Source organism: Stenotrophomonas sp. YJH_SMC_6 (assembly GCF_059371335.1).
In genome coordinates this window covers 1-114,628 of record NZ_JCAFUM010000006.1, presented here as the reverse complement: position 1 = coordinate 114,628, position 114,628 = coordinate 1, and the positions used below count along the sequence as shown (strand labels likewise).

The window sequence follows — 114,628 nt, the reverse complement described above, 5'->3', positions numbered from 1 at the left end:
CGACGAAGCAGTGGAAGTGGAGCGCGCGCAGGAAGTGCGCTACCGCGTAGGTGCCACCGACCTGCGCACCTGGCTGGAGGCCCAGCAGACCCGGCGTGATGCCGAGCTGTCGCTGGCGCGCGTACGCCAGGGCCAGCTGAACAACGACGTCACCCTGTTCAAGGCACTGGGCGGCAGCGCGGGGTGAGGCGGCAAGGGCGCCAACCCAGGTTGGCGACTGCCCGGTGGGTGTCGACCTTGGTCGACACAGCAACGGCCCGGTAGGTGTCGACCTTGGTCGACACGGCACATGGAAAAGAGATCCGACCCCGAAATCAACCGCGCTGGCGCACGGCCTCGAACAGGCTGACGCCCGCGGCGACGGAAACATTCAGGCTCTCGATCTCGCCCGGCATCGGGATCTTGACCAGGCCATCGCAGTTCTCGCGGGTCAGGCGGCGCAGGCCATCGGCCTCGCCACCCAGCACCAGGGCAATGTTGCCCTTCAGGTCCAGCTGGTACAGCGACGCAGTGGCTTCGCCGGCCAGGCCGTAGATCCACACGCCCTGCTTCTGCAGGTCCTTCAGGCAACGCGACAGGTTGGTCACCGCCACCACCGGGATCAGATCGGCGGCACCGGCCGAAGTCTTGCGCACGGTCGCGTTCACCGTGGCCGACTTGTCCTTGGGGATGATCACGGCAGTGGCGCCTGCGGCAGCCGCCGAGCGCAGGCAAGCGCCAAGGTTGTGCGGGTCCTGCACTTCGTCCAGCACCAGCAGCAGGGCCTTGCCCTCGGCTGCGGTGACCAGGCCCTCCAGCTCGTTCTCGCTGTAAGTGCGGGCGGCGGCATAGCGCGCGGCCACGCCCTGGTGGCGTACCGAACCGCCGACACCGTCCAGCGCCTGGCTGTTCACCTTGCGCACGTCGATGCCCTTGCGGCGGGCGTTTTCCTCGATCTCGGTCAGGCGCGGGTTCTTCGCACCGGCCTCGACCAGCACTTCGCGGACGTTCTCGGCGTCGTTCTCGATGGAGGAGGCGACGGCGTTGACGCCGACGATCCACTGGCTGTTCTTGCTCATGCGGGCGGGGACCGGAAAGGGGGTGGCTATGGTAGAGCATCGGCGGGCCGGGCGCTGCGGCGGGGCCCCTGTTGAGCCGAGCCTGCGCTCGCTGCCGGGCTGAGGCCGCGGCGACCTGCCAGCCGAGCCTGGGCTCGGCGCTACAGGGGCGTTACCGGCTGCGCGGCGGCCAGTGCGGCGTGTCGTGGTCCGGGTGCTGATGGGACACGATGGTGGCCAGGAACTCCAGCGCCGCGATGTCTTCCTCGGTACGACGGGCCGGCAGGCTGGCCAGCGTATCGACGAACGGCAGCTTGCGCTCGACCCCGTACTGGATCGTCGGCGGCAGGCGCTCGGGTTCGTCAAAGGCGCCGGCCGCCACCGCCACGCCGTCCGGCGCCTCGTAGCTCAGCGGCGTACCGCAGTCGGCACAGAAGCCCCGGCGCACCACGTTGGAGGACTGGAAATAGCGCGGCTGGCCACGGGTCCAGCTGAACTGCACGCCACGCACCGACACCAGCGGTGCGTAGTAGGCACCGAAGGCCTTCTGGCACATCCGGCAATGACAGATCGAACTGTCGGTCAGCGCGCCACGCACCTGGAAGCGGATCGCGCCGCACTGGCAGCCGCCACTGTATTCGGGTTGGCCTTGCATGCGATGTCTCCTGGTGGTGCCGGCCGCTGGCCGGCAACCCGTCGGTGCCGAGGGTGCCATGGATGCCGGCCAGCGGCCGGCACTACCACGGTCATCAGTATTTCTCTTTCTTCCGCTTGGCCGGCTTGCCACGCTCCGGCAGCGGCGGCAGGCCATCGCCTTCGTCCTCGCCCTTGTGTTCGACCAGGCGGAAGTCGATCTTGCGCTCTTCCATGCTGGCCTTCAGTACCAGGATCCGCACGCGGTCACCCAGCCGGTAGCTGCTGCCGCGGCGCTCGCCGGTCAGCGTCTTGCGCGTGGCGTCGAACTTGTAATAGTCCTGCGGCAGCTGGGTCACGTGCACCAGGCCCTGCACCTTCGACTCGTCCAGCTCCACGAACAGGCCGAAGCTGGTCACGCCGCTGATCACGCCATCGAACTGGCCACCCACGTGCTTTTCCATCCACGCCGCGCGGTAACGTTCGTCGACCTCGCGCTCGGCTTCATCGGCACGGCGCTCGCGCTCGGAGCACTGCAGCGCCAGCGCGGCCATTTCGCGCGCGTTGTAGGTGAACTTGTCCAGCGGCTTGCCGGACAGCGCGTGCTTGATCGCGCGGTGCACCAGCAGGTCGGGGTAACGGCGGATCGGCGAGGTGAAGTGCGCGTACGCCTCCAGCGCCAGGCCGAAGTGACCGTGGTTTTCCGGGCTGTAGATCGCCAGACTCTGGCTGCGCAGCAGCACCGATTCCAGCAGCGTGGCATCGGGGCGGTCGCGGATCTTCTTCAGCAGCTTGGTGTAATCGCCCGGGCGCACCTTCGACCACGGCGGCAGGCTCAGCTTGAACTCCTTGAGGAATTCCAGCAGGTCGGCGTACTTGGTTTCCGGCGGCTTCTCGTGGATGCGGTACGGGGCCGGCACATGGCGCGACAGCAGGTACTTCGCCGCCTCCACATTGGCCGCGATCATGCATTCCTCGATCAGCTTGTGCGCGTCATTGCGCACCAGCATGCCGGCCTGGGTCACTTCACCGCGGTTGTCCAGCACGAAGCGCACTTCGCTGCTTTCGAACTCGATGGCGCCACGCTTGGCACGCGCCTTGGACAGGACCTTGTACAGCTGGTGCAGGCGCTGCACCTGCGGCAGCAGGTCGCCCATCCAGGCCTTGGTATCGGCATCGTCCTCACCCACCGCCTTCCACACCTGGGTGTAGGTCAGGCGCGCATGCGAGTTCATCACCGCTTCGTAGAAGCGCGAATGCGTGACCAGACCGTCGCGGTCGATCTGCATGTCGCAGACGAAGCACATGCGGTCGACCTTCGGCATCAGCGAACAGATGCCGTTGGAGAGCGTCTCCGGCAGCATCGGCACCACGAAGCCCGGGAAGTACACCGAGGTGGCACGCTTCTGCGCCTCTTCGTCCAGTGGCGTGCCGGGCCGGACGTAGTTGGAGACATCGGCAATCGCCACCACCAGCCGGAAGCCATCGGCGTTCGGCTCGCAGTACACCGCGTCGTCGAAGTCCTTGGCATCTTCACCGTCGATGGTGACCAGCGGCATGCTGCGCAGGTCCACGCGGTCGCCGATCATCGCCGGCTCGACCACCAGCGGCACTGAGGCGGCTTCGTCCAGCACTTCCTGCGGGAACTCGAACGGCAGTTCATGGCCGTGGATGGCGGTCTCCACCACCAGCGAGGCGGTCAGCTTGTCGCCGAGCACGGCGATGATGCGGCCGATCGGCGGGCGACGGCTGTCCGGCGCCTGGGTCAGTTCGCAGACCACCAGCTGGCCGTCGCGCGCACCACCGGTCTGGTCCGGCGGCACCTGCACGTTGCGCTGCACGCGCTTGTCGTCGGGCACCACGTAGTTGATGCCCATCTCGATGCTGAAGCGACCGATCAGGCGGGTCATGCCGCGCTCCAGCACGCGGGCGATGCTGCCTTCGCGGCGGCCACGGTGGTCGATGCCGGTCACGCGGGCCAGCACCTTGTCGCCGTGCATGACCTTGCGCATTTCATACGGCGGCAGGAACAGGTCGTCGCCGCCCTCGACCGGGCGCAGGAAGCCGAACCCCTCCGGGTTGGCGATCACCACGCCGGTGACCAGGTTCAGGGTCTGGATCGGGGCGAAGCCGCCGCGGCGGTTCTGCACCAGCTGGCCGTCGCGGACCATGGCGCCGAGCCGGCGCGACAGTGCTTCGGCACGGTCCGGGGCGGTCAGGCCCAGGCGTGCGCCCAGTTCCTCTGCCGTCTGCGGCCCTTCGCAACGCTCCAGCAGGGCCAGGATGGCTTCGCGGCTGGCGATGGGCTGTTCGTACTTCTCTGCTTCGCGGGCGGCATAGGGATCGTCGATCACCTTGCCGGTCGGCGGCAACTTGCGGCCCGGGGCCGGGCCCGGTGCGTCGCTGCTGCGGACCTTGCGGCCACGCGGCGGTGCGCCGCCTTCATTCAATTCAGGGAACCAGCCCGGCAACGGCTTGCCCGGCTTGGTGGCGCGGGCCGTGCCCGCCTTGGCGCCCTTCTTCGGGGCCTGGCTGCGGGAGGTGCTCCCGCCCTTGCTTGGTTTTTTGGTAGTCATCGCCCTACATGGTAGCCGTTGACGGCGTGCAGAACGGGTCAGTGGCCGTCTTGAAGGCCTTGCGTGAAAAATATTCAGGAAGTCGTTGACAGCCTGCGGATTCATCTTCACAATTGCGCCTCTGGAACGCCCAGGTGGCGGAATTGGTAGACGCACTAGTTTCAGGTACTAGCGGGTAAAACCGTGGAGGTTCGAGTCCTCTCCTGGGCACCAACGAAAAAACTCCTCGCTTCGGCGGGGATTTTTTTTGCCTGCAATCCAGCAACGGGGCCGAATTTCTTTCCGAAGGAAAGCGCTCCGACCCCAAGCGAGTGAGATGGGGTCAGAGCCCGCTCCGCACGCGAAACGAGGTCCGACACCGGATCCAGAAAAAGTGTTGACACCCCCGTAACAACACCCCATAATCTCGCTCCTCGACGCCCAGGTGGCGGAATTGGTAGACGCACTAGTTTCAGGTACTAGCGGGTAAAACCGTGGAGGTTCGAGTCCTCTCCTGGGCACCACGTCGAGAATGAGAAAAACCCGCGAGAGCGGGTTTTTTCATGCCCGGCATCAGAGCAGCGGCCGCAGCACCAGTTCCAGCCCGAGCAGCAGCAGGAAACCCAGGAAGCAGCCCCGGAACACCCGCGCACTGATGCGCTGCCGGATCACCTGCCCCAGCCACATGCCCAGCAATGCCGGCAGCACCGCCAGCGCACTCAGCCCCAGCTGCTGGATGCCGAATGCGCCATGCAGCACCAGGCCGGCGGTCAGCGAAATCGTTGACACCGTGAACGCCAGCCCCAACGCCTGCACCAGCTCCTCGCGCTGCAACCCCAGCGACTGCAGGTACGGCACCGCCGGCATCACGAACACGCCGGTGGCGCCGGTCACCACGCCCGACAACGCCCCCACCAGCGGCCCCAGCCAACGCTCGCGCCGCTGCTGCACGCGGAACACCGGCGCAAGCAACGCATAGGCGGCATAGACCACCAATGCCACGCCCAGCGCAACGCGCGACCAGGTGCGATCGACCCGCACCAGCAGCGCGGCCGAGCCCAGCGTCACCATCACCACCGCCAGCATCATCGGCCACAGCCGCCGAACGATGTGGCCCAGCGACGGCCCCGACAACAGCTGCCACGCATTGGTGACGAAGGTGGGAATGAACAGCATCGACGCCGCCGCCACCGGCGACAGCGTACTGCCGAGCAGCCCCATCGCCACCGTCGGCAACCCCATCCCAGTCACACCCTTGACCACACCGGCCAGCACGAACACCACCACCAGCAACAGATAGAAGTACGTCGATTCATTCATGCCGTCATTGGATCGGGCCGTAGCCAGGCGCACAATGCGGTCTTCCCGGCCTCGCCTTCGGCTGATCCGAAGGCGCAGCCGTTGCGATGAGGGCATCACATGCGGATGGATATCGCCGACCTGCGCCTGTTCCTGGCGATTGCCGAGGCGGGCAGCATCACGGCCGGCGCAGCGCAGGCAAACCTGGCACTGGCGTCGGCCAGCGAACGCCTGCGCACGATCGAAGCCGATGCCGGCACCGCGTTGTTGAACCGGCATCCGCGCGGTGTCAGCCTGACCGAAGCCGGTGCCGCCCTCGCCCACCATGCACGCCTGATCCTGCAGCAGCAGGCACAGCTGCGCGGTGAACTGCAGGCGTTTGCACACGGTGCGCGCGGCACCCTGCATCTGTATGCCAACACCGCAGCGCTGACCAACTACCTGCCCTCGCGGCTCGCGCCATGGCTGGCCGAACGCCCGCGCCTGCACGTGGAACTGCTGGAGCGCACCAGCCCTGAAGTCGTGCGTGCGATCAGTGCTGGCCAGGCCGAGGCCGGCATCATCAGCGATGCCGTCGACGCTGCCGGCCTGCAGCAGCATGTGGTCGCCGAAGATCCGCTGGTGATGCTGCTGCCCGCAGACCATCGCTTCGCATCGCGGCGCAGCGTGGCCTTCACCGATGTTGCCGGCGAGACCTTCGTTGCCCTGGCCGATGGCAATGCACTGCAGACCTACATCGAAGACCAGGCGCGCGACATCGGGCGTCGCCTGGACGTGCGCATCCGCATGAAGACCTTCGAGGGAGTCTGCATCATGGTCGGCCACGGCATTGGTGTCGGCATCGTGCCGCGTACCATTGCGCGCCAGCATCGACGCAGTACGCGTACCGTTGCGGTGCCGCTTGCAGATGCGTGGGCACAACGCCGCCTGTGCGCCTGTTTCACCGGATGGGCGCAGCTTTCACCGGCGATGCGCAGCCTGCTGCTTCACCTGGGCGTGCAGCCGCAGAAAAATGTGTGAAATGTTGTTGACACACTCTCTGCCGTCCCGCACAATTCATCTCCTGAGTCGCCCAGGTGGCGGAATTGGTAGACGCACTAGTTTCAGGTACTAGCGGGTAAAACCGTGGAGGTTCGAGTCCTCTCCTGGGCACCACGACTCAAGATGATCAAACCCGCGAAAGCGGGTTTTTTCGTTTCCGGGGTTTGGCGATCCTGGCATCGCAACCGCCACTCGGACTGTCGTATCTCGCACCGTCAGGGCGTCGTCTGCGGGTGCATACCTACTCCCGGCGCGTCGTCACCGGACCTTGAACGGCCCCCTTTTGGGGCGCATTTCACGTTCCCCGTTCAATTCGTACTTTTCCTAGTCGAGATCCACCCGATTCCTTTTCGGTGGGAGGCAGATTTGCGGGAGCCGGCTGCGGGTGTATCGCCACGACCTGACCAGCGCCCCTCCTCTCCCCCAAAGGACGCACCAATGCAGCGCAGCATCATCTGCCCACACTGCCATACCGGCTCGAACCACGGCGTAAGCGTATGCGTGGGATGCCAGGCCGAGGTCCATTACGGCGCATCAAAGGAGGCCGTAATGCTTGTCTTTGTCGCCGCCATCATCTGCGGCGCACTTGTCGGCAGCCGATTTCAGGCCACTGCCGGCTGGCTCGCATGCGGCGCCGTACTTGCGGCGGGGATCTGGGCCATTTCCCGATTGTCTTCCGACCGGTGGTGTTCAAACGCGTCTATCGCACGCGCTGAACCTGCGCCGTTGCACCACCCCGAGGGCAATGCCCGCGCGACCAGCGTCGCCCCAACAAAAACCCCGCCTCGCGGCGGGGTCAAAATACAGCACGGTGTTTCCAGGGAGTTTCAGTGCCCACCACCGGCGGCTGCACCCGCACCTGCGCCGAATGGCGGCTTGGCCAGCCACAGGAACGTGATGATCGCCAGGAAGATCCAGCCCAGCAGGAAGAAGATGTCGTTGAAGCCCATCTGCGATGCCTGGTGGTTGATCATGTTGTTCAGTACCGCTGCGCCGTGCTGCAGGTCGCCCTGCCCCATCGCCGCCACTTGGTCCTGCATGCCCGGCTGATAGGCCGAGATATGCTCGGTCAGGTCGGCATGGTGCACCTGGGTGCGCCGCGCCCACAGCCACGTCGTCAGCGACGCCGCGAAACTGCCACCCAGCGTACGCAGGAACGTGGCCAGGCCGGAGCCCGCCGCGATCTCGCGTCCATCCAGGTCCGACAGCAGGATCTGCAGCACCGGCATGAAGAACAGCGCGACGCCGATGCCCATGATCAGCTGTACGCCGGCCACGTGCATGTAGTCCACCTGCAGGTTGAAGTTCGATCGCAGGAAGCTGGTCATCGACAACACGATGAACGCGACCGTGGCCAGCATGCGCATATCGAAGCGCGACGCATACTTGCCCACGAACGGGGTCATGATCACCGGCAGGATGCCGATCGGCGCCGTCGCCAGGCCCGCCCAGATCGCGGTGTAGCCCATGTCACGCTGCAGCCACTGCGGGATCAGCAGCGCCACGCTGAAGAACGCTGCGTAGGCCACCACCATCGCCAGCGTACCGGCGCGGAAGTTGCGGTGCCGGAACAGCTTCAGGTCAACGATCGGATCCTTGTCGGTCAGCTCCCAGATCAGGAACACCGTCAGTGTCACCACCGCCACGCAGGCCAGCACCACGATCTTCATCGACGAGAACCAGTCCTCGTCGTTGCCCAGGTCGAGGACCAGCTGAAGCGCACCGACGCCGATCACCAGGGTGACCAGGCCGACGTAGTCCATCTTCGGCTTCTCGATCTGCTCCGGGCGCCCCTTCAGCTGGTTGCCCACCACCAGCGCAGCGAAGATGCCCAGCGGCACGTTGATCAGGAAGATCCACTCCCAGCTGTAGTTGTCGGTGATCCAGCCACCGAGGATCGGGCCACAGATCGGCGCAACCACCGTGATCATCGCCAGCAGTGCCAATGCCTGCCCGCGTTTCTCGCGCGGATAGATCGAGACCAGCAGCGACTGCGTGATCGGGTACATCGGGCCGGCCACGAACCCCTGCAGCGCACGCGACAGCACCAGCATTCCCATGCTCTGCGCCAGGCCGCACAGCAGCGAGGTGATGACAAAGGCCAGCGTGGCCCAGACGAACAGCTTGCGTTCGCCGAAACGGCGGCTGAGCCAGCCGGTCAGCGGCAGCGCGATGGCCGTGCTGACCGCGAACGAGGTGATGACCCAGGTCGCCTGCTGCGAACTGGCGCCGAGATTGCCGGCGATGGTCGGCAGCGAGACGTTGGCGATGGTGGTGTCGAGCACCTGCATGAACGAGGCCATCGCCAGGCCCACAGTGCACAGTGCGACGCTGGGCGGCAGGAACCCGGAGGCCGCACCCGGCGCCGCCGGTGCGCCCGGAGCGCCGGGCGCGGCTGGAGCTTGTGCGGACATGGCGACCTCAGCCCACCTTCGCCTGCTGCTGCGGCAGGTTGCCCTGGATGATCGTGTGGATCACCTCGTCGGCATCATGCAGCTGCTTGGCATACACGTCGGTGTCGAACACCGTGCCCTTGGCCGGAGTGCTCGGCAGCACTTCGCCCTTCTGGTCGCGCAGGCTCACTTCAGCCTTCATCGACAGGCCGATGCGCAGCGGGTGTTCAGCCAGCTGCTTGGCATCGATGGCGATGCGCACCGGCACGCGCTGCACGATCTTGATCCAGTTGCCGCTGGCGTTCTGCGCCGGCAGCAGCGAGAACGCGGAGCCGGTGCCCAGGCCCAGGCTCTGGATGCGGCCCTTGTACTTCACGTCACCGGCGTACAGGTCCGACTTCAGTTCCACTTCCTGGCCCAGGCGCATGTGGCGCAGCTGGGTTTCCTTGAAGTTGGCCTCGACCCACATCTGCTCGGTCGGCACCACGGCCATCAGGGCATTGCCCGGCTGCACGCGCTGGCCGACCTGCACCGAACGACGGGCGACGTAGCCGGTGACCGGCGCGACGATGCCGGCGCGGGCGTTGTTGAGGAAGGCCTGGCGCAGCTGCGCGGCAGCCGCCTGCACATCCGGCTGGGTGGCGATCACGGTGTCGTCGACCAGCGCGCGGTTGCGCTCGACGGTCTCGCGCGAGCCGGCCACGGCCGCTTCGGCGGCAGCCAGCTCGTCACGGGCGTGGGCCAGTTCTTCGTTGGAGATGGCGCCGGTGGCGGCCAGGTCCTTGCGGCGGGCGAAGTCTTCGCGCACGCGCTTCAGGGTCACCTGGCGGGCGTTCAAGTCCGCCTGGGCGCCTTCCACGCTGCGGTACAGACCGCGGGTCTGGCGCACCGTCTTGGCCAGGTTGGCTTCGGCCTGCTGCAGTGCCACCGCGGTGTCGGACGGGTCCAGCTGCACCAGCAGCTGGCCGCGCTCCACGCGCATGCCGTCATCGGCGTTGATGGCGACCACGGTACCGGCCACCAGCGGGGTGATCTGCACCTGGTTGCCCTGCACGTAGGCATCGTCGGTCTCTTCGAACCAACGGCCGAACATGAAGTACCACAGCGCCAGTGCGGCAAGCAGCAGCACGACGATCACGAACAGGCCGCGCAGCAGGTTGCCGCGGCGGTTGGGGGCGGCCGGGGCCGCGGTGTCTTGGGTCTGGCTCATGGCGGACGTCTTCAGGAATGCGAGGAATCGGAATGGGAGGCGATCGGTGCGCGGTCGGCGTCAGCGGGCTGGAAACCACCGCCCAGCGCCTTGCTCAGGCGCACCGAGGACTGCACCTGCTGCGACTGCAGGCCGGCCAGCTGCTGCTGCGACTGCAGCAGGGTGGACTGCGCGGTCAGCACGTCCAGGTAGCTGCCGATGCCGGCGCGGTAACGCTGCTGGGCCAGGTCGAAGGCCGAGCGTGCGGTATCCACCGCCTGCTGCTGCGAGTGCGCCTGCTGCGCCAGCGAGCGCACCGCGTTGACCTGGTCGGCGACGTCGCGCAGTGCGTCGAGCACGGCCTGGTTGTAGTTGGCCACCGCCAGGTCGTACTGCGCATCGGTGTTGGCGAGGTTGGCGCGCAGCTTGCCGCCTTCGAAGATCGGCAGGCTCAGCGCCGGGCCGATGTAGGCGAAGGTGGAGCTGCTCTTCAGCAGGTCGCCCACGTTCGGGGCGACCACGCCGGCCAGCGCGGTCAGGTTGAAGCTCGGGTAGAACCTGGTCTTGGCAACCTTGATCTGCTTGTCGGCCGCTTCAACGCGCCAGCGTGCGGCAACGATGTCGGGGCGACGGCCCAGCAGTTCGCTGGGCAGCACGCCCGGCAGCTGCAGCGCCACCGGGTTCAGCGGCTGCGGGCGCTGGATCGACAGGCCACGGTCCGGGCCCTTGCCGACCAGCGCGGCCAGTGCGGTGCGGGCCGCGTCGATCCGCTGCTGTGCGGCCTGCACCTGCTGCTGCGCGGCCGGTACGCGGGCCTCGGCCTGGCGCACCTGCAGATCGCTGTCGATGCCGGCGCGGCGGCGCTGGCGGGTCAGTTCCAGCGACTTCTGCGAACGGGCCAGCTCTTCCTCGGCCACATCGTTGAGCTGCCAGGCGTAGGCCAGGTCGGCATAGGCCTGGGTGATGCCGGTGGACAGGTTCAGGCGTGCGGCCTGGGCCTCGACGGTGGCCGCATGCGCGCCGTCCACGGCCGCTTCCCAAGCGGCGCGCTTGCCGCCCCACAGGTCCACGCCATAGCTGAAGTCGAAGGCGACCTGGCTGCTGCCGGCGTAATGGCCACCGATCTCGCTGCCTGCCATCGACTCAGGCAGGCGCAGCCCGGTATATCCACCGGACACCGACAGGCTGGGCAGCTCATCGGCACGTGCGGTGCCGACCTGGGCCTGGGCCTGGCGCAGGCGCGCGTCGGCGGCGTCCAGGCTCGGGTGGCCGGCCAGGCCCTCGGCGACCAGCGCGTCCAGCTGCGCATCGCCCAGCGCCTTCCACCAGTCCTGCGCCGGGAAGCCGGTGGCGCTGAGGTCGGTGTCGGCCAGGGTGCGTTCGCTGTGCAGGCTGTCCACGTCAAGCACGTGGCCCTGCGGGTTGAGGCCACGACTGCTGGCGCAGGCGGCCAGGGCCAGGGCCAGCGCTGACACCAGCAGCGCGCGCCCGGACCGGCGGAGAGTGGAATGCGGGATCGGGTTCATGGGGTCGTCAGGGAATCGCGGATTCGGGTAAGGAGGGACAGCAGCAGCGTGCGCTCGTCGGCGGAAAGATCACGCAGGGCGTAATCCATCACCGCGTCGCCACGCAGCTTCAACCGCGCCCACAATGCGCGGCCTTCATCGGTCAGCACGATCTGCAGCGCACGCCGGTCCTGCGCATGCGGTTCGCGGCGGACGCAGCCCAGTGCCTCGAGCTTGTCCAGCAGGCGGGTGACTGCGCTGGGTACCTGGTCGATGGCCTGGGCCAGTTCGTTGGCCGTGCACGGGGCCATGTGCGAGAGCACCTTCAACCCGATGTAGTGGGTGAAGCCGATACCCAGGTCTTCTTCAGCCATGGACGCGTCGAGTTGCCGGACCAGGCCGTCGCGCACCTGGCGCAGCAGCAGGCCGAAACTGGGGGGAGTGGTTGCAGGACAGATCATGGGGGAGCATTCTCTTCCAAAAAAAATATTTCTCAATGGAAATATTCGATCTGGCATCGAATGCTGTGTTGCAGCAGTGGGCTGGATCAATGAAGGCGCCTACCTTAATGATCTGGTCAGGTGGCCCGGTAGTACAATTCAGCCAATGGATGACACATTTCAGCCAGCGGACATGATGAACAAGGCAGAAATTCCCGCTCCCAAGCGCCTGCTCAGGGACGACGCACTGGATTGGTTCGAGCGCAACGATGGCCCACCGGTGGTCGCTTTCCGCTTCGACAGCCCGCAGGGGCTGGTCCGGGAAGTGGACTGGCACCACCATCAGCGCGCCCAGCTGATCTGTGTCGAGCGTGGCCTGCTGACCACCCGCACCTCGCACGGGACGTGGTCGCTGGCGCCGGGCTCGGCCGGCTGGATGCCGCCGCTGGAGCCGCATACGGTGACCCTGGATGGTCCGCTGCGCGGTTGGGGCATGGCACTGGCCGCGCCGGCCTGCGCCACCCTGCCCGCCGATCCCTGCGTACTGGGCCTGTCCAAGCTGGCGCAGGCGCTGGCCGACCGCATCTGCGAATGGCCGCTGGGCTACGACACCACGCCCGAGCGCCAGCACATCATCGAGGTGCTGCTGGACGAGATCCGCACCGCGCCGCGCCAGCGCATGCACCTGCCGATGCCGCACGACCGGCGCCTGCTGAAGATCGCCTCGCAGCTGCTGGCCGACCCGTCCGACGAGCGCAGCCTGGCCGAATGGGCGCATTGGGCCGGCCTGTCGCCGCGCAGCCTGACCCGTCACTTCCGCGACGAGACCACGCTCAGCTTCGCCCAGTGGCGGCAACAGGCCCGCCTGTCCGAAGCCCTGCGCCAGCTGACCGATGGCCGCAGCGTGGCCGACATCGCCCATGCACTGGGCTTCAGCAGCGCCAGTGCCTTCGTCACCGTGTTCCGCCGCCACTTCGGGCTGCCACCGGGGCGCTATCTGGCGCGGGTCGGGCATGGCCTGGAAACCGGGCTGGACCCTGCACGTGGCTTGGCATCCCCCGCCGCATCCGGATAATCACAGGATTGCGAGCGGCGACCGCCGTCGCCGCCTCCCGACATAGGTAACAACGCCGCATGACCGAACTTGCCCGCCCCGTGTTCCACGGATTCGAACAACTGCCGCTGCGCGAGTACGCCGAACGCGCCTACCTCGACTACTCGATGTACGTGGTCCTGGACCGCGCCCTGCCGTTCATCGGCGACGGCCTGAAGCCGGTGCAGCGCCGCATCATCTATTCGATGAGCGAGCTGGGCCTGAATGCTGCGTCCAAGCCCAAGAAGTCCGCGCGCACCGTCGGTGACGTCATCGGTAAGTACCACCCGCACGGCGACAGCGCGTGCTACGAGGCGCTGGTGCTGATGGCGCAGCCGTTCTCGTACCGCTACCCGCTGATCGAGGGCCAGGGCAACTTCGGCTCCAGCGATGACCCGAAGTCGTTCGCGGCGATGCGTTACACCGAATCCAAGCTGACCCCGATCGCCGAAGTACTGCTGGGCGAACTGGGCCAGGGCACCACCGACTGGGCACCGAACTTCGACGGCACCCTGCAGGAACCGACCTGGATGCCAGCGCGGCTGCCGCACCTGCTGCTGAACGGCACCACCGGCATCGCCGTGGGCATGGCCACCGACGTGCCGCCGCACAATCTCAACGAGATCGTCAGCGCACTGCTGCACCTGCTGGACAACCCCGATGCGACCGTGCGCGACCTGTGCGAGCACGTGCAGGGCCCGGACTACCCGTCCAGCGCCGAGATCATCACCGCCGCCAACGATCTGCGGAACATCTACGAGACCGGCAACGGCAGCGTGCGTGCGCGTGCGACCTTCAACAAGGAAGCCAACAACATCGTGGTGACGGCGCTGCCGTTCCAGGTGTCGCCGTCGAAGGTGATCGAGCAGATCGCCGCGCAGATGCGCGCCAAGAAGCTGCCGTGGCTGGAAGACATCCGCGACGAATCCGACCACGCCAACCCGGTGCGCGTGGTGCTGGTGCCACGTTCCAACCGCGTCGACGCCGACCAGCTGATGGGCCACCTGTTCGCGACCACGGACCTGGAGCGCAGCTACCGCGTCAACCTCAACGTGATCGGGCTGGACGGCCGTCCGCAGGTGAAGAACCTGAAGATGCTGCTCAGCGAATGGCTGACCTTCCGCAGCAACACCGTCACCCGCCGCCTGCAGCACCGCCTGCAGAAGGTCGAGCGCCGCCTGCACCTGCTGGAAGGCCTGCTGGTCGCCTTCCTCAACCTGGACGAGGTGATCCACATCATCCGTACCGAGGACGAACCGAAGGCGGCGCTGATCGCGCGCTTCGGCCTGTCCGAGGAACAGGCCGAGTACATCCTGGAAACCAAGCTGAAGCAGCTGGCCCGCCTGGAGGAGATGAAGATCCGCGGCGAGCAGGACGAGCTGGCCAAGGAACGCGAGAAGATCCTCGGCATCCTCGACAGCAAGGCCAAGCTGAAGAAGCTGATCCGCGACGAACTGACGGCCGACGCCAAGAAGTTCGGCGACGCGCGCCGTTCGCCGCTGGTGCAGCGCCAGGCCGCGCAGGCCATCGACGAGACCGAGCTGGTGCCGAGCGAGCCGATGACCGTGGTGCTGTCGGAAAAGGGCTGGATCCGTGCCGCCAAGGGCCATGACGTCGATGCGTCCGCCCTCTCCTACCGCGACGGTGATGCCCTGCAGGGCGCGGTGCGTGCGCGCAGCACCCAGCAGGTCGCGTTCCTCGACAGCGAGGGCCGCGCCTACTCGACGCCGGTGCACACCCTGCCCTCCGCGCGTGGCAACGGTGAGCCGCTGACCGGCCGCTTCTCGCCGGCAGCGGGTACCAGCTTCGTGACCCTGGCCAGTGCCGAGCCGGATGCCCGCTTCGTGCTGGCCTCCAGCCATGGCTACGGCTTCGTCACCCGCTTCGAGAACCTGATCGGTCGCAACAAGGCCGGCAAGGCGATGCTGAACCTGTCGTCCGGCTCGTCGGTGCTCACCCCGTCGATGGTCGCCAACGTGGCCACCGACCGCATCGTGGCGGTGACCAGTTCCGGCAACCTGCTGGCGATCGCCGCCAACGACCTGCCGGAACTGGACAAGGGCAAGGGCAACAAGATCATCGAGATCCCGAAGGCCAAGCTCGCCACTGAACGCGTGGTCGCCATCGTGGCGATCAGCCCGGGGCAGACCCTGCAGGTGCGCAGCGGTCAGCGCACGATGGGGCTGAAGTTCAACGAGCTCGACGCCTACCTCGGCGCCCGCGCCACCCGCGGCCACCTGCTGCCGCGCGGCTGGCAGAAGGTGGAAGGGTTGTCGGTGGAATAAGGGCTTGGGCCCTGCCCCTGGTGGGTGTCAACCTTGGTTGAGGTGGGTGTCAACCTTGGTTGACACGCATTACCCCGGCAAACGCCAACCTCGGTTGGCGTTTTCGATCCCAATGGGGTCAGAGCCGTTTTCGTTGAAAACGGATCCGACCCCGGACACGAAAAAGCCGGGGCATTCCCCGGCTTTTTCGTTGTCGGCTGGCGGGCGATGGAGCAGCTGGCTGGCGAAGGCTGGCTGGCGGTGCTCCGGTGCTGGCGGGCGACATTGCTTTGTGCGCCTGGTAGAGCCGACCGCTGGTCGGCTGCCTTTTGCTCCTGGTAGAGCCGACTGTCAGTCGGCTGCTCCTTTGCTCCTGGTAGAGCCGACTGTTAGTCGGCTGCTCTGCCGAAAGGCAGCCGACTAACAGTCGGCTCTACCGGGTTGGCTCTACCGGGTTGGCTCTACCGGGTCGGCTCTACCGAAAAGAGCGACGTCGGCTCAGTGCGCCGGGGCGCCGTTGCCGTCGATCTTGCTCAGCTGGTACAGCTCCAGGCCGATGCGCTTGATCAGGCCCAGCTGCTGCTCCAGCCACCAGGCGTGGTCTTCCTCGGTGTCCTTCAGCTGGGCCAACAGGATGTCGCGGCTCACGTAGTCACCCTTCTCCTCGCACAGCTTCATGCCGGCGGCGAGATTGTTCCGAACCGCGTATTCAGTGTCGAGATCCTTCTGCAGCATCTCTTCCACGGTCTTACCCGGCTCGGTGGCATGCGGGCGCATGTCCGGGTCGCCGCCCAGGAACAGGATCCGGCGCAGCAGCGCATCGGCGTGCTGGGTTTCCTCTTCCATCTCGTGGTTCAGGCGTTCGTACAGCGCGAACAGGCCCTGGTCCTCGTAGCGGCGGGAATGGATGAAGTACTGGTCGCGGGCAGCAAGCTCGCCGCGCAGCAGTTCCTTCAGGCAGGCGATGACGTCCGGGTTGCCTTTCATGGGGGGGCTCCTGTGAATCGATGCGGCATAGGGTGCCGCATTTCAAAATACGGTGATCTAATCGGAATCAGTCGCAGTTGCGCCTGCGGCTACAATCGGCCCACGAGTTCGGAAAGGACGTGCGATGCGACGTATATGGCGTTGGGTGCTGGGCGTGTTGGTCGCCATCGTGCTGGTCACCGCACTGGTCCTGTGGCTGCTGCTGCGCGGCAGCCTGGCCGACCTGGACGGCGAGCATGCGCTGCCCGGCCTGGCCAGGCCGGTCACCATCGAGCGCGATGCGCTGGGCGTGGTCACCATCACCGCCACCAGCCAGGCTGACGCGATGCGCGCATTGGGCCGCGTGCATGCGCAGGAACGCTATTTCGAGATGGACCTGATGCGCCGCAGCGCCGCCGGCGAACTGTCCGCACTGTTTGGCCCAAAAGCGATCGATGCCGACAAGCGCATGCGCGTGCATCGGCTGCGCGCGCGCACCGAGGCGAACATGCAGGCTGCGCTGGGCGACAACGTCGAAGCCGTGAGCGCCTATGTCGGTGGGGTCAATGAGGGCCTGGCCGGCCTCTCCGTGCGGCCATGGGCCTACCTGCTGCTGCGGCAGTCGCCGCAACCGTGGCAGGCCAGCGACAGCGTGCTGACCGGGCTGGCCATGTACGCCGACCTGCAGGACCCCGGCAACCAGACCGAGCTTGCACTGAGCCGCATCCGCGCAGTGGTGCCGCCGGCGCTGTACGCATTGATCGCCCACGACGGCACCGAATGGGATGCACCGCTGTTCGGCGAACCCACCGGCAACGCTGCCCTGCCCGATGCCAGCCAGCTCGACCTGCGCACATTGAAGGGAAAATCCGGCACCGCGCAGGAAGAGGTCGACGCCGTCGGCAGCAACAACTTCGCGGTGGCCGGTGCGCTTACCGCCGACGGTCGCGCGATCGTCGCCGACGACATGCACCTGGGCCTGCGCGCGCCGGGCCTGTGGTTCCGCGTGCGCCTGCGCTACCCCGATCCACAGGCCGCTGGCGGCCAGGTCGACGTCACCGGATTCTCCCTGCCGGGCCTGCCGGCGGTGATCGTCGGCAGCAACGGGCACGTCGCCTGGGGCTTCACCAACAGTTACATAGACACCGCCGATTACCGCACTGAACCAGCCAACGCCGCAGTGACCGTGCATGAAGAGCGGATTGCGGTGGCCGGCCAGGCCGACGTGCTGTTCCCGGTGCGCGAATCCGCCTGGGGGCCGATCCTGCACACGCATGCCGATGGCAGCGGCGACGCGCTGCGCTGGGTCGCCCACCTGCCCGGCGCGGTGCGCCTGGACTTCGGTGACCTGGCCCGCGCCGGTGACCTGGACAGTGCCCTGCAGTTCGCCGACCACGCCGGCATCCCCGCACAGAACCTGGTGGTCGGCGACCGCAGCGGACGCATCGCCTGGCGCCTGATCGGCGCCCGCCCCGACCGCGGTCCGGGCTGTGCACCGGCCGGCTTCACCGCCGCCAACAACCAGGACTGCGCCCCCTGGCCGATCCGCAGCGACGCCTCGCCGGCATTGATCGACCCACCGAACCATCGCCTGTGGACCGCCAACGGCCGCGTCCTCGACGGCGAGGCACTGGCCAATGTCGGCAACGGTGGTTATGACCTTGGCGCCCGCGCGCGGCAGATCCGCGATCTGCTCGCCATCCAGGACCGTTTCGACGAGCACGATCTGCTGGCGATCCAGCTCGACGATCGCGCGGTGTTCCTGCAGCGCTGGTGGGCCCTGCTGCACGACGTCATCGAGCGCAGTGACGACCCTGCACTGAAGCGTTTGAAGGAAGTCAGCCATCAATGGGGCGGTCGTGCCGCGGCCAGTTCGGTCAGCTACCGGGTAGTACGTGAATTCCGCACCCAGGTGATGGAGACGTTGTCCGATGCACTGCTGGCACCGGCCCATGCGCAGCTGGGTGATGACTACCTCGACCCGCGACTGGCGCAGCTGGAAGGCGTGGCCTGGCCGATGCTGCAACAGCGTCCGGCCCATCTGCTGCCACCGGCCTTCGACAGCTGGGATGCGCTGCTGATCGACGCGGCACGCCGTACCGAGAGCGAGCTGGCCAAGCAGGGACCGCTGTCCAAGCGCACCTGGGGCGAACGCAACACTGCGGCGATCTGCCACCCCATCGCACGGGCGCTGCCGGGCATCGCCAAGCGCTGGCTGTGCATGCCCGCCGACCAGCTGCCCGGCGACCGTGACATGCCACGCGTGCAGACGCCGAACTTCGGTGCTTCCGAGCGCATGGTGGTCTCGCCCGGCCACGAGGCCGACGGCATCGTGCACATGCCGGGCGGCCAGAGCGGCCATCCACTGTCACCTTACTGGGGCGCCGGCCACGAGGACTGGGTGCATGGCCGCCCAACCCCGTTCCTGCCCGGCAAGGCGCAGCACACCATGACGCTGGTCCCAACACGGTAGTGCCGGCCGCTGGCCGGCAACCTCATGATCCTGGACACACCCGCATGGTTGCCGGCCAGCGGCCGGCACCACCGTTCAACGCTCAAGCCCTGCGACGCTCGATCAGGTTCAGCAGCGGCCCGATCATCGCCGTGGTCACCAGCGCCATGACCACCAGCACCGCGAACAGGCGGTCGCCGAGCAGGCCCAGCTCGTAACCCAGGTTGAGCACGATCAGCTCCATCAGGCCACGGGTGTTCATCAACGCGCCCAACCGCCACGCCTCGCGCGTGGGCATGCCGGCACTGCGTGCAGCACTGAAGGTGCCCAGCAGCTTGCCGGCCGTGGCCACCACGATCACCACCCCGCACAACACGATGTCGCTGGCCTGCAGCGCATCGGCACGCATGCGCAGGCCGGTCATGGCGAAGAACAACGGCAGCAGCAGGGTCACCGCAAACGGTTCGACGCGGGCCATCAACAGGTCGCGCAGCTGCGCGTTGGACGATACCGCGACGCCCGCCGCGAAGGCACCGAACAGCGCGTGGATGCCCAGCATTTCGGTGATCAGGGCACTACCCAGCGACAGCAGCAGGATGCCGAGCAGCCAGCGCCCCTCACGGCCCGGCGCGATCTGCTGGCGGGCAAACCACGGCTTCACCAGCCCCAGCATCAGCGCCACGAAGGCGACCACGCACAGCAGGTTGAGGCTGGCCGGCAGCCATCCACTGGCCTGTGCAGCCGCCACGATCAGTGCCAGCAGGCACCATGCGGTGGCATCGCCCAATGCCGCGCAGGCGATGGCGGTCTGCCCCAGCGACGTCTGCGCGATGCCGCGGTCGGCAAGGATGCGCAGCAGCACCGGGAACGCGGTGATGCTCATCGAGATGCCGACGAAAAGTGCGAAGGCAGTGAAGCCCACGCCCTGCGGGCCGTGCTGCGGATACAGCCAGATCGCCAACGCGACGCCGAGCACGAACGGCACCGCGATGCCGGCATGGCTGACCGTGAAGGCGAAACGCCGGCGGCCGCGCAGTGCTGCCAGGTCCAGCTCGGCACCGGCCACCAGCAGGAACATCAGCACGCCCAGCTGGCTGAGCATGCCCAGCGGCCCCAACGAGCTGGCCGGGAACAACGCACCATGCAACTGCGGCAGCAGGCTGCCGAGCACCAGCGGGCCCATCATCAGGCCGGCCGCCATCTCGCCAATCACCGCCGGTTGTCCAAAGCGCTTGAGCAGCGCACCGGCGCCCTTGGCTACCAGCAGCAGCACCAGCAGCTGCAGCAGGAACAGGCCCAGCGGAGACGCCAGATGCTGCGCCCAGCTGCCTTCGGCAGCAACCGTGGCACGGGCGACCATCTCGGGGGCCGCCGGCCCGGCATACCGCGCCAGCAGCACCCCGGCCAGCAACGGCACCCCGGCCCACGCCAGATAACGCCATCCCCATTTCGTGGGCGGCGCGTTGCCGCCTGCCTGTACGTCCATGAACATTCCCCAATGCGCAGGGGGCGATCATACAAAAAGGGGACGGAGGGGATTAAGTCGTTTATGCCACTTACGACTTAATCCCCTCCGTCCCCTTTTTGGGGCTTAGGCCAGTGCCTGCTCGTGCACGCCGGCGATCGCGCGTCCCGAAGGGTCGGCAGCTGCGGCGAAGCTGGCGTCCCAGGCAATGGCCGCCGGCGACGAGCAGGCGATCGACTTGCCGCCCGGCACGGTCTCCGCTGCCGCACGGCTTGGGAAGAACTGCTCGAACAGGTGGCGGTAGTAATACGCCTCCTTGGTCTGCGGCGGGTTGTGCGGGAAGCGCTTGTCGGCCGCCGCCAGCACGCGGTCACTCACCTGCGCCTCGGCATGCGCCTTCAGGCCGTCGATCCATCCATAGCCGACGCCATCGCTGAACTGCTCCTTCTGACGCCACAGGATGCTGTCCGGCAGGTAGCCGTCGAACGCCTCGCGCAGCACCGCCTTCTCGATGCGACGGCCACCGAACCCGGCGCCCACCATCTTGTGCGCGGCATCGAAGCGCATCGCCACGTCGAGGAATTCACGATCCAGGAACGGCACGCGCGGCTCCACGCCCCAGGCCATCATCGACTTGTTGGCACGCAGGCAGTCGTAGTTGTGCAGCGCGTCGAGCTTGCGCACCAGCTCCTCGTGGAATTCACGCGCATCCGGTGCCTTGTGGAAATACAGGTAGCCACCAAAGATCTCGTCGCTGCCCTCGCCGGAGAGCACCATCTTCACCCCCATCGCCTTGATCCGCCGCGCCAGCAGGAACATCGGCGTGGAGGCGCGGATGGTGGTGACGTCGTAGGTTTCGATGTGGCGGATCACTTCCGGCAGCGCATCGAGGCCTTCCTCGAAGGTGTACTCGAAACCGTGATGCACGGTGCCCAGCGCTTCGGCAGCAATGGCAGCGGCAGCCAGATCGGGCGAGCCCTTCAAGCCGATCGCGAACGAATGCAGGCGCGGCCACCAGGCTTCGGTCTGCCCGCCATCCTCGATGCGGCGACGTGCATAGCGCGCGGCTACCGCCGCCACCAGCGACGAGTCCAGGCCACCGGACAGCAGCACGCCGTACGGCACGTCACTCATCAACTGGCGTTCCACTGCATGCTCGAAGGCTTGGCGCAGTTCGGCCAGATCGGCCTGGCGACCCTGCACGTCGGCGTAGTCACGCCACGGTTGCTGGTAGTAGCACACCAGTTCACCGCTGGCACTGTCGAAATAGTGGCCCGGCGGGAACTGCGCGACATCGGCACAGGTATCGACCAGCGCCTTCATTTCCGAGGCCACGCGCAAGCGCCCCTGGGCGTCGTGGCCCCAGTACAGCGGCACCACACCGACCGGGTCGCGCGCCACCAGCACGCGTCCACTGTCACGGTCCCACAGCGCGAAGGCGAAGATGCCGTTGAGCTGTTCCAGCCACTGCGCCGGCGCGCCGCCCTGGCGGTAGAGCGCGTTGATCACCTCGCAGTCCGAGCCGGTCTGGAAGTCGTAGGTGGTGGTCAGCGCTGCCTTCAACGCCTGATGGTTGTAGATCTCGCCGTTCACCGCCAGCGCCAGCTGGCCATCGGCCGACAGCAGCGGCTGCGAACCACCGGCCGGATCGACGATGGCCAGCCGTTCATGGACCAGCAGCGCACCTTCGTCGAGGTACACGCCGCTCCAGTCCGGGCCACGGTGGCGCTGGCGTTGCGACAGTTCCAGCGCGTGGCGGCGCAGGGTGGGAAGATCGTCACCGGCCTGCAGGCCGAAGATTCCGAAGATCGAACACATGGGGGAGCTCCTGTTGGGGAATTTCACGGGTGGGAAGGTGTTCGACCGGCCATCCAGGCCCGGGCAGGCTGCGCCCGGGCACAAAAAAACCCGCATCGGCTGATGCGGGTTTTCTGGTGTCCGGGCGTGTGTTGCTGTCTATCTACCCAGGGCGCAGTCCCGCATCGGCCACGCACGATTATTCGCGCGCAGATTATTGCGGTTGTTGTTGTTGACGGCGGTGGCCAAGCGGATCGACATGGCATCGACCCTACCCCGGTTTCCAGCGCGGCGCAACAGTTGCGTCGGCAACCGAGGCACCAGGGCACTGGTTGCCCTGCCCTGCCTGGGCCTGGCGCCTGCCAGACCCTCACCCGCCTTCGGCCCTGCCAGCGGCGGCCGGCTTGTTCGCCAGGCCCTAGGCGCAGCGCTTCTACATGGCCGCGCCAAGCTACTGGGAAAAGGCGATCATGCCGCCGTTACTCATCTTTTCGGACCAGGGCCCGGCTGCAGTCCTGCGGAAGGTGTGCCGACCGACGATCGGCATCCACCATCCTCACACCAGCAGCCGTTCCACCAGCCGCTGGTACAGCCCCGGCAACGCTTCCAGATCGTCCACGCGCACGTTCTCGTCCACCTGGTGGATGCTGGCATTGACCGGGCCTACTTCGATGCATTGCGCGCCCAATGGCGCGATGAAGCGTGCATCGGAGGTGCCGCCGCCGGTGCTTTCTTCTGGCGCGCGGCCGATGTGCTCGGCCAGCACCGCACGCGCGGCGGCGCGCAGCGTGCCTTCCGGGGTGTAGAACGGCTCGCCGCTGCGATGCCACTTCAGCGTGTACTGCAGGCCATGCCGTTCCAGCAGTGCGGTGATCTCCGCCTCCAGCTTCGGCGCATCCCAGTGCGGGTTGTAGCGGATGTTGAAATCCACGTCGAGCTCACCGGGAATCACGTTGTTGGCACCGGTGCCGGCGTGGATGTTGGAGATCTGCAGGCTGGTCGGCGGGAAACTCTCGTAGCCTTCGTCCCAGCGCCGCGCGCATAGTTCTGCCAGGGCCGGCGCCGCCTGGTGAATCGGGTTGCGTGCCTTTTCCGGATACGCCACGTGGCCCTGCACGCCTTGGACGCGCAGTTTGGCCGACAGGCTGCCGCGACGTCCCACGCGCAGCAGATCGCCCAGCGTCGCGGTCGACGACGGCTCACCGGTGATGCACCAGTCGATGCGCTGGCCGCGTGCGGCGAACAGGCGTGCAACGTGGCGCACGCCATCGATGGCATCGCCCTCCTCGTCGCTGGTCAGCAGTACCGCCAGCGTGCCGGGATGGTCGGGATGGTCGGCGACGAACTGCTCGGCGGCCACCACGAACGCCGCCACGCTGCCTTTCATGTCGGCGGCACCGCGCCCATACAGCACGCCATCGCGGATCTGTGGGGTGAACGGGTCGCTGGTCCAGGACTCGCGCGGGCCGGTGGGCACCACGTCAGTGTGGCCCAGCAGAACCAGCACCGGCGCGCCCTGGCCATGGGTCGCCCACAGATTGTCAACGTCGCCCAGGCGCAGATGATCGCACTGGAATCCGGCCTGCTTCAGCCGCGCCGCCAACAGCGCCTGGCAACCAGCATCGTCCGGCGTTACCGAAGGTCGCGCAATCAGCTCGCAGGTCAGGTCGAGGACCGCGCTCATGCGTCGCCCACGCCGAAGCGTGCCTTGAAACCATTGTCACTGAAACCCTGGCTGGCTTTGCCATCGGCGGTGACCACCAGTGGGCGCTTGATCAGCTGCGGATACTCGCGCAGCAGCAGCTTCCATTCGGCCTCGGAGTCCGCAGCCTTGCGGTTGTCCGGCAGCTGCCGCCAAGTGGTGGAGGACTTGTTGACCATCGCCGCCAGCCCCCCCAGCTGCGCGGCCCATTCCAGCAGCATTTCCGGGCTGGGTTTGTTCTCGCGGTAGTCGACGAAGGTGTACGGCACGCCGAAGCGGTCCAGCCACTTGGTCGCCTTCTTGCAGGTATCGCAGTTCTTCAAACCGTAGACAGTGGTGCTCATGGCCATCTGTGATGCTGGAAAACAGAGGGCCAGAATCTCACAACAGGCGCTCGGACACGACCCGGAACGGCACTCTCGGCAAGCGGAAGGCCAGGCCCGATGCAAGCGCCACGCCCATCGCCTGCAGGCGCGGGCACTGCAGCTCGCGTTCCAGGCGCAGCGGCTGCAGGTTGTCGAGGTCTACCGGCAGCGCGACGCGGGTGCTGGCCCAGCGACAGTTGCAGGTGCGGGCGATGGCCTCGTCCTGGCAGGTGAGGAAACGCAGGAGGGCCTGATGGCCACCGAAGGCGGCGCCGGCATCGGCCAGCGCCGCGACAGTGCGCGGCGCAGTCGGGTCCAGCGCATGGCGTGCAGCAGGCGCGGCAGCATCCGCCCCAACAGGGTGTCGGACGGATGCCGGTAGATCGCGGACTGCGCCAGATCCTCCGGCGCAGCCACCTTCAGTCGGCCAGGCCGCGCAGCAGGTCGTTGACGCTGGTCTTGCTGCGGGTCCTGGCATCAACCTGCTTGACGATCACCGCGCAGTACAGCGAATGCGTACCGTCCTTGCTCGGCAGCGAGCCGGACACCACCACGCTGTACGGCGGGATGTAGCCGTAGGTGATCTCGCCGGTGGCACGGTTGTAGATGCGGGTGCTCTGGCTGAGGAACACGCCCATGCCGATCACGCTGTGGTGACCGACCACCACGCCTTCCACCACTTCCGAACGCGCACCGATGAAGCAGTGGTCTTCAATGATGGTCGGGCTGGCCTGCAGGGGTTCCAGCACGCCGCCAATGCCGGCACCGCCGGACAGGTGGCAGTGCTGGCCGATCTGCGCGCACGAACCCACGGTGGCCCAGGTATCGACCATGGTGCCTTCACCGACATAGGCACCGATGTTGGTGAAGCTCGGCATCAGCACCACGTCCTTGCCGAAGTACGTACCGCGGCGGGCAATGGCGCCCGGCACCACGCGCACGCCACCACGGCGGAACTTCGCTTCGTCATAACCGGCAAAACGCGATTCGACCTTGTCCCAGAACGGCGCCGGACGTGCGTCGACCACGGCCATGTCGTTGACGCGGAAGTACAACAGCACGGCCTTCTTCAGCCACTCGTTGACCTTCCAGCCACCGTGGCCGTCCGGTTCGGCAACGCGGAATTCGCCGCTTTCCAGGCCGTCGATCACACGGTTGACCAGCGGCCTGGTCGAGCCTTCCAGTTCGTGAAGGGTCAGCGTGGCGCGGCGTTCGAAGGCACTTTCGATGCCGAACTTCAGTTCTTCCACGCCCGGCGCGGCCGGCTTGCGCAGCGACTTGCGGGCGATGGTTTCGGCGCGTGCGGCTTCTGCGCTCTTGGCCGGGGCCTTCTTCGGTGCCGCCACCTTCTTCGCCGGCGCCTTCACCACCGCGGCTTTCTTCGGCGCGGCGGCCTTCTTCGCGGCCGGCACGGCGGCAGTTTTCTTGGCCGCTGCGCTCTTGGCGGTGGCAGCAGTCTTCTTAACAGGCTTGGTGGCCATCAGGCGGGGTCTCCGGCGTTTCGATCAGGGTCCAGGCAGGCCAGCATCGCGTCATGCAGCTGCTGCCGGGCAGGTTCAGTCAGGGGGAGGTCGTGTTCGTCACTGATCACGAAGGTGTCTTCGGCGCGTTCGCCGAACGTGGCAATGCGTGCATCATGCACGCGCAGGCCCTGGTTGCGCAGCACGAACGCCACGTCGGCCAGCAGGCCGGGGCGGTCGGGTGCGACCAGGGCAAAACGGGTTGCGCCCGGTTCATCGCGGAACTCGATGCGCGGCGCGAAGCGGAAATGGCGCAGCTGGCGTGGCACCACCCGACGCGACGGGCGCAGGCGCGACAGGTCACCACTGAGTGCCTCGCGCAGCGCGGCCTCCAGGTTGGCGCTGCTGCCATCGGCGAAGCTGTCGGCCGGATTCACTTCGAAGGTATCGAAAATGGTGTCGGCCGGGCCATCCAGCACGCGCGCGCGATGGATCCCGTAGCCCTTGCGGTCCAGGGTCATCACGATGGCGGCAAACAGGCCGTCGCGGTCCGGCGAATGCACGAACACTTCCAGTGCCGGGTCGTCGACACTGATGCGGCGCACCTTCACCAGCGTCTGGCCCTGTTTCACCGGTACCAGCGCGGCGGCCTGCCAGGCCAGCTGCTCGGGGCGCAGGCGAATGAAGCCCTCATCCGGCATCACGGCGAACTGGCGGTCGATGGTGGCGTCGTCGTAACCCTGCTCGCGCACCAGTGCGCGCACGCTGTCGCGCGCCTCTGCCACGCGCTCGGCCGCCGGTACCGGATGCTCGAGCCCTTCGCGCAGCGCGCGCCGGGTGGCGAAATACAGATCGGCCAGCAGGCGGTCCTTCCACGCGTTCCACAGCTTCGGACTGGTGCCGGCGATATCAGCGCAGGTCAGCAGGTACAGATAGTCGAGGCGGTCGCGGCTGCCCACCAGGGTGGCGAAGCGATGGATCACCACCGGGTCGGCGATGTCCTGCTTCTGCGCGGTCACCGACATGCGCAGGTGCTGTTCGACCAGCCACGCCACCAGTTCGGTATCGGACGTGCTCAGCGCATGCGCCTGGCAGAACGCGCGCGCATCGACCGCGCCCAGTTCGGAATGGTCGCCGCCGCGGCCCTTGGCAATGTCATGGAACAGGCCGGCCAGCAGCAGCAGCTCCGGCTTGCGCAGGCGCGGCCAGACTTCATGGGCGATCGAGAAGCGTTCGTCGGCACGGCTGCTGGCGAACAGGCCGATGTTGCGCAGGACCATCAGCGTGTGCTGGTCGACGGTATAGACATGGAACAGGTCGAACTGCATGCGCCCGCTGACCTGGGCGAACGCGGGAATCCACTGGCCGAGCACGCCCAGCCGCGCCATGCGCGAAAGCGTATCGACCGGGCGTTGGCCACGCAGCAGGGTCATGAACTGCTCGCGCGCGTCGGTGTCGGCCTGGTCGTAGGCCGGCAGCAGCGGCAGCGCTTCGGCCAGCGCGCGCGCGGTCAGCGAATGCAGGCCGCGTACCTGCGGATTGTTGGCCCAGCTGGAGAACAGCGCAAACACCTGGCCGATATCGCCACGCGGCCAGTCGGCCTCGTTGGCGGCCAGGTAGCCGCGGCGCAGGGAGAAGCCCACGGTCAGCGGTTCCGGCTGCGCTTCGCCATCGAACTGTTCCTCGAAGCGCTGCAGCAGGCGGTCGCTGATCCGCCGCACCACCAGCGCGGCGCGGTAGAAGCCCTGCATCATCTTCTCGACACCGAGGTTCTCGGCGTCGTCTTCGAAGCCCAGGCGCGCGGCCAGGGTCTTCTGGTAATCGAAACGCAGGCGCTCTTCCGGGCGACGTGCTACCAGGTGCAGGCCGAAGCGCAACCGCGCCAGCACCGCACGTTCGCGCTTGAGCGCCGCGGCTTCGTCGGCACCCAGATGGCCGAGCCCGACCAGGGCTTCCAGGTCGCGCACGCCGAAGGCGCGCAGTGCCATCCAGCCCAGCGTGTTGAGATCGCGCAGGCCACCGGGGCCATCCTTCAGGTCCGGCTCCAGGTTGTCGGCGGTATCGCCGAAACGCTGGTGCCGGTTGCGCAGCTCTTCCAGCTTGGCCAGGAAGAACGCGCGTGCCGGCCACAGTTCGCGGTCGTCGATGGCCTCGCGCAGCGCGCGGCGCGCCGCATCATCAGCCAGGATCGGGCGCGCCTCGATCAGCGCGGTCAGCACGGTCTGGTCCGTCGCCGCCTCGCGGCACTGGGATGCAGAACGCACCGCATGGCTGACCGCCAGCCCGCAATCCCACAGCAGCGCAAACAGGCGCGCCAGTGCCGCTTCGTGCGCCAGCTGTGCCGGCGGGCCGCCGAACACCAGCAGGTCGATGTCCGAGCGCGGGAACAGCTCACCGCGCCCATAGCCGCCCACCGCGAACAGCGACAGGCCACTATCGACTGGCAGGCAGCGCTGCCACGCCAGGCGGATCAGATGGTCGGCGGCACGCGCGCGCAGCGCCAGCAGGCGCTCGATGTTGTCGCCCTGGTCGAAGCGGCGGTACAGGCGCGCGTCGGCCTGCTGCAGCGCCTGGCGCGCGGCAGCAGCCCAGTCCGGGTCGTTGAGCGACGCGGCCGGCGTGTCCAGCAGCGAACTCGCCGGCAGCATCCTCAGGAGACCTGCGACTCGCCCGGCGACAGCGTCAGCACGTCGACGCCGGTCTCGGTGACCGCGATCATGTGCTCCCACTGCGCCGACAGCTTGCGGTCCTTGGTCACCACGGTCCAGCCATCCGGCAGCACCTTGTTGTAACGGGTGCCCTCGTTGATCATCGGTTCGATGGTGAAGGTCATGCCCGGCTGCAGCACCAGGCCCTGGCCCGGGCGGCCGTAATGCACCACCTGCGGCTCGTCGTGGTAGACCTTGCCGATGCCGTGGCCGCAGTACTCGCGCACCACGCTGAAACGCTCGCCTTCGGCATAGCTCTGGATGGCATGGCCGATGTCGCCCAGGGTTGCGCCCGGACGCACCGCACGGATGCCGCGCCACATCGCTTCGTAGGTGGTTTCCACCAGGCGGCGGGCCATCACCGACGGCGTGCCGACGAAGTACATGCGGCTGGTGTCGCCGTGCCAGCCGTCCTTGATGACGGTGACGTCGATATTGATGATGTCGCCATCCTTCAGCACCTTCCCTTCGCTGGGAATACCGTGGCAGATGACGTTGTTGACCGAGGTGCACACGGTCTTCGGGAAGCCGCGGTAGCCGACGTTGGCCGGAATCGCGCCCTGCACGTTCACGATGTGGTCGTGGCAGATGCGGTCCAGCTCCTCGGTGGTGACACCGGGCTTGACGTGGGGGGTGACGATGTCGAGCACTTCGCTGGCCAGGCGGCCGGCGATGCGCATCATCTCGATTTCCTGCGGGGTTTTCAGATTCACGCTCATGGCGCCCATTATCGCCGATCCCGCTGCAATCTGAACGAACGCCACCCAACTGGCGATCCGGGGGCATGCACGGTTCCGGCAAGGAAAGTGAAAGCGTGACGATCTCCACCCTTTCGCACGCCTGTTTATCACGGATTACAGACACTTACCCGCAGAAGCTGGCCACGACCGTTGTCAAAGCGGCCCGAACCTGCCGCCTTCGCCTTGTTCAACAGACCTTCGGGTCAGGGAGGTTGTCCATGCGATCCACGTTCCGCTCACCGCTCGCCTGGGTCCTGACCGGACTGTTGCTGGCCGGCCCCGCACTGGCCGCCGACACCACGACCTTCAACGTGACCCTGGTGGTCACCAAGGCCTGCACCATCACGGCGGCGGCGGCCACCAACGTTGACTTCGGCACGGCGGCCTCGACCACGGCGACCCCCACCCTGGGCCAGGGCACGGTGACCGCCCAATGCTCGGCCCTGACCCCGTACACGATTTCGCTGAACGCGGGCGCCAATGCCAGCACCGCCAACGACGTCACCACCCGCCGGATGAAGAACACCAACGCCGCGGTGACCGCCAACAACTTCGTTGGCTACCAGCTCTACCAGGACGCCGCTCATACCCTGGTCTGGGGTGCGACCTCGGGCACCAACACCCAGGCCGGCATCGGCACTGGCCTGGCCGTGCCCTACATCGTCTACGGCCAGATCCTGAACCTGAGCACCAACAACCCGGCCACCGGCAACTACCTGGATACGGTCACCGCCACGATCACCTATTGATGGAGCACGCCCGCATGGCCGGACCCCGCCCGTGGCGCGCCACCGGCGTGGCGCTGCTCGCCCTCTCCCTGCTGGCCGCAGCCCCTGCCGGTGCCACCAGCCTCCAGGTCGCCCCCACCAGCCTGCAGCTTGAGGCCCGCCAGCGCGCTGGCGAACTGTGGCTGACCAACAGTGGCACCTCGCCGGTCAGGCTGCAGGTGCGGGTCTTCCGCTGGGTACAGCAGGATGGCCAGGAACAACTGCTGCCCACCGAGGAACTGCTGGCCACCCCTCCGATGCAGGAACTGGGCGCGGGCCAGCAGCAGCTGGTACGGGTCATGCGCCCGAACCACGAACCGCCTGCGGCACAGCAGTACTACCGGCTGATCGTCGACGAGGTGCCTGATCTGGCGACCCGCGCCAACGGCATGCAGTTCGTGCTGCGCTATTCGATTCCGGTGTTCGTGCAACCGTCTGGCGGCAAGCTGGCGCCGCGCCTGCAGGCCAGCCTGGTCCGGTTGCAGGACGGACGCAACGGCGTGGAGGTGGCCAACACCGGCAACAGCTATGCACAGATCGCCGACCTGGCGCTGGGCAGCGTCCAGCGCCCGCGCATCGTGCACCCCGGCCTGCTGGGCTATGTACTGCCCGGGCAGGTGATGCGCTGGCCGATCGAGCGCACGGCCATCGACCGCGACAACGACCAGATCACGGCCAAGCTCAATGGCGAGTCGGAACAGACGCCGCTGTCGCCGCCACCGGCTCGCTGAGGCGTTGATGGGCGCGCTGTTTGCTGCCCTGGCTCCTGCGGCGACCGAAGCCGCCGATGTGTCCGGCGTGGCTGCCGCCGGGGCTGCGGACGTCTCCGGGGTGTCGGCCGACGCGATCCTGCCCGCCCCCACGCCCCTGACCGCCAGCCAGACCCTGTACCTGGACGTCTCGCTCAACAGCACGCCCCGCGGCCTGCTGCCATTCACTGAAACCCGTGGCCGGCTGCAGGCCAGTCCGGAAGTGCTGCGCCAGCTCGGCTTCAGCGCCCGCGGCGATGCGCCGGTCTATCTGGACCAGATCAGCGGGGCCGTTGTGCGCTACGACGCGCATATGCAGACCCTGGCCCTGGACGTGCCGCTGGACCAGCTGACCCTGCCGACCACCGTGCTCAGCCAGCCACAGACCCGGGCACCGGCCAGCACCGCCTCGCCCGGCCTGCTGCTGAACTACGACGTGTATGGCAGCCGGGTCGACATGCTCGGCAACCTCAGCCTCAGCTCGGAGCTGCGCCTGTTCGGGATCGGCAACGGCACCGTCGAGAACACAGCGATCAGCCGGCGCTACCAGCAGCCCGGCGACCGTCGCTGGCGCGGTGAGAGCGTGCGTCTGGATACGCGCTGGAGCCTGGATTTCCCCGGCAAGGCGATGACGCTGGAGGTCGGCGATTTCTACAGCGGCTTCGTCGACTGGACCCGTCCGGTGCGCTTGGGCGGCCTGCAGATCGGCCGCAACTACGGCCTGCAGCCGTATCGCGTACTCACCCCCACGCCCAGCTTCCTCGGCCAGGCGGTGGTGCCGTCCACGGTCGAGCTGTACGTCGATGGCCTGCGCCAGTACAGCGGGCAGGTGCCGGTCGGTCCGTTCCAGCTGGCCGCGCAACCCGGCATCAGCGGCACCGGCAGCGCACAGGTGGTGGTGACCGATGCATTCGGGCGCATGCAGACGCTGGATTTCAGTTTCTACGGCACCCAGCAGCTGCTGGCCAAGGGCCTGTCGGACTGGTCGGCCGGCGTTGGCCGCCTGCGTGAGGATTTCGGCCAGCGTTCCTTCGCCTACGACGATCGCACCGTGGCCAGTGCCAGCTGGCGAGGCGGTATCAGCGACACCTTTACCGGCGAAGCACATGCCGAAGGCGGCGGCGGCCTGGCCCAGGCCGGCATCGGCGGCTGGTGGCTGCTCGGCGGCGCGGGCGTGTTCAACGCCGCCTATGCGCACAGTGACTATCACGGCCTGCGGGGCGGGCAATGGGCACTGGGCTACAGCTGGAACAACCGCCGGCTCAATTTCAATCTGCGCAGCGTGCGCAGCCATGGCGATTACCGCGACCTGGGCGCACTGCAGGGCAACCTGCCGCCGAGCATCAGTGAACAGGCCACGGTCGGCGCCGATCTGCTGCGGCTGGGCACGCTCAGCGCCAGCTACCTGCGCCTGCGCTATCCCGACGGAGACGACAACCGCTACGCCAGCCTGTTCTGGTCACGCACCTGGAGCCAGCGGTGGTCGGCCTACCTGTCGGTGAACCAGAACCTGGACAAGAGCGATGACCGCAGCATCTACCTGTCGGTCACCGCCAGCCTGGGCAACAACCGCCAGGCCAGCCTCTCCAGCCAGCGCAACGGCGACAGCCAGAGCTGGGTAGCGGACGTGACCCAGCCGGTACCCGGCGACGGCAGCGCCGGCGGCGTCGGTTGGCGCGCGCAGGTGCGCCATGGCGAGGACGGCAATGGCGGCCTGGCCGAAGTCGGCATCCTCAATGACGTCGGTCGCTACTCATTCGGCGCCTCGCGCCAGGGCGGCCTGAACTATGCCTACGCCAGCGCCAGTGGCAGCCTGGTGTGGATGGGCGGGCATGCCTTCGCCACCCGCGAAGTCTCCGACGCGTTCGCAGTCATCAGCACCAACGGCGTGGGCGGCGTGCCGGTGCGGCTGGAAAACCGGCTGATCGGCGTGACCGATGATCGCGGCCTGCTGCTGGTCAGCCCACTGCTGTCCTGGCAGCGCAACCGCGTCTCCATCGACACCCTGGACCTGCCCGAGGACATGCGCGCCGATCGCATCGAAGACTGGGTGACACCCCGCCAACGCGCCGGCACCCGCGTGACCTTCGCGCTGCGTTCGCGGCCGTCGTTGAACCTGACCCTGCACGGCATGGACGGGCAACCGCTGGAGGTCGGCAGCGAGGTGCAGCTGCCGGACAGGCGACAGGCGCTGGTGGGCTATGACGGGCTGCTGTACCTGGAAGACGTGTCCGCCGGCAGCGTGCTGTACATCACCACCAGCCGCGGGCAATGCAGGGTGAAGGTACCGGACGTGCCCAAGGTGGTGGCTTCCGGCGCGCGGCCGAAGCCGGCACCGCTGGCGTGCATCCCGGAGGTAGCGCCATGAGGACGTTGCTGCTCGGCCTGCTGCTGGTCGCCGGCCTGCTGGCGGCGGCACCGGCCCGCGCCGTCGCGGTGTGCGCCGCCGTCGCCGACCCGACGCTGCCGTTTGGCAACGTCAACAGCAATGCCCCCGGTGCAACCACCGGCACGCTCAACATCACCGTGACCTGCACCACTGCCGCGCTGAGCGTGCTGGCCACTACCGGCGTGCGGGTCTGCGTGGGCATCGGCGCCGGCAGCGGCGGCGGCAGCAGCTCCAGCTGGCGGACGATGAAGACCAGCACCAGCGACAGCATGAACTTCCAGCTCTACAACACCTCCAACTTCAGCCAGGTGACCGGGTTGACCCCGCGCGGCTCGCCGCCGGCGCAGGAGCTGACCCTGACCTACAACGTGCCCCTGACCGGCGGCAGCGGCACGCAGACCACGCAGCTGTCCGCACAGATCCCCGCCAATCAGATCCTGGCGTCAGGCGCCTACAGCAGCACCTTCAACGGCGCCAACGTGGTGCTGACCTGGGCCTGGAACGAGGTCCTGCTCGGCAACGCCACGGTGCCCGCCAACTGCAACGGCGGCGCCACCGGCACCAACAGCATCAGCAACGCCTTCAGCTTCACCGCCACCGCCAACGTGCTGCCGCAGTGCGGCAGCTACGTCACCACCAACATGGACTTCGGCAACGTCACCGGCGGCATTCCCGCCAACATCGACCGGACCGCCACCCTGACCCTGACCTGCCTGAAGAACACGGCCTACCAGGTCAGCCTCAACAACGGCCAGAACAATCCCACCGCCACCAGCACGCGGCGCATGGCCACCACCATCGGCGGCAGCACCTACTACCTCACCTACGAGCTGTACCGCGATGCCGCGCGCAGCCTGCGCTGGGGCAATACCCTCAACGTCGATACCGTTGGCGGCACCGGAAGTGGCAGCGCGCAGCAACTCACGATCCATGGCCGGGTGCCGCCGGTCACCGGCCAGCCCCCGGCCGGCATCTACAACGATGTGGTGCAGGTGACCATCACCTATTGACCTGCATGCCGACCAACGGTCGACACCCACCGGGGTTTCGGCAGATCCACGTCATGCGTGGATGCGCGCATCATTCCTGTGCCAGGAGCAGTCGTGTGCCAGGAGCAGTCGACTGACAGTCGACGCTACAGATTCGGCCGATCCAGCCGATACCGCGCAGCGAGATCTTTCAGCACGGTGGTTGCCAGGTGGCTCGCGCATTTCTGATCGGGGCGATACTGTTCGCCAGCACATTGGCGTGGGCCGAACCCGGCCCCAGCAACCTGCAGATCCGCCTGACCGTGGTCGAAGCCTGCCGCGATGACCCCGGCAGCACCCACTGCCCCGCACCCCACCAGCGCAGCGACACACCGCAACTTCCGCCCCAGGTCCGCGAGCTCGCGCCTCCCGCCGACGACGAAGACACGACGTCCGCCGTGACCGTCATCTACTGATGCGGGCACTTCTGACCCTGCTGGCGATGCTGCTGGCGTTGCCTGCCGCGGCATTGGACCTGTTGCCGACCACACTGCAGCTGCCCGCCGAAGGTGGCCAGGGCGAACTTTGGCTCTTCAACCCCGGTCCCGGCCGCTGGCAGGGCCGGGTACAGATCCTTGCGTGGGACCAGCAGACCGACGCGGACATGCTGCGTCCCACCGACCAGGTGCTCGCCAGCCCCACCCTGCTCGACATCCCGCCCGGCGTCCGACAGCGCATCTGGCTGCTGCCACGCCAGCCGGCATCCGCTGTCGGCGAACAGGCCTATCGGGTCGTCCTGGCCCCCACTGCGCCAGGGCTGCAGCGCTATTCGCTGCCGTTGTTCCGCGGGCACGCCACGCCAATGGCCCAATCGCGGCTGCATGCAGGGATCGAACCCGGCCAGTCACATACCTTCCTGCGACTGAGCAACACCGGTACCCTGCACGCACGCCTGAACGATCTCGCCTACATCACCAGCGGCGGTCAGCGCACCCTGCTGCTGCCCGGCCTGGCCGGGTATCTGCTGGCCGGCCATGAGCGCCGCTGGGCCCTGCCCGCCCGCGCTGATGGCTACGCCGGCGGTCATTTCCAGGCCCGGCTGCAGGATGGCCGCGTGATCGATCTGGTCGCTCCAGGCCCGGCAATTGCAGCCAGCGCACCGAGCGGGCTATAATCGACCGGATTCCTGCCGCCTGCGTGCGCGGGAACCCGTCCACACCGGACGTCACCGGTGAATCCACACCTGCTGCCCCCATCCGTGCCGGGGTGCTCCGCAAGGAGTTCGGCCACGGAGGCAACAGGGAAGCCCAACCCCGGAACCGATCGCGCTTCCACGCGTCCCGCATACCTATCCCCGCGGGCGGAATCGCTGGTTCCATATCAGGAGTATTGCAATGCCCCAGGTCACCATGCGTCAGATGCTGGAAGCCGGCGTCCACTTCGGCCACCAGACCCGCTACTGGAACCCCAAGATGGCTCCGTACATCTTCGGCGCCCGCGGCAAGATCCACATCATCAACCTGGAAAAGACCGTCCCGCTGTTCAACGATGCGATGAACTTCATCTCGTCGGTTGCCCAGAAGCGCGGCACCGTCCTGTTCCTGGGCACCAAGCGCAGCGCCCGCGAAACCATCAAGGAAGAAGCCGAGCGTTGCGGCATGCCGTTCATGAACCAGCGCTGGCTGGGCGGCACCCTGACCAACTTCCGTACCGTCAAGCAGTCGGTTGCCCGCCTGAAGGAACTGGAAGCCGGTGAAACCGACGGCACCTTCGAGAAGCTGGTCAAGCACGAAGTGCTGGGCCTGCGTCGCGAGCGCGACAAGCTGGAAGCCTCGCTGGGCGGCATCAAGGACATGAACCGCCTGCCGGACGCCATCTTCGTGATCGACATCGGCCACGAAGACATCGCGATCAAGGAAGCCAAGAAGCTGGGCATCCCGGTCATCGCCGTGGTCGACACCAACTACAACCCGGAACTGGTGGACTACGCCATCCCGGGCAACGACGACGCCATCCGCGCTGTGCAGCTGTACGCCCGCGCCGCTGCCGACGCCGTGCTGGAAGGCAAGGCTGCTGCTCCGCACGCTGCTTCGGTGCGTGAGGAAGAGTTCGCTGAAGCCGCTGCTGAAGGCGAAGAGAAGCCGGCCCGCCGCGCTCCGGCCAAGAAGGCTGCCAAGAAGGGCGACGACGCCCAGGCCTGATCCAGGCCCGGGGTGGACGCCCGGCGTCCACCCTCCCTGCGCGCAGCCTTTGGCGCGTGACAGGACCGTGTCACACGGGCCGGCCACCATGCCGGCCCAACCCCTTTCTTTCGTGAGGTAATCCCGTGGAAATCACTGCTTCCCTGGTCAAGGAACTGCGCGAGCGCACCGGCGCCGGCATGATGGAATGCAAGAAGGCGCTCACCGAAGCCAACGGCGACATCGACGCTGCTGCTGAAGCCATGCGCAAGTCCGGCGCCGCCAAGGCCGACAAGAAGGCTGACCGCGTGGCCGCCGAAGGCCGTCTGGGCCTGGCCCAGGATGGCGGCAAGGCCGTGCTGGTCGAAGTCAACTCGGAAACCGACTTCGTCGCCAACGATGACAACTTCAAGTCCTTCGTCAATGCCGTTGCCGCTGCCGCCCTGGCATCGGGCGCCACCGACGTCGAAGCCGTGAAGGCTGCCAAGCTGGCCGATGGCCGCACCGTTGAAGAAGCCCGCGCCACCGCCGTGCAGACCCTGGGTGAGAACATCCAGATCCGTCGCATGGTGAATGTCGACACCACCGGCAACATCGGTGCGTATGTCCACACCAACGGCAAGGTCGGCGTTCTGGTCGATCTGATCGGCGGCGACGTCGAGCTGGCCCGTGGCCTGGCCATGCACGTGGCTGCGCTGAAGCCGCCGCACAACAAGGCTGCGGACGTTCCGGCCGACTTCGTCGAGAAGGAAAAGGAAATCGAGCTGGCCAAGATGTCCGAAAAGGACAAGGCCAAGCCGGCCGACATCCTGGAAAAGATCATCAGCGGCAAGATCAACAAGATCGTCAGCGACGTGACCCTGTACGGCCAGACCTACGTGCTGGGCGACACCACCGTCGAGCAGGTGGTCAAGGCCGCTGGCGCCGATGTTGCTGGCTTCAAGCTGCTGATCGTCGGCGAAGGCATCGAGAAGGTGGTGGAAGACTACGCCGCCGAAGTTGCCAAGGCGATGCAGGTCTGATTCCAGCCTTCCGGCTGTGAAGCAACCAGAAGGAGCCGCGGGAGACCGCGGCTCTTTTTTTATGCCGGCGGCCCTGTGGGGTGCGCACAGCGGCACCTTTGCGTTGCGCGCGAATCAAGCCGATACTCGGCACAGGGAATCAACAGTCATTTAGCAGGAACGAAAATCGCGGACTGTGATGCATTCCTAGGTATTCTTGTCCCAATGGAATTGAACGACCCGACATGCCTCCCGAGCTGACAGCTGCCCTGGCGCTCTGCCGCAACCTGCCCTCGCCACCCGGTATTGCCCTGCGCATCATCGAACTGGCACAGGACCCGGAAGCGGATATCGCCACCGCCGCCGACATCATCGCCATCGACATGGCGCTGAGCGCTCGCATGCTGCGCATCGCCAATTCGCCGCTGTACGCCAGCCGCCGCCGGATCGAGAACCTTGGCCAGGCACTGACCATGCTCGGCCTGAATGCCACGATCAGCCTGGCCCTCGGCTTCACCGTCACCCAGGGACTGACCGGCGGCACCGGCGCCGACCACGACCTGCGCCAACGCGCCTGGAAGCGCAGCATCCTCAGCGCGCTGGCCGCCAGCCAGCTGGGCCAGGCACGCGGCCTGCGCCGGCTGGAAGAACTGATGCTGGCCGGCCTGCTGCAGGACCTGGGCGTACTGTGCCTGGCCCAGGCCGAATCGGAGCGCTACCTGCCGCTGCTGCGCGAAGCACGCGACAACATCGACCTGGTCGCGCGCGAGCGCGACGAACTGGGCTGCAGCCACGCCGAGGTCGGCGCCTGGGTGGCCGAGCAGTGGGGCCTGCCGCGCTACCTGGTGGAGAGCATCAGCCACAGCGAAGACCTGGACGCCGCGGAATCGCCGTTCCAGGCCTGCGTGCAGCTGTCCGGTGCCGTGGCCGACATCTGGCTGGACGATGACGCCGATGCCGCCCGCGAGCGCGCCCTGCAGCAGGTGCATGACCGCCTTGAACTGGACAGCGCCCGTTTCGACCAGGTCCTGACCCGCATCAGCGAGGCCCTGCCGGACATCGCCAGCCTGTTCGAGGCCGGCCTGAATTCCCCCTCGCGGGTGCGCGAGCTGATCGACCACGCGCAGGAGCTGGCCACCCTGCGCAACCTGCGCGAACTGCAGGATGCCGACCAGGCCCGTCGCCGCGCTGACGAATTCGAAGCCCGGGCCAAGCGCCTGGCCGACCAGGCCCATCGAGATGCCCTCACCGGCGTGCTCAACCGGCGCCAGCTGGAAGCCGTGCTGGAGCAGGAATTCCTGCGCGCCGGTCGCCAGGGCTGGCCGCTGTCGGTGGCCTTCATCGACCTGGACGACTTCAAGAAGATCAACGACGCCCATGGCCACCTGACCGGCGACGAGGTGCTGCGGGCCTTTGCCGGCAAACTGCAGGGCCAGCTGCGCCACAGCGACACCGTGGCCCGCTTCGGCGGCGAGGAGTTCGTCGCGCTGCTGCCCAACACCAGCGAAACGGTAGCACTGGACGTGATCCGCCGGGTACTGGCCAACATCGTTGCCACGCCGATGGCCGAACTGGAAGGCGGCCCGCTGTTCGTCACCTTCTCCGCCGGCGTGGCCACCCAGGGCGGCTACGAACGCTTCGCCGACGTGCAGGACCTGCTGCGCGCCGCCGACGACGTGCTGTACCGCTCCAAGAACCTCGGCCGCAACCGGGTGATCGCGCGCTCCCCCGGCGCCCTCGGCCACGACGAGCTGTCAGCGACCGCGGGCGCCGAGCTGGGCTGAACCGGAAGCCCCGGATGACCGGGGCGAACGCCAGGATTTTACGCCGCAGTGCACAAAACACTATGGCCCGACGCCGCATGCGCGTAGAATCGCCCGCGATTTCCACGCACCCGAGGTCCCCATGTCCAAGCTCGCCTATCGCCGCATCCTTCTGAAACTGTCCGGGGAGGCGCTGATGGGAGATGAGGACTACGGCATCGACCCGAAGATCATCAACCGCCTGGCCCGTGAGGTCATCGAAGCCCAGCAGGCCGGTGCCGAAGTGGCCCTGGTGATCGGCGGCGGCAACATCTTCCGCGGCGCCGGCCTTGCCGCAGGCGGCATGGACCGGGTCACCGGCGACCAGATGGGCATGCTGGCCACGGTCATCAACGCACTGGCCATGCAGGACGCCCTGGAGAAGCTGGGCGCCAAGGCGCGCGTGATGAGCGCGATCAAGATCAACGACGTGTGCGAGGACTACATCCGCCGCCGCGCCATCCGCCACCTGGAAAAGGGCCGCCTGGTGATCTTCGCCGCCGGCGTCGGCAGCCCGTTCTTCACCACCGACTCCGGCGCCGCCCTGCGCGCGATCGAGATCGGTGCCGACCTGCTGCTGAAGGCCACCAAGGTCGATGGCGTGTACGACAAGGACCCGAACAAGCACAGCGATGCGGTCCGCTTCGACAGCCTGAGCTATGACGAAGTGATCCGCCGCGGCCTGGAAGTGATGGATACCGCCGCCTTCGCACTGGCCCGCGACAGCGACCTGCCGATGCGCGTGTTCGACATGGGCCAGCCGGGCGAGCTGCTGAAGATCCTCAACGGCGAGAACATCGGCACCCTGGTCCAGGGCCGCGATCCGGCCTGAGCCTGAGCGCGCGGCGACAACCGGGCCGATTCAGGCCCGGCAGCGTCCCGTATTCGCCTATAATCGCCCGATTCCAGATACATCCAGGACCGGGCGATGCTCAACGACATCAAGAACAACGCGCAGACGCGCATGGCCAAGAGCATCGACGCTCTGAAGCACACCCTCACCTCCATCCGGACCGGGCGTGCCACGCCGGCCCTGCTGGACCGCGTGACGGTCAATGCCTACGGCAACGCCAGCACCCCGCTGAACCAGGTTGCCTCGATCTCCAACGCCGATGCGCACTCGCTGCTGGTCACCCCGTTCGACAAGGGCATGATCAAGGAGATCGAGAAGGGTCTCTACAACGCCGAGTTCACCCCGAACACGCTGGGCACCGCGATCCGCATCAACATGCCGCCGCCGACCGAAGAGCGCCGCAAGGAGCTGGTCAAGCAGGTGCAGAAGGAAGGCGAAGGCGCCAAGATCGCGATCCGCAACATCCGTCAGGACGCGAACAAGGAAATCGCCAAGCTGGTCAAGGACAAGGCGATCAGCGAGGACGAGAAGAAGCGCGGTGAGGACGACATCCAGAAGTTGACCGACACCAACATCAAGGACGTCGACAAGGTCGTTGCCGACAAGGAAAAAGAACTGCTGTCGGTCTGAAGTCGATGCCTTCAGTCCCGCCTCCGTTGCCGGCCACCCTGCCCCGCCACGTCGCCATCATCATGGATGGCAACGGGCGCTGGGCACAGCAGCGCCGCCGCCCGCGCGTGATCGGCCATCGTGCCGGCGCGCGCGCGGTCAACCGCACCATCGAGCGCTGCCTTGAACTGGGCATTCCGGCGCTGACCCTGTTCGCGTTTTCCAGCGAGAACTGGGGCCGGCCGCAGGAAGAAGTCGACGCCCTGATGAAGCTGTTCCTCGGCGCGCTCGACCGCGAAGTGGACGAACTGCACCGACGCGGCGTGCGCGTACGCTTCATCGGCGAACGCGAGCGCTTTGGTGCCGGACTGGTCAGCCGCATGCAGCTGGCCGAGCAGCGGACCGCCGACAACACCACCCTGACCCTGTCGATCGCCGCCAGCTACGGCGGTCGCCAGGACATCGCCCGTGCCGCGCGCGCGCTGGCCGCTGAAGTCGCCGCAGGACGCCTGCTGCCCGAACAGATCGACGAATCGCTGCTGGGCAGCCAGGTCGCCCTGGCCGACCTGCCGCCGCCGGATCTGTTCATCCGCACCGGTGGCGACACCCGCATCAGCAACTTCCTGCTGTGGCAACTGGCCTACACCGAGCTGTGGTTCACCGAGGCGCTGTGGCCGGACTTCGATGCCGCCCTGCTGCAGCAGGCGCTGGATGCCTATGGCAGCCGCGAGCGTCGTTTCGGCCTGACCAGCGCCCAGATCGCCGCACTGGCCACCGAGACCTCCAGCCCATGACCAAGACCCGAGTCCTCGCCGCGCTGATCATGGCGCCGCTCGCCATTGCCGCGATCCTGCTGCTGCCGACGCAATGGCTGGCCGCCGCCGCCGCCGCCGTGCTGCTGATCGGCCTGTGGGAATGGCTGAAGCTGGCCGGCATCGAAGACACCCTCGCGCGCACCGTGCTGCTGGTGCTGAACCTGCTGCTGATGGTGCTGCTGGTGTGGGCCGATGGCAGCACGCTGGTGCTGTTCCAGATCACCACACTGGCAGGTGTTGCCTGGTGGCTGGCGGCGCTGGCCTGGCTGCGCTTCTTCAACTTTGGCGCCCAGCCGACGGCCCCCTCCCGGATCGTGAAGATGCTGGCCGGCACCCTGGCCATCGTTCCTGCCTGGGCAGCGCTGGTACTGATCCACGCTGGCGGTGACCCGCCAGGCAAGCAGGGCCACCTGTGGCTGCTGGCGGCACTGGCACTGGTCTGGGCAGCCGATTCGGGCGCCTATTTCGCCGGCCGTCACTTCGGCAAGCACAAGCTGGCGCCGCGGATCAGCCCCAACAAGACCTGGGAAGGCCTGTTCGGCGGCCTGCTGGCCGGTGTCGCCGTGGCCCTCGGACTGGGCTGGCTGGCCGGCATCGACATCGCGCACCTGCCGGGCCTGCTGATCACCTCGGTGGTGGCCGTATTCGCGTCGGTGCTGGGTGACCTGTTCGAAAGCCTGATCAAGCGCCACGCCGGTGCCAAGGACTCGGGCAACCTGATTCCGGGCCATGGTGGCGTGCTCGACCGCGTCGACGGCGTCCTCGCCGCCGTGCCGGTGTTCGCGCTGGGCAAGGAAATCTTCGGGTTCTGACCATGAATGCTGTCGCAGACCTGCGCCGGGTCGCCGTATACGGCGCCACCGGCTCGATCGGTGCCTCCACGCTGGACGTCATCGCCCGCCACCCGCAGCGCTACCAGGCCACGGTGCTGGCCGCCGGCCGCCAGGTGCAGGCACTGCTGGCCCTGTGCCGCCAGCACAAGCCCGCGCACGCGGTCATCGCCGACGAAGCGCTGTTCACCGAACTGCGCGACGGCCTGCGCGATGCCGGGCTGTCGACCGAGGCCCACGCCGGTCATGCCGCACTGGACCAGCTGGCAGCAAGCGATGCCTGCGACATGGTCGTCGCGGCCATTGTCGGTGCTGCAGGGCTGTCCTCGACCCTCGCCGCCGCTGCGGCCGGCAAGCGCATCCTGCTGGCCAACAAGGAATCGCTGGTACTGGCCGGCGAGCTGCTGACCCGCACCGCCGAGCGCGCCGGCGCCGAGATCATTCCGATCGACAGCGAGCACAGCGCGATCTTCCAGTGCCTGCGTTCGCGCGACGCCAGCATCGACGGCGCCGGCGTGCGCCGGATCCTGCTGACCGCGTCGGGCGGCCCGTTCCGCGGCCGCAGCCGCGCCGAGCTGGCCGAGGTCACCCCGGCCCAGGCCGTGGCTCACCCGAAGTGGTCGATGGGCCCGAAGATCTCGGTCGATTCGGCGACGTTGATGAACAAGGGCCTGGAAGTCATCGAGGCGCACCATCTGTTCTCGGTGCCCGGCGAGCGCATCGAGGTGCTGGTGCACCCGCAGAGCCTGGTCCATTCGCTGGTCGAGTTCGTCGACGGCTCGACCCTGGCCCAGATGGGCCTGCCGGACATGCGCACCACCCTGGCGGTCGGCCTGGGCTGGCCGCAGCGCATCGAATCGGGCGTGGCCGGGCTGGACCTGCTGGCGCAGGGCCGGCTGGATTTCGAGGCGCCTGACACCGACGCCTTCCCCTGCCTGGCGCTGGCCTGGCAGGCCATGCAGGCCGGCGGTACTGCCCCGGCGGTGCTGAACGCCGCCAATGAAGAGGCGGTTTCAGCATTTCTTCAGGGCCGGATCGGTTTCCTGACCATCCCGGAGCTGGTTGCTAACGCTCTTTCAACACTGCCGACCCAGCCAGCCGATACACTGGAGGTCCTGTTGTCCGCCGACCAGCGGGCACGCCAGCTCACCCTGAACGCCATCGACGCCGCCTGAACGACCGCCTCGCCCAGCATGACGCCGCCGCCCCTGCCCGCCACTGTGAGCCTGCATGACTGACTTCCTCGGATCGGTCTGGTGGATGATTGTCAGCCTCGGGCTGCTGGTCACGTTCCACGAGTTCGGGCATTACTGGGTCGGCCGCCTCTGTGGGGTCAAGATCCTGCGCTTCTCGGTCGGCTTCGGCCGTCCGCTGTGGTCGCGCCGCGACAGGCACGGCACCGAGTTCGCCATTGCCGCCATCCCGCTGGGTGGCTACGTGAAGTTCCTCGACGAACGTGAGGTCGAGGTCCATCCCCACGAGCGCGGCCAGGCCTTCAACCACAAGACCGTGTGGCAGCGCATCGCCATTGTTGCTGCAGGGCCGATCGCCAATCTGCTGCTGTGCATCCTGCTGCTGTGGGCGATGTTCGTGATCGGCAAGCAGGACTACTCGCCGACGATCGGCCGGGTTGACGGCATCGCCGCCAGCGCCGGACTGCTCAGCGGTGACCGCGTTCTGCGGGTGGATGAGCGCCAGGTCGCCACCCTGGGCGAGGCCAGCATGGCGCTGACCGCCGCCGCGATGGATCGCCGCGACGTCACGCTTGAGGTACTCGACCCTGCGGACCAGGTGCGCGTGCGCACCCTGCCGCTGTCGCAGCTGCCCGCCGGCTTCGATGAACGACGGGTACCGATCCTGGCCGGCCTGTATTGGCAGTCGTGGCTGCAGCCGGCACTGGTCGACTCGCTCACCGCCGATTCGGTGGTCACCGGGCTGCTGCAGCCGGGCGACCTGATCGTGGCGATCGACGGCCAGCGCATCGACAGCGTCGACCAGGTGATCGGCGAGATCCAGGCCCTCGGCCGTGCCGGAGGCCCCGGCATGATCGAGGTCCTGCGAGGCGGTGAACGCCTTGCACTGGAAGTCACGCCCCGCCAGGGCAAGGATGGCAAGGGCAACCCGGTCTGGCAGATCGGCGTCGGCTTCCCCACCACCTACAGCCCCTCCTACGACACCCTGCTGCGCTATGGGCCGCTGGATGCAGTGACCGTCGCCGTACGTGAAACCGGCCGGCTTGCCGCCGATTCGCTGGGCATGATGGCCCGCATCGTCACCGGCAAAGCCTCGCTGCAGAACGTTTCCGGGCCGGTCACCATCGCCCGCGTGGCCAATGTCTCGGCCAAACGCGGCCTCGACTGGTTCCTGCAGTTCCTTGCCCTGCTGTCACTCAGCCTGTGCATCATCAACCTGTTGCCGATCCCGATCTTGGACGGCGGGCACCTGCTGTATTACCTTATCGAGTTGGTCAAGGGCAGCCCGCTGAGCGAGCGTGCCATCGCCGCCGGCCAATACATCGGCCTGGCGTTGCTGGCCGGGCTGATGGGGTTGGCGTTCTACAACGACATCCTCGGCCTGGTCCCGCGATGAACTTTTCCACGTTGTTGCCGTCTACAGCGTCGGCATCCCGCACCAATGAAATCGACCTTCCTACCGGACGTGACATGACGCGACTCCCCAATCGCCGCCTGCTGGCCCTCGCCCTCGCCGCCGTCACCGGCGCTCCCGCCCTGGCCCAGGCAGCCGAGCCCTTCACTGTCAGCGACATCCGCGTCGATGGCCTGCAGCGCATCAGCTCGGGCACGGTGTTCACCTACCTGCCGGTGGAACGGGGCGAGACGATCACCGACAACAAGGTCGGCGAGACCATCCGCGCGCTGTACAAGACCGGCTTCTTCGAAGACGTGCAGCTGGACCGCCAGGGCAGCATCCTGGTGGTGACCGTCAAGGAACGCCCGGCGATCAACAAGCTGACCGTGACCGGCAACAAGGACATCAAGTCCGAGCAGCTGCTCAAGGGTCTGTCCGACATCGGCCTGACCGAGGGTGGCACCTTCGACCGCCTGAGCCTGGACCGCGTGACCCAGGAACTGCGCCGCCAGTACAACGACCGCGGCAAGTACACCGTCGAGATCACCCCGACCGTGAGCCCGCTGGACCGCAACCGCGTGGACATCGCGATCGCCATCAAGGAAGGCAAGGCGGCCAAGATCCGCCACGTCAACCTGGTCGGCACCGAGAAGTTCGAGAGCAAGGACATCCTGGAGACCTGGGAGTCCAAGGAGCACAACTGGGCGTCGTGGTACCGCCGTGACGACCAGTACTCCAAGGAAAAGCTGTCCGGCGACCTGGAAAAGCTCAACTCGTGGTACCTGGACCGCGGCTACGTCGACTTCAGCATCGATTCCACCCAGGTCTCGATCAGCCCCGACAAGCGCGACATGTTCCTCACCGCGGGCGTGACCGAGGGTGCGCAGTACAAGATCTCCGAGATCAAGGTCAGCGGCGACACCATCCTTCCGCAGGAGGACGTCGAGCGCATGGTGATCCAGAAGCCGGGCGACACGTTCTCGCGTGCCCTGCTGGAATTCAGCTCGGACACCATCACCAACTCGCTGTCCAACATCGGCTACGCGTTCGCCAAGGTGAACCCGATCCCGACCACCAACCGTGCCGAACAGACGGTAGGGATCAACATGCAGGTCGTGCCCGGCCCGCGCGTGTCGGTGCGCCGCATCCTGTTCCGTGGCAATACCCGCACCTCCGACGAAGTGATGCGTCGCGAAATGCGCCAGTTCGAGAACAGCTGGTACTCGCAGGCCGCGATCGACCGCTCCAAGATCCGCCTGCAGCGCCTGGGCTACTTCGAGTCGGTGGACGTCGAGACCCCGGCCGTCAGCGGCAGCAACGACCAGGTCGACGTCGTCTACAACGTCAAGGAAACCACCTCCGGCAGCTTCGTGTTCGGCCTGGGCTATTCGCAGTCCTACGGCATGACCACCTCGGTGCAGCTGTCGCAGAACAACTTCCTCGGCGGCGGCAACCGCGTGTCGGTCGAAGCCTCGCGCAGCAGCTACCTGCAGCGCTACGGCTTCAGCTACACCAACCCGTACTTCACCGACGACGGCGTTTCGCTGGGCTACAACCTGTCCTGGCGTGAACTGGACTACTCCGACTTCAACACCGCGCAGTACAACAGCACCAATGGTTCTGCGCAGGTGGTGTTCGGCGTGCCGCTGACCGAGACCGACACCGTCTCGCTGATGTTCGGCATCGACAGCAACCAGATCACGACCTACCGTGGCTCGACCCCGGCCTCGATCATCGATTACATCGATGCGGTCGGTTCGCGCACCTTCCATGCCTGGCGTACCGAGCTGGGCTGGGCGCGCGACTCGCGCAACGATTACTTCATGCCGACCCGCGGCACCTACCAGCGCGTCGGCCTGGAAACCACGCTGCCGGGCTCGACCATCGAGTACTACAAGCTGAACTACCAGATCAGCAAGTACTGGCCGATCATGCCGTCGCTGGTGATCAACACCCGCGCCGAAGTGGGCTACGGCGATGCCTACGGCAAGGACTACACCCGCACGATCACCGACGCCGACGGCAAAACCCGTACCGTCACCGCCAGCGGCCTGCCGTTCTTCGAGAACTTCTACGCCGGCGGTACCAACTCGGTACGTGGCTTCGAGGACAACACCCTCGGTCCGCGCGAAGTGACCCAGGGTTACCCGGAAGGCCAGCCGCTGGGTGGTTCGCTGAAGACCGTCGGTTCGGTTGAAGCCTATTTCCCGCGCCTGTTCGACAGCCCATCGGCCCGCGTGTCGGCCTTCGTCGACTTCGGTAACGTCTACAACGGCACCAAGAACTTCAAGGCCAACGAACTGCGCGTCTCCACCGGTGTGGCCCTGCTGTGGCGCGCCCCGGTCGGTCCGATCTCGATCAGCTACGCCTTCCCGCTGAAGAAGGAAGACGGCGACAAGATCGAACGTCTGCAATTTACCTTCGGCGGTCAGTTCTAAGAACTGACCACCGAAGGTGCGCCGCGGCTTGCTGCGCAAGCAGCGGGTCCCGACCTACCTCCTATCCCCCGCGCCATTGGCGCGCCCCTCTTAACAGAAGGGGGGCTCTCCACCAGACGGGGTGCGAAGCGCCGGGCATTGCCCGGCGTTTTCGTTTAGTCCGGATGCGGGAAGCGCGCACCCCGCTTTTGATTTTTTCTGTTTTTCCGTGGCTGGCACTCGCGCCAGGCCGTCGGAGGTCGGACGGGGTGGGGCTGCGGGGGTGTGAGCCGCATGGATGCGGCGACCAAGGCTACATGGACGTACTTGCGCCGCCCCCCGCAGTCCCGCCCCGTCCGACCCAGCCCATGACACTGGCTCTGCCGGCCGCGAGGGGCCCTGCCGTTGGCTGCATATGCCCCCCGCATGACCGCAATGGCGTCACACGTTAAACTCCCGCCGTGAATACTCCCACCTACACCGCCCAGCAACTCGCCGAGCAGTTCGGCCTGCAGGTCCATGGCGACCCCGCCACCGCCATCCACGGCGTGGCCACCCTCGCCCACGCCGGTCCTGGCCAGCTGACCTTCCTCGCCAATCCACGCTACCGCGCCCAGCTGGCCGACAGCCAGGCCTCGCTGGTCGTGCTGCGCGCCGACGACGCCGAGGCCGCCCCCGGCGCCGCGCTCGTGGCCAAGGACCCGTACACCACCTTCGCCAAGATCGCCGCGCTGTTCGACATTGCGCCCACGCGCCCACCGGGCATCCACCCCAGCGCCGTCATCGATCCCAGCGCCCAGGTCGCCGCCAGCGCCCACATCGGCCCCTTCGTCTCCATCGGCGCGCGCAGCGTGGTCGGCGAGAACTGCATCATCGGCACCGGCAGCGTGATCGGCGAAGACTGCAGCCTGGACAGCGGCTGCGAACTGATCGCCCGGGTCACCCTGGTCACCCGGGTCAAGCTCGGCAAGCGCGTGCGCGTGCACCCCGGTGCCGTGCTCGGTGCCGATGGCTTCGGCCTGGCGATGGACGCCGGCAAGTGGATCAAGGTGCCGCAGCTCGGCGGCGTACGCATCGGCGACGATTGCGAAATCGGCGCCAACACCTGCGTCGACCGTGGTGCACTGGAAGACACCGTGCTGGACGAAGACGTGCGCCTGGACAACCTGGTACAGATCGCGCACAACGTGCAGATCGGTGCGCACTCGGCCATCGCCGGCTGCACCGGCATCGCCGGCAGCGCCAGGATCGGCCGCTACTGCCTGCTCGGTGGCCACGTCGGCGTGGTCGGCCACCTCGAGATCTGCGACAAGGTCGTGATCACCGGCAAGTCGGTGGTCCGCAATTCCATCCATGAGCCGGGCGAGTACTCGTCCGGCACCCCGTTGACCGACAACCGCACGTGGCGCAAGAACGCCGCGCGCTTCAAGCAGCTGGACGCATTGGCTCGCCGCGTCCTGGCTGCTGGCAAGGAGAAAGAATGAACGACACGCTGCAGCTTCCGATCGACGTCTGCCAGATCCAGGAACTGCTCCCGCACCGCTACCCGTTCCTGCTGGTGGACCGGGTGCTTGAGCTCGACATCGATGCCAAGCGCATCCTGGCGCAGAAGAACGTCAGCATCAACGAGCCGTTCTTCCAGGGTCACTTCCCGGGCCGCCCGATCATGCCCGGCGTGCTGATCATCGAAGCGCTGGCCCAGGCCGGTGGCGTGATGACCCAGCTGACGCTTGGCCGCGATGCGCAGTCCAAGCTGTTCTACATGGTCAAGGTGGAAAACGCCCGCTTCAACAAGCAGGTCGTGCCCGGCGACGTGCTGATGCTGGATGTGCAGATGAAGCGCCTGATCCGCAACATGGGCTGGTACTACGGCGAGGCCAAGGTCAACGGTGAAGTCGTTGCCTCGGCCGAGGTCATGTGCGCCGGTGCCAAGGGCTGATCCACGGGAGGCAGCAATGACTGACAACGCACCACGGATCCACCCGACTGCCGTCATCGATCCGGCCGCGCGCCTGGCCGACGACGTCCAGGTCGGCGCGTTCACCCTGATCGGTGCCGATGTGGAAATCGGCGCCGGCACAGTGGTCGGCCCCCATTGCAGCATCCACGGCCCGACCAGGATCGGCCGTGACAACCGCTTCATCGGCCACGCCGCGATCGGTGGCGAGCCGCAGGACAAGAAGTTTGCCGGCGAGCGCACCGAACTGGTGATCGGCGACCGCAACGTGTTCCGCGAGTTCGTCACCCTGAACCGTGGCACCGGCGGCGGCGGCGGCATCACCACGATCGGCAACGACAACTGGATGCTGGCCTACACGCACGTGGCGCACGACTGCCATGTCGGCAACTTCTGCGTGTTCTCCAACAACACCACCCTGGCCGGCCACGTGACCGTGGGCGACTACGTGATCATCAGCGGCTTCGCTGGTGCCCACCAGTTCTGCCGCATCGGTGCCCACGCCTTCCTCGGCATGGGCGCGCTGACCAACGGCGACGTTCCGCCGTTCACCATGGTCGGCACCGATTCGCTGGGCCGCCCGCGCGGCATCAACAGCGAAGGGCTGAAGCGTCGTGGCTTCGACGCCGAGCGCATCTCCGCCATCAAGCGCGCCTACCGCACCCTGTACGTGGCGGGCCTGCCGCTGGCCGAAGCCAAGGTGCAGCTGACCGAACAGGCACGCGACAGCGATGACGTGAAGGCCATGCTGGACTTCATCGAGCACGCTGAGAGGCCCTTGCTGCGATGAGCAGCACGACCGGCCAGGCGCCGGCCGGCGCCGCCGTGATTCCGCTGGCCTCGATGGCCGGCAGCGTCCCCGCGCAGCGGGTGCTCAGCGAGCGCCCGTTGCGGATCGCTCTGGTGGCCGGTGAGGCCTCCGGTGATCTGCTGGGCGCGGGCCTGGTGCGCGAGCTGAAGGCACGCTTTCCGAATGCCGAATTCGCCGGCATCGGTGGCGATGCCATGCGCAGCGCCGGCTGCCTGACCTGGCACGATGCCAGCGAGCTGGCGGTGATGGGCCTGACCGAAGTGCTGCGCCACCTGCCACGCCTGCTGAAACTGCGTTCCGCGTTCCGCCAGCGTGCACTGGAATGGCAACCGGACGTGTTCATCGGCATCGACGCGCCCGACTTCAACCTGGGCATCGAACGCTGGCTGAAGCAGCGCGGCGTGCGCACCGTGCACTACGTCAGCCCCTCGGTCTGGGCCTGGCGCGAGAAGCGCGCCGAGAAGATCGGCAGCAGCGCCGACCTGGTGCTGTGCCTGTTCCCGATGGAACCCCCGATCTATGCCAGGCACGGCATCGACGCGCGCTTCGTTGGCCATCCGATGGCCGATGACATCCCCCTGCAGGGCAACCGCGAGGAAGCGCGCGCCGCGCTTGGCCTGCCGACCTCGGCCAAGGTGCTGGCGGTGCTGCCAGGCAGCCGCCTGGGCGAAATCTCGCGCCTCGGTGAACCGTTCTTCGAGGCCGCCTGGCAGGTCTCCGAGCGCATCCCCGGCCTGCACGTGGTAGTGCCTGCCGCCAACCCGGCCTGCAAGCGCCTGATCGAAGAACAGCTGTCACGCTCGGCGCTGCCGGTAGCCTTCTCGCATGTACTCGACGGTGAGGCGCGAAACGCGATGATCGCCGCCGATGTGGTGGTGCTGGCCTCGGGCACCGCGACGCTGGAGGCGATGCTGGTCAAGCGGCCGATGGTGGTCGGTTACCGCGTCAACGAGCTGACCTACCGCCTGGTCAAGGCGCTGGGCCTGATCAAGGTCGACCGCTTTGCCCTGCCCAACATCCTGGCGGGCCAGGACCTGGCACCGGAACTGATGCAGCACGACTGCACGCCGGACAAGCTGGCGGCGGCCATCCAGCAATGGTTCGACCACCCGCAGCGGGTGACCGACCTGCAGGACACCTATGCCCGCCTGCATCAACGACTGCGCCGCAATGCCTCGGCCCGCGCGGCCGACGCTGTGGGCGAGCTGTTGATGCGCGACCAGGCCCAGGCATGAGCCGCCGCCACGCCGCAGCGGCCAGCCTGGCCCTGTTCGACGGTGCTGCCGTGGTCGAGCCGGAGCGTCTGGTCGCCGGCGTCGACGAAGCCGGCCGCGGTCCGCTGGCCGGACCGGTCGCGGTGGCGGCGGTGGTGTTCGACCCGGCACGGCCACGCATCAACGGGCTGGACGATTCCAAGCAACTCACCGCAGCCCGCCGCGAGCAACTGCATGACCGCATCATCGAACGTGCCCTGGCCTGGCACGTGGTGCTGGTGGACGTGGACACCATCGACCGCCTGAACATCTACCAGGCCACCCTGCAGGGCATGCGTGACGTCGTTGCAGCGGTCGCCCACGTGGCCGGCTTCGCCCGCATCGACGGCAACGTGGTGCCCAAGGGCCTGGTACTGCCGGCGCAGGCGCTGGTCGGCGGTGATGGCATCGACCGCGCGATCATGGCCGCCTCGATCCTGGCCAAGGTCTCGCGCGACCGCTACATGCAGGACGTGCATGCCCGCCACCCGCAGTACGGCTTCGAGCAGCACAAGGGCTACGGCACCCCGGACCATCTGGCCGCCCTGCGCGAGCACGGCCCCTGCATGGAGCACCGGCGCAGCTTCGCCCCGGTGCGCGAGTGCCTGGAAAACCCGGCAGCTGTGACCGCAGACACCGCAATCGCCTGAATCGCCTGAACGGTCGCTGCACCCGGCTGCGAAAGCAGGGTCAGGCGGGGCCCGCGGTTCGCCTGCGAACCGTGGGGAGCGATAGCGCGGATGCGATATCGCATGCCGTCAAGAGCTTGTCGCGCCCTCCAGCCCTCGCTACCCTGACCGGGCACTCCAGCGCTTCCCGACCCCGGCGACGATTCCCCCGTCAGCACCCGGGGCCCGCGCGCTCCAACCTGGTCCGGCATGTCCAACTCCCGCTTCGTACATCTCCACGTCCACACCGAGTTCTCGCTGGCGGACTCCACCATCCGTGTGCCGGCCAAGCCGGACCAGGCGGACCCGAAGAAGGCCAAGCAGGCCAACCTGCTGTCACGCTCGGTCGAACTCGGCCTGCCCGCGCTGGCGGTGACCGACCTCAACAACCTGTTCGCCCTGGTCAAGTTCTACAAGGCGGCCGAAGGCGTGGGCATCAAGCCTATCGCCGGCGCCGACGTGCTGATCGCCGAGGAAGGGCAGGATCCGTGGCGGATGACCCTGCTGTGCCGCGACCGCGAGGGCTACCTGAGCCTGTCGCGGCTGCTGACCCGCGCGTGGATGGAAGGCCATCGCCCCGAAGGCGGCGTGGCCATCCATCCGGACTGGCTGAAGGCCGGCAACGCCAACCTGTTCGCGCTGGCCGGCCGGCAGAGCCTGGCCGGGCGCCTGGCGCTGGACGGCAAGCATGAACTGGCCGAGCAGCAGCTGGCCGATTGGCAGCGCGTGTTCGGCGATGGCCTGCACCTGGAGCTGACCCGCACCGGCCGCGAGGGCGAGGAGACCTTCAACCAGTTCGCGCTGATGGCCGCCGGCCAGCGTGGCCTGCCGGTGGTGGCCAGCAATGATGTGCGCTTCCTGGCGCCCACCGATTTCAGCGCGCACGAAGCGCGCGTGTGCATTTCCACCGGCCGCGTGCTGGACGACCCCAAGCGCCCGCGCGAGTACAGCGACCAGCAGTACCTGAAATCGGCCGAAGAGATGTGTGCGCTGTTCGCCGACATTCCCGATGCCATCGACAACACGCTGGCGCTGGCCGAGCGCTGCAACATCGAGATGCGGCTGGGCACCTACTTCCTGCCCAATTACCCGGTGCCCGACGACGAGACCCTGGACACCTGGATCCAGAAGATGTCGCGCGACGGCCTGGAAGAGCGCCTGGAGAAGAATCCGCTGGCGCCGGGCAAGACCCGCGAAGATTATTTCGAGCGCCTGGAGTTCGAGCTCAACACCATCATCAAGATGGGTTTCCCCGGCTACTTCCTGATCGTGGCCGACTTCATCCAGTGGGGCAAGAACCAGGGCATCCCGATCGGCCCGGGCCGTGGTTCGGGTGCCGGTTCGCTGGTGGCGTGGGCGCTGAAGATCACCGATCTGGACCCACTGCCGTACAACCTGCTGTTCGAGCGCTTCCTGAACCCGGAACGCGTGTCGATGCCCGACTTCGACATCGACTTCTGCATGGACCGCCGCGACGAGGTGATCGACTACGTCGCGCGCAAGTACGGGCGCGAGCGCGTCAGCCAGATCATCACCTACGGCACCATGGCCGCCAAGGCGGTGGTGCGCGACTCCGGCCGCGTGCTCGGCTTCCCGTACGGCCTGGTCGACGGTGTTTCCAAGCTGATCCCGAACATCCTCGGCATCCACCTGAAGGATGCACTGGGCAAGGGCAAGGAAGGCCCCAGCTCGGAAATGGCGTCGCCGGAACTGATCCAGCGCTACGAGACCGAGGACGATGTCCGCGACCTGATCGACCTGGCGCTGCAGCTGGAAGACCTGACCCGCAACGCCGGCAAGCACGCTGGTGGCGTGGTGATCGGGCCCGAACCGCTGAGCGAGTTCTGCCCGCTGTACGCCGAACACGACGAGAACGGTCTCGGCAAGAACCCCGTCACCCAGTTCGACAAGAACGACGTGGAAGAAGTGGGCCTGGTGAAGTTCGACTTCCTCGGCCTGCGCACGCTGACCATCATCGACTGGGCGGTGAAGGCGATCAACAAGCGCCATGAGCGCGCCGGCATCCCGCCGGTGGACATCGCCGCGATTCCGCTGGACGACACGCCCACCTACAAGGACATCTTCGCCAACGGCAATACGGGCGCAGTGTTCCAGTTCGAATCCTCGGGCATGCGCCGCCTGCTGAAGGACGCGCGTCCCGACCGTTTCGAAGACCTGATCGCGCTGGTGTCGCTGTACCGCCCCGGCCCGATGGACCTGATTCCCTCCTTCAATGCGCGTAAGCATGGCCAGGAAGAAATCATCTATCCCGATCCGCGCACCGAAGCGATCCTGAAAGACACCTACGGCATCATGGTGTACCAGGAGCAGGTGATGCAGATGGCGCAGATCGTCGGCGGCTACTCGCTGGGCGGCGCCGACCTGCTGCGCCGTGCGATGGGCAAGAAGGTGCCGGCCGAAATGGCCAAGCATCGCGAGATCTTCCGCGAAGGTGCGGCCAAGGACGGCGTGGACGAAGCCAAGGCCGACGCGATCTTCGACCTGATGGAGAAGTTCGCCGGCTACGGCTTCAACAAGTCGCACGCCGCCGCCTACGCGCTGGTCAGTTACCAGACCGCATGGCTGAAACGCCATTACCCGGCCGAGTTCATGGCGGCCACGCTGTCGTCCGATCTGGACAACACCGACAAGGTGGTCGGCTTCCTCGACGAGGTGCGCAACCTCGGCCTGACCGTGCTGCCGCCCAAGGTGAACCAGTCGGCCTTCATGTTCGAAGCGGTGACCCCGGACACCATCCAGTACGGCCTCGGTGCGATCAAGGGCGTCGGCCAGGGTGCCTGCGAGGCGGTGGTCGAGGAGCGACTGAAGGGCGGCCCGTTCAAGGACCTGCTCGACTTCTGCACCCGCGTCGGCTCGGCCAAGCTCAACCGGCGCACGCTGGAAGCGATGATCAACTGTGGTGCGTTGGACGAGCTTGGCCGCAACCGTGCCTCGCTGATGCTGCAGCTGCCGGAGGTGATCAAGGCTACCGACCAGATGGCCCGCGAGCGCGCTTCGGGACAGAACTCGCTGTTCGGTGGCCCGGACCCGAGCGCGACCACGATCCAGCTGGATCTGCCCGAAGCCGAAGAATGGCCGCTGCTGCAGCGCCTCAACGGCGAGCGCGACACGCTGGGCTTCTATCTCAGTGGCCACCCGTTCGATCCATGGCGCGACGATGTACGCGATCTGGTCGGCAACGACCTGGGTTCGGTGGAGAAGATCTGGAGCGCCAACAGCGGTGGTGGCGGCGGCGGCGAAAAGCGCTGGCGCCCGGAAGTACAGACCGTGCTGGCCGGCCAGGTGGTCGGTGTGCGTCGCAAGGGCGAGAGCCAGATCTTCATCCAGCTGGAAGATGGCCGCGGCCGCGTCGAGTGCAGCGCGTTCTCCGACGCGATGGCCGAGTTCGGGCACCTGATGACCAAGGACCGCATCCTGGTGGTCAAGGGCGGCTTGCGCGAGGACGAGTTCAACGGCGGCTACGCACTGCGCATCCGCCAGTGCTGGGACTTCGACGAAGTCTGCGCCAACTACGCCACGCGACTGTCGCTGCGCCTGGACCTGCGCCAGCAGCGCCCGGTCTGGGAGCGCGTCAATGCGCTGCTGGATCGCCATCGCCCGGGGCGCACGCCGCTGCGCCTGGACCTGCTGCTGAAGGGCCCGCACGGCGGCGTCGCCGGCATGCTCGATGTGTCCGGGCAGAGCGCGGTGCGCATCGATTCCAAGTTGATGGAGGCGCTGCGCGCCGACCCCGCCGTACGCACGCTGAAAGTGCGCTACAGCCCACCGTGGGCCAGCTGAGGTCGGCTCCTCCGTATTCCTGTTTTTCCCGTTCCAGTCATCAAGGACGATTGCCAATGAAGACCCTGCTGTTCCCGTTCGCCGCCGCGCTGGCCCTGGCCGCCTGTTCGCCCTCGAAGGTCGAGTTCCAGATCGACAACCCGACCGACGCGCCGCTGGCACTGAGCATCGACGGCAAGGACCTGCCGGTAGCCGCACAGGGCTCGCGCCCGATCTCGCTCGCTGTCGGTGAGCACCGCCTGCACACCGACAAGCTCGGCGACGTGCGCTTCATCGTCTACGTCGATGGCCGTGGCGGCCTGATCAACCCGACCCTGAGCGAGTACGTGATCGCCCGCGAGGTCTATGTCACCGACGAGAGCAAGCTGAAGAACTTCGGCACCGGCAAGGCCGGCATCGAACTTGGCGGGGTCGACTTCGAAGGCCCGTTCGAAAAGAGCCACGACCTGTTCATCGACAAAACCTGGACCTACGGCGTGCGCGAGCCCTTCCCGAAGGAAAAGGTGGTGGCCCACGTCGACGCCAGCGGTGGCCAGATCGTGGCCAAGGTGTTCACCGCGCCAGACTTCATCGCTTACGTGGAAGAAGGCATGGGCGAGCCCGGCGCCTTCAAGCGCGAGCAGCCGGCCGGCTACGTGGCCCCGGCGTTCAGCCTGGAACCGGCCCCGGCCAGCCTGCCGGCGCTGGTGCCCGCCTTCGAGGCCCACGCCGCGCCGCTGCGCGAGGTCTATGCGCGCTGGCTGAAGGCGACCACCGCCGATGAACAGAAGGCGCTGCGCAAGCAGGACTTCGCCGCGCAGATGGCCTTCACCTCGGCCACCGCCACGCTGGGCAGCGGGCTGGGCCGTGACGCCAACGAGGCCTACAACGACTTCGTTTCCCTGCGCAGCCAGCTGATGGGCCGCAGCGCCCTGGTGGTGCCCTGAGCTGACTGGCGCGCCCCGCCCGGCTGCGCTACCGTCGCCTTCCAGACGAAGGCGTACGGGTGGTTTGCGCGCATTCGGCTAGAATTCCCCTCTTCTTTACACGACGGCTTCCGATGAATCCGAACTACCTCGACTTCGAGCAACCCATCGCCGACCTGGAAGCCAAGATCCAGGAACTGCGCAACGCCAGTGCCGGGCCGGCGGTCAATGTCGAGGCGGAAGTGCACGCGCTGCAGGACAAGCTGCGCATGCGCACCGCGCAGATCTTCCGCAACCTGACCTCGTGGCAGGTGCTGCAGCTGGCCCGTCATCCGTCGCGCCCGTACACCGCCGACTACCTCCGCGTCATGTTCGATGAGTTCCAGGAGCTGGCCGGCGACCGTGCCTTCGCCGACGACAAGGCGATCATGGGTGGTCTGGCCCGCATCAACGGCCGTGCAGTGATGGTGATCGGCCACCAGAAGGGCCGCGACACCAAGGAGAAGATCAAGCGCAACTTCGGCATGCCCAAGCCGGAGGGCTACCGCAAGGCCCTGCGCCTGATGAAGATGGCCGAGCGCTTCGGCCTGCCGGTGCTGACCCTGATCGACACCGCTGGCGCCTGGCCGGGCATCGACGCCGAATCGCGCGGCCAGTCCGAAGCGATCGCGCGCAACCTGATCGAGATGGCCGAACTGAAGGTGCCGATCATCTGCACCGTGATCGGCGAAGGCGGCTCCGGCGGCGCGCTGGCGCTGGGCGTGGGCGACCGCACCGTGATGCTGGAATACGCGGTGTACTCGACCATCACCCCGGAAGGCTGCGCCTCGATCCTGTGGAAGGACGCCGGCAAGGCCAAGGACGCGGCCGAACAGCTGGGCCTGACCGCCCCGCGCCTGAAGAGCCTGGGCCTGGTCGACAAGGTCGTGCGCGAGCCCACCGGCGGCGCCCACCGCAACCCGACGCAGATGGCCAAGCGCCTGAAGGCCGTGCTGCTGAACGAACTGGACGCGCTGGAAAAGCTGTCCACCGAGCAGCTGCTGGAACAGCGCTACGCGCGCCTGCGCAGCTACGGCACGTACGAAGCGGCCTGAGGTAGTGCCGGCCGCTGGCCGGCAGCATCCGGGTAATTGCACAAACGAAAGAGCCGGGCAGATGCCCGGCTCTTTCGTTTGTACCCTCACGGCATCCACGCATGGCGTGGATCTACCGGGCGTGTCCACGCGTGGCGTGGATCTACCGGTTGGGTCAGAACGGCTTGGCCAGCACCAGCCACACGATCGGAATGAACGCCAGCAGCGGAATCTCGTTGATCCAGCGCAGCGCGCGCGAGGACGGCAGCGCGCGGCCCTTGGTCACGCCCTTCAGCAGGCGACCGGTCCAGCCGAAATAGACCAGCAGCAGCACCACCAGGCCCAGCTTGGCGTGCAGCCAGCCGGCGCCACCGGGCGCGACCATGGTCGGGAAATCGGGGATCACCTTGTAGCCCAGCCACAGCACCAGGCCCAGCAGGAAGGCCAGGCCGAACATCGAATGACCGAAGCGGTACAGGCGCAGCCCCATCAGCTGCAGGCGCTCGGTCACGGCCGGCTGGCCAGCGGTCTCGGCCAGGTTCACCAGGATGCGCGGCAGGTAGAACACCGTGGCCATCCACGCCACCACGAACACGATGTGGAAGGTCTTGACCCAGTAGTAGCTCTGCATGCGCTCGCTCCGGCGGCTGGCGTAGATTGGCGGCCATTCTCGCATGCCGTGGCGAAGCCGCCGCAGGCACGTACGCCGCGGACACATCGATGCATGGCGCGTCGCAACACCGTACGATAGGCGCCGTTTTCCCCGATCGCGCACCGCCCCATGGACAAGACCTACGACGCCGCCTATTTCCAACGCTGGTACCGCCGTGCCGACATCGGCGGCAGCGCCCGCCTGGCGCGAAAGGTCGCCCTGGCCGTGGCCAGTGCCGAGTACTACCTGGAACGACCGATCCGCAGCGTGCTGGACATCGGCTGCGGCGAAGGCGCCTGGCGCGCACCGCTGCTGAAGCTGCGTCCGAAGGTCGAATACCTGGGCTTCGACAGCAGCGAGTACGCTGTTCGCCGCTACGGCAGGACCCGCAACCTGCACCTGGCCAGCTTCGGCGATTTCGCCTGGCTGCGGCCCTGCGCTCCGGTCGACCTGCTGGTCTGCTCGGACGTGATGCACTACGTGCCCGACCGCGAGCTGCGCGCCGGCCTGGCCGGACTGTCTGAACTGACCGGAGGGGTAGCCTTCCTGGAAACCTTCGCTGCCGAGGACGCGTTCGAGGGCGACCACGACGGCTTCCAGGACCGCCCGGCGCGCTGGTACCGCCGCACGCTGGGCCGGCATGGCCTGCAGCCGGTAGGGTCGCACTGCTGGCTGGGCCCCGCGCTGGCAGGCGATGCAGCCGCGCTGGAACGGATGTGAATCCGGATTCATTATTTTCAGCCAACTTAACCTGCGGGACACCCGGATGGGATATGCTGCGCGGCAACATATGACCATACATATTCGGTCGTCATGCTCTATCAACTGCACGAACTGACCCGCAACCTGCTCGCCCCCTGGGTGCACCAGGCCCAGGCCAACGCCAGATTCTTCGCCAACCCGGGCCACTGGTGGTCGCAGATGCCGGGTGCCGATCGCCTGGCCGCGGTCAACGAGTTGTTCCATCGCATCGGCAAGGATTACGAGAAGCCCGAATGGGGCATCAACGAAATCGATGTCGATGGCGAGCGCGTGCCGATCGTCGTGCACGAAGAAGTGAGCAAGCCGTTCTGCAAGCTGCTGCGCTTCAAGCGCCACAGCAATGAAGCCGACCAGCTGCACACGATGCTCAACCAGCCGTTCGTGCTGGTCGTTGCGCCGCTGTCAGGCCACCATGCCACGCTGCTGCGCGATACCGTGCGCACGCTGCTGCGCGATCACCGCGTGTACGTCACCGACTGGGTGGACGCGCGCATGGTGCCGGCCAGCGAAGGCGAATTCGGCCTGGACGACTACATCGCCTACATCCAGGAATTCATCCGCCACCTCGGCGTGGAGCGCCTGCACGTGGTGAGCGTGTGCCAGCCGACCGTACCGGTGCTGGCCGCGGTTTCGCTGATGGCCAGCCGTGGCGAACCGACGCCGCGTACGCTGGTGATGATGGGTGGCCCGATCGATGCGCGATGCAGCCCGACCGCAGTGAACAACCTGGCCACGCAGAACCCGCTGTCGTGGTTCGAGAACAACGTCATCCACACCGTGCCGGCCAGCTATCCCGGCGCCGGTCGCCGCGTGTACCCGGGCTTCCTGCAGCACGCCGGCTTCCTGTCGATGAACCCGAGCCGCCACTTCAGTTCGCACTGGGATTTCTACACCGACCTGGTCAAGGGCGACCTGGAAGACGCCGACGCGCACCGTCGTTTCTACGACGAGTACAACGCGGTGCTCGACATGCCGGCCAGGTACTACCTGGATACGATCCGCGTGGTGTTCCAGGACTTCCTGCTGCCGCGTGGTGAGTGGGTGGTCAACGGCGAGAAGGTCGATCCGTCGGCGATCCGCGATACCGCGCTGCTGAGCATCGAGGGCGAGCTGGACGATATCGCCGGCCTCGGCCAGACCGAAGCAGCACAGGCGCTGTGCACCGGCATCACTGCGGACCGCCGTGAGCATTTCATCGTCGAAGGTGCCGGCCACTACGGCATCTTCAGCGGCCGTCGCTGGCGCGAAGTGGTGTACCCGAAGGTGCGCGACTTCTTCGCCGCGCATGCCGAAGCACCGGCGGCGAAGGCCACGAAGAAGAAGAGCAACGTGACCCCGTTGCGGCGAAAGGCGGGCTGATTCCCGGCAGGGGTCGGATCCCTTTCCAGCGGAAAGGGCTCTGACCCCAGCATGATAGGATCCGGGGTCAGAGCCCTGTTCTGCGAACAGGGATCCGACCCCTGGCCTGTTACAGCCGCACCAGCAGGTTCTTGGCAATCAGCCCATGCAGCTTGCCGATGCCGCGTGCCAGATGCATCGTCAGCAGCAGCAGCAGCGCGCCCGCCGCAGCAACCGTGATCGCCACCAGCGGCGATGCAGCCATCGGCAGTACGTTCACGCCATCGACGTACACGCCCGGAATCTCGCCACTGAAGATCGCCGCGACCGGCGCCCAGATCAGGCTCAGCGACAGCGACAGCAGCGTCACCGCGAGGGTGAAGTAGATGACGCCCAGCGGCAGCATCAACACGAAGTACAGCAGGGTCAGCCAGGTGCGGCCATCGGTGAACATGTCGCCGATGCGCTGCAGCCAGGTGCGGCTGCGATCGGTGTAACGCGGACGGCGCGGCATGCGCTCGCCCAGCAGCGCTTCCACCAGCCGCCCTTCCAGCAGCGCCAGCCCGCGCACCGAGCCGAAGAACAGCACGGTCAGCGGAATGCCCACGATCAGGATCAGCAGGCCCAGCGACAGCGACAGGCCGGTCACCACCCAGGTGAAGAAGAAGACGCCGGTAGCCAGCGACAGCAGCATGTAGAACAGCGCACCGTAGGTGTGCGGATCGGTCACCACGCCGAAGAAACGCGCCAGCAGCGAGCGCTGCACCGGCACCGGCAGCGGTGCGGCCGGCTCGACGCCACTGGCTTCCGCCGCCGCGCGCAGCACCGGCGTGGTATCTGCACGTGGCGTACGCAGCGCGCGGTTCACCGTCACTTCGGTCTCGCGGTAGATCTCGGCCACTTCGTCCGGCGCGCCATAGCTGCCGGCAACGTCGGCGATCACCTCGGCCTCGCCGCGGCCGGGCTGCGCCGCCAGCTCCGAACGCAGGTACTCCTCGGCGTCGTACAGCGCGTCCTGCACCATCGCCGGGTCGGCACCTTCCAGCGCCACACGCAGCTGCGCCAGGTACTGCGGGATGGTCGTGGGCAGGGCTCGGCCTGCCAGGCTCGGGTCGTTCATTGCGGTACCCCCTCCAACACAGAATCGACGGAATCGCGGGTGGCCTGCCAGGCGTGGCGCCACTGCGCCAGCACCTCGCGGCCACGTTCATTGATGCGGTAGTAGCGCCGCGGCGGCCCGCTGCTGGACGGCTCCACGTGGCTTTCCAGCAGACCGGCAGCCTCCAGGTTGCGCAGCACCGGGTACAGCGCGCTCTGCTTGCCGCTCAGCACGCCCTCGCCCACCCGCTCCAGCTCCTTGGCAATGAGGTAGCCGTACAGCGGCTCCCCGGCCCGGGCCAGCACCGCCAGCAGGGCCAGCGACACCGTTCCGGCGCTCAGCTCCTTCTGGAACTTCTTCAGGTGGACATCGTCCTCGGACATGACCGGGCCTCCACTACGTTGAAGTCGACAGTAGTGCGAAGTTCGGTATAGCGAATGTGTCGTTAGTCATCGTGCCGGTTGGCGTGGCCGGGCCGCTCGCGCAGAATCGAAGCCTCGTTCATGTTCCGGGGATCCCATGCCGCACCTTCGTCGCCTTGCCCTGACCGCCATCGCCCTGTCCTGCCTGCTGCCCGCCATGGCCAGTTCGGCCACGCCCTACCGCAGCCCGCAGCAGATCCTCGACGCATCGGCGGCCAGCGAATGGCGCACCCCGGACCCGGCCAACCTGCTGTACATGGACCTGCCGGCGGGGCGGGTGATCATCGAGCTGGCGCCGCAGTTCGCCCCGCGCCATGTCGCCAACATCCAGACCTTCGCCCATGAGCACTTCTGGGACGGCACCAGCATCTACCGCTCGCAGGATAACTTCGTGGTGCAGTTCGGCGATGCCGACGCCGATGACGCGGCCAAGGCCAGGCCGTTCGGCAGCGCCGCGCGCAAGCTGCCGGCCGAGTTCGAACGCGCCAGCGCCGGCCTGAAGGTCAGCGTGCTGCCGGACCGCGATGGCTGGGCTGCGCAGACTGGTTTCGTCGATGGCTTCCCGGTCGGCCAGGACCCGCAGGCCGGCAAGACCTGGCTGGCGCACTGCTACGGCATGCTCGGTGCCGGCCGCAGCAACGAGGAAGACAGCAGCATCGGCGCCGAACTGTACGTGGTGACCGGCCAGTCACCGCGCCAGTTGGACCGCAACATCACGCTGGTCGGTCGCGTGCTGAAGGGCATGGAACTGCTCAGCGCAACGCCGCGCGGACCGGCACCGATGGGCTTCTACACCGACCCGAAGCTGCGTACGCCGATCGTGTCGATCCGCCGCGCCAGCGACGTGCCAGCGGCCGAGCGCACGCCGATCCAGGTGCTGCGTACCGATTCGAAGACCTTCGCCGATACGGTGGAGGCACGGCGTAATCGCGTGGATGATTTCTACAAGCGCCCGGCGGGGCATATCGATCTCTGCAATATTCCGGTGCCGGTGCGCTGATGGTTTCCTGCGCGTGACGCGTGCTGAAGGTGCTTCACTGTTCATGAGCGTCACTTTTCTTTTCGCGCGAAAAGAAAAGTAACCAAAAGAAACGCGCCGCCAGGTCGCGAGCCGCCGTGCTTCGCACGTCGGTCCCCTGCGCTTCTCGGTGAATCAGGGGACGGTGCCGAACTCGCTGTGCTCAGACATCGGCACCTCTTCGCCCCTGATTCCCCTGCGATGCTCGGCTCACTCAAGGCGGACCCAAGGTCAAGAGCCACAGCTGCACGACGATGCATGGTAGTGCCGGGCCGGGCCCGGCGAGCGAAGCGACCGCTTCTGCCTTTGATCTTGGATCCGCCTTGAGCGAGCCGAGCACCGCAGGTCCGGCGAGGGCGAAGAGGCGCGGGTGTCTGAGCGCAGCGAGTTCCCGCGCCGTCCCTCGACGGGCCGAGGAGCGCAGGGCACCGGTGCGCAGCACCGGCTCGCGGCCGGCGGAACGTTTCTTTTGGTTACTTTTCTTTGCGTACAAAGAAAAGTAACGCCCATGAACAGTGAAGCACCTTCAGCACGCGCAACGCGCAAAACGCCAATTCCTCAGCCCTTCTGACTCACCGCCACGCTACCCAGAATCAGCACACCGGCAATCAGCATCTGCACGGTCACCGCCTCACCCAGGAACAACCACGCAAACGCCGCGCCGAACAGCGGAATCAGGTAGGTCACCGTCGACGCCCGTGACGGGCCGATACGGCCGATCAGGCGGTAGAACATCAGGAACGCCAGCCCGGTGCAGGCCACGCCCAGTGCGACGGCCGCGCCCCAGGCCTTCAGCGGAATCGCCGCCTGCGGCCAGTGGCTCACCGCCATCGGCAGCATCCACAGCGAGGCACACGACAGCGTTGCCGCCGCCGCGGCCGCCGACGGCAGGCCGGTCATGTGCCGCTTCACCAGGTTCACGCCCAGGCCGTACAGCAGCGAAGCCGCCGCACCGGCCAGCACCGCGGTGCCGATACTCAGGCCGGAAACCTTGGCGGTGGCCAGCACCACTACGCCAGCGAAGCCAACCAGCAAGGCACCGGCGCGGCGCAAGCCGATCTTCTCGCCGAAGAACAGGAAGGCGATCAGCGCGGCGAACAGCACGGTCATCGCATTGCAGATCGCGCCGATCGCCGCCGGCGCCTGTTCCGCTGCATAGGCGAACAGCACGAACGGCAACGCCGAGTTGATCAGGCCGATCGGTGCCAGCCACAGCCAGCGCCGCGGCGGGAACTGCGCGCGGGCGCGCCACAGGAACGGCAGCAGCACCAGCGCACCCAGCACCAGCCGCACTTCGACCAGCGCGAACGGGCCGAACGACGGCACCGCCACCCGCATGAACAGGAACGAGCAGCCCCAGATGGCGCCCAGCAGGGTCAATTCCAGCGGCGTGCGCCAATCGCGCTCGGCTGCCTGTGGGACCGCATTCATGCCTTGCCTCCGTACATCGTCAATTCCTCGCCAAGGCGGATAGGATCAGGCGCAGACGCCCGCCGCACAAGCGCGTAGTATCGCTGCTAGCCACAAATATGGCTTGAGGCTCGACATGCTGCTACGCCCTTCCCTGCTACCCGCACTGGCCGTGTTCGCGGTCGCCGCGCGCCACCAGAACTTCGCCCAGGCCGCGCAGGAGCTGCACCTGACCGCCAGCGCGGTCAGCCACCACGTCCGCCGCCTGGAAGAAGTGCTGGAAGTACGGCTGTTCCTACGCCACGCCCGCGGCGTGCGCCTGACTGCCGAGGGCCGGCAACTGGCCGACGCCGCCAGCGCCGCCTTCACCGATGTCGCGGCCGTCGCCCATCACCTGCAGCCGGATGCCGACAGCGTGCCGCTGCGGATCACCACGCTGCGCTCGCTGTCCTACTGCTGGCTGCTGCCACGGCTGCCGCGCTTCACCCAGGCCTACCCGCACATCCGCATCGAACTGCATACCGGCAGCGGGCTGGATCGCTATGACGACAACGGCCCGGAAGTGGGCATCCGCTACGGCCTGGGCCAATGGCCCGGCCTGCGTGCGCAGCACCTGATGGATGACTACCTGTTCCCGGTCGCCTCACCGGCACTGGCCGGCGTCGAAACGCTGGTCGATCCGGCGCGCATCGCCGACCTGCCGCTGCTCACCGACCTGTCGCCGCAGGGCTGGCGCGACTGGTTCCGCCACGCCGGCGTGCGCACGCCGTCGCCGCTGCCACCCATGCACACCTTCGCCGACAGCACCGATGCGATGCGTGCTGCGGTGTATGGCATGGGCGCGGTGCTGGCGCGCACCCACATCGCCCAGCCCTATCTGCAGCGCTACGAGGTGGTGCGCCTGCCCGGCCCGGCGCTGAAGGCGCGCTATGCGTATCACGTAGTGCATGCCGAAGGACAACCGCCCAGCCCGGCCGCGCGCCTGTTCATCGACTGGCTGCTGGAGCAGGCGCAGGACGAACGCACACCGATTCCCGCATTGCCGGACAGCCTGCTCGGGCGTCCGGCCACACGCGCCTGACTGCACCCTCACCCGTTCTTTGCCCGGCGCTGGCTAGGCTGCAGGCAACTCCACAACGTACCTACGCCATGGCCATGCTGCGACTGCGCATCACCGGAACTGAAGACGACGCCCGTGCCATCAGCGACCTGCTGCTCGGCCTGGAGGGCATCGAGCATGTCGAGGAAACCGACGATCTGATGCCGCACATGGACGACGACGATTCCAGCTCGGCCGGGCTGTCCGACGACATCGGCCCGGGCATCCATGAGCTGGAAGTGGAAGTCGGCAATGAAAGCACCGCGCAGAAGGTGCGCGACGCAGTGCAGGAACTGGCGCTGGAGCTGGATGTGTTCGTCGAGTACGAGACCGACGAGGGCTGATGCCGGCGGGCTGCCGGCATCAGCCTCCACCTCAGAGGTTGGGCGGCAGCTTGCGACGGCGGCGGCGCCACCATGCCCGCACACCCCAGGCCGCGATCAAGGCCAGCACCGCCACCGGCAGCAGCGCGGCAACGGCTCGGATCAGGAACGCAACGCTGGTGCTGAGGATGCTGCCCGACTCGCTCAGCGCCTCGCCGATCTCGCTGCGGCTGCGCTGGCCGGACGTGGTATCGAAATGGATCGTCACCAGCTGGGTATCGATGCGCCGGCGCTGCTGCGCGGCATCCTTGCTGGCCTGTTCGACGCCCGCCTCGATCTCGGACAGCCGCGTGGTGATCGCCATCAGGTCCTCGATCTTCAGGTCCTTGCGGTCCTGGTAGGCCAGCAGCCGCGCATGTTCCTTCTCCAGCCGCGCCTTGGTCAGCGCGGTGTCGGCCACGGCCTGCGCGAGGTCCTCGGCACGCGTGTTGCGCGACTGCAGCGTGCCGCCCTCACCGGCCAACGCGATCAACGGCTCGGTGCCCTTCGGTGCAATCCGCACCTTGACCTCGCCGCTGGGCTGCTCGCCACTGCGCTGGTCTACCTGCAGCACCGCGCAGTCACCGAACTTCGCGCTCTGGCAGGCCTGTGCCACCTGCTGGATGCGCGGTGCGATCTGCGCCGCTTCCAGTTGCACCTGCACGTCGTGTTCGTAGGCGAGGAATGCGCCTTCCGGTGAAGCGATGGCAGCCTCGGCCGCCGTGGCGCCCGCATCCGCCGCCATGTTGCCCTGCTTGGCGCAGGCGCCCAGCGCCAGCAGCAGCACCGGCATTGCCGCCATGCACGTCCACGCGCGCACCGGCCTCACAGTGCGGCTCCGTCGTAGGAGGTCACCGCCAGCGTGGCCAGATCCACTGCAGGCACGCAGCGCACGTTCACCGCCACCATCGGCATACCGCTGCGCGGATCCACCGCCTCGCTGTAGGGGGCAATGCCGCATTCGCGGCAATGGTGATGGTCGATGTGGGCCTTGTTGAAGTGGTAGGTGGCCACGTCCGCCGGATCGGTGCTCAGCTGGAACGCTTCGCGCGGGGCGAACCACAGCAGGCTGCCACGGCGGCGGCACATCGAGCAGTTGCAGTCGATGACGTCGCTGATCGGCGCCCCGGCCTGTACGGTGAATGCGATCCTGCCGCAATGGCAGCTTCCCTGGTATTCCATGTTCTGCGCTCCTTTGGAGGGTCCTTGTCTGCGCCCATGGTAATCCTATGGCACGGGGACAAAGCAGCCACGCGGCCCTATGCTCAGGGTTTGACCCCGTACAGGAACGCCGATGCGCCCGCATCTTCTTGCCCTCGCCCTGGTCGCCGCGCTGGCCGGTTGCCAGCCGGCCGACGCCCCGACCAACGCTTCCACCCCGGCCACCAGCCAGCAGGCCGGTGACGCGGCGGTCGACGCTGCCTTCGCCGACCTGTCCAAGCGCGCCCTGGACACCTGGATGCAGCTGTCGCCGGTCAGCGCTACCCAGATCGGTGACCACCGCTACGACAGCGAGCTGGACGACCTCAGTGCCGCCGGCCAGCAGAAGACCCTGGCAGCCTACAAGGCGCTGCTGGGCGAGCTGGACAAGATCGAGGTGGCCAAGCTGGGCCGCGAGAACCAGGTGGACGCAGCGATCCTGCGCAACCAGCTGCAGTCGGAAATATGGAACGCCGAAGTGCTGCAGTCCGGCAAGTGGGACCCGCAGCTGTACAACGGCATTGCCGGCAGCGCGATCTACGGCCTGATGGCGCGCGAGTTCGCGCCGCTGCCGGAGCGCCTGAAGTCGGCCACCGCGCGCATGGAAAAGCTGCCGGCGATCTTCGCCCAGGCCCGCGAGAACCTGGATCCGGCACGGGTGCCGAAGATCCACGCCGAAACGGTGGCCAAGCAGAACAAGGGCATCCTCAGCATCGTCGATACCTTCATCACCCCGCACATCGGTGAACTGCCGCAGGCCGACCAGCAGCGCCTGCAGGCCGCCATCGACGGCCTGAAGAAGGCGGTGGACGAGCAGCAGACCTGGCTGGACAAGACCCTGGTGCCGAATGCCAAGGGCGACTTCCGCATCGGTGCGGAAAAGTACGACCAGAAGCTGAAGTTCGCGCTGAGCTCCTCGCTGTCGCGCCAGGAGATCGGTGAGCGTGCACGCGCCGAACTCAAGCGCGTGCGCGAAGACATGTACGGCATCGCGCAGACCGTGCTGAAGGACAAGCCGGGTGCGCCGGAGATGCCGGCCCAGCCGACCGACGAGCAGCAGCAGAAGGCCATTGAAGCTGCGCTGGAGCTGGCCTACGCCGACAAGCCGGCACGCGACAAGGTCGTCGACGATGCCAAGGCCGCACTGGAGCAGTCCACCGCGTTCGTGCGCGAGCACGATCTGATGACGCTGCCCGACGCGCCGGTGGACATCATCCTGATGCCGGAATTCCAGCGTGGCGTGGCCGTGGCCTACTGTGATTCACCGGGTCCGCTGGACAAGAACCTGAAGACCTTCTACGCCGTGTCGCCGATTCCGGACGACTGGAACGACAAGCAGGTCGACTCGTTCCTGCGTGAGTACAACTCGCGCATGATCCACCTGCTGAGCATCCACGAAGGCACCCCGGGCCACTACCTGGAAGGCTGGCATTCGGCCAAGTTCCCCTCCACCCTGCGTGCGGTGCTGCGTTCGGGCCTGTTCGCCGAAGGCTGGGCGGTCTACACCGAGCGCATGATGCAGGAGCAGGGTTACCTCAACAACGACCCGCTGTTCCACCTGGTGCAGCTGAAGTTCTACCTGCGCACGATCTCCAACGCGATCCTCGACCAGGGCGTGCACGTGGACAACTGGGATCGCGAGAAGGCAATGCACCTGATGACCCACGACGCGTTCCAGCAGGAAAGCGAAGCGGCGGGCAAGTGGGTGCGTGCACAGCTGACCTCGGCACAGCTACCGACCTACTTCGTCGGTGCGCAGGAACACTTCGACACCCGCAAGGCGGTGCAGGAGAAGCTGGGCGACAAGTTCAACCTGAAGGCGTACCACGACCAGATGCTGTCCTACGGCGCACCCCCGGTGCGTTTCGCACGCCAGCTGATGCTGGACCAGCCGATCGAGTGATCGGGGTGGTACAAGTTGGAAACGGAACGGCCCGGGCAAACCCGGGCCGTTTCTGCAGGCCGCCCCGAAATGACGGAACGGAGAACTCAGACGACCACTGCTGAGTAGACTCGAGCGGCGAGATCATGCGCGACGCCCATATTGACCAGTGCAAAATCAGACTCGTCTTCCCCACCGGTCTTTTTGACAATCTCCTGCAACTGGTACCTGCGCTCATACGAGGCCAGCACATCGCCAACGTCGCCCTTCGAACGGGCAGCACAAACGATCACCTTGCATCCTGCCTGTGCAAGTTGGTCGATCAGACCATCCACGGTTCCGGAAACATCACCACGGTTGAAAATTCCGATCTTGCATCCGTTGATCTGAACCATTGCACTGAAGTCGAGCTTGTGGCCAATAGCCTCAAACGAAATGAATCGCGTGGCAGAGTGCGCAGCCAGCAGTCGGTACAACATGAGAAGCGTCGAGCTCTTTCCCGAGTTGCTGGCGCCACGAAGCGCGATCAGCTGTTTTTTCATTTTCCAAGTCCATTTTCAGGGTTGAAATAATGCTGCCGGAACCTGGCAGCGAGCACACACATCATGCCACCGAGTTGCACCGGATTCAGCGGCATTGAATGGCGGCAATCCAAGTGTCGGCACCCGCCTTGGTTCACGGGACTCTGCGGTCTTCAGACACCATCGACAGCCCTTTTGCCATCTCCGCTGAAAGCCCTCACTTTAGCTCCAAGTAGTTGCCTAAACTGCGCTTCAGTGCACCCAGTCTTCGTACACCCTTGCGGCACCAGCGTCGCCCGTACCGGCGGCTGCATTTCACTCAGTGGCACCGCGTCACGCAACTGCTCCTTGGTGGGATAGACATATACCAACCGGTAGTGCGCCCTCCCGCTGTGCCCACGCCAGCGTTCGAACTGCAGCAGGCCACCGATCGGTGTCTTCTCGTACTGCCCCGGCAGGCTGTAGTCGCTGATTCCCAACGCCGCCAGCACCGAGCCGATGTTGGAATCGTGACCGACCAGCAGGGTCACCTTCGGCGACGCCGGGTCGTCGAACAACGCATTCACTCTTGTCAGCAGCGGAGCGGCCACATCCCGCGCCACCTCGGGCGTTCCGAACAGGATGTCCTGGTAGCGGTTGCGGATCTGCGCCAACGCCTGCCACTGCGCCTCGGTGGTCAACCGGCCCCAGCCTTCGCGGGGGATGCCACTGCCCTGGTAGTGCTCCATCAACAAGGCATCGACCAGCCCGCTGGCCAGCGCCAGTGATCCGGATGCGCGAGGCTCCTTGCCCGGTTCCGTACTGAAGGTGGTATCGGCCAGCGCCAGATGGCAGTCGCTGTGCCCCTTGCATGCCGCCGACTGCGGATAGCGGGTGATCTCTTCCACCACGGACAGAGCCGGTGCCAGGTCCGCTGCGGCCAGCGCTCGCTGCATTGACTCCAGCGCGCGCGTGCGGAATGCCGCGTCGTCGCGGCGGATCACCGGATCGAACAACGGATCCATCGAGCCCAACGGCATGCGCTGTTCGACCGAAACATGGCAGCCCGGGAAAGCACCGGCAACGAAGAACTGCGCGGTGGCCTGGGTGCGCTGCAGGCTGTTGGCGTACGCGTGGAAGTCATCCTCCTGCGGGCAACCCGACACCGGCAACAGCTGTGCCTGGCGCAGCCACTCGGCGATGTAGCGGCCCATGTAGACCTCCAGCACGCCTCCCTTGGTAGTCAGCTCGCCCGGTGCCACCTCCCAGCGCGGCCAGGTCTCGGGCGTCGCGTTGGCGAGCGCGCCGGAGGCTACCACCGGCGCGCGCAGGTTGTGACGGCTGAGCAGGACGACCTGCTCGAGCTGGTCGCCGTCCATGGGTGCCGGCGCAGCCGTGGCAACCGTGGCAACCAGGCTGAGTGCCAGCAACAGGGAGCGCAGGGGGCGGATCATGCAGGTCTCCGGAAACACGCTGGGGGCGGATCCCTTTCCTGCGGAAAGGGATCCGCCCCCGAAGCGATCATTGATCGGCAGCAACAAATCCACCGGTCTGTCGCGCCCACAACCGTGCGTACAGGCCACCGGTCGCAATCAGTTCGGCGTGGGTGCCGGTCTCCACGATGCGTCCCTGGTCCATCACCACCAACCGGTCCATGCGCGCGATGGTCGACAGCCGGTGCGCGATCGCGATCACCGTCTTGCCGCCCATCAGCTCATCCAGGCTGTCCTGGATCGCCGCTTCCACTTCCGAGTCCAGTGCCGAGGTTGCTTCGTCCAGCACCAGGATCGGGGCGTCCTTCAGCAGCACGCGGGCAATGGCGATGCGTTGGCGCTGGCCGCCGGACAGCTTCACGCCGCGCTCGCCGACATGTGCGTCGTAGCCACGACGCCCCTGCCCGTCCACCAGCGTATCGATGAAGGCTTCGGCACGTGCCTTGGCCACCGCAGCGCGCAGCTGCTCATCGGTCGCGTCTGGACGGCCGTACAGCAGGTTGTCGCGGATCGAGCGATGCAGCAGCGAGGTGTCCTGGGTGACCACACCGATCTGCTGGCGCAGGCTTTCCTGGGTGACGTAGGCAATGTCCTGGCCGTCGATCAGGATGCGGCCGCTTTCCAGGTCGTACAGGCGCAGCAGCACATTGACCAGGGTCGACTTGCCGGCACCCGAAGGACCGACCAGGCCGATCTTCTCGCCCGGCTTCACCACCAGGTCCAGGCCTGCGATCACGCCACCCTTCTTGCCGTAGTGGAAGTGGATGTCCTGGAAATGCACGCCGCCACGGGTCACCTGCAACGGCACTGCATCCTCGCGGTCCTGCACGGTCAGCGGCTGGGCGATGGTGGTGATGCCATCCTGCACCGTGCCGATGTCCTCGAAGATGCCGTTGATGGTCCACATGATCCAGCCGGACATGTTGTGGATGCGGATCACCAGGCCGGTCGCCAGCGTGATCGCACCGACGGTGATGTGGCCGCCATTCCACAGCCAAAGCGCCAGCCCACAGGTACCGGCGATCAGGAAACCGTTGACGATGGCGATGGTCAGGTCCATGCCGGTGGTCACCCGGGTCTGCGCGCGGTGCTTGACCGCCAGTTCCTGGATCGACTCGGCCACGTAGGCCTGCTCGCGCCCGCCATGGGCGAACAGCTTCAGCGTGGGAATGTTGGTGTAGCCATCGACGATGCGGCCCATCGCCTTGGAACGCGCTTCGGACGCAATCCAGGCCCGTTCCTTCGCGCGCGGCACGAAGTAGACCATGATCACCGCATAGGCCAGCAGCCACAGGATCAGCGGCACCATCAGCCGCCAGTCGGCCTGCGCGAACAGGTACAGCGCGGTGCCGGTATAGACCACGATGTACCAGAGCGAATCGACCATCTGCACCGCCGACTCGCGCAGCGAGGTACCGGTCTGCATCACCCGGTTGGCGACGCTGCCGGCGAAGTCGTTCTGGAAGAAGCTCAGGCTCTGCCGCACCACATAGTTGTGCATCAACCAGCGCGAGCGGTTGCTCAGGCCGGGCACGATGGCCTGGTTGACCAGCAGGTTGTGCAGGCCGACCAGGATCGGACGCGCGATGACCGTGATGAACAGCATCCAGCCCAGGTCGTTGGCATGGCGCTTGAAGAAGTCGGCACCGGGCTGCTCGGCGACCATGTCGACGATGCGGCCCAGGTAATCGAACATCGCCACTTCCACCAGCGCCAGCAGCAGGCCGGCGATGAGCGTGGCCAGCAGCACCGGCCACACCGGGCGCAGGTAGTGCAGGTAGAACGGCAGCACCTTGCGCGGAGGCATCCGCCCGTCCACGGGCGGGAACACCGGAATCAGGGATTCAAACCAACGGAACATCGCATTCCCTCGCCATCTTTAGCTGGCGGAGTATCCCATGCCGCATGTGTACGCCGGCCGACGATCGCTGCGGCTGCGGTCGTGCCGGCCGCTGGCCGGCACCCTTGCGACGCATCCGGGGATCATGAGGTTGCCGGCCAGCGGCCGACACTACCCATCGGATTCGTCAAACGTCAGCGCCGGGCCACGCCCGGCGGCGTCATTTCACTGGGGTGAACAGCAGGTCCTGGAAATCGAAACTGAAATCGGTCAGGTCGGAAATCGGCTGCATGCGCACCTCGCGCACCTTGCCGTCCGGGTCCAGGCTGAAGTTCACGAACGCGTCGGCGTTGAGCGAACGGTCGTCCCAGCGCACGATGAAGGTGTCGTGCTGCCAGTGCTCCAGGCGTCCGCTCAGCTGCGCGGTCCTGGCAAAGCGCAGGCGCAGTCCCTTGCCCCCGGCACTGACCTGCATGTCGCCATACCAGCGGTCGCGGAACATGCCTGTGTAGCCGGCCAGCGCCAGCGACGGCCTGCTGCCCTTGTCGCGCGCGCTCTGGTGCTTGGCCCACGCCTCGTCGGCCTTGTCCTGTCCCTTGGCCACGGCCTTGGCATAGGCGTCCACCCAGTCATGCTTTTCACCGCCCAGGTAGGCATCGAGCACACTCAGGGTGATCGCATTGAACGCCGCGCCCACTTCCTGATTGGTCAGCACCACCACGCCCAGTTTCTCGCCCGGTACCAGGGTCAGCCGCGAAACCATGCCCGGCCAGCCACCGGTGTGCCAGACCAGCTTCTGCCCGCGGTAGTCGCTCAGGCTCCAGCCTTCGCCATAGCCGGCGAAGTTGGCCCGCGCCGGTGCCAGCTCCGGCACGCTCGGCGCCGGGATCGACTGCGGCGTGATCATCCGCCACATCTGCTGCTGGCTCTTCTCGGAGAACAACGGCGTGCCGTCGGCCAGTTTGCCTTCGGCCAGCTGCACCTGCATCCAGCGCGCCATGTCGTGCGCGCTGGAATAGATGCCGCCGGCGCCGGCATTGTTCGACCAGGTCAGCGGCGCGACGGTGCGCAGGTCCTTGAAATCGTACTTGGCGTGGCCGACCGCGGCCTTGTCGCCCGGCTTCAGGTGATCGGCGTTGTAGCGCGTACCGGCCATGCCCACCTTGTCGAAGATGCGGGTCTGCAGGAACTGCTGGTAACTCATGCCGGAAACATGCTCGATCACCTGCTGGGCGACCGCGTACAGGATGTTGTCGTACGCATAGCCCTCGCGGAATCCACCCTTCAGCGGCACCTTGCCCAGCCGCTCCACCACTTCGGCATTGCTGTAGGAGGTGGTCGGCCAGAACAACAGGTCACCGGCGCCCAGGCTTAGTCCGCTGCGATGCGACAGCAGGTCGCGGATCGTCATCTGGCCGGTCACGAACGGATCGGACATGCGGAACGACGGCAGGTGGTCGATCACCTTGTCGTCCATCTTCAGCTTGCCGTCCTCGGCCAGCAGGTTCAGCGAGGTAGCGGTGAACGCCTTGGTGTTGGACGCAATGGCAAACAGCGTATCGGCCTGCACCGGTTCCGGCTTGCCCTGCTCGCGCACGCCCCAGCCGCGCTCCAGCACCACCTCGCCATCCTTGACCACCGCCACCGCAATACCGGGCACGTCGAACTGCGCGCGCACGCGCTCGACGGTTGCATCCAGCTCCTGCAGCTGCGCCGGGGTGGCAGCGCTCGCCATGGTCGTGCACGCCAGCAGCACGGCTCCTCCAATCCAGGGTTTCATCCAGCACGATCTCCGAACAGGGGTGGCGGCCATGTGCAGGCCGTCACCGGGGTTTCGCGGGATGGTAACGTTCTGCGTTGCACCCTGCCCTGTGCCATAGGAGGGGTGTCATGGGCGAGAACGGCCAACCGAGCAGCGGCTCCACCATCATTCCGTGCCTGCGCTACCGCGATGCGCAGGCTGCCATCGACTGGCTGCAGCGCGCCTTCGGCTTCCATGCCCAGGCCGTCTACGCCGATGGCGATACGGTGTTCCATGCGCAGCTGACCTTCGGCACCGGCATGATCATGCTGGGCTCGGCCAGCAACCAGAGCGCGTGGAGCGAGCATGCGGCGATGCCTGATGAGGTCGGCGGCCGCCAGACGCAGAGTGCCTGCGTGATCGTCACCGATGCCGGCGCGCACTACGCCCGGGCCAAGGCCGCCGGTGCCCGAATCGTCATCGACATCGCCGACCAGGACTACGGCGGCCGTGGCTATGCCTGCGCCGACCCGGAAGGCTACCTGTGGTGGTTCGGCAGCTACGACCCGTGGCGCGCGGACCACGGCCAGTGACCGCCGGAGCGATCCGCTGCGGCATCGGTGGCTGGGTGTTTCCCGAATGGCGCGGCGGCGTTTTCTACCCCGTGGGCCTGCCGCAGCGTGAAGAACTGGCCCATGCCAGCCGTGCCCTGCGTTGCATCGAAATCAACGGCACCTTCTACCGCACGCCCACCGCCGCGCAGTGCGCGCAGTGGGCCGCGCAGACGCCGGAAGGCTTCAGGTTCTCGATGAAGGCGCCACGCTACCTGGTGCAGCGCCGCGACCTGTCCAGCACGGTCGAGGCGGCCGCGCCCTTCCTGCAGGCGGCGACTGCGCTCGGTGACCGGCTGGGCCCGCTGCTGTGGCAGTTCGATCCACGGCATCCGGCCGACGCCGAAGCACTGGAACGGCTGATGGCACAGCTGCCGAAGCATCTGGAAGGGGTGCCGCTGCAGCATGCGCTGGAGGTCCGCAACGCCGAGGCACATGGCCCGGCACTGGTCGACGCCGCCCGCCGCCACGGCGTGGCGCTGGTGATCGAGGACAGCGACGAGGCGCCATTGCACGGCGATGTCAGTGCCGGCTTCGTCTATGCGCGGATCAAGCGCAGCCAGGCCCGCTTGAACGAGGGTCTGCCGGCGCCCGTGCAGCAGCGCTGGGCCGAACGCGCACACCGCTGGTCACGCGGCGAACCGGTGGATGACCTGCCCTGCCTGGCCGCGCCAGCTCCGGAAACCCCGCGCGAGGTCTACCTGCTGTGCATCGGCGCGGGCAAGGCACGCAACCCGGCGGCGGCGATGGCCCTGCAGCGGCGGGTTGACCAGGGCAGCGATCCCACACGCGGGTAGCGCTGCGACGTTCGCCTTGCCTCACAATAGGCGGATGAGCACACCCGACACCCGCAAAGCGCTGTGGCAGATCCACTTCTGTGTCCTGCTGTGGGGCGTCACCGCCATCCTCGGCAAGCTGATCACCCTGCCCGCATTGCCGCTGGTGTGGTGGCGCATGCTGCTGGTGACGGCGATGCTGGCGCTGCTGCCACGGGTGTGGCGCGGGCTGCGCACCCTGCCCCTGCGGCTGGTGGCCGGCTACGCCGGCATCGGTGCACTGGTTGCCCTGCACTGGCTGACGTTCTACGGTGCGGTGAAGCTGGCCAACGCGTCGGTGGCCGCCACGTGCATCGCGCTGGCGCCGGTGTTCACCTCGATCATCGAACCGTGGGTGGCCAAGCGGCCGTTCCAGCTGCGTGAACTGGCCTTCGGCCTGGCAGTACTGCCGGGCGTGGCGCTGGTGGTGGGTGGCGTGCCCGATGGCATGCGCCTGGGTGTACTGATCGGCGCGATCTCGGCGTTGCTGGTAGCGGTGTTCGGCTCGCTCAACAAGCGCATGGTCAGCCACGCCGATCCGCTCACGGTCACCGCCCTGGAGCTGGGGGCCGGCACCCTCACCCTGACCCTGCTGGCACCGCTGATGCCCTACCTGCTGCCAGCACTGGCCAGCCCGCTGTGGGTGGTCCCGAATCTGCACGACGGCATCCTGCTGCTGGTGCTGGCCGGGTTCTGCACGCTGCTGCCGTTCGCCCTGGCCCTGGTCGCGCTGCGCCACCTGAGCGCCTATACGGTTCAACTGGTGACCAACCTGGAGCCGGTCTATGCGGTGGTGCTGGCGGTGGTGCTGCTGCGCGAGCAGCACGAGGTCACGCCGTGGTTCTACCTGGGCGTGGCCATCATTGTCGGCGCGGTGTTCCTGCATCCGCTGCTGAACCGCCGCAAGCCGGTGCAGCACCCGGAAATCCTTGGCACGGCCGAAGCACGCAACATCGCCGATTGAGTGCATCCACGCATGTCGTGGATCTACCGGGCGGGGCGATTCAGCCCGCCCGTTCCACCCGGTTGCGGCCATTGCCCTTGGCCCGGTACAGCGCCTTGTCGGCACGTGCCAGGGTCTCGTCCACGCTCTCGCCAATGTGGTGCTGGGCGACACCGATACTGATCGTGACCGGGAACCCCAGCGGAAGGTCGGCCACCGCCAGGCGCAGGAACTCGCATTGCAGTTCCGCGGTGCGCAGGTCGGTACCGGGCATCACCGCCACGAACTCTTCGCCGCCATAACGCGCGGCCATGCCGCGGCCGGCGAAGTGCGAGCGCAGCAACGCTCCCAGTTCGGCCAGTACCCGGTCGCCGGTGGCGTGCCCCTGGAAGTCGTTGATGTGCTTGAAATGGTCGATGTCCAACAGCGCCACGCAGGCCGCGGTGGGTGGATTCCCGGCCACCGCCTCTTCCAGCGCGGCCGCCATCGCACGGCGGTTGGGCAGGCCGGTCAAGTCATCGGTACGGCTCTGTGCGGCCAGATCGGCATTCTGCGCCAGCAGTACGTCCTGATATTCCGACAACAGGCGCTCGTAATCATCCCGCTCCAGCATGTGCTTCTGGATGTCGAGGGCGAAGCGCCGCAGTTCCATCACCAGCATCACCTGCCGCGACAGTGCGGCCAGCGCTTCGGCCTTGTCGCTGGCCAGGTGCTGCGGATGCGCATCGAACACGCACAGCGTGCCCAGCGGCAGGCCATCGGAACTGATCAGCGGCGCACCGGCATAGAAGCGGATGTGCGGATCGCCGGTCACCACCGGATTGTCGTGGAAGCGGATGTCCTGCAGCGCGTCCTCGACCACCATGATTTCCTGCGGCTGCAGGATGGCGTGGCCGCACATCGATTCGCTACGCAGGTTCTCCGCCGCATCGATGCCCTGGATCGACTTGAACCATTGCCGTTCGACGTCGATCAGGGTCACCGCCGCCATCGAAGTGCCGCAGATCGCCTTGGCGATCACCACCAGGTCGTCGAAGGATTTTTCGCGCTCCGAATCCAGGATGCGGTAGCGGTACAGCGCCTCTAGCCGAAGGGCTTCGTTGGCAGGCTTGTCGGGCTTGATCATGCAGCGTCACGTTCCGGCAGGTCACCGCGAAGTCTAGCTTATGCAGAGCCGGGCCCATGCCCGGCTGCACCCGGCAAATGGCGGCCGAGCATGGCTCGGCCCACAGGCGTCGTTTACCAGTCCAGCTGCTTCGGCAGCAGGCCCTGCAGTTCCTGCTCGGTCAGGTTGCGCCACTGGCCCGGCTTCAGCGCGCCGATCTTGATGTTGTCGATGCGCACGCGGCGCAGCTGGGTCACGCGATAGCCGAATTCGGCGGCCATCAGGCGGATCTGCCGGTTCAGGCCCTGCTGCAGGGTGATACGGAAGCCGAACTTGGCGATGCGCGAGGTCTTGCACGGCAGCGTCATCTGGTCGTGGATGCGCACGCCGCGCGCCATGCCGCGCAGGAACTCATCGGTGACCGGCTTGTTCACCGCCACCAGGTATTCCTTCTGGTGGCCATTTTCGGCGCGCAGGATCTGGTTGACGATGTCGCCGTTGCTGGTCATCAGGATCAACCCCTCGGATTCCTTGTCCAGGCGGCCGATCGGGAAGATGCGCTGTTCGTGGCCGACGAAGTCGACGATGTTGCCCTTGACCGAAGTTTCGGTCGTGCAGGTGACGCCTACCGGCTTGTTCAGTGCGATGTAGACGTGGCGGCGGGCGCCGGGCTTGCGTGCCACGCGGGCGCGCAGCGGCTGGCCGTCGACCAGCACCTGGTCTTCCTCGCCCACCACCGCGCCGGTACCGGCCGGATGGCCGTTGACGGTAACGCGGCGCGCGGCGATCAGGCGATCGGCCTCGCGGCGGGAGCAGAAGCCGGTGTCGGCGATATGTTTGTTGAGTCGGGTGGTCATCGGCCCATTATCCGGCATCGCCGCCCGCTGCGCTTCATGCCAGGGCGGGCGGATCGAGCTCCTCACCGTCGAAGACCCGGTTGCGGCCCGCCCGCTTTGCCACGTACATGGCATGGTCGGCGCGCCGCAGCAGCCCGGCCAGATCGTCCTCGCCCGGTCGCCACTGCGCCAGGCCGATGCTGGCGGTCACCTCCAGCCCCGGCACCTGCAGGGCCTGGCCAGCCTCGGTGATGCGCTGGCGCAGGCGGTCCAGCCGCGCCGACGCCGCCTCGCGCGGCATGCCGGGCATCAGCAGCAGGAACTCTTCGCCGCCCATCCGCACCACTTCGTCCTGGCTGCGCACCGCCGCGCGCAGGGCACGCGCCACCGCCACCAGCACCTGGTCGCCCACTGCGTGGCCGTGGCGGTCGTTGATGTCCTTGAACAGGTCGATGTCGAGGAAGCCGATCACCAACGGGCCGCGCTCACGGTCCACCCGTTCCAGATGGCGGGCCAGCTGCTGCAGTCCGGCGCGACGGTTGGGAAGCCCGGTCAGGCCATCGGTCTCGGCCAGCTGGCGAAGTTCATCACGCTGCTGGCGCAGCCGGCCCAGCCGCTGGTTCAACGCATACGCGGCCATCATCAACAGCCAGGTCACCGCCAGCTGCAGCGCCTCCACCCGGTATTCCAGCAGCCACGCCGCACCACAGGCATCGGCGATGATCAGTACCAGCATCGGTGCCAGCGCGGCCAGACCCGCCTGTGCCCAACGGTCGCCGCGCCAGCGTGCCCAGACGCCGACCATCAGTGCCAGGCCACATCCGGACAGATAGGACACCTGCAAGCCCTTCGCGACCCAGGCCAGATGCTCCCAGCGCAGCCACGGCACCAGCACGGCCAGCGCCATCAGGGTCCACAACACCGCCAGTTGGGCCGGGCGCGATCGAGGCAGCACGCGGTCGCCTCCGTTCAGCCGCCACAGCGCCGGCAGCACCAGCGCCTGGGTCGCAGCGGTCAGCGCCAGCAGCCACCAGGCGCCGTGCTCGCCCACCGGCAGCCAGGGTTCCGGATAGCCGCTCAGCCCGCCGAGGATGGCCTGCCACAGCACCATCACGGTGGTGCCGGCGATGTAGACCAGGAAACTGCGGTCCCGGGTGGTCAGGAAGGCCATCAACGCCGACAGCGCCAGCGCAATCGCCACCGCGATGCAGGCCGCGCGCACCAGCAGGCGGGCGGTGTCGTTCTGCTGCACCGGGCTGGGCGCGCCCAGCCGCAGGGTCGGCACCCAACGTGCCTTCAGCGGTGTCTGCCAGGAGACCAGGAACGGCTCATGGCTGCCGGCCGGCGGTACCGCCACCAGGCCGATGCCAGCCCGGAAACGTGAATCGCGGGTGCGCGCATCGTGCATGTTGCCGCAGATCTCGCGGTCGCCATGCTGGACGCGCACTTCACCGGCAAAGACGTTGAACACATCCAGCGCCTGCGGTTGCCCTGACCAGCCCTGCGGCGGAGCCGGTACCAGCACCTGCTGGCGGGCGCCGGACAGCATGTCCGGCGTGCATGCGCGGTGCGGCGTCGGCTCGTCGGTAGCGCCGCCGACCAGCAGATAATCATGGCCCGACACGGCCTCTGCAGCCTGAAGCGGCCACGGCAACGCCAACCACACCATCAGGACGGCCAGCACCGCTCCTGTTCCATACCGCCACTGCCTGCCGCCCACGCCACGTCCTGTTCCTGCTTACGTCCGCGCCCACTGCGCGCCGCCCCTGGCGCGCATTATCGCAGCCGGGCACGCCACGCATGTGTAGACCAAAGTCGGCGCCCGCGGTTCAGCCAGCCGCCGGCGGCCCCTTCACCGCGACCAGCCGTACCGGGCGCAGATCGACCAGGGTCAGCCGCTCCAGCGGCTGCGGCCGTTCGATGGCATAGCCCTGCAGCCCTTGCACGCCAAGCCGGGTCAGCGCACCGGCAACCTCGGCGGTCTCCACCCACTCGGCCACCACTTCCATCTGCAGCTCGCGCCCGAGCTCGCTGATCGCGCGCACCGTGGCGTGGCTGACCGGGTCGGTATCCATGTCGCGCACGAAGGCGCCGTCGATCTTCAGGATGTCCGCCGGCAACTGGCGCAGGTAGCCGAAGGAAGACAGGCCGGAGCCGAAGTCATCCAGCGCCATCCGGCACCCCCGTGCCTTCACCGCATCGATGAAGGCGCGGGCCTGGCTGAGGTTGCTGATCGCCGCAGTCTCGGTGATCTCGAAGCACAACTTGGAGGCCAGCGCGCGGTTGCGCTCGAGCAGGTCGCAGACGAAGGCGAGGAATCCCGGCTCGGCGATCGACTGCGCGGACACGTTGACGTTGCACAGGCCCAGCTGGCGCACGTGCGCCGGGCACACCTGCAGGTGGCGGAACAGTAGCCCGAGCACGTGCCGGTCCAGCGCCACTGCCATGCCATAGCGCTCCACCGCCGGCATGAAATGGCCGGGCAGATGCAGGCTGCCATCGGTACCACGCATGCGCACCAGCTCCTCGTAGTGCAGGTAGGACGGATCGCCCACGCGGGCGATGCGCTGCGCATACAGCAGCATGCGATTCTCGGCCATCGCCAGGCTGACGCCCTGCAGGCGCTCGGCCTCCTGCCGCCGCTCCTCCAGCGCCATGCGGTTCTCATTGAAGCAGTGCACGCGGTTGCGCCCGGCCTGCTTGGCGGCATAGCAGGCGCTGTCGGCAGCACTCATCAACCAGTTCACGTCCGGCGCATCGGCACTGACCTCGACCACGCCGATGCTGCAGCTCAGCTGCGGGCTGCCCTCGCTGATCGGAAACGTGGCCTGGCCCAGGTTGCGGATCACCCGCTGCAGCACCCGCTTGGCTTCGTCCTGCCCGGCATGGGCGAGGAACACGGCGAACTCGTCGGCGCCCAGGCGGCCGACCCAGTCACCGTCACGCACGGCCGCCACCAGATAGTCGGCGAAACTGCGCAGCATCTGGTCACCGGCGGCATGGCCGAAGCTGTCGTTGACCAGCTTGAAGTGGTCCAGGTTGATGTAGCACAGCGCATGCGTACCGCCATCACTGCGTACCTGCAGCAGCGCACGCTCCAGCAGCCGCTCGATCTCGCGGCGGTTGATCAGGCCGGTCAGCGGATCGTGGCTGGCGTGATGCTCGATCTCACGTGCCAATGCATGGTTCTGGCTGACATCCTCGATGATCGCAAACACCGACAGGCCGCCTCCCGCGCTGCGCACGCCGGTGCCACTCCAGCGCCCCCACACCAGGCTGCCATCGCGGCGGCAGAAGCGCAGTTCACTCGGCCGCAGCTGCCGGTCCCAGTCGATGCGGCCGACGCCATCGATGACCAGTTCGCCTTCCATCAACAGATCGCCGAGCGACATCTGCAGCAGCACGTCGCGTCGGTAGTCGAGGATGTCGGCCATCGCCTGGTTGGCTTCGATCACCTTGCCGTCGGTGTCGAGCTTGAGCATGCCGACATTGGCCTGGTAGAAGGCCGCACGGAAGCGGCTTTCATGCTCGGTCAGGTCCTTGCCGACGCGGCGCGCGAGGGCCACCGCCATCAGGCTGATCGCCAGCACCGACAACCCGCCCACCACAAGCGTGGCGATCCGTACCATCGTGGCCATGCGCAGCAACGCTTGCGAAAATGCCTGCGCCTGCACCTGCAGCCGCCGGTCCAGATCACGCAGTTGTTGCAGGTACCGATCGCGGTCCGCCGCTGGCAGCACGCCTTGGGCGTGCCCCGACTGCAGCTCGGCAACCAGCCGCTGCACGGCCAACAGATCATCGTCGGTCTGTCGCCACAGCGTGGTTGCTTCCCGGAATGCACCGATGTCGCGTGCATAGCGGAACGAGAACACCAGGCGTGGGATATCGGCGCGCGCGTTGCCACCCTGCAGGAAGCCCTGCCTGGCCTTTTCCTCGTCCGGTACCGCCTGTTCCAGCGCCAGCCGGGCCTGCAGATCGCCCAATGGAATCCGCAGCGCCTGGCGCGCGTCGTCCAGGTCCTGGGCATGGCCACGCGCCAGGTAGCGGCTCAGCGCAGCGGTTGCATCCTGCTGCCCTCGTGACCAGTACCCCTGGCCGGCAATCCAGGCCGTCGAGGCTGCCTGCAGTTCCTGGATCAACGCGGACAACGCGACCAACCCGATCGCCATGCCCGTCAACAACGCAAAGCGCAATCCCAGCCCACGGGTCATCGGCACCCGCCGGCTCTGCTGGTCCGTGCCACTTCTACCCATCCCGGATCCCCCCGAATGTGCTGCGGTGACAACCTGCCTTGGAACCGGCCCAGCCTATGACCGGCAATGTGTGGGCCATGCGAAAAAGGGAACGGAGGGGATTAAGTCGTTTTCGGCATAAGCGCATGGCCTGCCATTTACGACTTAATCCCCTCCGTCCCCTTTTCCTGGACGCCAGCCCGGGGGCTGGCGTTGTTATGGACGGCTGCGGGTGCGGCTTAGAAGCTGCGCGGGCCGCGCGGCTTGAAGCCGTCACGACGCGGCGGCCGGCTGTCGCGGTCACCGCCGCGGTCGCCACCGTGGCCACCCGGACCACCCGGGCCACCACGACGCGGACCACCCGGGCCGCCCGGGCCACGCTTGTCGAAGCGCGGCTTGAACGGACGCGGGGCCGGGTTGGTGTCTTCACCCGGAGCCAGCGCACGCATCTGCAGCTGCTGGCCGGACACCCACACCTTCTGCAGGTGCGACAGCACGTCCGGCGGCATCTGTGCCGGCAGGTCCAGCAGCGAGAAGTCGTCGTGGATGTCGATGCGGCCGATGAAGCGGCTTTCCAGGCCCGCTTCGTTGGCGATGGCGCCGACGATGTTGGCCGGCTTCACGCCATGCTGGTGGCCCACCGAAATGCGGTAGGTCTCCATGCCCTGCTCCGGTGCACCACGCGGCGGAACCTCACGGCGCGGACGCTGCTCGAAACCACCTTCGGCGTCGTCGCGACGCGGGCCACGCTCGAAGCGCGGACCACGCTCGTTGCGGTCGAAGCGATCGCCACGTTCCGGACGGTCGCCACGGTCGAAACGCTCGCGCGGGGCGCGCTCTTCACGCGGGGCACGCACCGGCGGCTGCAGCAGGAACGGGGTGTCACCCTGCAGCATCTTGGCCAGCGCGGCGGCGATCTCGATGGCCGGCACGTTCTGCTCGTTCTCGAAGCGCTCCAGCAGCTGGCGGTAGAAGTCCAGGCCGCCGGCACCGAGGGTTTCGCTGATGCGCGAGGTGAACTTGTTGATGCGGGTGTCGTTGACCGCTTCCACGCTCGGCAGCTGCATCTCTTCGATCGGCTGGCGGGTGGCGCGCTCGATCTGGCGCAGCATGCCCTTCTCGCGCGGGGTGGCGAACAGGATCGCCTCGCCGCTGCGGCCGGCACGACCGGTACGGCCGATACGGTGCACGTAGCTTTCGGTGTCATACGGAATGTCGTAGTTCAGCACGTGGCTGATGCGCTCCACGTCCAGGCCGCGCGCAGCCACGTCGGTGGCGACCAGGATGTCCAGCTTGCCTTCCTTCAGCATGGCGATGGTGCGCTCACGCTGGGCCTGCTGCATGTCGCCGTTGATGGCGGCAGCGGCCAGGCCACGGGCCTGCAGCTTGCTGGCCAGCTCTTCGGTGCCGGCCTTGGTGCGCGCGAAGATGATCATCGCGTCGAACGGCTCGACTTCCAGGATGCGGGTCAGCGCATCCAGCTTGTGCATGCCGCTCACCCACCAGTAACGCTGGCGGATGTTGGCCGAGGTGGTGGTCTTGGCCGCGATGGTCACTTCCACCGGGTCCTGCAGGTAGGTCTGCGCGATGCGGCGGATCTGCGGCGGCATGGTGGCCGAGAACAAGGCCACCTGGCGCTGCTCCGGCAGCTTCTTCAGCACCGCTTCGACGTCGTCGATGAAGCCCATGCGCAGCATTTCATCGGCTTCGTCCAGCACCAGGGTCTTCAGCTCGGACAGGTCCAGGGTGCTGCGGTCCAGGTGGTCGATCACGCGACCGGGGGTACCGACCACGATATGCACGCCACGGCGCAGGGCCGACAGCTGCTGCCCGTAAGGCTGGCCGCCGTACACCGGCAGCACGCGGAAGCCCGGGATCTTCGACGAGTAGGACTGGAACGCCTCGGCGACCTGGATGGCCAGTTCGCGGGTCGGCGCCAGGATCAGGGCCTGCGGCTTGATCTGCTGCAGGTCGATGTTGGACAGTACCGGCAGCGCGAACGCGGCGGTCTTGCCGGTACCGGTCTGGGCCTGGCCCAGCACGTCGCGGCCTTCCAGCATCGCCGGGATGGTGGCGGCCTGGATCGGCGACGGGGTTTCGTAGCCGATGGCGGTGACCGCCTGCATCACGGGCTCGGACAGGCCGAGCTGCGCGAACTGCAGCGGCGCTTGGGAATCTTGGGACATGGGGAACTCCGAAGGCACTGCCGTCTTCCTGGCAGTGCGATAAAAAAGGGATGGTCCGCGCTTTGGGCGCCCTTCTTATCGCGTGCCCTGGCGCTGCTCGGTCGGAGGAGATTTCACTCGCTCAGAGCGGGATGATACCGCATTGATCCTGAACGAGGCGTACAGCTTTCCGTGCGCGTGCCGTCATGCCCCGTGCTGGCGCACAATACGCGCCCTCTTCCCGGCCCGGCCGCTGGCCTGCGCCCCTCTTCCCAGGAACCCCGCTCCATGCAGATTCTCGAATTCGACCTCGACGGTGACTACGTCGAACTCAAGCAGCTGCTCAAGCTGGCCGACCTGGTCACCAGCGGCGGCGAAGCCAAGATGGTCATCAGCGAAGGCCTGGTGCGGGTCGACGGCGAAGTCGAACTGCGCAAGGCCTGCAAGATCCGCGCAGGCCAGGTGGTCGAGTTCGCCGACAGCCAGATCCGGGTGCTGGCCGCCGGCTGATGTGAGGCTGTTCAGGCTACGCGCTGGGTCAGGTGCAAGGCAATCAGCTGCCTGAACGGTGCCACGCCCTGCGCCAGGCGCAGGCCGGCCGCCCGCAGCAGCCGCGCCGGGCGGCGATCGTCGGTGTACAGGCTGGCGATCGCATTGGTGGCCTCGTACAGCGGCCGCGACGCCAGCCGGTGACCCCGCTGGTAGCTGGCCAGCATGCCGGCGGCGGCAATGTCGGCACCGCGACGCTGCTGCGCGACGATGCCCTGCGCCAGCCGCTGTGCGCTGGCCAGGCCCAGGTTGAAGCCATGCGCGGTGACCGGGTGCATGCCGACGGCGGCATCGCCGATCAGCGCCGAACGCTCGCCAACAAAACGGTGCGCGTACACACCCACCAGCGGATACGCCTGCGGCGTGGCCACCGGCTGCATCCGGCCCAGCCGATGTTCGAAGCAAGCACTGATGGCCTCGCCGAAGGCCACCTCGTCCATCGCCAGCAGCGCCTCGATCTGCCGCGGCGGCAGCGTGATCACCGCCGATGCCTGGCCCTCGTTGAGCGGAAGCAGCGCCATCGTGCGGCCGTAGCCGAACCATTCCCAGGCAGTGTGGCGATGGTCGCGCTCGACCTGCATGCGGCACACCAGCATCGACTTGCCGAAGTCGCGCATCTGCGCACCGATGCCGAGCATGCGGCGGGTGGCGGAGAAGCGGCTGTCAGCGGCCACCAGCAGCCGCGCATGCAGTTGGCTGCCGTCATCGAGTTTGACCACGTGGCCCTGTGCATCGGCTTGCACGCCCTGCACCTTGCGCCCGTCGAACAGTTCCACGCCGTCCTGGCCCTGCACCGCATCCCATGCGGCACGGCGGATCAGATGGTTGGGTACCAGCCAGCCCAGCGGCTGGCCGTCGACCTGGCTGCTGGCGAAGGTCAGCGCGAACGGCGAGCCGCCGTTCATCACCTTGGCATCGCGCAGTTCAGCGACTTCGGCCTGCGGCAGGCGCTGCCACAGACCCAGTTGCTCCATGCTCTGCCGCGAGGCATGGGTCAACGCGATCTCCCTGCCATCGAAGGCGGCCTCGGCCAGGGCCTGGCGCGGCTGCACTTCGACCAGCCCGACCTGCAGCCCGCTGCCGGCCAGCGCGCGCGCGAAGCACAGACCTGCCGGTCCGGCGCCGACCACCACCACGTCCATCCTGCGCATGCGCGCCTCCTGCCGATGATTCAGTTCGCGCCAGCATAGCGCCGCGCACCTGAGCGGCCTTGATCTGGATCAGGCCGACTTACAGAAGTGCGAACACCAGCGCCAGGATCGACAGCAGCGACACCAGCCACACCAGGCTGCGCACGTAGGGCACGCCTGCGGCGTACAGGGGCAGATAGACCACACGCGCCCAGAAGTAGGCCTGCGCCGCCAGTGTAGTGGTGTCGTTGCCGCGACCGGCCACGACCACCGCGATGGCGGCGGCGGCGAAGAACGGGAACGTCTCCAGGAAGTTGGCCTGCGCACGCTGCAGGCGCCCGGCCAGCGCGCTGACCGGCTTTGCGTCGCCATCGCGTGCCGAGGCATTCCACTTCATCCCGCGCTCGCGGGTGACCACGGTGGAGGTGGCGAAGATGTAAACGAAGCCGAGCACGGTCGACCAGGCCAGCATTGTCAGTTCAGTTGCCATTTGCTCATCCACGGGGCATCAGGTTGATCGGACGATCCTCAATTACTTCGATTCATTACGCAGACTGCTGATAATTCGATTCCAGTAGCGCACAGCCTCAAAATGCTGCTGTCTCGTCAACCACGTTTTATTCTCAGGACAGACCGGATCACCGCCAAGGATAACGGGCTTGATCTCAAACAATTCCATGCCCCTGGGGCGCGAATGCTTGTTCAAGTCAACCATCCTGTTCTGCCAGCTGAGCGAACAGATCGGGAATGTCCCTCGCCACCAAGATCGCATGCTGACGATCCATACCTATGAAAGGAACCCGAACCACCGGCATTGCCACATCCGATGTGTCAAGCCCATACCCCTCGCCTCCGCCGTTGGAAGCGAACAAAAATATTCCCGGGGCATATGTCCCGACCTCATATTCACGGTTGAAATCGACTACTTCTTCGACTCTCCAGAAAATGATGTAGCCATCGCCAATGAATCCTTCACCACCATCGTGGGCCTTGAAGAATTCAATGTAACTTTCAGGGAGCGCAAATCCCACGCGCGTTGACAGACCATCGACCGCCGAAGCTGCAGCCGGGCCATTAAGCTGCCCTTCGGTCAGATGATATTGCGTCGTTGTTTTTCCAAGCATCTCTGCAAATGGCTCCACCAATGAATTACCTGCTACCGATCCTCAGGGTGCCGACGCACGCAGGCTGTAACCGGCCAGGCGCCACACCTGGTCCTCGTCGAAACGGAACGAGACCAGCTCGCGCACCGGCTGCGCGCTGTTGGCGAAACGGGTCGGGAAACTGACGTTGATGTACAGCCCTTCCGGCACTGCGGCACCTGCGCTGTACTTGACCCGGGTGATGGTGGGCTGGCCACGCCCGGCCAGCGCACCCAGGCGCGTGCGCTCGGTGGTCAGCTGGCTGACGAATGCGGCCTTCGGTACTGCACGGCGCGCGACGGCGGAGGCGCCATCCCACAGTTCGCCGGCGCGGTTGGCATCGACCAGCTGCGCGGCTTTCAGTGCAGCAGCGCCCATCTCGGCATCCTGTTTCTGCACCTGGGCCTGCTGTGCAGCAGTCAACGCCGGGGCACCGGCGGTGGCTGGCTTCGCAGCCGCTGGCGAGGCCGGGGCCGGGCGTGCCGGAGCCGGTGCCGGCGTGGCCGGCGCAGGTGCCTGCGCCAATGCGGTCAGGGGCAGCAGGGACAGCAGCAGGAGCACACGCTTCATGGACACCGCCGGTTTTCTGGAGAGAACCGCAGTCTACGCCAGCGCGGTGACTATGCCGTCAGCGTGCCGGGGCGTTGCCCTCCACCGCTGCCGCATCAGCCTGCGCGGCGGGCGCGGCGGTGTTCACTGGCGCCTGTTCGGCCACCGGCGGCGGCTCCGACGGTGCCGGTGGCAGCGTTGCCACATCGATCTCCGACAGTGGGCTTTCTTCCGGGCACACCGCGTCCGGGAAACCGAAGCGCTGCTTCAGCGCCTGGCCGCAGCTGTTGATCGATTCCATGTCGGCGCCTTCGCGCTTGCACTGCTGGTCGAAGGCAATCAGGAACGCGTCCTTGCGTTGCACGAAGTCGTCACCACAGGCCCGCATCTGCTTGATCCGTTCCAGATCGTCCTGCACCGCGTTGGTGCCGTCCAGGCCGTACTGGCGCAGCTCGTCCTGCGTCAGCAGGCGCAGGCTGCGGTTGGGCACGGTCATCATCAGATCGGCCACACCCACCGCCACGCCGTTGCGCTGCAGGTAGTCCTTCACGTTGTCGTAGACCTCGTGCAGTTCGCGGTTGAGTTCCGCGCGCGAGGTGGCCTTCGAGCTGATCCGCATCATGCGGTGGATGCCGACCTTGCCCGACAGCAGGCGGTTGTCACCGGCGGCCAGCACGAACACGCAGGCGCTGTGGCAGATCGAGCCCTCGCGCACCCAGATCGTCCAGCCCGATTCACCGATGCTGTCGCCGGCGACGATCGCCGATTCCACCTGGCCGCCGCTGGAATCCAGGTCGAGGATGCGCTTGTGGATCTTCTGCTCGTCAGCCACCACGGCCAACCGCCACATCATCTCGGCAAAGCCCGGATTGATCTTGCCGGCGTAACGCACACGCATCAGGCCGCGCTCGGCGCACGGCGCCAGTGCCTGGGTGATCTGTTCGCGCTGCAGGCCCTCCAGCTCGACGCCATCGCCCGCCTCACCGGCGTACTCGGTACTGCAGCTGACCCAGGCGCGGCCATTCTCCAACTGCGCCTGCGGCCACGGCCGATCCGCCCGGCTGCGCGGCGGCGCCGGCGGTGGTGGTGCATCGGCGGCATTGATCGACACCATGTTCTCACCATCGCTGGCCGGCGCCCGCGCGGCCTTGTCGGCGGCGGTGACATTGCCCGGATTCTCCAGCTGGCTGCAGCCCGCCAGGGCCAGGCACAACAGGGGCAACCAGCGGAGTTTGGCGGACATCGGGCAACCAGTCTTCACGTGAGCAAGAGCCACAGTCTACCCGTCCGGGGCACGCATTCAGCGCGTGGCACTGAACCCCTTCTGACCCTTGGGAAAAGCGTGTCGACCAAGGTCGACACCCACCAACAGCAGCGCAGAACGCCCGCAAGACATGTCGCAGGAACCTCTCGAAGGCGGGGTGGGTCCGGTTGCAGGGGCGTGAGCGTCATGGGCCCGAGGCATGCCTCGGGCGGGTTGGGCAGGACGCCCAACCCCGGTCTTGCCGTGTGCGCAGGACTGCGCACACGAGCAAGCGGCGACCGAGCTTACATGGGTGAGGGCGCTTTGCTTGCGAAGCACTGCTTCGCAAGCGCCCGAACGCACAGCCGCCAGCGGCTGGGCCGGTCTGGGGGTTCAGGGCGTCCCCTGCCACCGGACCCAGCACGCCCTGCCGCAGGAAACCAGCTTCTGCTTCTGCTGTTGCTGTTGCTGTTGCTGTTGCCGGCCAGCGGCCGGCACTACCACGCGTGCCGGGCGCAGCCCTGCCCAACCACGGGTGCAGGGCGCAGTCCTGCCAGATCCCCCTTCAGCATCCATGTCCGAATGTGGCGAGTATCGCCGTCGCCAGAGGCCTAGACTGGCGCCATGGACACCGCCCTCGCCCTCGACACCGCCGCCTGCGACCGCGCCCGCCTGGCCCGTGACGCACGCTTCGACGGCGTTTTCTTCACCGCCGTGCGCAGCACCGGCATCTATTGCCGCCCCGTCTGCCCGGCGCCGCCGCCGAAGCCACGCAACATCACCTACTATCCGACCGCTGCCGCGGCCGCTGCTGCCGGCTACAGGCCGTGCCTGCGCTGCCGCCCCGAACTGGCACCGCAGGCCCAGCAGGCACTGGCCGGGCAAACCGTGCAGCGCGCCCTCGCCATCATCCACGGCGGCTTCCTGCAGGAGCAGCCCGTTGCAGACCTCGCGCAGAAGATCGGCCTCAGCGCGCGCCAGCTGCAGCGCCTGTTCGTCGAACATCTCGGCGCAACACCCGGGCAGATCCATGCCACCCACCGCCTGCTGCTGGCCAAGCAACTGCTGACCGAAACCACGCTGCCGGTGACCGATGTTGCGCTGGCCGCCGGCTACAACAGTCTGCGCCGCTTCAATACCGCCTTCCTGCAGGGCTGCGGCATGGCACCGACGGCGCTGCGTCGCCAGCACCAGCCGCTTGCCGCCGATGACGGCGGCCTGGTACTGCGGCTCGTGTACCGCCCACCGTTGGACTTCCCGCGCATGCTGGCCTTCCTGCGCAAGCGCAGCCTGCCTGGCATCGAACTGATCGGCGAAGACAGCTACCAGCGCGTGCTCGGCACACCCGAGCGCCCCACCCTGCTGCGCGTCACCGCCGACCCGAAGCGCCCGGAACTGCGTCTGCAGCTGGGTGCGGTCGACCCGCGCCTGATCCCCGACATCGTGCGCCGTGTGCGTCGTGTGTTCGATCTGGACGCCGACCTGCAGCAGGTCCATGCCGCCCTGGGCGAGGAACCGCTGCTGGCACGCGGCATCGCCGAACGCCCGGGGCTGCGCGTTCCGGGCGGCTGGGATGGCTTCGAGGTCGGCGTACGCGCCGTGCTCGGCCAGCAGGTCAGCGTCGCCGCCGCCACCACCTTTGCGCGGCGTCTGGTGGATGCGTATGGGGCGCATCTGCCGGGCATGCCATCGGAATTCGATCGCCAGTTCCCCGCGCCCGAGGTGCTGGCTGAGGCGCCGCTGGAATCGATCGGCCTGCCGCGCAGCCGCGCCGCCACCGTGCGTGCACTGGCCGCTGCCTGTGCCAGTGGCGAGCTCGACTTCGGTCCCGGCCAGGCGCTGGAAGAATTCGTAGCGCGCTGCGTGGCACTGCCCGGCATCGGCCCGTGGACCGCGCAGTACATCGCCCTGCGCGGACTCGGCCAGCCCGATGCATTCCCCGCCGGCGATCTTGTGCTGCAGCAGGTGCTCGGCCACGCGCAAGGCCAGCGCCTGAGCGAACGCGCGACCGAAGCACGCTCGCAGCCCTGGCGGCCGTGGCGCGCCTATGCCGTGCTGCACCTGTGGCACTTGTCCGGCACGTTCGTTGGAGAACCGACATGACCCTGTTGTTTGATCGTTTCGACAGCCCGATCGGCGTACTGACCATCGCCGGTGACGAACGTGGCCTGTCACACGTGCTTTTCCCCGAAAACCGCCATCCGGCACGCGGACGCGATGACTGGCACTACGCACCGGATGCGCTGCCGGAAGCGCGCGAACAGCTGCTGCAGTTCCTGCACGGCGAACGCAGCAGCTTCGACCTTGTGCTGGCGCCACGTGGCACGCCGTTCCAGCTGCGGGTGTGGCAGGCGCTGGCACTGATTCCGTTCGGCCAGACCTGGAGTTACCTGCAGCTGGCGCAGCACCTCGGCCAGCCCAGTGCGACCCGCGCGGTCGGCGCGGCCAACGGGCGCAATCCGCTGCCGATCATCCTGCCCTGCCATCGCGTGATCGGCAGCAACGGCGCATTGACCGGTTTCGGCGGCGGACTGGAAACCAAGGCCGCGCTGCTGCGGCTGGAACAACGCCAGGCCCCGCTCTTCGCCTGAAAGGGCTGGCCGGGCTGCGCCCGGCACCCGCAGAGGCAACCGCAACGGCCGAAGCAGCAGCAGCATTCCGAAGCATGGCGTGGTGGGTCCGGCTGCGGGGGACGCCGTGAACCCGTCCTTGGGGGCTTGGCCGCGGCATCCATGCCGCGGACACCCCCGCAACCGGACCCACCCCGCCTTCGACAGATTCCTGCGATCTGTCGGGACGGCGCACTGCGCAACTGTTGATAGGTGTCGACCTTGGTCGACACGGTAGATCCACGCCATGCGTGGATGGAAGCATCAGGAATTATGTCTGGAGAAAAGCCCCCTTCCTGTTGAATGGGGCGCGCCGACAGGCGCGGGTATAAGAAAAAATGCGCGGACACGGGGCGCGATAGCGCGCCGTGTCTTGGGCGCGTCATTGCGCGGGCTTATCATGCGTGGATGACTTCCGTACGCCTGACCTGCGCGCTGGCGCTGCTGCTGCCATTGGCCGCCTGCACCACCGCGCCCGCCCCTTCCGCCTCCGTTCCCGGTTCCGCCGCTGCGGCTTCGCCTCCGAAGCTGCTGCTGATCTCCATCGACGGCCTGCGCGCCGATGCGCTGGATCGTGGGCTCACTCCGAACCTGCAGCGACTGATCGACGGCGGCGTGCGTGCACGCTGGATGACGCCGTCCTATCCGTCGCTGACCTTCCCCAACCACTACACCATCGTCACCGGCCTGCGTCCGGACCACCACGGCATCGTCAACAACAGCATGGACGATGCAACCCTGGGCCGTTTCGAACTGAGCAACCGCGACGCGGTCACCACCAGCGGCTGGTGGGGTGGCGAACCGATCTGGGTCAGTGCCGAGAACGCTGGCGTACGTTCGGCCACCACGGCGTGGCCGGGCAGTGAGTCTGAAATCCGCGGCGTGCGCCCCAGCAAGTGGCGCGTATACGACGGCAAGGAACCGCTGGAGCAGCGGGCCGGCATCGTGCTCGACTGGCTGGCACAGACCGATGCTGATGCACCGCGCCTCACCACGCTGTACATGGAACACGTGGACAAGGCCGGCCACAACTACGGCCCCGGGTCGAAGCAGTACGCCGACGCCATCGTGCGCGCCGACCAGATCGTCGGCCAGGTGCTCGACGGGCTGCAGCAGCGCGATCTGGCCAAGACCACCAACGTGATCGTCGTGTCCGACCACGGCATGGCCAGCGTCGCCGACGGCAACGTGATCGCGACCGAGTCGATGGCCGACCCGGCCATTGCACGCAATATCAGCCAAGGCCAGTCGGTGGGTTTTGCGCCGGTCGCCGGCCGCGAAGCGGAAGCCGAACGCGCCCTGCTCGGACGCCACGCGCACTACGAATGCTGGAAGAAGGAGAACCTGCCGGCACGCTGGCACTACGGCACGCATCCGCGGGTTCCGGCCATCGTCTGTGTCATGGATGAAGGCTGGGATGCCCTGCATCAGGAGAAGATCGCCAAGCGTGCGAAGCAGGATCGAGGTTCGCATGGCTACGACAACGCACTGCCTTCCATGCGCGCAGTGTTCGTGGCCGGCGGCCCGTCGTTCCGCCAGGGCCTGGTGATCGATGGCTTCGACAACGTCGATGTCTATCCGCTGCTGGCCCACCTGCTGCTGGTACCGGCCGCGCCGAACGATGGCAATCCGGAAACGCTGAAGAAGACACTGCGCTGATGCGGTTGTAGAGCCGAACCCACGCTCGGCTCACCGGGCAGGCATAAAAAAACGCGGCGCCAGGCGCCGCGTTTTTCATTGAACCGGTCGTTCGACCGGATCAGGCCTTGGCGACGGCCTTCTTCGCCACAGCCTTCTTCGCCGGAGCCTTGGCCACGGTCTTCTTGGCAACCGGAGCGGCGGCGCCTACGGCGACCTTGCTGGCGGTGTGCGAACGGGCGTTGCCATAGCTGGCGTTGTAGCGCTTGCCCTTGGCGGTCTTGCGGTCACCCTTACCCATGTCTTCAACTCCTCAAATGTGAAATCTGGTTACCCCGTACTGACACGGGTTCGGCGGGGCCGCCTTGCTGGGCGCCCCCGCGCACGATCGAAAATCCTATCACGGAGCGCCTAGTGCGCGCAGCTGGCGTCGTGCACGTGACCGTGGTTGAGGCGCAGGTTGACCAGATGGGCCACACCCACCAGCAGGCCACCGATGGTCATCACCACCGCGTGCGGCACCGCATTGTGGTGCAGCGGGTCATACAGCACGCCGGCCCACAATGCGACCAGACCGGGAATCAGGAAGCCCAGCGCACGCAGCGCACCGTGCCGGCGGTAGCCCCAGACCAGGCTGAACAACCCCAGCAGGGTCACGAACACCACCAGCGCCTGTTCCACGCCGTCGCTCAGCCAGAACGACAGCCCCAATGAAGGCGCTGCGGCCAGCAGCACCGGGATCACCGCGCAGTGCACCGCGCACAGCATCGAACCAGTGGCGCCGAAACGGTCGAGCAGGTGGCGCAGGCGTGAGGACAGGGACATGACTTCCAGCAGGGTCGGCGAATCGTTATGGAATAATATAACATCCCTCTCCGACCCGCACGGTTTCCCTCCCCCTGTCCCATCGACGGGATTCGTGCGCCCCGCGATTGATACATTGTAACAAAGGACCCGTCCATGCCCGCCCATACCCCACGGCTCAAGCCGCATTCCCTGGCCCTGGCGCTCGCCGCCCTGCTGCCGTCCGTCGCCTTTGCAGCCGGCCAGGACACCGCCCATCGTGACCGCCACCTGACCGAGCTGTCGTCGGTGCAGGTCACCGCGTCGCCGCTGCAGGGTGACGCCGAATCGCTGGCACGCCCGGTGGAGGTTCTGGCCGGTGAACGCCTGGACGAGCAGAAGGCCGGCACCCTCGGCGATACCGTGGCCAAGCTGCCCGGCGTGCAAAGCACCTTCTTCGGCCCCGGCGTCGGCCGCCCGATCATCCGTGGCCAGGAAGGCCCGCGCGTGGCCGTGCTGTCCAACGGCATGGGCAACATGGATGCGTCCACGGTCAGCGCCGACCACGCCACCAGCATCGAGCCGTTCCTGGCCGACCAGATCGAAGTACTGAAGGGCCCGGCCACGCTGCTGTTCGGCAGCGGCGCCATTGGTGGTGCGGTCAATGTGGTCGACGGGCGCATCGCGCGCGAGCTGCCTGAGCGGCCGCTCAGCGGTCGTGCCGAACTGCGCGGCAATTCGGTGAACAACGAGCGCAGCGGCATGTTCCGCCTCGATGGCGTCAGCGGCAACGTCGTGCTCCATGTGGATGGCCTGGTGCGCAATGGCGACGACTACCGCATTCCCGGTTACGCGGTGATCGACAGCCTTGAAGACCACCACGACGACCACGACCATGACCACGCGGGCGAGGAAGGCGAAGAACCGCGCCGCGGCCGCCTCGACAACAGCTCGATCCGCACCCGCGCCGGTGGCGTCGGCGCAACGTGGCTGGGCGACGGCGGCTACTTCGGCGTATCGGCCAGTACCTACCGCACCAACTACGGCATTCCCAATGGCGCGCACGTGCACGCCGATGGTGACGATCATGGCCATGACCACGGTCACGACCATGGCGACGAAGAGGAAGGCGGCGACGAGCACGACGTGCGCATCGACATGGTGCAGAACCGCTTCGAGACCAAGGCCGGCATCTACAACCCGGTCTCGTTCCTGAAGAACATCAACGCACGCGTGGCCTACACCGACTACGAACACGTGGAGCTGGAAGCCGGTACGCCGTCGACCCGCTTCACCAACCGCGGCATCGAAGCGCGCCTGGAAGCGGTGCAGCAGCAGATCGGCGGCTGGGACGGCGCCTTCGGCCTGCAGTTCGGCAACAGTGATTTCGGTGCCAAGGGCGAAGAGGCGTTCGTTCCGGATACCGGCACGAAGAACATCGGCCTGTTCGTGCTGCAGGAAAAGCAGTTCGGCCCGTTCAAGCTGGAACTGGGCGGCCGCCACGACCAGGTCAAGCTGGACCCGACCGGTGACTACCGCCGCCGCACCTTCGGTGCCACCAACCTGTCTGCCGCTGGTATCTGGAAGCTCAACGATGCCGTTGACCTGCGCATCGGCGTGGACAGCTCCGAGCGTGCACCGACCAACGAAGAGCTGTATGCCGCCGGCGCGCACATCGCCACTCGTTCGCTGGAAATCGGCGACGCCAACCTGAAGACCGAGCGCGGCCAGCGCGTGGAACTGGGTATCCACACCCACAGCGAGCGCCTGGACTTCTCCGCGTCGGTCTACCAGACCAGGTTCAAGGACTTCATCTACCTGGCCGACACCGGCATCACCGAGGGCCTGCCGGTGCGCACCTGGACGCAGCAGGATGCGGTGTTCCGCGGTGCCGAGGCCGAAGCGCTGGTGCACCTGTTCGAGGGCGGCGCCGGTGACTGGGATCTGCGCCTGTTCGGCGACTACGTGAAGGCCAAGCTGGATGGCAGCGGCAGCCGCAACCTGGACATCGCCGTGCCGCACGGCGACCACAACCACAACTACACGGTGGAGCTGGCCAACACCGGTTACCTGCCGCGCATCGCACCGGCCCGCGTCGGCGCCGACCTGCGCTGGTCGAAGGACGGCTGGCGCGCTTCGGTCGGTGCGGTCCGCTACAGCCGCCAGAAGGACGTCGCCCAGAACGAAGCCCCGAGCGACGGCTACACCCTGGTCGACGCGCACCTGGCCTACCGCTGGGATCGCAACGCCAGCAACAGCTACGAGGTGTTCCTGGATGGCAGCAACCTGACCAACCGTGAAGTGCGCCCGCATACCTCGCTGCTGCGCGACTACTCGCCGCTGCCAGGCCGTGGTGTCGCATTCGGCATCCGCGCGTTCTTCTGATCGCGCACGGCGGGGTCGGAGCCCTTTTCGAAGGAAAGGGCTCTGACCCCCACGCCATTCCACGGGGGCCTTCGGGCCCCCGTTTTCATTTCGACCCACGCCATCACACATCCGTCACAAAGATGTGCGTACCACAACAAGCGGACAATCCCGTCACCCAATGTCTCGCCAATCGGACACTTTTGTCCGAAAATTATTCCATGACTGCCCAACGTGCCGATGCCGCCGCCCGCCGTGCCCTCATCCTCGACGCCGCCGATCATGTGTTCGGCCAACACGGTGTCACCGCCCCGCTGGACCTGGTGGTCGAACGCGCCCAGGTAGGCCGTGCCACCCTGTACCGCAACTTCCCCGACCGCACCGCGCTGATCCAGGCGCTGCTGCAACGTACGGTTGATCGCATCCGGCGCCAGGTGGAACAGCTCGGCGACCGCGACGACGCCCTGTTCGAGGTGTTCGAGGGCATGGCCCAGCGCATCATTGATTCGCCGGCATTGGCCGATTACTGGCGTGCGGTCGATTCGGACGTGCCGTCCATGCGCGCCGCGCGCGAGACCGTGCGCGACCTGCTGGAGGAACCGATCGCGCGCGCCAAGGCCGCCGGGCTGTGCCGTGCCGACCTGGAAAAGACGGATATTTCACTGATCTCGGGCATGCTGGGTGCGGCCCTGCGCGGCAAGACCCGCGACGAGCGCGCTCAGTTGGCCGGGCGCGCCCTGCAGCTGCTGCGTGGGGGTCTCCAGGGAGCTGCCAGCGAGGCCCGTTGATGGTCCAGCCGTATCTGAAGCCGGTTCCGGATTGGGAGGAGCACGAAAAGCCGACCATGCCCGGTTCGGCGTCGATGCCCTGGCACCCGCCGTATCGGCGCGCGGCCTATGCGCTGGTATCACTGCTGGTGGCGATCACCGGCGGCCTCGGCAATGCGCTGGTTACCGCCAACCTGCCGTTCCTGCAGGGCCAGCTGGCACTGACCCCGACCCAGGGCAGCTGGCTCGTGGCGGCCTATGCCATGGTGAATGTCACCGCCAACCTGTTGGCCTTCAAGTTCCGCCAGCAGTACGGCATCCGCCTGTTCGCCGAGATCGGACTGGGCCTGTACGCAGCGCTGGCGGTACTGCACCTGTTCGTCGGCAGCTTCGAGACCACGATGCTGACCCGCGCCGCCAGCGGCTTCGCGGGTGCGGCCTGTTCGACACTGGGCACGCTGTACATGCTGCAGGCGCTGCCGCGCCGCTTTACCGGCAACCTGCTGGTGGTCGGCGTCGGCCTTTCGCAGCTGGCGGTGCCGATCGCCTGGATCGTTTCACCAGGCTTGGTCGATACCGGCCAATGGCATCAGCTCTACTCATTCGAAGCCGGGCTGGCACTGTGCGCGTTCGCGGCAGTGGTGGTGCTGAAGCTGCCGCCCGGCATCCAGGTGAAGGCGTTCGAACCGCTGGACTTCCTCACCTTTGCCCTGCTTGCACCGGCCGTCGCGCTGCTGGTGATCGTGCTGGCGCAGGGCTACACCCGCTGGTGGCTCAACACGCCGTGGCTGGGCTGGGCCCTGGTCGCCTCGATCGTGCTGTCCACCACCGCCTTCATCATCGAGCACTACCGGCGCAATCCGCTGCTGCAGACACGCTGGCTGGCCAGCCTGCCCGTACTGCATTTCATCGTCGGCGCCTTCCTGATCCGCTTCCTGACCACCGAGCAGTCTTACGGCGTGGTCAACCTGATGCGCACGCTCGGCATGGGCCCTGATCAGTTGCGGCCGCTGTTCGTGGTGATTCTTGCCGGCGTGGTCACCGGTATCGCCGGCACTGCACTGACCTTCGGGCCGAAGCGGCTGATCCCGCAGCTGCTGATGGCGATCCTGCTGCTGGGCGCTGCCGCGTTCTTCGACCAGCACCGCACCAGCATGGATCGGCCGCACGACTTCTACGCCAGCCAGTTCCTGGCCTCGGTCGGTGCCGGCATGTTCATGGGCCCGTTGATCATGCTCGGCATTTCCGCCGCGCTGAAACAGGGCGTGGACCACATGATCACCTTCCTGGTGACGCTGTCGATCACGCAGACGCTGGGCGGCCTGGCCGGCTCGGCCGTGCTGGGGACCTTCCAGCTGCATCGCGAGCAGCTGTATTCCAGCGCGCTGACCAGCCAGCTCGACCCGGCCGATCCGGTGGTGGCACAGCGCCTGCGCATCCAACAGCAGCTGTACAGCGCCCAGATCACCGATCCGGTGCTGCGCAGCGCGCAGGGCAGCGCGCAGTTGGCGCAGACGACGCGCCGTGAAGCCAACGTACGCGGCTTCAATGATGTGTTCACACTGAGCGGTTGGTTGGCCATCGGCTTCCTGTGCTGGTTGCTGCTGCTGTCGCTGCGCACCGCCGTGCTCAAGCAATGGCGCAAGCGCCACCCCACTTCCCCCGCTGTGGCCACGCCGGCCGCGCCCCGCTGAGTTCTCGACCATGCCTCCCGTCCCGCCCCGACCCGACGACGCCGACAACGTGACCCCACCGCCGCCGACCGACGCGGCGCCTGCCCCCACGCCGGTAGAACCCGCTGTCGCGCCGAAGTACCTCAAGCCCAGCGCGCGCAGCGTGGTGGTGATGGTGGTGGTGGCCCTGCTGGGCATTGCGCTGATCCTGCGCGCCTGGCACCTGTGGCCGTTCACCAGCAGCGTGATGGTGACCGACAACGCCTACGTGCGCGGCCAGATCACGGTGATGGCGCCGCAGGTGAACGGCTACGTGACCGAAGTGCTGGTGAAGGATTTCCAGCATGTGACGCAGGGCGAGCCGCTGCTGCGCATCGATGACCGCATCTACGCGCAGCGTGTCGCCCAGGCGCAGGCGACGCTGGACAGCGCACGCGCGGCCCTGGCCAACTCAGACCAGTCCCAGGCGCAGAACCGTGCGCAGATTGCCTCCGCCCGCGCCACGTTGTCGGCCGGGCAGGCGGAGCTGCAACGCTCACGCAACGAGACCAAGCGCTACGAGGAACTGGCCGCGCAGCAGCTGGTATCGATCAACGATCGCGACAAGTTCCGCACCGCGCAGGCTTCGGCGCAGGCCAGCGTGCAGCAGTCGCAGGCGCAGATCCGCATCGCCGAGGAGACCCTGGTATCGACCCAGGTAGCGCGCAAGAGCCTGGAGGCCCAGGTGGAGAGCGCGCAGGCGCAGCTGGAACTGGCGCGCATCGATCTGGCCAACACGGTGATCCACGCGCCGCGCGACGGCCAGATCAGCGAAGCCAGCGTACGCGTGGGCCAGTACGTTGCCGCCGGTTCGCAGCTGCTGTTCCTGGTACCTGACACGCTGTGGGTGGTGGCCAACTACAAGGAAGGCCAGACCTGGGGGATGGCGATCGGCCAGCCGGCCACGTTCTCGGTGGACGCGTTCCAAGGCCAGGTGCTGCGGGGCCGCGTGCAGGAGATCGCGCCCGCCACCGGGTCGGAATTCAGCGTGCTGCGCCCGGACAATGCCAGCGGCAACTTCACCAAGGTGGTGCAGCGGCTACCGGTTCGGATTTCAATCAATGGGAATCAGGAGCTGGCAAAGCAGCTGCGTCCCGGCATGTCGGTGATCGTGCGGGTGGATACCCGGTCCAAGCCGATGGACTAGGACGCAGGCCCTGTCGCACCGATATGAAACGGGGTCAGATCCCTTTGCCACTGGCAAAGGGATCTGACCCCGTTTCCAAAATGCCGGCCAGCGGCCGGCACTACCGATCCGTTACCCGGCGCAGCGCGCGCAGAGCCCGTGCACTTCCAGGGTCTGCGCCTGCGGCTGGAAACCCAGCTCCTTGGCGCGCTTCTCCAGCTGGGTGACGATCTCGCGGTCTTCCAGTTCCACCGCGCTGTGGCAGCTGTTGCAGATCAGGAACGGCACCGAATGCGCGGCGCTGCTGGGATGGTGACATGCCACGAAGGCATTCACCGATTCCAGCTTGTGCACGAAGCCATTGGCCATCAGGAAGTCGAGCGCGCGGTACACGGTGGGCGGGGCATCAGCACCCACGCCCTTGCCGTTGCGCACCCACTCCAGCAGCTCGTAGGCCTTGACCGGCTTGCCGGCCTCGGCGATCAGCTTCAGCACGTTGGCGCGGATCGGGGTCAGGCGCAGCCCGCGTTCGCGCGAGACGCGCTCGACCACCGCCACGAAGTCCGATGCGTCGTGGACGTGGTGGTGCGGCGCGGTACAGGCAGTGGCGGTCTTGGTGGGCATGCGTGTTCTCCGGTTCGGGCCTGGCAAGGATGCCTCAGGCCGTTGCTACCTTGGTGATGGCCACATCAATGCGTTTCAAGGCCTGCTCGCGGCCGGCCAGGTAAACGGTATGGGAAATGTCAGGGCTGACCTGGGTGCCGGTGATGGCCACGCGCAGCGGCTGGGCAACCTTGCCCATGCCGATTTCCAGCGCTGCGGCCGCGTCGTGCAGGGCGACGCCCACCGACTCGGCGGTCCATTCCGGCAGGGCGGCCAGCAGCTCGCGGGCCTTGCCCAGCGCCACCTCGGCACCGGCCTTGAAGTGCTTGGCCACCGCCGCTTCGTCGTACTCGGTCAGCGGCTGGTACCAGACCACGGCCTTCTCGGCCATTTCCTTCAGGGTCTGCACGCGTTCACGCAGGGCGATCACCACGTCCTCCGGGGCCGGGCCAGCGGCCACGTCCAGGCCCAGCTTCTGCAGCTGGTAGACCAGGTGCGGCACGATCGCGGACACGTCCTCGGTCTTCAGGAAGTGCTGGTTGACCCAGCCCAGCTTGGCCATGTCCAGGCGCGAGGCCTTGGAATTGCAGTCCTTCACGTCGAACAGGTCGATCAGTTCCTGGCGGCTGAACAGCTCCTGGTCACCGTGCGACCAGCCCAGGCGGGCCAGGTAGCTCAGCAGTGCGTCCGGCAGGTAGCCGGCGTCCTTGTACTGCATCACGTCGGCCGCGCCGGTGCGCTTGGACAGCTTGGCGCCCTGCTCGTCCAGGATCATCGGCATGTGGCCGAACTTCGGCACCGGCGCGCCGATGCCTTCGTACAGGTTGATCTGGCGCGGGGTGTTGTTGATGTGGTCGTCGCCGCGGATGACCTCGGTGATGCCCATGTCCCAGTCGTCCACCACCACCGCGAAGTTGTAGGTCGGGTAGCCGTCCGGGCGGAAGATGACCATGTCATCCAGCTCGCTGTTGGCGATCTCGATACGGCCCTTGATCAGGTCGTCGAACACCACGGTGCCGTCCAGCGGATTCTTGAAGCGGATGACGCGGTTCGGATCATCCCTGCGCGGCAGGCCCAGGTCACGCGCGGCACCGTTGTAGCGCGGCTTCTCCTGCCTGGCCATGGCGGCCTCGCGCATCGCGTCAAGCTCTTCGCGGGTCTCGTATGCGTAATACGCCTTGCCGTCGGCCACCAGCTGTTCGGCCACTTCCAGGTAACGGGCGACGCGGTCGGTCTGGTAGATCGGGCCTTCGTCATAGTCCAGGCCCAGCCACTCCATCGCCTCCAGGATCGCGTCGATCGCGCCCTGGGTGCTGCGTTCACGGTCGGTGTCCTCGATGCGCAGCACGAACTCGCCGCCACGGTGGCGGGCCTCCAGCCAGCAGTACAGCGCAGTGCGGGCACCACCGATGTGCAGGTAGCCGGTGGGACTGGGGGCGAAGCGGGTGCGGCAGGTCATGGACGGCTCGAGGAACGGGAATCCCCCGATTTTACCAGCCCTCCGCCCCCGACGGAAAAAAGGGGACGGAGGGGATTAAGTCGCGATTGCCCAGCCGCTGGGCCTGCAACCGGGAAACGGAGGGGAGAAACGACTTAATCCCCTCCGTCCCCTTTTACGGTTCCACCTTGCGCGGGAACGGCTGCTCGCGCATCGCGGCGTTGTAGGCGAACGAGGCGACGATGGCTGCGGCCTGCTTCAGGTCTTCCGGTTCGGCGTGGTCCCAGGTGTCCAGGTGGCTGTGGTGGACATTGGTGAAGTAGTCCAGCCGGTCCTGGATGAACTGGAAGCCCGGCAGGCCGATGCGGTCGAAGCTGATGTGGTCGGTGCTGCCGGTGTTGCGGGTGGCCACGGTGGTGGCGCCCACGTCATGGAACGGCGCCAGCCAGGCTTCGAAGATCGGCATCGCCGCCAGGTTTTCCTGCGCATAGATGCCGCGGAAGCGGCCCGAGCCGTTGTCCATGTTGAAGTAGACCTGGAACTTGCCGTAATCGCGGGTCTTCTGCAGCGCGCCGGTGGGCTCGCGCAGCGAGGCCGGCAGCGCCTTCTGCGCCGGGTCGGTGGGTTCCGGGAAACGACCGAAGTGCTTGGCCACATAAGCCTGCGAGCCGATCAGGCCCTGTTCCTCACCGCTCCACAGCGCCACGCGGATGGTGCGCCTGGGCTTGGCGCCGGTGGCCTTGAGGATGCGCATCGCCTCCATCATCACCGCCACGCCAGCCGCGTTGTCGGCCGCACCGGTACCGCTGTGCCAGGAATCCAGGTGCGCGCCGATCATCACCACTTCATCGGGCCTGCTGCTGCCACGGATCTCGGCCAGCGTGTTGTAACCGGGCTGGTCGGCCTCATCGGTGAAGCGTGCTGCCACATCCACGCGCAGGCGCACCGTCTGCTTGGCCTCCAGCGCGCGCACCAGCGGATTGAAGTGCTCGCTGATCATCGCCAGCTCGGGGATGCCCACCGACTCGCCGGCCTTGCGCGAACCACCACCGGCAACCCGGATGATGCCGTTGTCCCAGCTGCTGATGCTGATCGAGGCCAGCGCGCCCTCTTCCACGAAGAACGCATTGACCTTGGTCGCCAGCTGCTGGCGTTCCTGGTACTCCTTGACCCGCTTGGCACGCTCGGCGGTGGCGTCCTTGTCCTTGGGCAGGGTGAACTCCTGCAGGCCTTCCAGCGAGGTGGCGTCGTGGCGATGCGAATCCGCCTCGGTGCCGCGCTTGTACTCGCGCGCCTCGCCCAGCAGCAGGATCTTGCCGCGCAGCTTGCCGCGGTACTTCTCGATGTCTTCGGGCTTCTTGATCTCGACCTGGACCAGCTCGCCTTCAACCGGCCCCTTGGTGCCCGGCGTCCAGGCCTTGGGCAGTGCATGCAGCGGCTGCACGCGGTCGCCCAGCATCTCCACGCTCGCCGAAGTGAACTCCCAGCCGCGCCCGAAGTCGTCGAAGGCCTCGTCGTGGACGTTGTCCAGCTTCCATTCGTTGAACTTGCCGCGGGTCCAGGCGTTGGCGCGACCCATGACCGGCGAGTTGGTCAGGCGCGGGCCGATGCGCTCGGTGAGATAGCTGAAGGTGTCCATCACCTGCGAACGGTGGAAGGCCTCCTGGCGGATGCGGCTGACCATGTCCAGGTCCACCGTCTCGCGCTGCTGCGCTCCTGCGTTGCCACCCATCGCCAGCGCTGCGGCCAGCATGCCCCACTTCAACACATCGCACCCCTGCCCTTCGGCTCGATCATCAACTCGTCGAGTCTAGCCAGCGGGGGCGCGGGGATACCGTCCCATCGGTCATGGGCGGGAGCGTGCGAACCAAGGTTCGCACCCACACCAGTAGATCCACGCCATGCGTGGATGAACAGCCCAATCACCCGCTCCATCCCAACCACAACTGTGCCCGTTCCGGCAGCAGCAGCAACCAGTGCCGCCGGTCGATGCTGCTGCAGCCGTACACCGCCGCGTGTGCGGGCCAGTCATCCGGAAGGCCACCGATACCGATCTCGGCCAGCGCCTCCGCCCCGGCCTTCCATGGCCGGTAGCGCGGCACCCGGCCAGCCACCGCGCCGCGTCCCTGCCGCGCGCCCTGCAGCCAGCGCAATCCCTGCGCCTGCAAACCTTCGCAGGTCACTGCAGCCAACTGGAAGCGGACCAGGCCGGGGGCGATCCGTGCCCCCGGCAGGGCCGCCAGCACGCCATGTGCCTGCAGCAGCGCATCCACTTCCAGCAGGGCCGGAATGCCCTGCCGTGCCCGTTGCCGCAATCCCTGGCGCCAGCCCATGGCCTGCTCCTTACTTCAGTTCCGCGCCGAGCGCGTACCAGTCGACCCGGCGGGTCACCCACATCGCCAGCGCCAGGATCACGAACAGCAGCAGCGAACCCATCAGCAGCGCGTTGTTCTCCGACACCAGCAGGCCATACAGCGCGCCGTACAGCACGGTCAGCAGCGCAGCGAAGCCGAGACCGCGCTTCCAGTGGCCCAGCACATTGGCCAGGTACACCGCCTGCAGGCCGATACAGGCCACCGCCGAGACCAGATAGGCCTTCCAGAACGCGATGTGCTCGGACAGGCTGATCAGCAGCAGGAAGAAGATCGCCAGCGCCAGGCCCACCATCAGGTACTGCAACGGGTGGATGCGCAGCGACTTGATCAGCTCGAACAGGATGAAGCCGACGAAGGTGAGCAGCACGAACAGCACGCCGTATTTCGAGGCACGGTCGGCCTGGGTGTAGGTATCGACCGGATCGACCAGCGACACCGTCACCGCCTGCGATTCGACCGCACCATCATTGCGCAGCTGGCGCTGGGCATCGGAGGCCAGCGAGGACACCGCCCAGCGTGCATCGAAGCCCTGCGCATCAACGCGGCGTTCGTTGGGCAGGAACGCGCCGCTGAACGACGGATGCGGCCAGCTCGAACGCAGCGCGATGTGGGTGTCATCGCCCAACGGCACCACCGACAGCATGCGGCTGCCATCCAGGCGCAGCTCCAGTTCAACCGTGCTGGCAGCCAGCGTGCCGCCCTGATCCGCAGCGAAACCGGCCACCGGTGCGTGCAGGCCTCGCCCCACCTCGCTGGCCGCGCCAACGCCCGGCAGCAACCGCAGCTGCTTGCCATCCACGCGCAGGTTCGGCGTACCCACCAGGCCACGCACATCGGATACACCAACCGCGACATACGGCTGGCCGTAACTGCGGCCGGCCTTCACCGGATAGTCGTCTGCGGCGAAGGTCGCCTTCATCTGGCCGTTCCAGCTGTACACCGGTACCTTGAACAGGCCGACTTCGCGCTGGCTCGGCAGCATCTCGCCGCCCACCTCCAGCGACGCCGGCATCTGCAGCCAGTGCCCCTCGGTGACCTGTATCTCGGTCTTCTTGACGCCCAGCGGGTCGACCAGTTCAACCTGCTTGCGTTCCACCCATGGCACCACCCGCACCGGGCCCACCAGCTGCTGTGCACCGGCGCGGCTGTCGGCCACCCTCGAGAACGCCTCGTCGCGGTATGCGCTGCGCTCGTTGATGACCCCGCGGATCATGGTCAGCGGCACCAGCAGCAGCAGGATCAGCCCGCCGACAATGGCGAACCTCAGCAGCATCTTCAGGGATTTCATGGTCCATCCTCGTTGGAGAGGGCTGCAGGATGGACCGCTGGGGTGAGCAGGGTTTGTGGCGAATTTGAAGCGAGTGTGAAGTCAGCGGCGCGGGCGCTGACCCGGCGCACCCGATGGCAGCCACAGGCTGGCCACGGTGCCGCCGCCCTCGCGGACGTCGACACTGGCGCGTCCATCGTGCAGGCGCGCGACTTCCTGCACGAATGGCAGGCCCAGGCCGGAACTGCGCCGCCCGCTGCCGGGCCGCGCCAGCGAATAGAAGCGTTCGAACACCCGCTCGCGCGCATAGTCCGGGATGCCGGCGCCGCGGTCGGCCACCTGCAGGCGCACGCCCTGCCCGTCCACCTCGGCCTGCAGCGCGATCTCCGCGCCGGAGGGCGAGAAGGCAATCGCGTTGTCGATCAGGTTGTGCAGCGCCTGCCGCAGCAGGTAGCCGTCGCCCTGCACCCGCAGGTCGGGCACATTGCCGATGTGGACCCGCACGCCGGCCGCCTGCGCGCGCACCTGCGCGGCCGCGGCCGCATCGGCCAGCAATGCGTGCAGCGCGATCGGATCGCGGGTCTGCAGCCAGCCGTGCTGTTCCACTTCGGCCAGCGCCAGCAGCTTGTCGATGGTCTCGGTCAGCCGTTCCTGCTGGTCGACAATGCTGCGCGCGAAATGCACGCGGTCCGCTTCGGGCAGCGGCTCCTGCAGCAGTTCGGCGGCACCGCGGATCGCCGCCAGCGGGCTCTTCATCTCATGCGTCAGCGACTGCACGTACTGCTCGACGTAGGCCTTGCCTTCGAGCTTGCGGCGCATCGTTTCCAGCGCCTGGCCGAGATCGCCGATCTCGTCGCGACGGCGCCGTGGTGGTGGCACCGGTTCGCCCGCGCTGACCGCGCGTGCATAGCGGCTGAGCTGGCCGAGGCCAGTGGTCAGCCACATTGTCACCAGCACGCCGACCAGCGCCGACAATCCGATGAGCCAGGCACCGCGCTCGATGATGGCGCGCTGGCTGGCGGCGATGAACGGATCGATGCTGCGGTTGGGCTGGGCCAGGCTGAGCACGCCGATCAGGGTGCGGCCATCGGCCGGGTCGTATACCGGCGCCGCCACATGCATCACCGTATCGCCTTCCTCGCCCGGAATCTCGGGGCTGGAACGGGCACCGTATTCGCCACGCAGGGTGCGGTAGACATCATTCCAGCGCGAATTGTCGCGGCCAAGGTCACGGCCCAGCGAGTCGTAGATGACGATGCCCTTGGCATCGGTGATGGTCACCCGGTAATCCAGCGAGCGCTTCGGGAACCGCCAGACCATTGCCTTCAGGTCGCGCTGCCGTGCCTTGGCCAGGTTGCGGGTGAAACTGCCGCTGCGGATGGTGCCGTCCTTGACGTCCGCGGCGGCCATCTCGGCCAGCACGTTGGCCGCATCGACCAGGGTCGATTCCATCGCCTGGCGCACACCCGGCTTCACTTCGTTGACGAACACGCGCATCACGAAGAAGGCCGCGATGCCGGTGATCAGGAAGAAACCCAGGAACAGCTTCAGCACCAGGCGCATCGGCTAGACCTCCAGCGCGTAGCCAAGGCCACGGTGGGTGCGGATCGGGTCGTCGCTGGCACCGGCCGCGCGCAGCTTGGCACGCAGCGTCTTTACATGGGTATCGACGGTGCGGTCGGCACTGTCGGCGCTGCTGTCCCAGCCACGGTCCATCAGCTGGGCACGGCTGAGGATGGCACCGGGTCGCTGCAGCAGCGCCTCCAGCAGCGCGTACTCGTAGCGGGTCAGGTCCAGTGCCTGGCCACGGAAGCGGATGCGCCGGCCTTCGCGGTCGATGGCGAACGCGCCATGTTCCTGCCAGCCTGCATCGGCGCTGGGCGCTGCGATGACCGGCGCCGCACGGCGCAGGCGCGCACGCACCCGCGCCACCAGCTCGCGCGGCGAGAACGGCTTGGTCATGTAGTCGTCGGCGCCCAGTTCCAGGCCGAGCACCCGGTCCACTTCATCGTTGCGGGCGGTCAGGAAGATCACCGGCAGCTGCGCCGCCGGCCCGGGCTGCGCGCGCAGCCGCCGGCAGACCTCGAATCCGCCCAGGTCGGGCAGGCCCACGTCCAGCACCACCACGTCGATATCCCCGGCCTGCAGCCGCTGCAGCGCCTCCCCGCCCAGCAGGCAGTGGCTGGCGGCATAGCCCTCGCTGCGCAGCGCATAGAGCACGGTTTCGGCGATGGCGGCTTCGTCCTCGACTACCAGGACATGGGCAACGGGAGCTGTCATGGCGCGCAGCATAGCCGCTGCGGCCGCCGCCCCGTACACTGCCGGCCATGAACTATCGCCACGCCTTCCATGCCGGCAACCACGCCGATGTGCTCAAGCACATCGTGCAGCTGGCCCTGATCGACAGCTTCAAGCGCAAGGACAGTCCGTTCTTCGTACTCGACACCCACGGCGGCGCTGGCCGCTACCTGCTGGCCAGCGAAGAGAGCCGCAAGACCCTGGAGGCCGAATCCGGGATCATGCGGCTGATGGCCCAGCCCAAGCTGCCGGAGGTGGTCGAGCGCTACCTGAAGGCGGTCCAGGCCGACAACCCGGTCGGCGCGCTGACCAACTACCCGGGCTCGCCGCTGCTGAGCGCACAGGCGATGCGCGCGCAGGACCGGATGGCGGTCTGCGAGCTGCAGGAAGCCGAAACGGCCACGCTGAAGGCCCTGTTTGCCCATGACAGCCGCGTCGATGTGCGCGCTGGTGATGGCTATGCCCTGCTGCGCTCGCTGCTGCCGCCGAAGTTCAACGGCAGCAAGATCGGTCGTGGCCTGGTGCTGATCGATCCTCCGTACGAGGCGCAGGACGCCGAATACCAGAACATCCTGGCGGCCCTGGCCGAGACCCTGGCACGCTGGCCGCAGGCCACCTGTGCGGTCTGGTTCCCGATCAAGCAGCGCCGCACCATCCTGCATTTCCTGCGCAAGGCCACTGCCCTGCCGGTCAAGTCGGCGATGACGATCGAGTTCCTGGTGCGCCCGGACGACTCGCCGCTGCGCCTCAACGGCAGCGGCATGCTGCTGCTCAACCCGCCGTGGCAGTTCGACCGGGTGGTCGGTCCGGCCCTGCCGGCGCTGCGCCAGCACCTGGGCGAACCGGGAGCCAGCACCCGCCTGGATTGGCTCAAAGCCCCCGAATAACGGCCTTCACGAGGCTGTACCGCCGTGAGCCTTTCGTTCACGGAATGCAGCCCCGGTGATGCCACAATCGATGGACCACCAAGGAATCACCCGGTATGGCCACTCGCAACCGCATGCCGCCCTGGCATGAGATCTTCAAGGCTCCCAGCGGCCACGAGCTGCTGATCCGCCCCATCCGCCCGGAAGATGGCGCACCGCTGCAAGCGGCGTTCAGCCTGTTCGGGCCGGAAGAAATCCGTGATCGTTTCCTGCAGGCGGTGACCGAGCTGTCGCCGGAAACCACCCAGCGCCTGACCCACCCCAACCCCAAGACCGAGATCACCCTGGTCGCAGCCGAATCCCTGCCCGCTGGCGAAGCGGTGGTCGGCGCGGTCGCCCGGGCCTCGATCATCCCTGGTACCCGTGAAGCCGAGTACGCGATCCTGATCAGCCGCTTCCTCATTGGCCAGGGCCTGGGCCGGCAGCTGATGCGCAAGCTGGTGAAGTGGGGCCGCGGCAAGTACCTCGACCGCCTGTACGGCGACGTTGCCGCCGAGAACGAGCCGATGAAGCAGCTGGCCGCCTCGCTGGGCTTCAAGCCGGTGCCGCACCCGACCGGTGCCGAAGGCCTGGTGCGGATGGTGCTGGAGCTGGACAACTGACGGATGCGCCGGGCCCTGCCCGGCCATGCCTCCCGGTAGTGCCGGCCGCTGGCCGGCATTGTGTTCCCCCAACGGCACGTGAGGCCGTCGGCAAACGGCCGGCACGACCCACCGGGCTTCGATCGGGCTTCTGCTAAAATCCGGGGTCCATGTCGCGTACCTCATACCCCGCCCCGCCGCTGCCGCGCGCCGGCCAGCTCCGCGCCTGGTGGCGCGCCCCCGCCTCGCCGACCGCCCTGGCCTGGTACCTGGCCCAGGCCGCGCGTGCGCATGACGCCCCGCTGCTGGTGATCGCCCGTGACAACCACGGTGCCAACCAGCTCGAAGCCGACCTGCAGACCCTGCTTGGCGGTGACCCGGCCCTGCCGGTGGTCGCCTTCCCGGACTGGGAAACCCTGCCGTACGACCGCTTCAGCCCGCATCCGGACATCATCTCGCAGCGCTTGTCCGCCCTGCACCGCCTGCCGGCGCTGAAGCGCGGCCTGGTGATCGTGCCGGTGCAGACCCTGCTGCAGCAGCTGGCCCCGCGCAGCTATGTGATCGGTGGCAGCTTCGACCTGAAAGTCGGCCAGCGCCTGGACCTGGAAGCCGAGAAGCGTCGCCTGGAAAGCGCCGGCTACCGCAACGTGCCGCAGGTGATGGACCCGGGTGACTTCGCGGTGCGCGGCGGCCTGCTCGACGTGTTCCCGATGGGCGCCGACGAGCCGCTGCGGGTAGAACTACTGGACGAGGACATCGACTCGATCCGTGCCTTCGATCCAGAAAGCCAGCGTTCGCTGGACAAGGTCGAGGCGGTGCACATGCTGCCCGGCCGCGAAGTGCCGATGGACGAGGCCAGCATCGCACGCGTGCTGGCCACGCTGCGCGAGCGTTTCGATGTGGATACCCGGCGCAGTTCGCTGTACCAGGATCTGAAGTCCGGGCTGGTCCCGGCCGGCGTCGAGTACTACCTGCCGCTGTTCTTCGAACGCACCGCAACCCTGTTCGACTACCTGCCCGACGGCAGCCTGCCGGTGGTCTGTACCGGTGCGTATGAAGCGTCCGTCGCGTTCTGGGCGCAGACCGCGGACCGCTATGAGCAACGCCGCCATGATGTGGAGCGCCCGCTGCTGCCGCCTTCGGCGTTGTACCTGTCGCCGGAGCTGCTGCGCGAGCGCCTGAACGATGCCCCGCGCATCGAGGTGTGGTCGGCTGACCACGCGCGCATCGCCGATGCCCACGCGCTGGGTGACCAGCCGCTGCCGCCGCTGCCGGTGGCCGCGCGCGAGGCCCCCGCTGGCGACGCGCTGAAATCCTTCCTCGGCCACTATCCGGGCCGGGTACTGATCGCCGCCGATTCGCCCGGGCGTCGCGAGGCCCTGCTGGAAGTGCTGCAGGCCGCCGAACTGAAGCCGCCGGTGGTGGCCGACCTGCCCAGCTTCCTCGCCGACGATGCGCGCTTCGCGATCGCGGTGGCACCGCTGGAAGATGGCTTCGCACTGGACGATCCGCGCATCGCGGTGCTGACCGAGCGCCAGCTGTTCCCCGACCGCGCCGGCAGCACCCGCCGCCCGCGTCGTGCCGGCCGCGAGCCGGAAGCGATCATCCGCGACCTCGGCGAACTGACCGAGGGTGCACCGATCGTGCACGAGGACCATGGCGTCGGCCGCTACCGTGGCCTGATCGCGATGGACGTCGGCGGCATGCCCGGCGAGTTCCTCGAAATCGAATACGCCAAGGGCGACCGCCTGTATGTGCCGGTCGCCCAGCTGCACCTGATCAGCCGCTATTCCGGCGCTTCAGCGGAAACCGCGCCGCTGCATTCGCTCGGTGGCGAGCAGTGGAGCAAGGCCAAGCGCAAAGCCGCCGAAAAGGTGCGCGACGTCGCTGCCGAACTGCTGGAGATCCAGGCCCGTCGCCAGGCGCGTGCCGGCCTGGCACTGCAGGTGGACCGTGCGATGTACGAGCCGTTCGCCGCCGGATTCCCGTTCGAGGAAACCCCCGATCAGCTGGCCGCCATCGACGCCACCCTGCGCGACCTCGCCAGCAGCCAGCCGATGGACCGTGTGGTCTGCGGCGACGTCGGCTTCGGCAAGACCGAGGTGGCGGTGCGTGCGGCATTCGCCGCCGCCAGTGCCGGCAAGCAGGTGGCCGTGCTGGTGCCGACCACGCTGCTGGCCGAACAGCATTACCGCAACTTCCGCGACCGCTTCGCCGATTACCCGCTGAAGGTCGAGGTGCTGTCGCGCTTCAAGAGCACCAAGGAGATCAAGGCCGAGCTGGAAAAGGTCGCCGCCGGCACCATCGACGTCATCGTCGGCACCCATCGCCTGCTGCAGCCCGACGTGAAGTTCAAGGACCTGGGCATGGTCATCGTCGACGAAGAGCAGCGTTTCGGCGTGCGTCAGAAGGAAGCCCTGAAGGCGCTGCGCGCCAACGTGCACCTGCTGACCCTGACCGCCACGCCGATCCCGCGCACCTTGAACATGGCCATGGCCGGCCTGCGCGACCTGTCGATCATCGCCACGCCGCCGCCGAACCGGCTGGCGGTGCAGACCTTCATCACCCAGTGGGACAACGCGCTGCTGCGCGAAGCCTTCCAGCGCGAGCTGGCACGTGGCGGCCAGCTGTACTTCCTGCACAACGACGTGGAAAGCATCGGCCGAATGCAGCGCGAGCTGTCCGAGCTGGTGCCGGAAGCGCGCATCGGCATCGCCCACGGGCAGATGCCCGAGCGCGAGCTGGAAAAGGTGATGCTGGACTTCCAGAAGCAGCGCTTCAACGTGCTGCTGTCGACCACGATCATCGAATCGGGCATCGACATCCCCAACGCCAACACCATCATCATCAACCGCGCCGACCGCTTCGGCCTGGCCCAGCTGCATCAGCTGCGTGGGCGCGTGGGCCGTTCGCACCACCGTGCCTACGCCTACCTGATCACCCCCGACCGCCGCGCGATCACCCCCGACGCTGAGAAGCGTCTGGAAGCGATCGCCTCGATGGACGAACTGGGCGCCGGCTTCACCCTGGCCACGCACGATCTGGAGATCCGCGGTGCCGGCGAACTGCTCGGCGAGGACCAGAGCGGGCAGATGGCCGAGGTCGGCTTCAGCCTGTACACCGAGCTGCTGGAGCGCGCGGTACGCAGCATCAAGCAGGGCAAGCTGCCCGACTTGGATGCCGGCGAGGAAGTGCGTGGTGCCGAGGTCGAGCTGCATGTGCCGGCACTGATCCCGGAAGACTACCTGCCGGACGTGCATACCCGCCTGACCCTGTACAAGCGTATTTCCAGCGCGCGCGACAGCGATGCGCTGCGCGAACTGCAGGTGGAGATGATCGATCGCTTCGGCCTGCTGCCGGATGCGGCCAAGCACCTGTTCGCCATCGCCGAGCTGAAGCTGAAAGCCAACGCGCTGGGCATCCGCAAGCTGGACCTGGGTGAGAACGGTGGCCGCATCGTGTTTGAGTCCAAGCCGAACATCGATCCGATGGCGGTGATCCAGCTGATCCAGAAACAGCCAAACCTCTATGCCATGGAAGGGCCCGACAAGCTTCGCATCAAGCATCCGCTGCCGTTGCCGGAGGACCGCTTCAACGCGGCCCGCGCCCTTCTGACCACCCTCGCCCCGGGTTGATCGCCCCCGAATACCCCGCACCGGTCCCCACCCGGTGCGGGCGGATGACCATGTTTCCTGACGCCGTACCCGCCCCCGACCTGCTGCATGCACAGGCCTGCCTGATCGATGCCCTCTCGATGTCGCTGCAGATGCGCGACGCTTACACCCGCCACCATTGCGACCGCGTTGGCCTGCTCGCGCAGCGCCTGGCCACGCACTGCGATCTGGATGACGAGGCCAGTGCGCAGATCGGTCTGGCCGCACGCTTCCATGACATCGGCAAGATCGGCATTCCCGATGAGGTGCTGCTGGCCCCGCGCCGGCATACCGATGAGGAGCGCGCGATCATGCGCGAGCATCCGGTGCGCGGTGAACACATCTTCCTGGCCACCGGCCGCAGCGACGCGGCACCGGTTGCGCGGCTGATCCGCGCCCATCACGAGGCGTTCGATGGCAGTGGCTATCCCGATGGGCTGCGCGGCGAGAGCATTCCGTTGGGCTCACGCATCGTCACCGTTGCGGATGCCTATGACGCGATGACCAGCGTGCGCCCCTACCGTGCCGCGATGGAACACGAGACGGCTCTGCGCATCATCGACGAGCAATCTGGTGGCCTGATCGATCCTTACGTTCTGCAACGCTTCCATCGCCTGCTGGCGCAGGAACCTGAGCTGGCCTGAGATCTTCCCGCACGTGAAACGACCCGCCGGGTAGAGTCGACTGTTAGTCGACTGCCCTTCGTCCAGATCGAGAAAATCCCGCGCTGCGCGCGATAGTCGACCAACGGTCGACTCTACCAAGCGGATTCCGTCGAACCGGTTGGTCGACTCCCGGCACGTGAAACG

The 114,628-nt window shown here is 67.1% G+C and carries 95 protein-coding genes, 3 tRNA genes and 1 pseudogene (1 of these 99 cut by a window edge); 53 read left to right on the top strand and 46 right to left on the bottom strand.

Features of this window, described 5'->3' with window-relative positions; genetic code table 11:
* On the top strand, positions 1-187 hold the 3' end of the coding sequence (locus AC5P9N_RS08395) for an efflux transporter outer membrane subunit (RefSeq protein WP_044569740.1). Its footprint begins 1,253 nt before the window's first position; only the last 187 of its 1,440 coding nucleotides appear in the window; its start codon lies beyond the left edge, outside the window; it ends in the stop codon at positions 185-187.
* A gap of 127 nt (positions 188-314) precedes the next feature.
* Here AC5P9N_RS08395 and rlmB read toward each other — a convergent pair whose 3' ends face one another.
* From rlmB to rnr, 3 genes and pseudogenes are all read right to left on the bottom strand, one after another.
* Entirely contained in the window at positions 315-1,058 is a 744-nt protein-coding gene (gene rlmB / locus AC5P9N_RS08390; protein WP_005408775.1) for a 23S rRNA (guanosine(2251)-2'-O)-methyltransferase RlmB, read from the bottom strand.
* Positions 1,059-1,209: 151 nt separating this feature from the next.
* Positions 1,210-1,692 (bottom strand): GFA family protein, encoded by a 483-nt coding sequence (locus AC5P9N_RS08385; protein ID WP_005408774.1) that lies wholly within the window; start codon positions 1,690-1,692, stop codon positions 1,210-1,212.
* A 94-nt stretch (positions 1,693-1,786) separates the two neighbouring features.
* Positions 1,787-4,015: pseudogene (gene rnr / locus AC5P9N_RS08380) on the bottom strand (ribonuclease R); the annotation flags it as partial.
* A gap of 359 nt (positions 4,016-4,374) precedes the next feature.
* Between rnr and AC5P9N_RS08375 the strand changes: the two are divergent.
* Together AC5P9N_RS08375 and AC5P9N_RS08370 are read left to right on the top strand one after the other, a co-directional pair.
* Positions 4,375-4,459 (top strand) — tRNA-Leu (locus tag AC5P9N_RS08375).
* Positions 4,460-4,664: 205 nt separating this feature from the next.
* Positions 4,665-4,749, top strand: a tRNA-Leu gene (locus tag AC5P9N_RS08370).
* 49 nt (positions 4,750-4,798) lie between these two features.
* Here the strand turns inward: AC5P9N_RS08370 and AC5P9N_RS08365 are convergent.
* On the bottom strand, positions 4,799-5,545 hold the full coding sequence (locus tag AC5P9N_RS08365; protein ID WP_049395410.1) for a sulfite exporter TauE/SafE family protein: 747 nt from the start codon (positions 5,543-5,545) through the stop codon (positions 4,799-4,801).
* 99 nt (positions 5,546-5,644) lie between these two features.
* Between AC5P9N_RS08365 and AC5P9N_RS08360 the strand changes: the two genes are divergently transcribed.
* Both AC5P9N_RS08360 and AC5P9N_RS08355 read left to right on the top strand, forming a co-directional pair.
* The gene (locus AC5P9N_RS08360) at positions 5,645-6,544 is read left to right on the top strand and encodes a LysR family transcriptional regulator (protein WP_049395411.1); all 900 of its coding nucleotides are present in this window, start codon (positions 5,645-5,647) and stop codon (positions 6,542-6,544) included.
* Positions 6,545-6,594: 50 nt separating this feature from the next.
* A tRNA-Leu gene (locus AC5P9N_RS08355) sits at positions 6,595-6,679 on the top strand.
* 713 nt (positions 6,680-7,392) lie between these two features.
* Here the strand turns inward: AC5P9N_RS08355 and emrB are convergent.
* Genes emrB through emrR form a run of 4 tightly spaced genes read right to left on the bottom strand, consistent with a single transcriptional unit; the run spans position 7,393 to position 12,113 of the window.
* A complete protein-coding gene (gene emrB, locus AC5P9N_RS08350; protein ID WP_032966542.1) occupies positions 7,393-8,979 on the bottom strand; it encodes a multidrug efflux MFS transporter permease subunit EmrB in 1,587 nt (528 codons plus the stop codon).
* Positions 8,980-8,986: 7 nt separating this feature from the next.
* Positions 8,987-10,168, bottom strand: a complete 1,182-nt coding sequence (emrA, locus tag AC5P9N_RS08345) for a multidrug efflux MFS transporter periplasmic adaptor subunit EmrA (RefSeq protein ID WP_005408768.1) — start codon at positions 10,166-10,168, stop codon at positions 8,987-8,989.
* 11 nt (positions 10,169-10,179) lie between these two features.
* Positions 10,180-11,673, bottom strand: coding sequence for a multidrug efflux transporter outer membrane subunit EmrC (emrC, locus tag AC5P9N_RS08340; RefSeq protein WP_033834101.1), 1,494 nt, complete (start codon positions 11,671-11,673; stop codon positions 10,180-10,182).
* Positions 11,670-12,113: a multidrug efflux system transcriptional regulator EmrR gene (gene emrR / locus AC5P9N_RS08335; protein ID WP_005408766.1), complete on the bottom strand. Its 444-nt coding sequence runs from the start codon at positions 12,111-12,113 to the stop codon at positions 11,670-11,672. The genes emrC and emrR overlap by 4 nt, the downstream gene beginning before the upstream one ends.
* 172 nt (positions 12,114-12,285) lie before the next feature.
* Between emrR and AC5P9N_RS08330 the strand changes: the two genes are divergently transcribed.
* Together AC5P9N_RS08330 and parC are read left to right on the top strand one after the other, a co-directional pair.
* On the top strand, positions 12,286-13,167 hold the full coding sequence (locus AC5P9N_RS08330; protein ID WP_171956616.1) for a helix-turn-helix domain-containing protein: 882 nt from the start codon (positions 12,286-12,288) through the stop codon (positions 13,165-13,167).
* A gap of 59 nt (positions 13,168-13,226) precedes the next feature.
* Positions 13,227-15,470 (top strand): DNA topoisomerase IV subunit A, encoded by a 2,244-nt coding sequence (parC, locus tag AC5P9N_RS08325; protein WP_005408764.1) that lies wholly within the window; start codon positions 13,227-13,229, stop codon positions 15,468-15,470.
* 477 nt (positions 15,471-15,947) lie between these two features.
* Here the strand turns inward: parC and bfr are convergent, their stop codons facing one another.
* Positions 15,948-16,436 carry a bacterioferritin gene (gene bfr / locus AC5P9N_RS08320; RefSeq protein ID WP_005408763.1) on the bottom strand — a complete coding sequence of 163 codons (489 nt, stop codon included), beginning with the start codon at positions 16,434-16,436 and terminating at the stop codon, positions 15,948-15,950.
* A gap of 124 nt (positions 16,437-16,560) precedes the next feature.
* On the opposite strand from bfr, the gene AC5P9N_RS08315 reads away from it, so the two are divergent.
* Positions 16,561-18,888 carry a penicillin acylase family protein gene (locus AC5P9N_RS08315; RefSeq protein WP_099485250.1) on the top strand — a complete coding sequence of 776 codons (2,328 nt, stop codon included), beginning with the start codon at positions 16,561-16,563 and terminating at the stop codon, positions 18,886-18,888.
* 82 nt (positions 18,889-18,970) lie between these two features.
* On the opposite strand, the gene AC5P9N_RS08310 is transcribed toward AC5P9N_RS08315, so the two are convergent.
* From AC5P9N_RS08310 to map, 8 genes are all read right to left on the bottom strand, one after another.
* A complete protein-coding gene (locus tag AC5P9N_RS08310) occupies positions 18,971-20,359 on the bottom strand; it encodes a cation:proton antiporter domain-containing protein (RefSeq protein ID WP_099485251.1) in 1,389 nt (462 codons plus the stop codon).
* Positions 20,360-20,458: 99 nt separating this feature from the next.
* The gene (gene asnB / locus AC5P9N_RS08305) at positions 20,459-22,150 is read right to left on the bottom strand and encodes an asparagine synthase B (RefSeq protein ID WP_099485252.1); all 1,692 of its coding nucleotides are present in this window, start codon (positions 22,148-22,150) and stop codon (positions 20,459-20,461) included.
* 535 nt (positions 22,151-22,685) lie between these two features.
* A complete protein-coding gene (dapE, locus tag AC5P9N_RS08300) occupies positions 22,686-23,813 on the bottom strand; it encodes a succinyl-diaminopimelate desuccinylase (RefSeq protein ID WP_099479633.1) in 1,128 nt (375 codons plus the stop codon).
* Positions 23,810-24,181, bottom strand: coding sequence for an arsenate reductase (locus tag AC5P9N_RS08295; protein WP_005412750.1), 372 nt, complete (start codon positions 24,179-24,181; stop codon positions 23,810-23,812). The genes dapE and AC5P9N_RS08295 overlap by 4 nt, the downstream gene beginning before the upstream one ends.
* Positions 24,182-24,212: 31 nt before the next feature.
* Positions 24,213-24,674 (bottom strand): hypothetical protein, encoded by a 462-nt coding sequence (locus AC5P9N_RS08290; RefSeq protein ID WP_239498919.1) that lies wholly within the window; start codon positions 24,672-24,674, stop codon positions 24,213-24,215.
* Complete coding sequence (gene dapD / locus AC5P9N_RS08285) at positions 24,616-25,677, bottom strand: 2,3,4,5-tetrahydropyridine-2,6-dicarboxylate N-succinyltransferase (protein ID WP_005408756.1); 1,062 nt, start codon at positions 25,675-25,677, stop codon at positions 24,616-24,618. The genes AC5P9N_RS08290 and dapD overlap by 59 nt, the downstream gene beginning before the upstream one ends.
* Positions 25,677-28,286: a [protein-PII] uridylyltransferase gene (locus tag AC5P9N_RS08280; protein WP_447177726.1), complete on the bottom strand. Its 2,610-nt coding sequence runs from the start codon at positions 28,284-28,286 to the stop codon at positions 25,677-25,679. The genes dapD and AC5P9N_RS08280 overlap by 1 nt, the downstream gene beginning before the upstream one ends.
* A 20-nt stretch (positions 28,287-28,306) precedes the next feature.
* Complete coding sequence (gene map / locus AC5P9N_RS08275; protein ID WP_010486307.1) at positions 28,307-29,083, bottom strand: type I methionyl aminopeptidase; 777 nt, start codon at positions 29,081-29,083, stop codon at positions 28,307-28,309.
* Between the two features lie 239 nt (positions 29,084-29,322).
* On the opposite strand from map, the gene AC5P9N_RS08270 reads away from it, so the two are divergent.
* From AC5P9N_RS08270 to AC5P9N_RS08155, 24 genes are all read left to right on the top strand, one after another.
* Positions 29,323-29,853 carry a Csu type fimbrial protein gene (locus tag AC5P9N_RS08270; RefSeq protein WP_005412747.1) on the top strand — a complete coding sequence of 177 codons (531 nt, stop codon included), beginning with the start codon at positions 29,323-29,325 and terminating at the stop codon, positions 29,851-29,853.
* Positions 29,853-30,602: a fimbrial biogenesis chaperone gene (locus AC5P9N_RS08265; protein ID WP_005412746.1), complete on the top strand. Its 750-nt coding sequence runs from the start codon at positions 29,853-29,855 to the stop codon at positions 30,600-30,602. Before AC5P9N_RS08270 ends, AC5P9N_RS08265 begins: the two co-directional genes overlap by 1 nt.
* A gap of 7 nt (positions 30,603-30,609) precedes the next feature.
* On the top strand, positions 30,610-32,988 hold the full coding sequence (locus AC5P9N_RS08260; RefSeq protein WP_099485254.1) for a fimbria/pilus outer membrane usher protein: 2,379 nt from the start codon (positions 30,610-30,612) through the stop codon (positions 32,986-32,988).
* The gene (locus tag AC5P9N_RS08255; RefSeq protein WP_033834090.1) at positions 32,985-34,019 is read left to right on the top strand and encodes a Csu type fimbrial protein; all 1,035 of its coding nucleotides are present in this window, start codon (positions 32,985-32,987) and stop codon (positions 34,017-34,019) included. Before AC5P9N_RS08260 ends, AC5P9N_RS08255 begins: the two co-directional genes overlap by 4 nt.
* 188 nt (positions 34,020-34,207) lie before the next feature.
* Positions 34,208-34,453 (top strand): hypothetical protein, encoded by a 246-nt coding sequence (locus tag AC5P9N_RS08250; protein WP_033834089.1) that lies wholly within the window; start codon positions 34,208-34,210, stop codon positions 34,451-34,453.
* Entirely contained in the window at positions 34,453-35,151 is a 699-nt protein-coding gene (locus AC5P9N_RS08245; protein ID WP_049451310.1) for a fimbrial biogenesis chaperone, read from the top strand. The genes AC5P9N_RS08250 and AC5P9N_RS08245 overlap by 1 nt, the downstream gene beginning before the upstream one ends.
* Before the next feature lie 220 nt (positions 35,152-35,371).
* Positions 35,372-36,178, top strand: a complete 807-nt coding sequence (rpsB, locus tag AC5P9N_RS08240) for a 30S ribosomal protein S2 (protein WP_005408748.1) — start codon at positions 35,372-35,374, stop codon at positions 36,176-36,178.
* A 125-nt stretch (positions 36,179-36,303) separates the two neighbouring features.
* Positions 36,304-37,179, top strand: coding sequence for a translation elongation factor Ts (gene tsf / locus AC5P9N_RS08235; RefSeq protein WP_005408747.1), 876 nt, complete (start codon positions 36,304-36,306; stop codon positions 37,177-37,179).
* A 224-nt stretch (positions 37,180-37,403) separates the two neighbouring features.
* Positions 37,404-38,942 (top strand): GGDEF domain-containing protein, encoded by a 1,539-nt coding sequence (locus tag AC5P9N_RS08230; RefSeq protein ID WP_005412741.1) that lies wholly within the window; start codon positions 37,404-37,406, stop codon positions 38,940-38,942.
* A gap of 121 nt (positions 38,943-39,063) precedes the next feature.
* Positions 39,064-39,792 (top strand): UMP kinase, encoded by a 729-nt coding sequence (gene pyrH / locus AC5P9N_RS08225; RefSeq protein ID WP_005408745.1) that lies wholly within the window; start codon positions 39,064-39,066, stop codon positions 39,790-39,792.
* A 96-nt stretch (positions 39,793-39,888) separates the two neighbouring features.
* On the top strand, positions 39,889-40,443 hold the full coding sequence (gene frr / locus AC5P9N_RS08220) for a ribosome recycling factor (protein ID WP_005408744.1): 555 nt from the start codon (positions 39,889-39,891) through the stop codon (positions 40,441-40,443).
* Between the two features lie 5 nt (positions 40,444-40,448).
* Positions 40,449-41,216: a polyprenyl diphosphate synthase gene (uppS, locus tag AC5P9N_RS08215; RefSeq protein WP_005408743.1), complete on the top strand. Its 768-nt coding sequence runs from the start codon at positions 40,449-40,451 to the stop codon at positions 41,214-41,216.
* A complete protein-coding gene (locus tag AC5P9N_RS08210) occupies positions 41,213-42,049 on the top strand; it encodes a phosphatidate cytidylyltransferase (protein WP_005408742.1) in 837 nt (278 codons plus the stop codon). The genes uppS and AC5P9N_RS08210 overlap by 4 nt, the downstream gene beginning before the upstream one ends.
* A gap of 2 nt (positions 42,050-42,051) precedes the next feature.
* Positions 42,052-43,242 carry a 1-deoxy-D-xylulose-5-phosphate reductoisomerase gene (locus AC5P9N_RS08205; RefSeq protein ID WP_049460089.1) on the top strand — a complete coding sequence of 397 codons (1,191 nt, stop codon included), beginning with the start codon at positions 42,052-42,054 and terminating at the stop codon, positions 43,240-43,242.
* Between the two features lie 55 nt (positions 43,243-43,297).
* Positions 43,298-44,656 carry an RIP metalloprotease RseP gene (gene rseP, locus AC5P9N_RS08200; protein WP_005408740.1) on the top strand — a complete coding sequence of 453 codons (1,359 nt, stop codon included), beginning with the start codon at positions 43,298-43,300 and terminating at the stop codon, positions 44,654-44,656.
* Positions 44,657-44,730: 74 nt separating this feature from the next.
* Positions 44,731-47,094: an outer membrane protein assembly factor BamA gene (gene bamA / locus AC5P9N_RS08195; RefSeq protein ID WP_024956313.1), complete on the top strand. Its 2,364-nt coding sequence runs from the start codon at positions 44,731-44,733 to the stop codon at positions 47,092-47,094.
* A 440-nt stretch (positions 47,095-47,534) separates the two neighbouring features.
* Positions 47,535-48,557 carry a UDP-3-O-(3-hydroxymyristoyl)glucosamine N-acyltransferase gene (gene lpxD, locus AC5P9N_RS08190; RefSeq protein WP_005408738.1) on the top strand — a complete coding sequence of 341 codons (1,023 nt, stop codon included), beginning with the start codon at positions 47,535-47,537 and terminating at the stop codon, positions 48,555-48,557.
* A complete protein-coding gene (gene fabZ, locus AC5P9N_RS08185; protein WP_005408737.1) occupies positions 48,554-49,012 on the top strand; it encodes a 3-hydroxyacyl-ACP dehydratase FabZ in 459 nt (152 codons plus the stop codon). The genes lpxD and fabZ overlap by 4 nt, the downstream gene beginning before the upstream one ends.
* Positions 49,013-49,028: 16 nt before the next feature.
* Entirely contained in the window at positions 49,029-49,820 is a 792-nt protein-coding gene (lpxA, locus tag AC5P9N_RS08180) for an acyl-ACP--UDP-N-acetylglucosamine O-acyltransferase (protein ID WP_005412736.1), read from the top strand.
* Between the two features lie 53 nt (positions 49,821-49,873).
* Positions 49,874-51,076 carry a lipid-A-disaccharide synthase gene (lpxB, locus tag AC5P9N_RS08175; protein WP_043034888.1) on the top strand — a complete coding sequence of 401 codons (1,203 nt, stop codon included), beginning with the start codon at positions 49,874-49,876 and terminating at the stop codon, positions 51,074-51,076.
* Positions 51,073-51,744: a ribonuclease HII gene (gene rnhB, locus AC5P9N_RS08170; protein ID WP_164212671.1), complete on the top strand. Its 672-nt coding sequence runs from the start codon at positions 51,073-51,075 to the stop codon at positions 51,742-51,744. Before lpxB ends, rnhB begins: the two co-directional genes overlap by 4 nt.
* Before the next feature lie 228 nt (positions 51,745-51,972).
* The gene (gene dnaE / locus AC5P9N_RS08165) at positions 51,973-55,563 is read left to right on the top strand and encodes a DNA polymerase III subunit alpha (protein WP_005412734.1); all 3,591 of its coding nucleotides are present in this window, start codon (positions 51,973-51,975) and stop codon (positions 55,561-55,563) included.
* Positions 55,564-55,619: 56 nt separating this feature from the next.
* Positions 55,620-56,489, top strand: coding sequence for a hypothetical protein (locus AC5P9N_RS08160; RefSeq protein ID WP_099485257.1), 870 nt, complete (start codon positions 55,620-55,622; stop codon positions 56,487-56,489).
* A gap of 113 nt (positions 56,490-56,602) precedes the next feature.
* Positions 56,603-57,562, top strand: coding sequence for an acetyl-CoA carboxylase carboxyltransferase subunit alpha (locus AC5P9N_RS08155; protein ID WP_099485258.1), 960 nt, complete (start codon positions 56,603-56,605; stop codon positions 57,560-57,562).
* A gap of 154 nt (positions 57,563-57,716) precedes the next feature.
* Here AC5P9N_RS08155 and AC5P9N_RS08150 read toward each other — a convergent pair whose 3' ends face one another.
* Positions 57,717-58,172: a CopD family protein gene (locus AC5P9N_RS08150; protein WP_043034848.1), complete on the bottom strand. Its 456-nt coding sequence runs from the start codon at positions 58,170-58,172 to the stop codon at positions 57,717-57,719.
* 150 nt (positions 58,173-58,322) lie between these two features.
* Between AC5P9N_RS08150 and AC5P9N_RS08145 the strand changes: the two genes are divergently transcribed.
* The gene (locus tag AC5P9N_RS08145) at positions 58,323-58,913 is read left to right on the top strand and encodes a class I SAM-dependent DNA methyltransferase (RefSeq protein WP_099485259.1); all 591 of its coding nucleotides are present in this window, start codon (positions 58,323-58,325) and stop codon (positions 58,911-58,913) included.
* A gap of 93 nt (positions 58,914-59,006) precedes the next feature.
* Positions 59,007-60,314 (top strand): polyhydroxyalkanoate depolymerase, encoded by a 1,308-nt coding sequence (locus AC5P9N_RS08140; RefSeq protein WP_099485260.1) that lies wholly within the window; start codon positions 59,007-59,009, stop codon positions 60,312-60,314.
* A 109-nt stretch (positions 60,315-60,423) separates the two neighbouring features.
* Here the strand turns inward: AC5P9N_RS08140 and AC5P9N_RS08135 are convergent, their stop codons facing one another.
* Positions 60,424-61,413, bottom strand: a complete 990-nt coding sequence (locus AC5P9N_RS08135; protein ID WP_099485261.1) for a sensor domain-containing protein — start codon at positions 61,411-61,413, stop codon at positions 60,424-60,426.
* The gene (locus AC5P9N_RS08130; RefSeq protein ID WP_099485262.1) at positions 61,410-61,775 is read right to left on the bottom strand and encodes a PadR family transcriptional regulator; all 366 of its coding nucleotides are present in this window, start codon (positions 61,773-61,775) and stop codon (positions 61,410-61,412) included. The genes AC5P9N_RS08135 and AC5P9N_RS08130 overlap by 4 nt, the downstream gene beginning before the upstream one ends.
* Positions 61,776-61,911: 136 nt before the next feature.
* Here AC5P9N_RS08130 and AC5P9N_RS08125 point away from each other — a divergent pair, with 136 nt between their 5' ends.
* Entirely contained in the window at positions 61,912-62,814 is a 903-nt protein-coding gene (locus AC5P9N_RS08125) for a peptidylprolyl isomerase (protein ID WP_099485263.1), read from the top strand.
* Positions 62,815-63,390: 576 nt separating this feature from the next.
* Here the strand turns inward: AC5P9N_RS08125 and AC5P9N_RS08120 are convergent.
* Positions 63,391-64,263, bottom strand: coding sequence for a DMT family transporter (locus AC5P9N_RS08120; RefSeq protein WP_043034843.1), 873 nt, complete (start codon positions 64,261-64,263; stop codon positions 63,391-63,393).
* Positions 64,264-64,378: 115 nt separating this feature from the next.
* On the opposite strand from AC5P9N_RS08120, the gene AC5P9N_RS08115 reads away from it, so the two are divergent.
* Positions 64,379-65,323, top strand: a complete 945-nt coding sequence (locus tag AC5P9N_RS08115; protein WP_005408722.1) for a LysR substrate-binding domain-containing protein — start codon at positions 64,379-64,381, stop codon at positions 65,321-65,323.
* A 68-nt stretch (positions 65,324-65,391) separates the two neighbouring features.
* The gene (locus AC5P9N_RS08110; protein ID WP_005408721.1) at positions 65,392-65,685 is read left to right on the top strand and encodes a hypothetical protein; all 294 of its coding nucleotides are present in this window, start codon (positions 65,392-65,394) and stop codon (positions 65,683-65,685) included.
* Between the two features lie 31 nt (positions 65,686-65,716).
* Here the strand turns inward: AC5P9N_RS08110 and AC5P9N_RS08105 are convergent, their stop codons facing one another.
* Together AC5P9N_RS08105 and AC5P9N_RS08100 are read right to left on the bottom strand one after the other, a co-directional pair.
* Positions 65,717-66,505 (bottom strand): DUF4349 domain-containing protein, encoded by a 789-nt coding sequence (locus AC5P9N_RS08105; protein ID WP_099523462.1) that lies wholly within the window; start codon positions 66,503-66,505, stop codon positions 65,717-65,719.
* A 23-nt stretch (positions 66,506-66,528) separates the two neighbouring features.
* Positions 66,529-66,885, bottom strand: a complete 357-nt coding sequence (locus tag AC5P9N_RS08100; RefSeq protein WP_012479600.1) for a GFA family protein — start codon at positions 66,883-66,885, stop codon at positions 66,529-66,531.
* A gap of 112 nt (positions 66,886-66,997) precedes the next feature.
* Here AC5P9N_RS08100 and AC5P9N_RS08095 point away from each other — a divergent pair, with 112 nt between their 5' ends.
* Positions 66,998-68,806 carry a DUF885 domain-containing protein gene (locus AC5P9N_RS08095; RefSeq protein WP_049397495.1) on the top strand — a complete coding sequence of 603 codons (1,809 nt, stop codon included), beginning with the start codon at positions 66,998-67,000 and terminating at the stop codon, positions 68,804-68,806.
* Positions 68,807-68,892: 86 nt separating this feature from the next.
* Here AC5P9N_RS08095 and AC5P9N_RS08090 read toward each other — a convergent pair whose 3' ends face one another.
* From AC5P9N_RS08090 to AC5P9N_RS08075, 4 genes are all read right to left on the bottom strand, one after another.
* Positions 68,893-69,327, bottom strand: a complete 435-nt coding sequence (locus AC5P9N_RS08090; protein WP_099481220.1) for a hypothetical protein — start codon at positions 69,325-69,327, stop codon at positions 68,893-68,895.
* 152 nt (positions 69,328-69,479) lie between these two features.
* Positions 69,480-70,739, bottom strand: a complete 1,260-nt coding sequence (agp, locus tag AC5P9N_RS08085; RefSeq protein WP_099485265.1) for a bifunctional glucose-1-phosphatase/inositol phosphatase — start codon at positions 70,737-70,739, stop codon at positions 69,480-69,482.
* Positions 70,740-70,806: 67 nt separating this feature from the next.
* Positions 70,807-72,639: a multidrug efflux ABC transporter SmrA gene (smrA, locus tag AC5P9N_RS08080; protein WP_099485266.1), complete on the bottom strand. Its 1,833-nt coding sequence runs from the start codon at positions 72,637-72,639 to the stop codon at positions 70,807-70,809.
* A gap of 199 nt (positions 72,640-72,838) precedes the next feature.
* On the bottom strand, positions 72,839-74,398 hold the full coding sequence (locus AC5P9N_RS08075; RefSeq protein WP_099485267.1) for a serine hydrolase: 1,560 nt from the start codon (positions 74,396-74,398) through the stop codon (positions 72,839-72,841).
* A 110-nt stretch (positions 74,399-74,508) separates the two neighbouring features.
* Here AC5P9N_RS08075 and AC5P9N_RS08070 point away from each other — a divergent pair, with 110 nt between their 5' ends.
* Genes AC5P9N_RS08070 through AC5P9N_RS08060 form a run of 3 tightly spaced genes read left to right on the top strand, consistent with a single transcriptional unit; the run spans position 74,509 to position 76,749 of the window.
* Entirely contained in the window at positions 74,509-74,952 is a 444-nt protein-coding gene (locus AC5P9N_RS08070; protein WP_099485268.1) for a VOC family protein, read from the top strand.
* Complete coding sequence (locus AC5P9N_RS08065; protein ID WP_099485269.1) at positions 74,949-75,767, top strand: DUF72 domain-containing protein; 819 nt, start codon at positions 74,949-74,951, stop codon at positions 75,765-75,767. Before AC5P9N_RS08070 ends, AC5P9N_RS08065 begins: the two co-directional genes overlap by 4 nt.
* A gap of 34 nt (positions 75,768-75,801) precedes the next feature.
* Positions 75,802-76,749: a DMT family transporter gene (locus AC5P9N_RS08060; protein WP_012479593.1), complete on the top strand. Its 948-nt coding sequence runs from the start codon at positions 75,802-75,804 to the stop codon at positions 76,747-76,749.
* Positions 76,750-76,789: 40 nt separating this feature from the next.
* Here AC5P9N_RS08060 and AC5P9N_RS08055 read toward each other — a convergent pair whose 3' ends face one another.
* The 5 genes from AC5P9N_RS08055 to AC5P9N_RS08035 form a co-directional block, all read right to left on the bottom strand.
* Positions 76,790-77,854: a sensor domain-containing diguanylate cyclase gene (locus AC5P9N_RS08055; RefSeq protein WP_099485270.1), complete on the bottom strand. Its 1,065-nt coding sequence runs from the start codon at positions 77,852-77,854 to the stop codon at positions 76,790-76,792.
* Positions 77,855-77,967: 113 nt separating this feature from the next.
* Positions 77,968-78,690, bottom strand: a complete 723-nt coding sequence (locus AC5P9N_RS08050; RefSeq protein WP_005408708.1) for a pseudouridine synthase — start codon at positions 78,688-78,690, stop codon at positions 77,968-77,970.
* Between the two features lie 34 nt (positions 78,691-78,724).
* Positions 78,725-80,389, bottom strand: a complete 1,665-nt coding sequence (locus AC5P9N_RS08045; protein WP_099485271.1) for a sensor domain-containing diguanylate cyclase — start codon at positions 80,387-80,389, stop codon at positions 78,725-78,727.
* Positions 80,390-80,498: 109 nt separating this feature from the next.
* The gene (locus AC5P9N_RS08040; protein WP_164212672.1) at positions 80,499-82,922 is read right to left on the bottom strand and encodes a putative bifunctional diguanylate cyclase/phosphodiesterase; all 2,424 of its coding nucleotides are present in this window, start codon (positions 82,920-82,922) and stop codon (positions 80,499-80,501) included.
* A 218-nt stretch (positions 82,923-83,140) separates the two neighbouring features.
* Positions 83,141-85,087 (bottom strand): DEAD/DEAH box helicase, encoded by a 1,947-nt coding sequence (locus AC5P9N_RS08035; protein ID WP_024956275.1) that lies wholly within the window; start codon positions 85,085-85,087, stop codon positions 83,141-83,143.
* A 267-nt stretch (positions 85,088-85,354) separates the two neighbouring features.
* Between AC5P9N_RS08035 and AC5P9N_RS08030 the strand changes: the two genes are divergently transcribed.
* On the top strand, positions 85,355-85,576 hold the full coding sequence (locus tag AC5P9N_RS08030) for an RNA-binding S4 domain-containing protein (protein WP_005408703.1): 222 nt from the start codon (positions 85,355-85,357) through the stop codon (positions 85,574-85,576).
* Between the two features lie 11 nt (positions 85,577-85,587).
* Here the strand turns inward: AC5P9N_RS08030 and ubiM are convergent, their stop codons facing one another.
* From ubiM to AC5P9N_RS08005, 5 genes are all read right to left on the bottom strand, one after another.
* Positions 85,588-86,766, bottom strand: a complete 1,179-nt coding sequence (gene ubiM / locus AC5P9N_RS08025; RefSeq protein WP_099485273.1) for a 5-demethoxyubiquinol-8 5-hydroxylase UbiM — start codon at positions 86,764-86,766, stop codon at positions 85,588-85,590.
* A 79-nt stretch (positions 86,767-86,845) separates the two neighbouring features.
* Complete coding sequence (locus tag AC5P9N_RS08020; protein WP_099485274.1) at positions 86,846-87,235, bottom strand: MAPEG family protein; 390 nt, start codon at positions 87,233-87,235, stop codon at positions 86,846-86,848.
* A 217-nt stretch (positions 87,236-87,452) separates the two neighbouring features.
* Complete coding sequence (locus AC5P9N_RS08015) at positions 87,453-87,887, bottom strand: SMI1/KNR4 family protein (protein ID WP_495223824.1); 435 nt, start codon at positions 87,885-87,887, stop codon at positions 87,453-87,455.
* Between the two features lie 24 nt (positions 87,888-87,911).
* The gene (locus AC5P9N_RS08010) at positions 87,912-88,457 is read right to left on the bottom strand and encodes a DUF4019 domain-containing protein (RefSeq protein ID WP_005408699.1); all 546 of its coding nucleotides are present in this window, start codon (positions 88,455-88,457) and stop codon (positions 87,912-87,914) included.
* A 58-nt stretch (positions 88,458-88,515) separates the two neighbouring features.
* Positions 88,516-89,679, bottom strand: a complete 1,164-nt coding sequence (locus AC5P9N_RS08005) for a COG3904 family protein (RefSeq protein ID WP_005408698.1) — start codon at positions 89,677-89,679, stop codon at positions 88,516-88,518.
* A 624-nt stretch (positions 89,680-90,303) separates the two neighbouring features.
* On the opposite strand from AC5P9N_RS08005, the gene AC5P9N_RS08000 reads away from it, so the two are divergent.
* The 3 genes from AC5P9N_RS08000 to AC5P9N_RS07990 all read left to right on the top strand — a co-directional run bounded on the left by AC5P9N_RS08000 (position 90,304) and on the right by AC5P9N_RS07990 (position 93,947).
* Entirely contained in the window at positions 90,304-91,782 is a 1,479-nt protein-coding gene (locus AC5P9N_RS08000; RefSeq protein WP_049460174.1) for a DNA-3-methyladenine glycosylase 2 family protein, read from the top strand.
* Positions 91,779-92,270: a methylated-DNA--[protein]-cysteine S-methyltransferase gene (locus tag AC5P9N_RS07995; RefSeq protein WP_021202265.1), complete on the top strand. Its 492-nt coding sequence runs from the start codon at positions 91,779-91,781 to the stop codon at positions 92,268-92,270. Before AC5P9N_RS08000 ends, AC5P9N_RS07995 begins: the two co-directional genes overlap by 4 nt.
* Before the next feature lie 426 nt (positions 92,271-92,696).
* Positions 92,697-93,947 carry an alkaline phosphatase family protein gene (locus tag AC5P9N_RS07990; protein ID WP_043035680.1) on the top strand — a complete coding sequence of 417 codons (1,251 nt, stop codon included), beginning with the start codon at positions 92,697-92,699 and terminating at the stop codon, positions 93,945-93,947.
* Between the two features lie 100 nt (positions 93,948-94,047).
* Here AC5P9N_RS07990 and AC5P9N_RS07985 read toward each other — a convergent pair whose 3' ends face one another.
* Positions 94,048-94,227 (bottom strand): 30S ribosomal protein THX, encoded by a 180-nt coding sequence (locus AC5P9N_RS07985; RefSeq protein ID WP_004150462.1) that lies wholly within the window; start codon positions 94,225-94,227, stop codon positions 94,048-94,050.
* Between the two features lie 110 nt (positions 94,228-94,337).
* Positions 94,338-94,751 (bottom strand): MerC domain-containing protein, encoded by a 414-nt coding sequence (locus tag AC5P9N_RS07980; protein WP_008264835.1) that lies wholly within the window; start codon positions 94,749-94,751, stop codon positions 94,338-94,340.
* Between the two features lie 135 nt (positions 94,752-94,886).
* Between AC5P9N_RS07980 and AC5P9N_RS07975 the strand changes: the two genes are divergently transcribed.
* The 4 genes from AC5P9N_RS07975 (at position 94,887) to AC5P9N_RS07960 (ending at position 100,699) form a co-directional block, all read left to right on the top strand.
* Positions 94,887-97,094: a TonB-dependent receptor gene (locus AC5P9N_RS07975; RefSeq protein WP_012479581.1), complete on the top strand. Its 2,208-nt coding sequence runs from the start codon at positions 94,887-94,889 to the stop codon at positions 97,092-97,094.
* 200 nt (positions 97,095-97,294) lie between these two features.
* Positions 97,295-97,861: a TetR/AcrR family transcriptional regulator gene (locus AC5P9N_RS07970; protein WP_019659167.1), complete on the top strand. Its 567-nt coding sequence runs from the start codon at positions 97,295-97,297 to the stop codon at positions 97,859-97,861.
* Positions 97,861-99,534, top strand: coding sequence for an MFS transporter (locus AC5P9N_RS07965; protein WP_088610893.1), 1,674 nt, complete (start codon positions 97,861-97,863; stop codon positions 99,532-99,534). The genes AC5P9N_RS07970 and AC5P9N_RS07965 overlap by 1 nt, the downstream gene beginning before the upstream one ends.
* 10 nt (positions 99,535-99,544) lie before the next feature.
* Positions 99,545-100,699, top strand: a complete 1,155-nt coding sequence (locus AC5P9N_RS07960) for an HlyD family secretion protein (RefSeq protein ID WP_049460523.1) — start codon at positions 99,545-99,547, stop codon at positions 100,697-100,699.
* Positions 100,700-100,810: 111 nt separating this feature from the next.
* On the opposite strand, the gene AC5P9N_RS07955 is transcribed toward AC5P9N_RS07960, so the two are convergent.
* The 7 genes from AC5P9N_RS07955 to creB all read right to left on the bottom strand — a co-directional run bounded on the left by AC5P9N_RS07955 (position 100,811) and on the right by creB (position 108,653).
* On the bottom strand, positions 100,811-101,302 hold the full coding sequence (locus tag AC5P9N_RS07955) for a Fur family transcriptional regulator (protein WP_043035683.1): 492 nt from the start codon (positions 101,300-101,302) through the stop codon (positions 100,811-100,813).
* Positions 101,303-101,336: 34 nt separating this feature from the next.
* Positions 101,337-102,740 (bottom strand): glutamate--tRNA ligase, encoded by a 1,404-nt coding sequence (gene gltX / locus AC5P9N_RS07950; RefSeq protein ID WP_043035684.1) that lies wholly within the window; start codon positions 102,738-102,740, stop codon positions 101,337-101,339.
* Positions 102,741-102,894: 154 nt separating this feature from the next.
* Positions 102,895-104,472, bottom strand: coding sequence for a M20/M25/M40 family metallo-hydrolase (locus AC5P9N_RS07945; protein WP_099484295.1), 1,578 nt, complete (start codon positions 104,470-104,472; stop codon positions 102,895-102,897).
* A gap of 169 nt (positions 104,473-104,641) precedes the next feature.
* The gene (locus tag AC5P9N_RS07940) at positions 104,642-105,052 is read right to left on the bottom strand and encodes a hypothetical protein (protein ID WP_099484294.1); all 411 of its coding nucleotides are present in this window, start codon (positions 105,050-105,052) and stop codon (positions 104,642-104,644) included.
* 10 nt (positions 105,053-105,062) lie between these two features.
* Positions 105,063-106,382 (bottom strand): cell envelope integrity protein CreD, encoded by a 1,320-nt coding sequence (gene creD, locus AC5P9N_RS07935; RefSeq protein ID WP_005408686.1) that lies wholly within the window; start codon positions 106,380-106,382, stop codon positions 105,063-105,065.
* 81 nt (positions 106,383-106,463) lie between these two features.
* Complete coding sequence (creC, locus tag AC5P9N_RS07930) at positions 106,464-107,924, bottom strand: two-component system sensor histidine kinase CreC (protein ID WP_049460526.1); 1,461 nt, start codon at positions 107,922-107,924, stop codon at positions 106,464-106,466.
* Between the two features lie 3 nt (positions 107,925-107,927).
* The gene (gene creB / locus AC5P9N_RS07925; RefSeq protein ID WP_005408684.1) at positions 107,928-108,653 is read right to left on the bottom strand and encodes a two-component system response regulator CreB; all 726 of its coding nucleotides are present in this window, start codon (positions 108,651-108,653) and stop codon (positions 107,928-107,930) included.
* Between the two features lie 35 nt (positions 108,654-108,688).
* Here creB and AC5P9N_RS07920 point away from each other — a divergent pair, with 35 nt between their 5' ends.
* From AC5P9N_RS07920 to AC5P9N_RS07905, 4 genes are all read left to right on the top strand, one after another.
* Positions 108,689-109,546, top strand: a complete 858-nt coding sequence (locus AC5P9N_RS07920) for a 23S rRNA (adenine(2030)-N(6))-methyltransferase RlmJ (RefSeq protein WP_005408683.1) — start codon at positions 108,689-108,691, stop codon at positions 109,544-109,546.
* A 95-nt stretch (positions 109,547-109,641) separates the two neighbouring features.
* On the top strand, positions 109,642-110,187 hold the full coding sequence (locus tag AC5P9N_RS07915; RefSeq protein ID WP_004150340.1) for a GNAT family N-acetyltransferase: 546 nt from the start codon (positions 109,642-109,644) through the stop codon (positions 110,185-110,187).
* Between the two features lie 149 nt (positions 110,188-110,336).
* Positions 110,337-113,801 carry a transcription-repair coupling factor gene (mfd, locus tag AC5P9N_RS07910; protein ID WP_099484293.1) on the top strand — a complete coding sequence of 1,155 codons (3,465 nt, stop codon included), beginning with the start codon at positions 110,337-110,339 and terminating at the stop codon, positions 113,799-113,801.
* A 44-nt stretch (positions 113,802-113,845) separates the two neighbouring features.
* A complete protein-coding gene (locus AC5P9N_RS07905) occupies positions 113,846-114,463 on the top strand; it encodes an HD-GYP domain-containing protein (protein WP_005412694.1) in 618 nt (205 codons plus the stop codon).
* Positions 114,464-114,628: the final 165 nt, after the last annotated feature.

Excerpts from the sequence above, each read along its gene's own strand:
- AC5P9N_RS08005 (WP_005408698.1), bottom strand. The coding sequence starts at position 89,679 with ATGTCCGCCAAACTCCGCTGGTTGCCCCTGTTGTGCCTGGCCCTGGCG.
- AC5P9N_RS07955 (WP_043035683.1), bottom strand. The coding sequence starts at position 101,302 with ATGCCCACCAAGACCGCCACTGCCTGTACCGCGCCGCACCACCACGTC.
- AC5P9N_RS08035 (WP_024956275.1), bottom strand. The coding sequence starts at position 85,087 with ATGTCCCAAGATTCCCAAGCGCCGCTGCAGTTCGCGCAGCTCGGCCTG.
- AC5P9N_RS08310 (WP_099485251.1), bottom strand. The coding sequence starts at position 20,359 with ATGTTCATGGACGTACAGGCAGGCGGCAACGCGCCGCCCACGAAATGG.
- AC5P9N_RS07905 (WP_005412694.1), top strand. The coding sequence starts at position 113,846 with ATGACCATGTTTCCTGACGCCGTACCCGCCCCCGACCTGCTGCATGCA.
- AC5P9N_RS08115 (WP_005408722.1), top strand. The coding sequence starts at position 64,379 with ATGCTGCTACGCCCTTCCCTGCTACCCGCACTGGCCGTGTTCGCGGTC.
- frr (WP_005408744.1), top strand. The coding sequence starts at position 39,889 with ATGCTCAACGACATCAAGAACAACGCGCAGACGCGCATGGCCAAGAGC.
- AC5P9N_RS08295 (WP_005412750.1), bottom strand. The coding sequence starts at position 24,181 with ATGGCCATGAGCACCACTGTCTACGGTTTGAAGAACTGCGATACCTGC.
- AC5P9N_RS07920 (WP_005408683.1), top strand. The coding sequence starts at position 108,689 with ATGAACTATCGCCACGCCTTCCATGCCGGCAACCACGCCGATGTGCTC.
- AC5P9N_RS08130 (WP_099485262.1), bottom strand. The coding sequence starts at position 61,775 with ATGTCCGAGGACGATGTCCACCTGAAGAAGTTCCAGAAGGAGCTGAGC.
- parC (WP_005408764.1), top strand. The coding sequence starts at position 13,227 with ATGACCGAACTTGCCCGCCCCGTGTTCCACGGATTCGAACAACTGCCG.
- AC5P9N_RS08095 (WP_049397495.1), top strand. The coding sequence starts at position 66,998 with ATGCGCCCGCATCTTCTTGCCCTCGCCCTGGTCGCCGCGCTGGCCGGT.
- emrB (WP_032966542.1), bottom strand. The coding sequence starts at position 8,979 with ATGTCCGCACAAGCTCCAGCCGCGCCCGGCGCTCCGGGCGCACCGGCG.
- AC5P9N_RS08110 (WP_005408721.1), top strand. The coding sequence starts at position 65,392 with ATGGCCATGCTGCGACTGCGCATCACCGGAACTGAAGACGACGCCCGT.
- uppS (WP_005408743.1), top strand. The coding sequence starts at position 40,449 with ATGCCTTCAGTCCCGCCTCCGTTGCCGGCCACCCTGCCCCGCCACGTC.
- rseP (WP_005408740.1), top strand. The coding sequence starts at position 43,298 with ATGACTGACTTCCTCGGATCGGTCTGGTGGATGATTGTCAGCCTCGGG.
- mfd (WP_099484293.1), top strand. The coding sequence starts at position 110,337 with ATGTCGCGTACCTCATACCCCGCCCCGCCGCTGCCGCGCGCCGGCCAG.
- gltX (WP_043035684.1), bottom strand. The coding sequence starts at position 102,740 with ATGACCTGCCGCACCCGCTTCGCCCCCAGTCCCACCGGCTACCTGCAC.
- AC5P9N_RS07970 (WP_019659167.1), top strand. The coding sequence starts at position 97,295 with ATGACTGCCCAACGTGCCGATGCCGCCGCCCGCCGTGCCCTCATCCTC.
- pyrH (WP_005408745.1), top strand. The coding sequence starts at position 39,064 with ATGTCCAAGCTCGCCTATCGCCGCATCCTTCTGAAACTGTCCGGGGAG.
- AC5P9N_RS08020 (WP_099485274.1), bottom strand. The coding sequence starts at position 87,235 with ATGGCAACTGAACTGACAATGCTGGCCTGGTCGACCGTGCTCGGCTTC.
- agp (WP_099485265.1), bottom strand. The coding sequence starts at position 70,739 with ATGATCCGCCCCCTGCGCTCCCTGTTGCTGGCACTCAGCCTGGTTGCC.
- ubiM (WP_099485273.1), bottom strand. The coding sequence starts at position 86,766 with ATGCGCAGGATGGACGTGGTGGTGGTCGGCGCCGGACCGGCAGGTCTG.
- creB (WP_005408684.1), bottom strand. The coding sequence starts at position 108,653 with ATGCTGCGCGCCATGACAGCTCCCGTTGCCCATGTCCTGGTAGTCGAG.
- AC5P9N_RS07915 (WP_004150340.1), top strand. The coding sequence starts at position 109,642 with ATGGCCACTCGCAACCGCATGCCGCCCTGGCATGAGATCTTCAAGGCT.
- AC5P9N_RS08160 (WP_099485257.1), top strand. The coding sequence starts at position 55,620 with ATGAAGACCCTGCTGTTCCCGTTCGCCGCCGCGCTGGCCCTGGCCGCC.
- map (WP_010486307.1), bottom strand. The coding sequence starts at position 29,083 with ATGAGCGTGAATCTGAAAACCCCGCAGGAAATCGAGATGATGCGCATC.
- AC5P9N_RS07980 (WP_008264835.1), bottom strand. The coding sequence starts at position 94,751 with ATGTCCCTGTCCTCACGCCTGCGCCACCTGCTCGACCGTTTCGGCGCC.
- smrA (WP_099485266.1), bottom strand. The coding sequence starts at position 72,639 with ATGTTCCGTTGGTTTGAATCCCTGATTCCGGTGTTCCCGCCCGTGGAC.
- bamA (WP_024956313.1), top strand. The coding sequence starts at position 44,731 with ATGACGCGACTCCCCAATCGCCGCCTGCTGGCCCTCGCCCTCGCCGCC.
- AC5P9N_RS08230 (WP_005412741.1), top strand. The coding sequence starts at position 37,404 with ATGCCTCCCGAGCTGACAGCTGCCCTGGCGCTCTGCCGCAACCTGCCC.
- AC5P9N_RS08120 (WP_043034843.1), bottom strand. The coding sequence starts at position 64,263 with ATGAATGCGGTCCCACAGGCAGCCGAGCGCGATTGGCGCACGCCGCTG.
- AC5P9N_RS08145 (WP_099485259.1), top strand. The coding sequence starts at position 58,323 with ATGGACAAGACCTACGACGCCGCCTATTTCCAACGCTGGTACCGCCGT.
- AC5P9N_RS08210 (WP_005408742.1), top strand. The coding sequence starts at position 41,213 with ATGACCAAGACCCGAGTCCTCGCCGCGCTGATCATGGCGCCGCTCGCC.
- AC5P9N_RS08060 (WP_012479593.1), top strand. The coding sequence starts at position 75,802 with ATGAGCACACCCGACACCCGCAAAGCGCTGTGGCAGATCCACTTCTGT.
- fabZ (WP_005408737.1), top strand. The coding sequence starts at position 48,554 with ATGAACGACACGCTGCAGCTTCCGATCGACGTCTGCCAGATCCAGGAA.
- AC5P9N_RS08010 (WP_005408699.1), bottom strand. The coding sequence starts at position 88,457 with ATGAAGCGTGTGCTCCTGCTGCTGTCCCTGCTGCCCCTGACCGCATTG.
- lpxB (WP_043034888.1), top strand. The coding sequence starts at position 49,874 with ATGGCCGGCAGCGTCCCCGCGCAGCGGGTGCTCAGCGAGCGCCCGTTG.
- AC5P9N_RS08075 (WP_099485267.1), bottom strand. The coding sequence starts at position 74,398 with ATGAAACCCTGGATTGGAGGAGCCGTGCTGCTGGCGTGCACGACCATG.
- AC5P9N_RS08135 (WP_099485261.1), bottom strand. The coding sequence starts at position 61,413 with ATGAACGACCCGAGCCTGGCAGGCCGAGCCCTGCCCACGACCATCCCG.
- AC5P9N_RS07960 (WP_049460523.1), top strand. The coding sequence starts at position 99,545 with ATGCCTCCCGTCCCGCCCCGACCCGACGACGCCGACAACGTGACCCCA.
- AC5P9N_RS08265 (WP_005412746.1), top strand. The coding sequence starts at position 29,853 with ATGGAGCACGCCCGCATGGCCGGACCCCGCCCGTGGCGCGCCACCGGC.
- AC5P9N_RS08040 (WP_164212672.1), bottom strand. The coding sequence starts at position 82,922 with ATGGGTAGAAGTGGCACGGACCAGCAGAGCCGGCGGGTGCCGATGACC.
- AC5P9N_RS08050 (WP_005408708.1), bottom strand. The coding sequence starts at position 78,690 with ATGACCACCCGACTCAACAAACATATCGCCGACACCGGCTTCTGCTCC.
- AC5P9N_RS08090 (WP_099481220.1), bottom strand. The coding sequence starts at position 69,327 with ATGAAAAAACAGCTGATCGCGCTTCGTGGCGCCAGCAACTCGGGAAAG.
- AC5P9N_RS08125 (WP_099485263.1), top strand. The coding sequence starts at position 61,912 with ATGCCGCACCTTCGTCGCCTTGCCCTGACCGCCATCGCCCTGTCCTGC.
- emrA (WP_005408768.1), bottom strand. The coding sequence starts at position 10,168 with ATGAGCCAGACCCAAGACACCGCGGCCCCGGCCGCCCCCAACCGCCGC.
- emrR (WP_005408766.1), bottom strand. The coding sequence starts at position 12,113 with ATGATCTGTCCTGCAACCACTCCCCCCAGTTTCGGCCTGCTGCTGCGC.
- AC5P9N_RS08330 (WP_171956616.1), top strand. The coding sequence starts at position 12,286 with ATGATGAACAAGGCAGAAATTCCCGCTCCCAAGCGCCTGCTCAGGGAC.
- asnB (WP_099485252.1), bottom strand. The coding sequence starts at position 22,150 with ATGTGTTCGATCTTCGGAATCTTCGGCCTGCAGGCCGGTGACGATCTT.
- AC5P9N_RS07965 (WP_088610893.1), top strand. The coding sequence starts at position 97,861 with ATGGTCCAGCCGTATCTGAAGCCGGTTCCGGATTGGGAGGAGCACGAA.
- AC5P9N_RS07975 (WP_012479581.1), top strand. The coding sequence starts at position 94,887 with ATGCCCGCCCATACCCCACGGCTCAAGCCGCATTCCCTGGCCCTGGCG.
- AC5P9N_RS08100 (WP_012479600.1), bottom strand. The coding sequence starts at position 66,885 with ATGGAATACCAGGGAAGCTGCCATTGCGGCAGGATCGCATTCACCGTA.
- AC5P9N_RS08140 (WP_099485260.1), top strand. The coding sequence starts at position 59,007 with ATGCTCTATCAACTGCACGAACTGACCCGCAACCTGCTCGCCCCCTGG.
- AC5P9N_RS08030 (WP_005408703.1), top strand. The coding sequence starts at position 85,355 with ATGCAGATTCTCGAATTCGACCTCGACGGTGACTACGTCGAACTCAAG.
- rnhB (WP_164212671.1), top strand. The coding sequence starts at position 51,073 with ATGAGCCGCCGCCACGCCGCAGCGGCCAGCCTGGCCCTGTTCGACGGT.
- rlmB (WP_005408775.1), bottom strand. The coding sequence starts at position 1,058 with ATGAGCAAGAACAGCCAGTGGATCGTCGGCGTCAACGCCGTCGCCTCC.
- creD (WP_005408686.1), bottom strand. The coding sequence starts at position 106,382 with ATGAAATCCCTGAAGATGCTGCTGAGGTTCGCCATTGTCGGCGGGCTG.
- emrC (WP_033834101.1), bottom strand. The coding sequence starts at position 11,673 with ATGAACCCGATCCCGCATTCCACTCTCCGCCGGTCCGGGCGCGCGCTG.
- lpxA (WP_005412736.1), top strand. The coding sequence starts at position 49,029 with ATGACTGACAACGCACCACGGATCCACCCGACTGCCGTCATCGATCCG.
- AC5P9N_RS08070 (WP_099485268.1), top strand. The coding sequence starts at position 74,509 with ATGGGCGAGAACGGCCAACCGAGCAGCGGCTCCACCATCATTCCGTGC.
- AC5P9N_RS08290 (WP_239498919.1), bottom strand. The coding sequence starts at position 24,674 with ATGCCAGGACCCGCAGCAAGACCAGCGTCAACGACCTGCTGCGCGGCC.
- AC5P9N_RS08255 (WP_033834090.1), top strand. The coding sequence starts at position 32,985 with ATGAGGACGTTGCTGCTCGGCCTGCTGCTGGTCGCCGGCCTGCTGGCG.
- AC5P9N_RS08055 (WP_099485270.1), bottom strand. The coding sequence starts at position 77,854 with ATGATCAAGCCCGACAAGCCTGCCAACGAAGCCCTTCGGCTAGAGGCG.
- AC5P9N_RS08150 (WP_043034848.1), bottom strand. The coding sequence starts at position 58,172 with ATGCAGAGCTACTACTGGGTCAAGACCTTCCACATCGTGTTCGTGGTG.
- AC5P9N_RS07995 (WP_021202265.1), top strand. The coding sequence starts at position 91,779 with ATGACCCTGTTGTTTGATCGTTTCGACAGCCCGATCGGCGTACTGACC.
- AC5P9N_RS08245 (WP_049451310.1), top strand. The coding sequence starts at position 34,453 with ATGCGGGCACTTCTGACCCTGCTGGCGATGCTGCTGGCGTTGCCTGCC.
- AC5P9N_RS08260 (WP_099485254.1), top strand. The coding sequence starts at position 30,610 with ATGGGCGCGCTGTTTGCTGCCCTGGCTCCTGCGGCGACCGAAGCCGCC.
- AC5P9N_RS08000 (WP_049460174.1), top strand. The coding sequence starts at position 90,304 with ATGGACACCGCCCTCGCCCTCGACACCGCCGCCTGCGACCGCGCCCGC.
- dapE (WP_099479633.1), bottom strand. The coding sequence starts at position 23,813 with ATGAGCGCGGTCCTCGACCTGACCTGCGAGCTGATTGCGCGACCTTCG.
- AC5P9N_RS08365 (WP_049395410.1), bottom strand. The coding sequence starts at position 5,545 with ATGAATGAATCGACGTACTTCTATCTGTTGCTGGTGGTGGTGTTCGTG.
- creC (WP_049460526.1), bottom strand. The coding sequence starts at position 107,924 with ATGCGCCTGGTGCTGAAGCTGTTCCTGGGTTTCTTCCTGATCACCGGC.
- AC5P9N_RS07985 (WP_004150462.1), bottom strand. The coding sequence starts at position 94,227 with ATGGGTAAGGGTGACCGCAAGACCGCCAAGGGCAAGCGCTACAACGCC.
- dapD (WP_005408756.1), bottom strand. The coding sequence starts at position 25,677 with ATGGCCACCAAGCCTGTTAAGAAGACTGCTGCCACCGCCAAGAGCGCA.
- AC5P9N_RS08270 (WP_005412747.1), top strand. The coding sequence starts at position 29,323 with ATGCGATCCACGTTCCGCTCACCGCTCGCCTGGGTCCTGACCGGACTG.
- dnaE (WP_005412734.1), top strand. The coding sequence starts at position 51,973 with ATGTCCAACTCCCGCTTCGTACATCTCCACGTCCACACCGAGTTCTCG.
- AC5P9N_RS08105 (WP_099523462.1), bottom strand. The coding sequence starts at position 66,505 with ATGGCGGCAATGCCGGTGCTGCTGCTGGCGCTGGGCGCCTGCGCCAAG.
- AC5P9N_RS08360 (WP_049395411.1), top strand. The coding sequence starts at position 5,645 with ATGCGGATGGATATCGCCGACCTGCGCCTGTTCCTGGCGATTGCCGAG.
- AC5P9N_RS07945 (WP_099484295.1), bottom strand. The coding sequence starts at position 104,472 with ATGCTGGCCGCAGCGCTGGCGATGGGTGGCAACGCAGGAGCGCAGCAG.
- AC5P9N_RS08155 (WP_099485258.1), top strand. The coding sequence starts at position 56,603 with ATGAATCCGAACTACCTCGACTTCGAGCAACCCATCGCCGACCTGGAA.
- AC5P9N_RS07940 (WP_099484294.1), bottom strand. The coding sequence starts at position 105,052 with ATGGGCTGGCGCCAGGGATTGCGGCAACGGGCACGGCAGGGCATTCCG.
- rpsB (WP_005408748.1), top strand. The coding sequence starts at position 35,372 with ATGCCCCAGGTCACCATGCGTCAGATGCTGGAAGCCGGCGTCCACTTC.
- AC5P9N_RS08315 (WP_099485250.1), top strand. The coding sequence starts at position 16,561 with ATGCGACGTATATGGCGTTGGGTGCTGGGCGTGTTGGTCGCCATCGTG.
- AC5P9N_RS08205 (WP_049460089.1), top strand. The coding sequence starts at position 42,052 with ATGAATGCTGTCGCAGACCTGCGCCGGGTCGCCGTATACGGCGCCACC.
- AC5P9N_RS08385 (WP_005408774.1), bottom strand. The coding sequence starts at position 1,692 with ATGCAAGGCCAACCCGAATACAGTGGCGGCTGCCAGTGCGGCGCGATC.
- AC5P9N_RS07990 (WP_043035680.1), top strand. The coding sequence starts at position 92,697 with ATGACTTCCGTACGCCTGACCTGCGCGCTGGCGCTGCTGCTGCCATTG.
- bfr (WP_005408763.1), bottom strand. The coding sequence starts at position 16,436 with ATGAAAGGCAACCCGGACGTCATCGCCTGCCTGAAGGAACTGCTGCGC.